Genomic DNA, 111,264 nt, shown 5'->3' on the forward strand with positions numbered 1-111,264 from the left:
GGTGGGCCTGGAGCATCCGGACGACCTGCTGGCCGACCTCGAGCAGGCGATCTCAGCCTGATCCCGTCTCGTCCAGGCGCTCGTCGCCGGCGGGCTCCACCAGCGACGCATCCTCGTTGCGCGGGCTGTTCACGCGGCGGCTGACCGGCCACGCGCGCAGTGCCACGGCCGGATCGGCCAGAGAGTCGCCGTCGCCTGCCGGATCCTCGCCCGCGAGCCATGCGGCCGAACGCTCGGCACCGAGCACCAGCGGCATGCGGTCGTGCAGCCGGGCCATGAGGTCGATGGGCGCCGTCGTCAGGATGGTGAAGGTCTCCAGCGGCCCCGCGGCTTCCTCGTCCGCACCGGTCTTCGGTTCCCAGTGCTCCCACAACCCCGCCATGGCGAAGGGTTCACCGGCGGCCGCCGACACGAACCAGGGCGTCTTGCCATCGGGACCGGCACGCCACTCGTAGAAACCGTCGGCGGGCACCAGGCAGCGTCGCCGGCTCCAGGCCGCCCGGAAAGCGGGCTTGCCGGCGGCGGTCTCGGCGCGGGCGTTGATGAGGCGGTTACCGATCTTCGTGTCCCTGGCCCAGAACGGCACCAGGCCCCAGCGCAGCATGGCGACATACCGCGTGCCGTCTTCGCCGGCGCGGATGACGGGCACCTGCTGGGTAGGCGCGATGTTGTAGCGGGGCTCGATCGGCGGCGGATCCTCCACGCCGAACACCGCGGCCATGGCATCGCGGGCGGAATAGAACGCGAAGCGTCCGCACACGGCGCTACTCCCGGATGCCCACGCCCCGGTTCATCAGTACGAGGCTTACAGTGAACAGCAGCACGACGAAGCCGCAGACGATGAGATAGGCGATGCCGATGGGGATGTCCGAGGCGCCGAGCACGCCGTAGCGGAACGCGTTCACCATATACAGGATGGGGTTGGCGAGCGACACTTTCTGCCAGAACTCGGGCAGCAGCGAGATCGAGTAGAACACGCCGCCGAGATAGGTGAGCGGCGTCAGCACGAAGGTGGGGATGATCGAGATGTCGTCGAACTTCTTCGCGAAGACGGCGTTGATGAATCCCGCCAGCGAGAACACCACCGACGTGAGTACCACCATGGAGAAGGTGACGAACGGATGCTGCACCGTCAGCCGCGTGAAGGCCAAAGCGATGATGGAGACCAGTGCCCCCACCATCAGACCGCGCACCACCCCGCCGGCGACGTGGCCGAGGATGATGGTGGCGTTCGACATGGGCGAGACCAGCATCTCCTCGATGTGACGGCCGAACTTGGCGCCGAAGAACGAGGAAACCACGTTGCCGTAGGAGTTGGTGATCACGGACATCATGATCAGCCCCGGCGCGATGTACTGCATGTAGTTGTAGCCGTCCATGGCGCCGATGCGCTTGCCGATCAGCGTGCCGAAAATGATGAAGTACAGTGTCATCGTGATGGCCGGCGGCACGATGGTCTGCACCCAGATGCGGATCACCCGCGTGAACTCCTTGTGCACGATGGTCTGGAGCCCGACCCAGTTGGCACGCACATCCATGCTCAGGCCTCCGCCGCCGCGGCCCGCGCCGCTGCTTTCATCTCGGCGGCAGCACCCTTGTTCTCCACCAGGCCCATGAAGAGCTCCTCCAGGCGGTTGGCCTTGTTGCGCATGCTGAGCACGCGTACGCCCGCGTCCGACAGTGCGGCGAACACCTCGTTCAGGCTCTGGCGCTTCTCGAGCATCACCTCCAGGTCGCCGTCGGGGCGCAGCGTGAGCTCGTACGGCTCGATCCGGGGCGCTGCATCCAGTGGCTCGGCGGGCGTCAACACGAAGACCTCCCGGTTCAGCTTGCGCAGCACGTCGGCCATGCTGGCATCCTCGATGATGCGGCCCTCGTCGATGATGGCGACGTGCCGGCACAGGCTCTCGGCCTCTTCCAGGTAATGGGTGGTGAGGATGATGGTCGTGCCCTCGGCGTTGATCTTCTGCAGGAAGTTCCACATCGAACGCCGGATCTCGATGTCGACGCCGGCGGTGGGCTCGTCGAGGATCAGCAGCTTCGGCTCGTGCACGAGCGCCCGGGCGATCATCAGCCGGCGTTTCATGCCGCCGGAGAGGTTGCGGGCGATGTCGTTGCGCCGGTCCCAGAGCTTCAGCTCGGTGAGGTAGCGCTCGGCGCGCTCGTAGGCAAGCTTGCGTGGCAATCCGTAGTAGCCGCCCTGGTTGACGACCGTATTCAGCACTTTCTCGAACAGGTTCAGGTTGATCTCCTGGGGCACCAGGCCCAGACAGGCCTTTGCCTGTTCCAGCTCGTCGTCGATACTGTGGCCGTAGATACGTACGTCGCCGCTGGTCTTGTTCACCAGCGAGGTGATGATGCCGATGGCCGTCGTCTTGCCGGCGCCGTTCGGCCCGAGGAGCGCATAGAAGTCGCCCTCCTCGACCTCGAAGTTGATGCCCTTCAGCGCCTCCACGCCGTTGGGATAGACCTTCCTGAGGTCCCGGATACTGAGTGCACGCATAACGCGCCATTGTAGAACCTATGAGGGAGCCCCGCATGGACCAGCGCATCGACACGGCCGAATTCCCGGGGGAGGTGCGGGCGCTGGCCCGCGCCGCACCGGAGTTCCGGCCCGTGCTGCGGCGCCACGGCATCCCCGCCTTCTGGCGCCGGCCGGAGGGGATCGAGACGCTGGTGCGCATCATCCTGGAACAGCAGGTGTCGCTGGCCGCGGCGGCGACGCTGTACCGCCGCATCCGCAGCGAACTGGGCGGGATCTCGGCACGGCGGCTGGTGGCGGCGGGACCGGAGCGGCTGCATCGTCTCGGCATGACCCGGCAGAAGGCCCGCTACTGCCACGCGCTGGGCGAGGCGGTGCAGAACCGACGGCTGTCCTTCGCCGCCCTGGCCCGCGCCGGGGACGAAGAGGCGATCGCCAGGCTGACCGCACTGCCCGGCATCGGTCCCTGGACCGCCGGCGCCTACGTCATGGCGGCCATGCGCCGGCGCGACGTCTGGCCGCCCGGCGACCTCGCGCTGGAACGGGCCATCGAACGGCTGCTGCCGGACGCGGACACGGCGGAGCTCGCGGCGAGCGGCGCGCGCTGGCGGCCGCGCCGGGCCGTGGCCGCCCGCCTGCTGTGGCATTACTACCGGGCCGAGCTGGTCTGACCGGGATAGTCGCCGGCCGCCCGCCTCGGCCGGTCAGCCGGAGCGCCGGCGGGATGCCTGCAGACGGGAGGCCGCGGCCCTGAGCGGCGGGGTGGCCGGCAGGCGCTGCTGCAACTGCAGCCCGGCCGCCCGCACGGCGCGGCGTCGCAGCGGCACCAGTTCCGCGCAGCGCAGCAGTTCGGGCCAGAAGCCGGCCACGGCTGCGTGCACCGGCCGCAGCCGGGCTGCCTGGGCATGGGCGATGGCCGCCAGCGCCGGTTCGTCCAGACCGGCGAGCTCGTCGCACCAGGCCGCGTCCACCCCACCGAGCAGGCGCGCCGCGAAGGGTCGCCGCCAGGCGAGCCGCCGCAGCAGCGACAGGCTCATGTAGAGGACCAGCTCCACGCTCGGCGCCGCGCCCCGGAACAGTTCGAAGCTGCCCGGATCCGCTGCGCTGCCGCCAACGTCCACCGCACGGACGCTGCAAAGCAGGAACGGGCTGCTGGCCGCCTCGCCCCGCTGCTCCGGCGTGAGCCGCCGCAGCATCTCCCGGGCCGTTGGCTCCAGGCGCTCCAGCTGCCGCGCCGCATGCCGGTCGTTGCTGCCGAGGAACTCGAGATAGCTGCGGTTGATGGCGGCGAGATGCCGCAGATCGTTGTCTTTCAGTGCCTTGTAAGTCATGTCCCACCCCACTGACTGCCACATCTATGATTTATTGACCATATTGGTCCGTTTTTCTCATTTGTGATCCTAGCGGATAAATGATGTCATATATGTTCGAAAAATTACATAAATGGAGGGCAAATGGATGAAGGCAACCCGGGATCGCTATGAAACCGAGCGGCTGCGCTTCGAGTTGGCGCTGCGCATGATAGGCCACGAGGCCCGCACCCAGACCATCAGTCTGTGCACCGGGCTCTCCCACGACCGGATCCGCAAGATCTACAGCCGCTATTTCTCGGGCGGCCGCGGCGGCGTGCGGCGCCGGCGCGGGAAGTCGCCCCGCCAGACCGTGCCGTTCGTCCGCAACGCCGTCCATCAGCTGGAGGCGACCACGCTCACCTACCTGTTCGTGCAGGGCGGCCTGCTCCAGCTCGCCGGCGACGCGGTCTACGCCCGCTGGCCGCGCCCCGACGTCGAGTACGGCCACCGGGTATGCCGCTCCTACGAGACCTACCAGCTGCTGCATCCGCGTTGCCTGTTCAGTTTCGAATGGGGCTGGAACCTGCTCCAGGCCCTGAGCGGCGACGGCGATCTGGGTCTTACCCGCTGCAACGACTGCGGCCTGGATTATCTCCACGACCGCTACGGCCTGAACTTCCACCAGTGCCCGGCCTGCGAGATCCGCACGGGGCGCAGCCGGCGGCCCGGACACGGCACCTTCGCGCGGGCGTAGTAGAATGCCCGGATGACCATCAAGACAGCCGATCTCTGCGACGAACATGCGGCGCGGGTCCGCATCGCTGACCCGATATTCCGTGCCTACGGCGGCCGCCCCGCCTTCGGTGGCCCGATCACCACCCTGCGCGTCTTCGAAGACAACGTGCTGGTGCGCTCGGCGCTGGAGGGACCCGGCGACGGCCGGGTGCTGGTGGTGGACGGCTCAGCCTCGATGCGTTGCGCACTGCTCGGCGACCAGCTCGCCGCGCTGGCGGCCGACAACGGCTGGGCCGGCGTGGTCGTGAACGGCTGCATCCGGGACTCCGCCGACATCGCCGGCATCGACATTGGCGTGCGCGCGCTCGCGACCATGCCGCTGAAGAGCCGCAAGCTGGGGCGGGGCGAGCGGGACGTGGCCGTGGCCTTCGCCGGTGTGGCGTTCGAGCCCGGTCACCATCTCTACGCCGACGAGGACGGGCTCCTGGTTAGCGCCGACGCCCTCGTCTGAGGGCGGGCCATGGCGGCGATCCTGTCCCACAACACCTTCGCCGGCGCCTATGTCGACCGGGCCGGCGAGCGACGGGTGGACAAGGACTGGCAGCGCGACGCGCTGACCCGGCCGGACACCGTATTCGTGCCGGTGTGGCAGGGCCGCTGCCCCGCGGACGAGGCCGACGGGCGCGCCTGGCTGCTCCGTTACGCGGACCTGCCCTGCCGGCCCCGTCTCGAGGACCTCGTGTTCCTGGGCGTGTTCCGCGATGCGCCGGCGTTCGCGCTGGAAGTGGACGAGCCGGTGCTGCCGACCGCCGGCGGCGTGGAGTACCGGGACCTGCGCACACTCGGCGGCATCCTGCCGCCGGACGAGGCCAGCCTGATGGCCCACGCCCGCGCCATGATCCTCTGGCACCAGGCGCAGCGGCACTGCGGCCACTGCGGGGCGGCCACGGAGCCGGACGCCGGCGGCTACGCCCGAATCTGCACAGGCCCGGAATGCGGCCGGCGTATTTTCCCGCGGGTGGATCCCGCCATCATCGTGCTGGTGGAGGCCGGCGAGCGCTGCCTGCTCGGCCGCCAGCCCACCTGGCCGGAAGGCCGTTACTCGACCATCGCCGGCTTCGTCGAGCCCGGCGAGAGCCTGGAGGAGGCGGTGCGCCGGGAGGTCTTCGAGGAGACCAACGTGCGGCTGGCCGAGGTGCGCTACGAGTCTTCCCAGCCGTGGCCTTTCCCGTCCGCATTGATGCTGGGTTTCCGCGCGGTCGCGGATTCCGGCGATATCGTGCTGAACGACGGCGAGCTCGAGGACGCACGCTGGTTCGCCCGCCACGAGATCCGGGCGGGCTGGCCGAAGCTGCCGCCGCGCCTCTCCATCGCCCGCCGGCTGGTCGACGACTGGCTCGAGGAGGACGGCGGCAGCGACGTCGCCTGACATGTGCCTCATTGTCGCCGCCTGGCGCGTGCACCCGGAGCTGCCGCTGATCCTGGCCGGCAACCGGGACGAGTTCCACGCCCGCCCCGCCGAACCCGCCGACTGGTGGCCGGAGGAACCCGGACTACTGGCCGGCCGCGATCTCGAAGCGGGAGGTACCTGGCTCGGCGTGACCCGCAGCGGGCGTTTCGGCGTGGTCACCAATTACCGCGAAGGCTCCCCGCGGGGCGGCGAGGTCTCCCGCGGCGTGCTGCTCACCGACTGGCTGGCCGGCGACGAGCCGGCCGACCGGTTCGCGTCCCGACTGGAGCGCGAGGAGCAGCGATACGCCGGTTTCAACCTCCTGTTCGGCGATACCACGACCCTGCGCTACCACACCAACCGCGAGGCGGTCAGCCGCGAACTGGAGCCGGGCATCCACGGCGTGAGCAATGCGTTGCTCGACACGCCGTGGCCGAAGCTGGTGGTTACCCGGGACCGCCTGGCCACCCGGCTCGAAGCGGGGCGCAGCGAGCCGGACGACATCCTTGAGATACTGGCCGACACCCGGCCTGCCGGCGAAGACGGCGAAGCGGACCCGGCGCTGGACGCGGCAATGGACCCGGCCGTCCGCCGGGTGCTGTCCGCGCCGTTCATCCTCACGCCGACCTACGGCACCCGCTGCTCCACGGTGCTCCTGTTCCGCGCCGACGGCAGCGCAGAGTTCGTCGAGCGGCGTTTCGACGCCGACGGTGAGGCCGCCGGCGAGACCCGGGTCAGCTTCCGGCTTGCCTGAAGCGCTCCTGCAGCCACGCCGAGATATCGGCGATCTCGGCGGGACAGACGGCGTGCGGCATGTCGTAGGTCTGCCACTCGAGGGGATAGCCGGCGGCAGCGAGGGTCTCGCGGGTCTGCTCGCCGAGGACGACCGGGACCATCGGGTCCTGCCGGCCGTGCGCCATGAACACCGGCAGGTCCCGGTTGGCGGCGCTGCCCTCGCCGGCCAGGGACTCGCCGAGTGGCATCCAGGTGGACAGCGCGATCAGGCCGGCGAGGCGCTCCGGGTAGCGCAGGGCCGTGTGGATGGCGATGGCGCCACCCTGGGAGAAGCCGGCCAGCACAATGCGTGCGGCAGGTATGCCCCGTTCCTTCTCGCGCTCGATCAGTTCCACGGTCGCGGCGGCGCTCTCGCGGATGCCCTCCTCGTCCTGCCGTGCCTGGCGGTCGATGGCGACGATGTCGTACCAGGCCCGCATGCGCATGCCGGCGTTGATGGTCACCGGCCGGATGGGGGCATGGGGGAATACAAAGCGCAGCGGCAGGTCCTCCGGCAACCGCAACTCCGGCACCACCGGCCCGAAGTCGTGGCCGTCGGCGCCCAGCCCGTGCAGCCAGATGACAGCACCTGCCGGCTGGCTGCCGGTCTCCATCTCTACGGTCTCGAGCATGTCTCCTCCCGTCGCGCATGTACCCGGTAGCCCGATATCGCAATGACCGCAACAGCCGCCAATAGCCACGATAACGGAGCGGGCAGGTTAACCGGAAAACGATGCGCCGACAGCCTTGACTCGCTATGCGCATTCAAGTACAAATATGCGCAAATTTATTCAGGCTACCTGTCATGCCCGCCAGCGCCGAACAACAGATCGAGCGTCGCCGCGCCATCGCGACGATACTCCGTGAGCGCCCCGTCGCCACCCAGGGAGACCTGGTGCGCGTGCTGCACGAGCTAGGCTTCGAGGCGACGCAGTCCAGTGTCTCCCGGGACCTGCGCATCCTCGGCGCCGCCAAGGAGGCCGAGGGTTACCGGCTGCGCACGGCCGGTGCCGACGGGGCCGGCTCCGGCGCCCGCGGCGCCGCCTTCGCCGAGGTGGCCGGTTTCGTGCGGGCCGTGAAGCGTGCCGGAGCGAACCTGGTGGTGGTGCAGACCGGCATCGGTGCCGCCCAGCGGGTGGCGGTGGCGCTCGACCGCAGCCGCTGGCCGGAGATCGTCGGCACGCTGTCCGGCGACGACACCATCTTCGTGGCCACACCCGGCGCGGCGGCGAGCGCGCGACTGGAAACCCGACTCAACGACATCTTCGCGGAGCTAACCCCATGAATGCCCAATCCACCTCTTCCGGCCAGGAATCTCCCATCCTGCTCGCCTACTCCGGCGGGCTGGACACCTCCTTCTGCGTGCCCTGGCTGAAGGAGAACTACGGCCGCCCGGTGATCACCGTCACGGTGGATACCGGCGGCATCGACGAGGAGGCGCGGCGGGAACTGGCCGCCCGCTCCGAGGCGCTGGGTGCCGCGGAGCACCTGCTGATCGATGCGCGGCAGTCCTTCTTCGACGAGGTGCTGCGCTGGCTGATCGCCGGCAACGTGCGCCGGGGCGGACTCTATCCGCTGTGCGTCGGCGCAGAGCGGGGCATCCAGGCAGCGCGCATGGCCGCGGCCGCCGCCGAGCACGGCGCAGATACCGTGGCCCACGGCTGCACAGCGGCCGGCAACGACCAGGTGCGCTTCGAGGTGGCGCTGCGCACGCTGAATCCGTCGCTCCAGGTGCTGGCGCCGGTGCGCGACAACAGCTGGGCGCGGCAGGATCAGCTCGCCTACCTGGAGGACCACGGCATGCCCGTGCCGAAGTCCGGTTCGGCCTACTCCATCAACCGCGGCCTCTGGGGCGTGACCATCGGCGGGCGCGAGACTCTCGACTCCCGCGGCTCCATCCCGGAGCAGGCCTGGGTGCTGTCGGCGGGCGCACTGGCGTCGGCCCGCGCGCCGGAGAGCCACCGCATCGGCTTCGATCAGGGCCGCCCCGTCTCCATCGACGGCGAGACGCTGGAACCGGTGGCGCTCATCGAGCAGCTGGAGACTCTGGGCGGCAGCTTCGCTATCGGCCGCGGCATCCACCTGGGCGACACCATCCTCGGCACCAAGGGCCGTGTCGCGTTCGAGGCGCCGGCCGCGGAGATTCTGCTGACCGCCCACCGGGAACTCGAGAAGCTGGTGCTGAGCGGGCCGCAGCAGCGCATCAAGGACACGGTGGCCGCCGCCTACGGCGACTTCGTGCACGAGGGCCGCCAGCTCGATCCGGTGTGCCGGGACATCGAGGCGCTGCTGGCCTCGTCGCAGTCGCGGGTGACCGGCGAGGTGACGGTGCAGCTCAGGCCCGGCAGCGTCTTCGTTGAAGGCGTCGCCTCGCCGTACTCGCTGATGGCCGCCAGCAAGGGCGTCTACGGCGAGGCGGCCGGCGAGTGGACGCCGGCCGACGCGCTCGGCCACGCCCGCATCCTGTCGCTCACCGGCATGCTGCAGACCCGCGCTGCCCGCCAGGCGGAGGACGGATGATGCGCAGCGTCGTCGTCGACAAGATCGCCTCGGTGGCCCAGCACCACGAGCTGGGCCGCGAGCTGCGCCTGTCCGAGGAGATCCCCTGCGAGGAGGGCGTACTCGTCGCCGTGGAGGTGCTGAACAACAAGACCCGCTACAACACCATGGAGCTCACCAGCGGGCGCATGGCCACGGTGAAGCGGGGCGACGTCATCGTGGGCGCGCTCGGCCATCGCAAGGCGCTCCGGGGCTATTCGGGCCACCTGCCGAAGACCCTGGCCGCGGGCGACACCGTGCAGCTCCTGAACATCGGCGGCGTGCTCGGTATCTGCGACTCCGCCAACCCGGACGTCGGTCCCGCGTTCGACTGCCGGGTGCTCGGCACCGTGCTCACGTTCCCCTATCTCGGTGAGCGCATCGGCGTACCCGCCCGGGTGGGCGAGTTCCCGCTGGACTACGAGGCCGGACTCGACGTACGCGGCGTGCCCGTCGTCGCCCTGGCCGGCACCTGCATGGATTCCGGCAAGACGGCAGCGGCCTGCGCCATCGTCAGCCGGCTGCGCCACAACCGCCACCGGGTGGCGGCAGGCAAGGCCACCGGCGTGTCGCTGCGCCGGGACGTGCTGGCCATGGAGGATGCCGGCGCCGAGGACGGCCTGCTGTTCATGGACTTCGGCGTCGTGACCACCAGCGCATCGAACGGGCCCGCGCTCACCCGCTCGCTGCTGAACAAGCTCGCGGAGGAACGGCCGGACGCCATCGTGATGGAACTCGGCGACGGGATTCTCGGGCCCTACGGCGTGTCGGCCATCCTGAACGACCCGGCCCTGAAGGACGCCTTCACGGCCGTGGTGCTCTGTGCCAACGACCCGGTCGCGGCCTGGGGCGGCGTGAAGCTGCTGCGCGAGACCCACGGCATCGAGCCGGTGGTGGTCACGGGCCCGGCCACGGACAACGCGGTGGGCATCGACATGATCGTCCAGGACCTGGGCGTCGAGGCCATCAACGCCCTGACCGACGGCGTGCGCCTCGGCGACCTGGTGGCAGGCCACGTCGGCCTCGGTGGAGAACGCCGGTGAGCGCCCGCGCAGTCACGACGGTCCCGGACGCGACGAAGCCGGACGCGATGATCCCGACGCTGGTACTCGGCGGCACCGGCTACGTGGCGGGCGAGTTCCTGCGCCTGCTCACCGCCCACCCGAACCTGACGCTGGCCGCCGCCGTTTCCGGCAGCCGCGCCGGCGAACCGCTGGCGACCACGTTCCCCCAGCTCGGCCCGGCCTACGGGGATGCCTCGTTCATCGGCCCGGACGACGTGCCGGCGCTGCTGCAGCGGCATGAGGAGCTGGCGGTGTTCTCCGCGGCCCCGCACGGCGCCTCGGCGCCGATGCTGGCGCAACTGCTCGCCGATGCCGGCAGCGCGGGCAGCCGCCTGCACATCGTCGATGCCTCGGCGGATTTCCGGTTCCCCGCCCGCGAGGCCTTCGAGGCGGTCTACGGCCAGGACCACGGCGCACCCGAGCTGTTCGACGCGTTCCGCTGCGCGGTGCCCGAGCATCTGGCCGCGACCGACACCGACCATGCGGCGCATCCCGGCTGCTTCGCCACCTCGGTGCTGCTGGGGGCGGTGCCGCTGCTCGCCGCCGGCCTGATCCACCCGACCGTGTTCGTGGCCGGCATCACCGGCAGTACCGGCTCCGGCCGCAGCCCCACGGCGACCACCCATCATCCGGAACGCCACAGCAACCTGTTCGCCTACAAGCCGCTGGCGCACCGGCACGCGCCGGAGATCGCCGCGCTGTCCGAGGCGGCCAGCGGGGTCGCCGCGAATTTCAGTTTCATCCCCCACTCCGGGCCGTTCGCCCGCGGCATCCACTCCACGCTGCAGGCGCCGCTGGCCGCGGGCGCCGACCGGGACGCACTCGCCGCCGCGCTGACCGATTACTACCGGGACGCGCCCTTCGTGCGCATCGTGGACGGTACGCCCCGGGTGAAGGACGTGGCCGGCAGCAACTACGCCCACATCGGCGTGGCCGCGGACGGCTCTACGGCCGCCGTGTTCGTCGTCATCGACAACCTGCTGAAAGGTGCCGCCGGTGGTGCCATGCAATGGATGAACCGGCTGTGGTCGCTGCCGGAGACCGCGGGTCTCACGCAGCCGGCTCCCGGCTGGATATGAGGGCGCCCATGGGTACGAATACGGATACGAATACGAATACGGATACGAACCCGTGCGCGAACCGCAGCGCGGCAGCCGTCGAGGCCGCCTGTACCCTGCCGGTATACCCCCATCTGCCCATCGAGACGGTCAGCGCCCACGGCGTCTACCTGCGGACCGCGGACGGCCGGGAGATCCTGGACTTCTACGGCGGCCATGCCGTGACCGCACTCGGCTACGACCACCCGGCGCTGATCTCCGCCATCGAGCGGCAGCTGAAGACACTGCTGTTCCAGAGCAATATGTCGCCGCTCGCCGTGCGCGCGCGTGCCGCCGAGAAGCTGACCGCCTTCGCGCCGGATCACCTCACCCGCGCGCTGTTCGTGAACAGCGGCGCCGAGGCCAACGAGAACGCGCTCAGGATCGCCTGTCTCGCCACCGGGCGGCGCAAGGTGGTGGCCGTGGAACACGCCTTCCACGGCCGCAGCACCGCGGCGGCGGCCGTGACCTGGGGCAGCCGCAAGCGCTGGTATGCGTTCCCCAGCCTGCCGTTCGAGGTGGTCTTCGTGCCCCGCGACGACGCCGAGGCGGCGCGCCACGCCGTGGACGACGGCACCGCCGCCGTCATCGTCGAGCCCGTGCAGGGCGTGGCCGGCGCCTTCGACCTGGCGCCGGAGTTCCTGCGGGCGCTGGGCGACGCGGCCAAAGCCCGCGGCGCGGTCTTCATCGCCGACGAGGTGCAATGCGGCACGGGCCGCTCCGGGCTGCCCTTCGCCATCCAGCACGCGGGCGTCGCGGCGGACATCGTCACGGCCGCCAAGTCGCTCGGCGGCGGCTTCCCCTGCGGCGCGCTGCTCACCACCGAGGCGCTGGCGGCGGAGCTGCGTGCCGGCGACCTGGGTACCACCTTCGGCGGCGGGCCGGTCGCCTCAGCCGCCATCGAGGCGGTGGTGGACACCATCACCGGTGAGGGGCTGATGGACAACGTGCGCGACCGCGAGGCGCAGATTCGCTCGACCTGCGTCACGGGGCCGGTGGCGGGCATCCGGGGCAAGGGGCTGCTGCTCGGCCTGCGCTGCAAGGTGCCCGCGGCCCGGGTGCGCGACGCACTGCTCGAGCGTGACATACTCACGGGGACCAGCGGCGATCCCGCCGTGCTGCGTTTGCTGCCGCCCTATGTGATCGACACCGGCCACGTCGAGCGCCTGGCGCAGGCGCTCGCCGACATCCGGCTCTCCCACGAATAACCGACGACTCCGGAACGACAACATGAAGACATTCAACGACCTCGCAGACCTCGAGCGCGAAGAGATCGCCGAGCTGATAACACTGGCCGGACGGCTGGACGAGAGACCCGAACCCCGGGCACTGGAGGGCAAGGTGCTGTCGCTGCTGTTCCTCTCCCCCAGCCTGCGCACGCTGGCCTCCTTCCAGGCCGCCATGGTGCGTCTCGGCGGCGGCTCGTTCGTGATCTCGCCGGACATGTCCATCCACGGCCTGGAAACCCGCCACGGCATCGTAATGGACGGCTCGGCCGCCGAGCACATCAGCGAGGCAGTCCCTGTGATCGCCTCCTACGGGGACGCGATCGGTATCCGCGTTTTCGCGGAGCGGCGCAACCTCGAGGAGGACCTGGCCGAGAAGCAGTACCGGGAACTGCAGGCGCTGATCGACACGCCGCTGATCAACATGGAGTCTGCGGTGAACCACCCCTGCCAGAGCCTCGCCGACTGGAAGACGATGGACGATCTCGCTATCCCCGCCAACGGCGGCAGGTTCGTGCTGTCCTGGGCCTACCATCCGAAGGCGCTGCCGCTGGCGGTGCCCGCGGCCACCGTGCACATGGCGGCTGCGCGGGGCATGGACGTGACTGTGCTGCGGCCGGAAGGCTTCGAACTGCCCGAGCCGATCATGGCGAAGGCGAAGTCCGCGGCCCAGGCGAGCGGCGGCTCCCTGCGCGAGACCGACGACCGCTCCGAGGCCATGGAGGGCGCCCACGTGATCTACGCGAAATCCTGGTCTTCCACCCGCCACTACGGCGACCGCGTGGAAGACGAGAAGCTGCGCCGCGAGCACGTGGACTGGTGCGTGGACGAGCCCTGGTTCGCCAATGCCGCCGATGACTGCCGCTTCATGCACTGCCTGCCGGTGCGCCGTGGCGTCGTGGTGGCCGACCGCATCCTGGACGGCCCCCGCAGCGTGGTGATCCAGGAGGCACGCAACCGCATGCTGGCCCAGATGGCCGTGCTGCACCGGATGCTGGGAGGCGGAGCATGATCGGCAAGCGCGAACGGGCCATCGTCGTCTCGGCACTGAAACACGCAGCGCCGTACATCCGGCTGTTCAAGAAGAAGGTCTTCGTGCTGAAGGCCGGCGGCGACGTCTTCGTCGATCCCGCCTCGACCCGTGCGCTGATGGAGCAGGTGGGCATCCTCTACCAGGTGGGCATCCGGGTGGTGCTCGTCCATGGCGGCGGACCGCAGTCCACCGAGCTCGCGAAGGCCCTCGGCTTCGATCCGAAGTTTGTGGCCGGGCGCCGCGTCACCGATGCCGACTCGCTGAACGTCGCGGCCATGGTGCTGAACGGCCAGATCAACACCCGCATCCTGGCCGCCTGCCGCGACCTGCAGATCCCGGCCGTCGGCATCAGCGGCGTGGACGCAGGGCTCATCCGTGCCCACCGGCGCCCGCCCGTCCAGGAAGGCGAGGAGTCCATCGATTACGGTTTCGTCGGCGACATCGACAGCGTCGACGCAGAGGTGCTCTCCAAGCAGCTCGACAACGGTCTGATGCCGGTGGTGAGCCCGCTGTCCGCCGACGCCGACGGCACGCTGCTGAACATCAACGCAGACACGGTCGCCGCCGCGATCGCTGCGGCGCTGGATGCGGAGAAGCTGATCCTCGCCACCGGCGCCCCCGGCATACTGGCGGATGCGTCCGACCCGGGTTCGCTCATCTCCTACCTGGACCGCAAGGGCCTCGAGAAGCTGCGTGCCGACGGCGCACTGGCCGACGGCATGCTGCCCAAGGCGGCCGCCATCACCCAGGCGCTGGAGCATGGCGTGCAGCGCGTCCACGTGATCTCCCACAAGGTGGAGGACAGCCTGCTGCTGGAGGTCTTCACCAACGAGGGCACCGGCACGCTGGTGGTGAACGACATCGGGGCACTCACGCCGGAGGAACAGCACCCCTCGCATCATGCCGGGGGCGAGGCTTGAGCCGGCTCTGGGACAAAGGCGCGCCGCTCGACGAAAGGGTGCTGCGCTACACCGCCGGCGAAGACCATCGTCTCGACGAGCGGCTGGTCGCCTACGACGTCCGCGCCTCCATCGCCCACGCAGCGATGCTGAACGCCTGCGGGCTGCTCGGCGATGACGACCTCGTTGCCATCCGCGACGGCCTCGACCGTCTGGGCGAGTCCCATGCGGCCGGCGAGTGGCACATCGGACTGGCGGACGAGGACGCCCACACCGCCCTCGAGCGCCGGCTCACCGATGCCATCGGCGAGGCCGGCGGCCGGGTCCATCTGGGCCGCTCACGTAACGACCAGGTGCTGGCGGCGCTGCGGCTGTACCTGAAGGACGCCGCCGCCACGCTGGCGGCCGGCGCCGGGTCGCTGGCCGCGGCGCTCGATCGCCTCGCCGAACGCCAGGGCGAACTCGAGCTGCCCGGCTACACCCACCTGCAGCAGGCCATGCCCAGCTCGGTCGCCCTCTGGGCCGGCGGCTTCGCGGCAGCACTGCGGGACGACGCGGCGGGGCTCCGCGCCGCCGGCCGGCGCATCGACAGGAACCCTCTCGGCAGCGCCGCCGGCTACGGCACGCCCGGCCTGCCGCTGGACCGGCAGATGACGACGGACGCGCTCGGCTTCGCGAATGTGGAAGCGCCGGTGACGGCCGTGCAGCTCTCCCGCGGCAAGGCGGAGAGCGGCCTTCTGTTCGAGATCACGCTCACGCTGCAGGACACGGCGCGGCTCGCCGCCGACCTGCTGCTGTTCTACACCCAGGAATTCTCCTACGTGAGCCTGCCGGAGGCGTTCACGACGGGCTCTTCCATCATGCCGCAGAAGCGCAACCCGGACGTGCTGGAGCTCGCGCGTGCCGCGCCGGCCACCGCCCAGGCCTGCCTGGACGAGTGCCTGATGGTCACGGCCAAGCTCACTTCGGGTTACCATCGCGACCTGCAGCGCCTGAAGCCGCCGCTGTTCCGCGGCATCGATCTCGCCGACGACACCCTGGTGATCATGGCCGCGCTGCTCGACGGCGTGGGCTTCCGGCCGGAGAACGTCCGGCTCGAGCCCGGCGTGCATGCGGCGGGCGAGGCGAACCGGCTGGTCACGGAGGAAGGCATCCCTTTCCGCGAGGCCTACCGGCGCGTCGCCCGCAAACTTTCAGAACACTGAGGACCTTCCGGTCAGTAACTCCGGGCGCGGCCCGGCAAGGGTAGCGACATGATCTGGTTCGGCGGACGCCGTCCTCCGTTGGAGCAAGTACAGAAGCTCCAGAAAGGCACCATCAACGAACACATCGGCGTGCAGGTCTCGGAGATCGGCGACGACTATCTCTGCGGCACCATGCCTGTGGACGAGCGCACCCGCCAGCCATACGGCGTGCTGCACGGCGGCGCCACCGTGGTGCTCGCGGAGACCCTGGGGAGCATCTCGGCCGCCCTCTCCGTGGACCCGGCCCGCTATCGCTGCATGGGCCTGGAGGTGAACGCGAATCACCTGCGCCCCGTGCGCGAGGGCATCGTCACGGGCACCGCCCGCCCGTTCCACCGGGGCCGTACCACCCAGGTCTGGGGCATCGAGGTGACCGACGAGGAGGGCCGGCGCACAGCCGTGTGCCGCATCACCATGGCCGTGCTGGACCTGGAGGCACGGGCGGAGGCCAGAGGATGACGGACACGCGGCTGCGCCGGGCGGGCTGCCTCGCGGTGACCCTGGTCACACTGGCTGCGACAGGCAGCGGCCTCGCGGGTTGCGGGCAGAAGGGTCCCCTGTACCTGCCGGGAGAGAGCCCGCAGCAGGTCGAACCCGGCATCCCCGCGGGCGGGGGCGACCCGGGCGCGCCGGAAGAAGAGCAGGAAGAAGACGCGGCCGCGGAACGATGAGGGCACCAGGATGACGGAACGCGAGAAGCTGGTGCTGGTCGACGGGTCCTCCTATCTCTACCGCGCCTTCCACGCCCTGCCGCCGCTGACCACCGCCGCCGGCGAACCCACCGGTGCGGTGCTGGGCGTGCTGAACATGCTGAACAAGCTGGTGCGCGAGGAAGAGCCCCAGCACATCGCCGTGGTGTTCGACGCGCCGGGCAAGACCTTCCGCGACGAGATGTTCGAGGAGTACAAGGCCAACCGCCCGCCCATGCCCGACGAGCTCCGCTCCCAGGTGCTGCCACTGCTGGAGGCCGTGGAAGCCATGGGCCTGCCGCTGCTGCGCGTCGACGGCGTGGAGGCCGACGACGTCATCGGCACGCTCTCCCGGCGGGCGCTCGACCGCGGCATGGAGGTGCTGATCTCCACCGGCGACAAGGACATGGCCCAGCTCGTCAGCGAGGGCATCGGGCTGGTGAACACCATGAGCGACACCCGGCTGGACCGGGACGGAGTCAAGGAGAAATACGACGTCTGGCCCGAGCAGATCGTCGACTGGATCGCGCTGGTGGGAGATACCTCGGACAACATCCCGGGCGTGCCCCGGGTGGGCGCCAAGACGGCCGCGAAGTGGCTGAACCAGTACGGAGGCGTCGACGAGATCATCGCCGACGCGGACAACATCAAGGGCAAGGTGGGCGAGAGCCTGCACGAACACCTGCAGGAACTGGAGCTCTCCCGCCGGCTGGCCACCATCCGCGACGACGTGCAGCTGGACGTCGAGCCCGACGGACTGGCGCCGGGCGAGCCGGACGTGGAGCACCTGCGCGGGCTCTACCAGCGGCTCGAGCTGCGCACGCTGCTGCGCCAGCTGGACGAGGCCTTCGGCGCGCCGGCGCCCGCCGCCGACAAGCCGGGCACCGACTACGAGCTGGTTACCGACGAGGGGGCCCTCGACCGCTGGCTCGAGCGCATCGACGCCGCGGAACTGACGGCACTCGACACCGAGACCGACAGCCTCAATTACATGGCCGCCAGGCTGGTCGGCATCTCGCTCTCCGTCGAGCCCGGCGCGGCCGCCTACATCCCGGTGGGCCACGACTACGCCGGCGCGCCGGACCAGCTGGATCGCGAACGGGTGCTGAAGCGCCTGCGTCCCTGGCTGGAGGACGAGTCGAAGCCCAAGGTGGGCCACCACCTCAAGTACGACGCCCATGTCTTCCGCCGCTACGGTATCCGCCTGGCCGGCATGCGCTACGACTCCATGCTGGAGTCCTACGTGCTGAACAGCACGGCCACCCGCCACGACATGGGCTCCGCCGCCCGTCACTACCTCGGCTTGGAGACCATCCCCTACGAGCAGGTGGCCGGCAAGGGCGCGAAGCAGATCACCTTCGACCAGGTTGCCCTGGAGGAGGCGCTGCCCTACGCGGCCGAGGACGCCGACGTCACCCTGCAGCTGCATCACCGGCTGTGGGGCGAACTGGCAGAGACCGGCCGGCTGCGTGAGGTCTACGAGGGGATCGAGCAGCCGCTGGTACCGGTACTGACCGAGATGGAGGAGACCGGAGTGCTACTCGACTGCGAGCTGCTCAGGACCCAGAGCCGGGAACTCGCGGAGAAGATGCGCGCCGCCGAGGAGAAGGCTCACGAGATCGCCGGCGGCCCGTTCAACCTGGGCTCGCCCAAGCAGCTGCAGGAGATCCTGTTCGAGCGCCAGCAGCTGCCGGTGATCAGGAAGACGCCGAAGGGCCAGCCCTCCACCGCCGAGGACGTACTGCAGGAGCTGGCCGCCGACTACGAGCTGCCGGAGGTGATCCTGGAATACCGGGGCCTGTCGAAACTGAAGAGCACCTACACCGACAAGCTGCCCGAGCTCGTCGGCGAGGACGGGCGCATCCACACCTCCTATCATCAGGCGGTGGCCGCCACCGGCCGGCTGTCCTCCTCCGACCCGAACCTGCAGAATATCCCCATCCGCACGCCGGAGGGCCGGCGCATCCGCCAGGCCTTCGTGGCGCCGGACGGCTACCGCATCCTCGCCGCGGACTACTCCCAGATCGAACTCAGGATCATGGCCCACCTCTCCGGCGACGAGGGTCTGCTCTCGGCCTTCGCCGACGACGAGGACATCCACCGGGCGACGGCGGCCGAGGTCTTCGACACCGCACTCGACGCTGTCACGGGCGAGCAGCGCCGTTCCGCCAAGGCCATCAACTTCGGCCTCATCTACGGCATGTCGGCCTTCGGCCTCGGCCGCCAGCTCGGCATCCCCCGGGCCGATGCCCAGGCCTACGTAGACCGCTACTTCGACCGCTACCCCGGTGTTCGCGCCTACATGGACTCCACCCGGGAACAGGCCCACGAGAAGGGTTACGTGGAGACCGTCATGGGCCGGCGCCTGTACCTGCCGGAGATCAACTCCCGCAACGTGCAGCGCCGCCAGTACGCCGAAAGGAGCGCCATCAACGCACCGATGCAGGGCACTGCCGCCGACATCATCAAGCGCGCCATGATCGACGTACACCGCTGGCTCGCGGAAAAGGCCGTGGACGCCCGCGTCATCATGCAGGTGCACGACGAGCTGGTGCTGGAGGTGGCGGCGGCCGAGGCGCAGACGGTGGCCGCCGGCCTGGTCGAGCGCATGAGCCGGGCGGCGGAACTCGCCGTGCCGCTGAAGGTGGACACCGGCGTCGGCGCCAACTGGGACGAGGCTCACTGACCGGACTCGCCGTCCGGCCGATTCCTGCGTCCGGCCGGGAACTCACCGCGCAGATCCCCGTCAAACGATACCGAGTGGCCCCAATCCACTCACCCGCTGACCTCCCTCGGCGGGACTGCAACACGGTCACCCCAAGCCTGTTGCACATATGGCCCCGGCGCGTATCCCCTGTTTCAGACGCGTCGGGGCTTTTTTTATGGCGCTTCCGTTTGCGCCACTTCCGCCGCCTCCCCGCTGCTCCCCAGCATGACCTCCAGACGCTGGCGCGCCTCCGCCACGCCTTCCCGCTTCAACGCCGAGAAGAGCTGGGCGGTGGCGGCTCCGTCGAGTTCCTTGCATACCTTCGCCAGCTCGGACGCGGCCTGGCCGCGCTTGAGCTTGTCCGCCTTGGTGAGCAGCACGTGCACCGGCACGTCGATCCCCTCGGCGAGATCCAGCATCTGCCAGTCGAAATCGGTCAACCGCCGGCGGATGTCCACGATCAGGAACAGCCCGGTCAGGCTCCGGCGCTCGGCAAAGTACGCACTCATGAGCCCGCGCCAGTGGCGCTGCATGGACGCCGACACCCGGGCGAACCCATAGCCGGGCAGATCTACGAGACGGGCCTCCTCCCAGAGTTCGAAAAAGTTCACGAGCTGGGTGCGTCCGGGGGTCTTGCTGGTGTGCGCGAACTGCCGGCGGTTCACTATGGTGTTGATCGCGCTGGATTTCCCGGCGTTGGAGCGGCCCGCGAAGGCCACCTCGCGGCCGCTGTCCGGCAGGAACTGGGAGGGGTTGTGGGCGCTGGCGAGAAAACGGGCGGCAGGGTATTGCGACATGGGCGTACAGACCCTTCGGCAGGCGCCTTTTCATGTATAATTCGAGGTTTGCGCGAGTCTATCACGCTCCCTGTGCGAGCCGGGCCGGACCGGCCGCCGCCCCAAAGCTGAATTGGAGATCCGGATGCAGCCCGGCGTCCGGCCGAGACCTGATCACTGCAACGGTTTGGAATGGTTGGAACTGAATGATGCCTGAGACTTTTCTGCGGAATTTCCTGCGACCGGCCTGCCTCGCCTCCCTCCTGCTGCTCGGCACCGGCGTTGCCGCCGAGAGCCTGATCGACGGGTCGGCCGAGGCCGGCAAATCCAAGTCCACCACCTGCGCCGCGTGCCACGGAGCCGACGGCGTCAGCGTGAACCCCGAATGGCCCAATCTGGCGGGGCAGAATGCGCGCTACGTGTACGAGCAGCTGATGGCGTACCAGAACGGCGACCGCCAGAACGTGCTCATGTCCAGCCAGGCCATGGGCCTCTCCGACCAGGACATGAAAGACCTGGGTGTCTACTTCGAGGCCCAGGATCTGCCGCCCCGCGCGGTCGCAAATCCGGATCTGGTTGAGATGGGCGAGCGCCTCTACCGGGGTGGTGACCAGCAGGCCGGCATCTCTGCCTGCATCGCCTGCCACGGCCCGCGGGGGCTCGGCAATCCGGCAGCCGCCTATCCGAAACTGCGCGGCCAGCACGCCACCTACACCGCGTCCACGCTCAAGGCCTACCGCTCGGGCGAGCGCAAGTCGAGCATGAACAAGGTCATGAACAACATCGCCGAGCGCCTGAACGACGAGCAGATCGAGGCCCTGGCCTCCTACGTCCAGGGCCTGAAGTAAGGGGCTGAACTCGACCGGCGCGCGCCGGTCGAACAGCGGACAGAGACCAGCAAAGACACGACCATTGCCCACGACCATGGCCAGAGACAGAAGGGACATCATGAAGCCGAGACTCCTCCTACTGCCCCTGACATTCGCCACTCTCGCCCTCGCCGCCTGCGGCCAGGAGAGCGAGGCGCCTGCGCCGGATACGGCGGATACCCGTTCCGCGACGGAAGAAGCGGCTCCCGCCCCGGAGGCGGCCGTGGCCGAATCTGCTGCGCAGGAAGAAGCCCAGCCGGTGCTGGAATCGGCCGGCGAGACAGCCGACGAAGCGCCGGCGGACGACCGCGCGCTGAGACTGGCGGGCAGCGGCGGCAACAAGGAACAGAGCGAGACCCGCTTCACCGAAGGCAGACACTACGCCCGTCTGATGCCCGCCCAGCCGACCGTGACCGGCGGCGACAAGATCGAGGTGGCCGAGGTGTTCTGGTACGGCTGCGCCCATTGCGCCACGTTCGACCCGATCATCGAGGACTGGGCGGACGACATCCCTGCCGACGTGGTCTTCGTGCGCATCCCGGCCGTCTGGAACCGCACGCTGCAGACCCACGCCCGGGCGTTCTACACCGCCGAGGTACTGGCCAGGACAGGCGCGCTGGAGGACCACGAGGGCCTGCACAAGGCATTCTTCACCGAGTATCACGGCAACGGTAACACGCTGGCCTCCGAGGGCCGCCTGAAAGAGTTCTTCGCCCGCTTCGGCGTGGATGAGGAGAGCTTCGACAAGGCCTGGAATTCATTCGAGGTAGACCAGAAGCTGCGTCGCGCCGCCGACCTGAACCGCCGCTACGGCGTCACCGGCGTGCCGGCCATCGTCGTGAACGGCAAATATCGGACAGGCGGCCAGGAAGCCGGCGGCTACGACACGCTGCTGGAGGTCATCGACGAGCTGGTGGCCGCCGAGCGCACCTGATCGACCAATCGCCCGGTCTTTGCGCAGCGTCGTCACGCGACGTCACCAACGGGAATGGCTCGCCGGCCCGGCGCCGGCCCGGCGAGAATGAAGACCGCTGCCGCTCGGGCCGAGTTGCAGCGGTCTTTTCGTTTTGAGAGTGTGCCGGAGCCCGACCGGCATCGAACGGGGCGCCCGACGCCCTCCGAAGGAGAGACTATGGACGCGCTTGCATTCAGCCTGAAGACCGCCGACGGCAAAGAACGGACCATCGAATTCCCCCTGCACCCGGAGACCGGCGACCCGGCGGCGGTCGGCGACATGCTGGAGGCGCTGCTCGAGACACTCAGCGAATACGTGACCGCCGACACGCCGGTGAGCAACGGCGACGTGGTGCAGGCGCTGGCCATGGTCACCTCCATCCGCCTCGGCATGCTGCCAGTGCCGATGGAGAGCGCCCGGGCCCTGTTCGACAGCCTGCTGGAGCAGGCGTCCGCGGCGGAGCAGCAATGGCACGCCGGCGCCGGCGGCCGAGCCTGAGCGCGCCCGGGGACCGCAGCCCGATGCCCGCCGGCCGTACGGCTCGCCGCCCGGCTCCGGCCGCGGTCAGGGGCTCGGCACTGCTTGCCTTCCTCGCCATCCTGATTGCCGCCGCGCTACCCGCGCCAGCGGCCTCGGCCGCGCCGGCCGAGGCCCGCTTCGAGGCCCTGGCCGAGCGTTATCTCGACGAGATGCCGGCGCTCTCGCCGGTCACTGCCACCCGCCTCGGCGATCATCGCTTCGACGGCGAGCTGGACCGCATCACGCCGGAGGCCCGCGCGGCGGAGGCCGTGTTCTATCGCGGCGTGCTGGAGGAACTGGCCGCCATCGACCGAAACGCACTCTCCCGGGCCGCCCGGGTGGATGCCGGCCTGCTGGAGCATGAGGCACGCTATGCGATCTGGCGGCTGGAGCAGCTCCGCGACTGGGCCTGGAACCCCCTCGACTACACCGGGCTCGCGGGCAGCGCGATCTACGCTCTCATGGCGCGCGAGTTCGCGCCGCTCGAGGAGCGTCTGGCGGATGCGACCCGCCGGCTCGAGGCCATGCCCCGGTTCCTGACAGAGGTCCGCGCCACGCTCGAGCCGTCCCGCGTGCCGCCCGTGCACGCCGAGACCGCCGTCGCCCAGAACCGGGGCGTGCTGACGGTCATCGACGCCATGGTGCTGCCAGCCGCCGACGCGCTGGACGCCGATGCGCGGCAGCGGCTCGAGGCGGCGGTGGACGCTGCCCGGGCCGCCATCGGAGAGCACCAGGTCTGGCTCGAGGAGACGCTGCTGCCGGCGGCCGCCGGCGACTTCCGGCTGGGCCGGGAGCTGTTCGAGCGCAAGCTCGCCTTCGCCCTGGATTCGCCCCTCGGCCGCGCCCAGGTCCGTGAACGGGCGGAACGGGAATACCAGCGGGTGCGGGGCGAGATGTACGAGGTGGCGAAGACCGTCTACGCCGAGCACTACCCCTACACCCAGTTCCCCGACACGCCGACGGAGCACTTCAAGCAGGCCGTGATCCGCTCCGCCCTGGAGGTGGCCTACGGCGCTCTGCCGGAACGCGGCGAGATCGTCGAGGTGGTGAAGCGCCAGCTCGCGCAGACCACCACCTTCGTTCGCGAGAAGAACCTCGTGCGGGTGCCCGAGGAGCCCATCGAGATCATCGTCATGCCCGAGTTCCAGCGCGGCGTCGCCGTGGCCTATCTGGATCCGCCCGGCCCCCTCGACAAGGGCCAGAAGACCTTCTATGCCGTGGCGCCCCTGCCGGCGGAGTGGACCGAGGAGCAGGTGGAGTCGTTCCTGCGAGAGTACAACCTGTATTCGCTGCAGGACCTCACCATCCACGAGGCCATGCCCGGGCATTACCTGCAGCTGGCGCACGCCAACGAATACCCCTCCGTGCTGCGCTCCGTGCTGTCATCGGGCCCGTTCATCGAGGGCTGGGCGGTGTATGCCGAGCGGCTGATGATCGAGGAGGGCTACCTCGGCGGCGATCCGCTGATGCGCCTCATCAACCTCAAGTGGTATCTGCGCGCCGTGGTCAATGCCATCCTGGACCAGGCGATCCACGTCGACGGCATGACCCGTGACGAGGCCATGCGGCTGATGGTCGAAGGCGCCTTCCAGGAAGAAAGCGAAGCCGCCGGCAAGTGGACCCGGGCACGGCTCACCTCCGCCCAGCTGTCCACCTATTTCGTCGGCTACCAGGAGCACGCCGACCTGCGCCGGGAGGTGGAGGCGCGCCAGGGCGAGGATTTCAGCCTGCGCCGCTACCACGACAGGCTGCTGTCGTTCGGCTCGCCACCCGGACGCTACGTGCGGGCGCTGATGCTGGATGAGCCGATTCCCGAGCCTGTTGCCGGGCCGCTCACCGGGCCGGGCCCGAAACCGTCGCCCGCCGGCACGCCCTGACCGCCCGGCGCCAGCGCCCGGCCGGATACGTTCACGCGAGCACGAGCAGGAAGAAGGCGGCCAGGCAGAGCGTCTCGGCGAGCACCAGGCCGATGGCCTTGGGGCCCACGGCCGCGAGTTCCTTCAGCGAAGTCTTCATGCCCAGCGCGGCGATGGCGGTGACCAGGCAGCCCCGGGAGAGGCCGATCAGCCAGTCCCGCGCGCCCTCGGGCACCAGCCCGTAGCTGCCGACGACCACCAGCACCACGAACACGATCAGAAACACCGGCAGGGTGGAGCGCAGCGTGCCGCCGGTGCTGCCGGAACGGCGATGGGTCACCGCCAGGATCAGGAACACCACCGGCACCAGCATGGAGACCCGCAGCAGCTTGGTGAAGGTGGCCACGTCGCCCGCCTCCTGGGACACCATGTAGCCCGCGCCCACCACCTGCGCCACGTCGTGGATGGTACCGCCCAGGAAGATGCCGGCGGACGTGTCATCCATGGCGAAGGAGGAGACGATGATCGGATAGACGATCATCGCGATGGTGCTGAGGCCCGTGACGGCGACCACGGTGAAGACCGTGTCCCGCTCCAGCCGGGCATGCTTCGGCAGCACGGCGGAGATCGCGAGCGCGGCCGAAGCCCCGCAGATCGCCGTCGCACCCGCGGTCAGCATGCCGAAGGACCTGGGCATGCGCAGCAGCATTGCCAGCGCCAGCCCGATGCCGATGGTGCCGGCTACGCCGGCGACGACCAGCACCAGCGGCAGCGTGCCCAACGCTGCGATGTCGTCGAAGGTAATGCGCAACCCCAGCAGCGCCACGCCGATCCTGAGCACGCGCTTCGACGAGAACTCGATGCCCGCGGCCGTCCGGGTCCCCGGCTCCGAGAGGAAGTTGAACGCGATCCCGAGCAACAGCGCGAGCAGCATGACCGGCCCGCCGTAGTGCTCGGCGACGAACTGGGCCGCCATGGCGACGGTGACGGCGATGGCCAGCCCCGGCAGGATGCCGAGGGCAGTGTCGACGAATCGCGAGGCGGTGGGATCGGCCGGCATGGTGCCGGGGAGCCTACGGCCAGCCGTCCGCGGAAGCAACCGATTGCGGTCGACCCCCTGTGACGTATTGAGTTTTCGCAATACCCGCCCCCCGCAGAGGGGCATAGAATGAAGTCGGGTGTGAGTACGGGCTGGCGCCGCTGCCGGGACGACGAACGCACCCGGCAGCCTCGACGCCGGCGCGGAAAGCAGAATTGTGAGCAGAACCGGATGGATCCGGAGAGGCAGAGAACCATGGCAACCACGAACACCGACTTTGACAAGGAACTGAACCAGTTGCGTTCGGACATGGCGGACCTGCGCAAGGACATGGCAGCGCTGGTCAAGACCATGAAGGAGGCCGGCGTCAGCGAAGGCCAGCACCTCTACGAAGAGGCGACCGAGCGGGCAAAGCACGCCCGCGACGAGGCCCGCAAGCGGGCCACGGACGCCTACGGCGCCATCGAGAAGGAGGTGGAGGAGCGCCCTTTGACGAGCATCCTCACCGCTTTCGGCACCGGCTTCGTCATGGGGCTGATCCTGGACCGCAGACACTGAGCGGCGCCCTCGTGGAAGGACTCCACAGGCTCGCCGCCCGTATCGCGGAGCGCTTCCGGACCTGGTGGCAGCACCAGGCCGTGGCCGCCGTGCTGCTGGCGGTCTGTGCCGTGATCGCGCTGGCCGCGATCGGCTTCGCCGTCATGTCCGGCTACCTGGCCCTGAGCATCGCCATGCCCGCGTGGGCGGCGGCGCTGGTCACGGCCGGTACCCTGCTGGTGCTGGCGCTGATCGCGGGACTGGTCGCGAACCGCTACGCGCGGCAGCCGCTGCGCCAGCCCCACGGTCCCCAGGCCCGTCAGTCCCGTGACCGACGGCCCGAGACCCCGCCGGTGGAACTGGCGGCCCGCATGGGCCGCAGCCTCGGCGAGAATCTCAACCGCCGCGGCGTGCGCTCCGCCGACGTGGTGATCGCCGCCCTCGTGGCAGGCGTCGCACTGGGCGTCGCACCCGCGCTGCGCGAGCGCTTCGGCAGCACGGACGACGACGAGGAGAGGCAGCCGGAACGGCGGCGGCGCTGACGGCCGGATGACCGGCCGCACGACACAACCCCCGCGGTGGATGACCGTGTTCGGGGCCGTGCTGCTCACGGCCCTGGCGGTGCTGCTCGTGTGGCCGGGCTCACCGGTCTTCCTGGTCGCCTTCTCGGCCCTCCTGGTGGCGCTGCTGCTGGATGGTCTCGCCTACCTGCTGATGCGGCTCGTGCCGGTGCCCGCCACACTCGCACGGCTGATGGTGGTCGCACTGCTGGGGCTCGCCATCCTGGCCTTCTTCCTCCTCGCCGGTCCACGCTTCAGCGAGCAGGCCTCCGAACTCGCCGACCGGCTGCCCGCCGCCATCGATCAGGTTCGCGATGCGGTCTCCCACCCCCCGCTGCAGACGCCGATCGAAAACCTCGATCCCGGCGCGCTCGCGCCCAGCGGCAAAGACATCGTGGCGGGCATCACCGGCGTCTTCTCCACCGTCTTCACCCTGATCGCGAACATCGCCGCCATCCTGGTCATCGGCCTGTACCTGGCCCTGCAGCCCCGCATCTACGTCCGCGGCGTGCTGCATCTCGTGCCGGAGAACAGGCGGGAGCGGGCGCGGGAGATCCTCTTCTCGCTGGGTCATGCCCTGCGCTGGTGGCTGGTGGGGCGGTTCGCCTCGATGGCAGGGGTGGGGCTGCTGACCACGCTGGGGCTGTGGCTCATCGACATGCCGCTGGCGCTGGTGCTCGGCGTCATCGCCGGGCTGTTCTCGTTCGTCCCCTACATCGGGCCGATCACCTCCATCGTTCCCGCGCTCCTGATCGCACTCACCGAGTCCCTGCCCATGGCGCTGTGGGTCACGATGGTCTACGTCGCCGTCCAATTCATCGAGGGCAACTTCCTCACGCCGCTGATCCAGCGGCGCGCCGTCTCGCTGCCACCTGCGGTACTCTTGCCGGCACAGTTCGCGCTGGGGCTGTTCTACGGCCTGTTCGGGGTGCTGCTGGCCACGCCGCTCGCCATCGCGGTGATCGTGCTGGTGCAGATGCTCTGGGTGCAGAGCGTCGTCGGCGAGCCGATCCGGGTGCTCGGCGACCACAGCCCGCCCGCGCGCTGACGACATCGCAGCGAGGAAGACGTTCATGGGGAGACGCACCGGGCTCCGCGCCGCACTCGCGCTCTGGCTGGCGGCGACTGCCGCGCCCGCGGCCCCGGACATGGGCATGGGCATGGGCAACAGCAATGGGGGCCGCATGCCGCCAGTCACCACCTCGGACTGGCAGGAAGCCGTGGTCAGCGTCACCGACCTCGATCGCACCGCCCGCTTCTTCCTGGAGATCGGCGGCTACGAGGTGAAATGGCGCGGGGCCCTCGGCGAGGACGCCGTCGCCGCCTGGGGCCTGCCGAAGTCGGCGGCCGGGGAGGCAATGCTCATCGGCCCGCCCGGCTACGACAGCGGTCTCGTCCGGCTGGTGCGCTTCGATAACGCGGGCCCCGGGGTGCCGATGCGCCCCGGGTCTCGCGCCTGGGACACCGGCTGCTACTTCAGCCTCATGGTCCGCATGAAGGACATGGAGGCCGTCTACGCTGATGCCATCCGCCTCGGCTGGTGGACGGAGACCCCGATCACCTCTCTCGAGTGGGGTACCTCGAAACTGAACGTGGTCATCTACCGGGGTCCGGACGGGATCCAGGTGCAGGGCTACGAGCGCCTGGCGCCGCCGCTGCCCGACGCCATCCCCGACTTCGAGCGGATGACGGGTCCGTTCAACGTGATGCAGATGGTGCGCGACCGGGACACAGCATACCGTTTCTTCACCGAAGTCCTCGGCTTCGCCACCTTCTACAGTGGCCCGCCCTATGTCGCCGAGGAGCCCACCCCGATGCCGCTGGGCATCCCGGTGAACCTGACGACCGAGATCCCGTACCGGGCCGGGATAGTCTTCCCCACGCCGGGCGAATTCGGCCGCATGGAGATGATCGAGATCATGGGGCTGGACGGCCGGGATTACGCCGACCGCTGCCATGCGCCCAACCTCGGCATCCTGGCGGTGCGCTTCCCGGTCGAGGACGTCGAGTCGGCGCTGGCGACCATCGAGGCCCGGGGATGGACGATCGCCGCGCCGATCCGGAAACTAGCACTGGAACCCCGGGGCGCCGTGCGTCTGTTCGACGTGAAGACGCCGGACGGCGCTATCGTCCAGTTCTTCGACAGGGCGCCGGAATAGCGGCCACGGCGCCTCGGCGCGCACACCCGGACAGGAGGAGGGAGACCGGATCATGACCCTGACACGAACCATCATCGCCACGCTGTTTCTGCTGCTGCTCGCCGACGCGGCGCTGGCCCACGAAGCAGAAGGCTTCGCCGGCGGCTTCGTCAGCGGCCTTCTGCATCCGCTGTTCGGCTGGGATCACGTCGTCGCCATGGTCGCCGTCGGCCTGTGGGGCGCGTTTCTGGGCGTGCCGGCCATCTGGCTGCTGCCGGTGGTATTCCCGCTGGTGATGGCCGTCGGCGGCGCGGCGGGCGTGGCGGGCATGCCCTTGCCCGCCGTGGAAGCGGGTATCGCGGCATCGGCCCTCGTGCTGGGCGCCATGGTGGCCCTGGCCGCGCGGCCGCCGCTGTGGGCCGCCGCCGTTATCGTCGGCGTCTTCGCCGTATTCCACGGTCACGCCCACGGCACCGAACTGCCGCACGCGGCCAGCCCGCTGGCCTACAGCGCCGGCTTCGTCATCTCGACCGGCCTGCTGCATCTCTCCGGCATCGCCCTCGGCCTCGCCGCGCGCTGGCGCGCCGGGCGCGTCGCCATCCGGGCCGGTGGCGGAGCAATCGCGCTTGCAGGGGTGGGCTTCCTGACCGGCGTGCTGTGATAGCGAGGGCCACACTCCTCCTCGCAGCGGCCCTGGCCGTCCTGCCGGCCAGGGCCCACGCCCACAGCCCGGTGGAGGGGATGAACGAGTTCTATAACGGGGTGCTGCATCCGCTGCTGGTGCCGGCCCACATACTGCTGATACTCGCCACGGGCCTGTTCCTCGGGCAGCGCGGGCCGCGGGAGAACCGGCTCGCCCTGCCCGCGTTCTTCCTGGCCGCCGCGGCGGGTCTGGCTCTCGCCGGATCCGGCGCGGCTCCGGAGACGGTCCGGGGGTTACTGCTGGCCGGCACGATGGCCATCGGGCTGCTGACGGCTGTCGGCCGCAGGGCGCCGCTACCGCTCTACCCGGCGGCGGGCGCCTTCGCGGGTTTCTTCCTCGGACTCGACTCCGCGCCAGAGGCGCTGGAAGGGCGGGAGCGGATACTGGCGCTGGTCGGCACGGGGGTCGGCCTCAACCTGTGGCTGATCTACGCCTGCGGAGTCGCGGATTTCTTCAGCAAGAAGCCCTGGCAGCGCATCGGGCTGAGGATCCTGGGCTCGTGGGTGGCCGCCAGTTCCATCCTGGTGCTGGCACTGACCGCCTCGTCCCGCTGACCGCACCCCGGCGAGCGGCGTACGAGGCCGCGGTCACCAGGAACGTTCGAAGATCAGGCCGATGATCGGGAACGCCTCCTCTTCCTCAGCCACATTGATGCCCCGCCGCGGATCGAACTCCTGCGAACCGGCACCCGGACCGCCGTAGACGTTGATGACATCCAGGAAGGCAACCAGATCCACCGGGCCGAGCGTGCGGCGGTAATCGATACGGATGTTCAGCGAGTGATAATCATCCAGCCGGAGCGCATTCTGGCGAGTGAGTTCCTTCGAATAGCGGAGCGGTTCGCCCGGCCCGAGGACGTCCGCATGGATGATGAAATCGTCGGTCGGCCGCCCGGTTGCCCATTTCCAGCGTGCACCCACCTTCCAGCGCTCGTTGATCTCCCAGCTGCCGCCGATCGAGAAGAAGTGCTCCCGGTTGAAGTCGGTGTCGTACTCGCCCAGTCCATCGTTGTCGTCGATGCGGGCATTGTTCCAGGCGTAGACCACGTTGCCGAACCAGCCGTCGGCAAAGCGCCGGGAGAGAACCACGTCGAGCCCGAGGTTGGTGCCCTCGCCGTCGTTCGTGACCCGGCCGCTGGCACGGCCTTCCTCGACCACCAGATTGTCGAGCCACTGGTAATAGGGTTCGACGAGCAGCGACCAGTTGCGGCCGAAGTCCTGCTCGAAGCCGATGCTCAGGTGAGTGATGCGCTCGTTCTCGATGTCGAAGTTGTCCGGGCTCGCGGAGCGGACCAGGAACCGGGGCGACTGATAGAACAGGCCGGCAGCGGCCGATAAGCGCAGACCGGACTCGAGCCGCCAGTTCGCTGCAAGACGGGGAGAGACGAGCGACTCGTCGGCGAAGCCGTCGCGGTCATAGCGAAGCCCGGCTCTGAGGTCCCAGCGCCCGAATTCGAAGATCTGCTCGCCGTACGCCGCATAGCTGACCTCCCGCGCTTCGTACACCGCGTTGATGTTCTCCGGCGTCCACGTGATGTACTGCTGGCCCGGCGGACGCGGGTCGGTCGAGCGGTAGACGAAACGGTCCCAGTCCTCGCGGAGGAACGTCGAGTAATCGACGTCGGTCTGCCAGACGCGCAGACCGGCCGAACCCTGACCGAAGCGGTTCTGCGTCACGTAATCGCTGCGCCAGCCCGTCTCCGTCTCTTTCTCCGTGACGGTGACGAGGCGCTCGCGCACCGGGACTGCCCCGGCCGGCGTCCCGTCCGGCACGAGGTCCGGGTAGGCCTCGCCCTCCGACGAGGTCTTGTCGTTCGCCCGGACATACACACGGTTGGTCCATTCGCCGCTCTCCCCGACCAGGCGCCGCCAGGTGAGCCCCGCCAGGTACAGGTCCTGCTCGGCGTCGATCAGGGACACGTCCTCGAAGTCCGGCGATTCGAGCACGTTGTCGATGTCACGCGTGTATTCCTCGGGGGCGTAGATGCCCAGGAACTCGACCGTGTTCCTGCCGTCCAGCTCGGTCACCGTCTTCAGCACCACATCGGTCAGCTCGGGTTGCCCGATGTCTTTCTCGTCGATCGTGTCGAAGACGCGGCCGAAATCGAAGTTCCGCGCCGTCAGGAACAGGGTGGTCTCGTCGTGGACGCCGCTGGGTCCTTCGTAGCCGACTTCGACGCCGGCGATGTCGACCCGCAGGCTCGCGCTGGGCGTCGGCGTGCCCCCGGCCACGTCGAGCATCAGCAGGGAACCGGCGCGTCCGCCGTAGGCGGCGCTCCAACCGCCCGGCGAGAACTCCGCGCCCGTGATGGAGTTGGGAGCGAAGATGGAGAATCGGCCGCCGCCACCGATATCCTCCTCCTCGCCCAGGGTCTGGTCGAAGTGCACCACCCGGTCGAACGGCAGACCGTCGATGAAGATGAGATTGTCCCGCGGTCCGCGGCCACGGACGGAGAAATTCGCGAACTCGCCGGTGGAGACCAGTCCCGGCAGGCCGTCCAGCGCACGCATGACGTCGCTGCCGGCGCCCACGGCGCTGCGCAGCTCCTCACGGTTGAAGTAGGAATTACTGACTGCGCCGTACGGATCGGCGACGCGCGCGCGGGCGCGCACCACGATTTCGTCGATCGCCTCTTCCATGGCGAGCAGCTCGAGGCCGAGCGGCGTCGTCTTGCGGCGGACGATCCGCACGCTGGGTTCGCGGGCGGTCACCAGGTCCGGGCCCTCTGCCGTCACCGCGTAGAGACCCGGCTCGAGCACGTCGAACTCGACGATACCCTCCGCCGTGGTCACGCCCTCGACGGTTCTGCCGTCCCGGTCGGTCGCGGTAACGCGCACGCCGGCGAGCGGCCGTCGGGTCTCGGCGCTGACCGTCTCGATCAGCAGACCGCCCGGCTCTTCCTGGGCTGTGGCCGTGGCCGAGAGGCCGATCAGCAGGGCCGCTGCGAAAACCCGAAAGGTGTTTGTCATTTCCTTGCACTCCATGAGTGGTCGAACGGCTGATATCTCCGAACCGTGAAGTGACTCCCGGTGGACGAAGCCGGCCGCGGCTAACCTGAGTCTGTTCGATGGAAGAGGATGCGCCGATGCAGAGTCCATGGCTCCCCGCGTGGCTTTACCGGCTTCTGCCGATGCTCTATCTGGCCGGCGGCGCGCTGATGTTTCATTGGTTCGGCGACGAGACCATCGGGCGATTCAGCGGCCTCCTGCTGTGTGCAGCCGGCCTTCTGATCTGGGGCCTGAGGCTGTACGCGCGCAGAGCGGCTGCCCGGCGAGATCCCTGAGCGTGTTCCGCGGGCTCCGCGGACGATCAGCCGAACAGCCCATCGACGAACGTAGCCCAGCCGGCGGAGCCGGCGATGACGAGCTTCGCGAACATCGCCGCTGCAAAGAGCGCGACACCGGTGAGACTCGCCCAATGCGGCCGACGTCGCGTGCGGATGTCGTAGACGATCAGCGCTGCCAGCAGCGCCAGTTCGATCACCAGAATCATCGGGACGGGGAGCCCGGCGGTGGCGACCAGACGCGCGACGGCCGGATCCATGATCAGTATCCCCGCAAGCAACATGAAGCGCTTGTGCGCAGCCGGGTTGTGCCGATTGACGAAGGCGAGTGCGAAGGCCGCCGTGAAATTCACGATATCGGTGAACGGGAACATTACCGATGCCGCGGGCGACAGGCCGGCGATGCTCCAGTCCGGGCGGGCGTAGGCGCCGCCGATGACGGCGAATCCGAGCACGACGATGGCCAGCGCGAGGATGAGACTCGCCGCCCCGATGCGCCGGTGCAGCCGCGCGTTGCCGGCGCCGATCAGCCGCGCCTGGGCGATGAACAGCACGAACCAGCCGGCGAATATCGCACCGTGAACGTGCAGCAGCAGCGGGATCGCCGCCGGCCCGCCCGGTCGCGAAAACGCCGGGGGCACGAAGCCGGCGATAACCAGGGCGAGGAGCACGAGACCCATCAGCGGAAAAAAGATCTCGCCGCGTCGGGCGTTCGCGGTCATCACCACATCCCGATCGTCAGCGGCCGGCACATCGCGGACCGGCTTTCCGGCGGAGAGATCACGAGCGAACATAAAAACTATCCTTGACGCCACCGCGGGCCCGGAACGACGGTAGTATAGTCGACTCGATTCCCCGGTTGCCGCGGCAGACGAGTCGTCGCAAACTGGCCGAATGAACACGACTCTCCACCGTACCCGGTTGCCTGCGGGCGACGACGGCCTGATCCGACTCGCACCGCGTGCGCGCCCTCGTCACCGGTGATCGGGCGTGCCCTCTTGTTCGGACTCGCGCTGATGACGTCTGCAGGAACCTCGTCCGACGCCGAAGACGCCGCACCGGCGGGCCGGCTGATTACGGACTTCACCCCTGCCAGCGCCGATCTGGGCTGGTACGTCGTGAACGACAACGTCATGGGCGGGCGCAGCGAGGGCGGGTTCGACCTGCAGCCGGGGGAGCTGCGCTTCGCGGGCCGCACCAATACGAGAGGCGGCGGCTTCAGCTCGATCCGCACCGGGCCGCTGCAGCTCGACCTGTCGCAGTTTGACGCGATCCGCCTGCGCGTACGGGGCGACGGGCGCCGCTACACCTGGCGCCTGAGCACGGATGCCCGTTATTTCGGCCGGCCGGTCGCCTACTGGGCCGACTTCGATACGGTCGCAGGCGCCTGGCACACCGTCGACGTGCCATTCTCGCATTTCGTGCCGAGATTTCGCGGCACCGAGCTGGACGGACCGCCGCTCGACAGCAGCGCCATCACGGGCATGGGCCTGATGATCTACGACAAACGCGACGGCCCGTTCGAGCTGCGCCTGGCGAGCGTCGGTGCCGTAGCCGTCCAGCCTCCATTCTCGCTGGATCAATATCGGTGGCGGAAGCGCGTGCTGGTGGTCAGCGCCCCGCAGCGGGACGACCGGCAGCTGCAAGATCAACTGGACGCGGTCTCGGCAACGCGCGACGCGTTCGAGGATCGCGACATGCTCCTCGTGGTCCTCCTGGACGATGGCGCATCGACGGCGGGCGACCGGATCCTGACAAGTGACCAGGCCGCCGCGGCGCGCGAAGCCCTCGGCATCCGGCCGGAGTCGTTCGCACTCAGGCTGATCGGGAAGGACGGGACGGTCAAACTGTCCAGTGGCGATGTTGCGCCGATGGACGGGATTTATGCCCTCATCGACGGGATGCCGATGAGGCAAAAAGAGATTCAGGACCGCTAGCGCCGATTCGCAGCGAGAAGGGGGCCGGGAAGGGTAGCCGTCCTCCGGGATCAGATCGGCACCGCCAGGGTGCGTCGGTTTGCTGCATTGCACCAACTGCAGGCGGACCCCGTCCCTGCCGGCCCGCCGAATAAGGGATTCGTCGGGTCATATGCCTGGCACGTTTCTTGCTGAACTTGTCCGTTGCCCTGTCCGCGGTAGACGCAGGACGAGAGGGCGTCGCGTCTTCATGCACGACAGATCATGCGCTTGCCGTCCCTGAACCATCTGCGGACCTTTCAGCTGGCAGCCCGCCACCTCAGCTTCAAGAATGCTGCGGAAGAGCTGTTCGTGACGCCCTCGGCCGTCAGCCATCAGGTCCGCGCCCTGGAGGGCCGGCTCGGCGTCACGCTGTTCGACCGCAAGACCCGTTCGCTGGAACTCACGGAAGCCGGGCAGGCCTATTTCTCCATCCTCGACACACTGTTCGCTCGCCTGGAATCGGAGACGGATCAGCTCCGCGACCGCTACGGGCGCGATATCCTGCGGCTCTCGCTGCCGCCGTTCTTCGCCAGCGAGGCACTGCTGCCGGCGATCGCTTCCTACCAGGAACAGCATCCGGACACCGATATCCGCATCGTGACCCAGCCGAGCAGCATGGACGTGCACCCCGCAGAAGCGGACATCTCGATCCTCGTGGGGAATGGCCAGTGGCAGGGTCTGGAGGCACACCGTCTGTTCGCCCATCGCTTCGTCGTGGCGTGTGCACCGTCGCTGCTCGCCGAGACAGGCCTGCGGTCCGCTGATCAGCTCGACGGTCAGACACTGATCGTGCACGAAGGCAGGCGTAACGCCTGGGACCGCTGGAGCGACTCCGTCGGCGTCCCCAGGGTGCGCCCGGGCAAGCTCATCCGCCTCGACTCCATGTCGGCCATCGCCCGCGCCGCCGAGAAGGGACTCGGCATCGCGCTGGTGTCGTGGCCGCTCGGCAAGGCCTGGTTCGAATCGGGCGGCCTGACCCGCGTGTTCGAGCAAGAGTTCGACACCGGCGACAGCTTTTTTCTCGTCCTCAGACCGGAGGAGAGCGCCCGCCAGGAGGTCCAGAACCTCAAGACCTGGCTACTGGACAACTTCTACACGGACGAGTGAGCAGGATTCGTGTGCCGACGAGAATTGCACGTTTGTCGCCGCAGCGTGTGCGCCATAGGCTGAATCGCGTCCCTGGAACAGCCGTCGCAAAGGAGTTGCCCGATGAGTCGTATTTTGCCGAGAGCAATGCTGGTGTTCGCTTTGTCGGTCAGTGGGGCCGGACTGGCGAGCGCCGGTGCAACGGAACGCGACGCGGTCGAGGCCTGTACCGCCAGGCTGATAGAGACCATCGGCGAGCGGCAGGGCGAGCCGCCGGCCTACGAGATAGCCGGCCGTTACGGCACCGAGGAGGACTTCACCAGAAAACTGTTCCAGTCACCGGCAGGGGCCCGGAATTACCGCTATACGCTCGAAGTCACGGGCAAGGCGGGCGGCCCCGTTCTCTGGAAGGGCGTATGCGTGGTCGACACCAGCGCCAGAGTCAGATGGCTGCGGATCACCGAAGCGGCGGCGGACTAGGCCCGATACCCGGCATTGCACCGCGATGATCCATTGCTCAGCAAAAATCCCGGGTCCGGCGTGCTGCGGATTCTCTCCCCCGAAATCCGCAGCCGCCGACCCTGGGTACCTGAGCGTCTCCGCATCGGGCAACCGATCCCTTTATCCCTCGGAACCCCGGTAAAACCCGATCATGGTCTACACCGACGTCTACTTCCTGGGAGCGGCGGGAGCCATGGGAACACTGCTGCTCGCGGCGTCGGTCCTGTGGATTCAGCAGCGGTATCTGCTCAGGCGGGGCAGCCCGCGAGACGGCAGGGCCACCTAGCTTTCGCATCTCCGCTCGGCTCAGGACAGCAAATCCCGTAGCCTGACGCTCTCCGGCGTGCCGCGCGCCGCCGCCATCGCCAGCAGCAGCTCGGCCGTCGCGATCGCATCGGCGAGCGCATCGTGCTGGGAGTAGTGAGGCAGATGGTAGGCGCTGCGCAGCGCGCTCAACTTCAGCGACTGCTGCTCGTCGAGGTGATGGCGGCGGCTGCGCGCCCGGCGCTCCAGGGCGAGGGTGTCCACCAGCGGCACCAGTAGCGGCGCGCCGAAATACCGACGGCACAGCCGGTCGAGCAGGCCCTTGTCGAGGCCGGCGTAGTGCACCACGAGCACACGGCCGCGCAGGACCTCGAGCAGGCGTTCGAGGACATCCGCCACGTTCTCTCCCGCTTCGCACAGCGTGTCCGTAAGACCGTGCACCGTGGCACTCTCGCCCACCTCGCCAGGGGGGCGCACGATGCAGGCCTCCGCCGTACTCATCTCCACCCGTGCTTGCCGGATAAGCACCCAGCCGATACTGAGCATCTCCGCGTTGCGGGCATCGACGCCGGTGGTCTCTATATCCAGGCAGACGAACTCGGTATCGGCGAAGGGCGCCGACGCGGACGGCAACGGCGACGAGAGCAGACGCCCGGGCGCATCCTTTCCCACCCGCCGCCTGGCCAGCCAGCGCCGGAGCTTCAGCGCCGTCTGGCTCATGCCAGGTGGAATCGGTTCAGCAGCGCCGCCTGGCTGGTCCGGATCTGCGAGAAGGCGGCCTTCAGGTTCTGCCGCGCCAGCGGCGAGAGCTCCGACGGAGAAAGGTGGTTGTCCGGCTTCTCGCCCGCGTTCATCTGCCGGCTCTGATGCTCCAGCCGGAGCTTCTCGATGAAATCCAGCGCATCGATGAGGCTCTCGGCGTCAGCGCGGGCGAGTTCGCCCTGCAGCGCCGCGGCACGCAGCCGGTTGCGCGTGCTGACGCGCATCTCGCCGGCGGCGAGGCTGCGGATGCGGGCGGTCTCCACGATGGGGATGATGCCGTGCAGCTTCAGGTTCAGCGTGTTCTTGTGCTCGCCGGATCTCTCCAGCACGAACTGACGGAAGAAACCCAGTGGCGGCTGGAAGTTCATGGCGTTCTTCGCCATCAGCGCAAGGAACAGCTCGTTGTTCTTCGCTGTCTCGCGGATACTCTCCTTGACCTCTTCCACCAGCTCCGCCTCACCGTCCACGGCACGCAGGTCGAAGAAGATGTTCGCATGCATCAGTGCCTTCTCCTCCGGCACCGTGATCCAGCGGGTGAAATGGTCTCTCCAGCCGCTGACGGTGACCCGCCAGCGCGGATTGATGGCCATGACACCGCCGGGGCAATGCACCCAGCCGCAAGCATCGAGCCCGTCGTTGACGATGCGCGCGAGGCGCTCGAAATACACCTCGGCCTCGTCGTCTGCGCCGTCCTCCAGCACCAGTGCGTTGTCCTGGTCACTCACGGCGGACTGCTCGTGGCGCGCCTGTGAACCCAGCGCGATCCAGGCGTAGCGGCAGGGCGGCGGGCCGAGCTCGTCCCGCGCGATGCGGATCAGCTGGCGGGTGACGCTGTCGGTGATGGCCGTGATGAACTTGCCCAGTTGCTCCGCGGCGATATCCGCTTCGATCTGCCCGGCGATAAGGCCGGGCAGCCGGGAACACGCCTCGACCAGACCGTCCACCGAGTGCTGTCTGCCGATGTCGCTCACGAGATAGAGCGGGTGCTCGGTCTCGAGACGCATGAAGTCGCTGCGGGCGACCATGCCCAGCAGCTCGCCGTCGTCGGTGATGGGCAGGTGGTGGATGACGTTCTGCATCATCACCAGCGCCGCCTCGTAGGCATGGGACTCGGCGTCCAGTGAGATCGGGTCCGGGGTCATGATCTCGGCCACCGCGTGGTCCGTCGGGAAATCACCGGCGACCACACGGCTGCGGAAATCCCGATCGGTAACGATGCCCGTCATGCGGCCGCTCTCGGTGATCAGCATGGCGGAGACCCGCTCGGCCACCATCTTCCGTGCCGTCTCGCGGATGGTGGCGGAGGCCTCGATGGTGACCGGGCCACGACTGACCATCTCGCGCACGCTGCCGGCTGCACCGCCCCGGATCTCGCCGGTTACCGGGCGCATGGTGAGCCGGTCGGAGAGTGCACGGATGAACCAGGTGTCGAAGCGCCGGTTATCGCGGCGCAGCGCCTCGAACGCCTCGCCCTTCAGGTGATAGATCAGCGTGTCTTCCAGCGCCACCGAGTGGTTGCGGGTGGGCGCGTTGTTCATGAGCGAGGGGAAACCGAAGCACTCGCCCTCGGCCAGGCGGGTGACCAGGTCGCCGTTGCCATCGGTGAGTTCCACGGCGCCGCTGCGCACGATGTTCAGGTGGGTGTTGGTGACACCGATCGACAGGATGTCCTGCCCTCGGCGGTAGTAGGCGACGGACACCGCACGGGCCGCCCGGTGCAGTCCGGTCTCGTCGAGATGGTCGAAGCCGGGCAATCGACCCAGGAAGGCTTCGATCTCCGGGATCTCGTTCATGGAGCGATTGTTACACGCCTGACCAGGGAAGAAAGAGGGCCGGCGACATCACGGGGATGTCGCCGGCCACGGGGAGAGGCGTCTTGTCGTCTCAGAACCCGTATTTCGTGGAGAACAGGAACCGTGTGAGGTCCCCGTCGAGGCCGGACTCGATCTCGCGCTCCGCGTACATGATCTCGCCACCGATCACGAGCTTGGGCAACGGCTCGTACAGCAGGTTGGCGTGGATACTGTAGACGTCCTTGGTCACGCCGGTGCCGGTGAGCGTCGTGTCGTTGTCGATGGACAGGTACGACAGCGTGAAGCTCGAGCGCCATTTCGGCTGCCAGAAGTGGCGGAACGCCACGAAGCCGCCGAACTGGTCGATGGCCTCCAGGTTGCCGTCGGCATCCAGCACGGCGTCGTTGGCCGTGTTCAGGCCGAGATAGCGGCCCGTGCCGCTGCCGTAGGTCGCCATCCAGCGGATGTCGTCGCGGCCGAACTGGTGCTTGCCCGACAGCGACAGGCCGTAGGCGGTCTCCGTATCGCTCTGCCCGCCGATGTCGTAATCGAGCCGACGAACGAGAGCGGCCGCCTTCAGGAAGCCGTTATCGAGTTCGTGGGTGTAGCGGCCCACGATATCCGGGACAGCGCCATCGTCGGTCAGGATGCGGGCGCCGCCGCCGAACGGCGTGATCGTGGTCTCCGGATTCTCGACCGCGAACTCCCAGGCACCGTTCGTGTAGCGGATCATATCCTGCCGCTGGAACACGGTGCCTTCCGACGGGCCGATGAAGTCCAGCTGGTCCGGCAGCACGCTGACGTCATGGAAGGTCGACCAGGTCTGCCCGATCGTCCAGTTGTTGTACCTCACGAAGGCGTGGCGCAGCCGCGGATTGTAGGAATTGCTGACCCGCTCGTCGCCGCCCGGACTCAGGAAGAAATCCATCTCGATGAAGGCAGAGACCTTGTCGCCGCCGGCCGTCTCGTGGTCGGCGCGGAAGTTGATGCGGGATTCACGTGCCTGGAAATCGGCGTCATAGCCCTCGCCGTCGCCGCCCACCGGGATGGTGGCGGGGATGTAGAACTGGGTGCCGGCGCTGCCCGGCGCGAGGTCTCCCGCCCCGTAGTCGCTGAACATGGCATCGGCCTTGACGTAGCCGCCGAAGGAATAATTCGTCTTGGCCGGCTGCTCCGTCGCAGGCTCCCTCTCGGAGAGCGACGTCGGCCCTTCCTCGGCTTGCTTCACACCGACGAGCTGGCGAACGATGGCCTCCAGCTCCGCCACCCGCGCCTCCAGGCGCTCGATCTTGTCTTCATCGGAGCCCTGCGCGAGAGCGGCGGGCCCGCCAGCGACGAGAACGATCACCGCAGCAAGTGCCGCGGTCGTCAGTCGATTGCTTGGTCTGGTCATTGTTACGGTCCCCCTGACTACTTGTCCTCAAGCGGTTCGATGGTCGCCGATCGGATCGGAAATAGCCATCAGCAAAAACGCGGATACGTCGGTTTCCGGTCCGGTTCTAGACCAATGTCTAATGCTGCTGCCTCCCCGGAACCGCAGAATAGGCTCGGGCGCGGTGTCACCGGGCACCGCCGGCGCAAGAGCGAGCGGAGGCTGGCAATGAACGAGACCCATCCGGTCAACCGGTACTATCGGGAGCACGGTTACGTCGACGAGGAGAAGTACCGGGAGATGTACCGTCGCTCCGTCGAGGACAACGAGGGCTTCTGGGGCGAGCAGGCCGCCATCGTGGACTGGACGAAGCCGTTCACGAAGGTGAAAGACGTCTCTTATGCCGCCGACGACCTGCACATCCGCTGGTACGAGGATGGCGAGCTGAACGTCTGCTACAACTGCGTCGACCGGCATCTGGACGACAGGGGCGACCAGCCGGCGATCCTGTGGGAAGGCGACGACCCCTCCGTAGACGCCACCATCACCTACCGCCAGCTCCATGAGCGGGTCTGCCGTTTCGCCAATGTCCTGAAGTCCCTGGGCGTCGCCAAGGGCGACCGGGTGACCCTCTACATGCCCATGATCCCGGAGGCGGCCGTGGCCATGCTGGCCTGCGCGCGTATCGGCGCGGTGCACTCGGTGGTATTCGGCGGCTTCTCGCCGGACGCGCTGGCCGGGCGTATCGTCGACTGCGACTCCAACGTGGTGATCACCGCGGACGAGGGCCTGCGCGGCGGGCGCAAGGTGCCGCTGAAGGCCAACGTGGACGCGGCCGCGGCGAAGCCCGGCGTGACCAGGCTGGACAAGGTGCTGGTGGTGCGCAACACCGGCGGCGACGTGGCTTGGACCGAAGGCCGCGACGTCTGGCTGCACGAGGCGGAGAAATCGGTGGACGCGGACTGCCCGCCGGAACCGATGAATGCTGAAGACCCGCTGTTCATCCTGTATACCTCGGGCTCCACCGGCCAACCGAAGGGCGTGCTGCACACCACCGGCGGTTACCTGGTCTATGCCGCCTTCACGTTCAGATACGTCTTCAACTACGAGCCCGGCGACGTCTACTGGTGCACTGCCGACGTGGGCTGGGTGACCGGTCACAGCTACATCGTCTACGGCCCGCTGGCGAATGGTGCCATCACCCTGATGTTCGAGGGCGTGCCGAACTATCCGGATGCGAGCCGTCTCTGGCAGGTCTGCGACAAGCATGAGGTGAACATCGTCTACACGGCACCCACCGCCATCCGCGCGCTGATGCGCGAGGGCGAGGGGCCGGTGAAGAAGACCTCGCGAAAATCCCTGCGGCTGCTCGGCTCGGTGGGTGAACCCATCAACCCGGAGGCCTGGGAGTGGTACTACCACGTGGTGGGCGAGGACCGTTGTCCGATCGTCGATACCTGGTGGCAGACCGAGACCGGCGGCATCCTGATCAGCCCGCTGCCGGGCGCCACGGCACTGAAGCCCGGCTCGGCCACGCAGCCTTTGTTCGGCATCCGGCCGGCGCTGGTCGACGGCGAGGGCGAGGCGCTGGAGGGAGCGACGGAGGGCAATCTCGTGATCCTCGACAGCTGGCCGGGCCAGATGCGCACGGTCTACGGGGACCACCAGCGCTTCATCGATACGTATTTCTCGACCTTCCCCGGCCGCTACTTCACCGGCGATGGTGCGAGGCGTGACGAGGACGGCTACTATTGGATCACCGGGCGGGTGGACGACGTGCTGAACGTATCCGGCCACCGCATGGGAACGGCCGAGATCGAGAGCGCGCTGGTAGCGCACTCGGCAGTGGCGGAAGCGGCGGTGGTCGGCTATCCCCATGACATCAAGGGTCAGGGCATCTATGCCTACGTGACCCTGATGGAGGGGATCGAACCCACCGATGAGTTGCTGGCCGACCTGCGCAAGTGGGTACGCACGGAGATCGGGCCAATCGCGACGCCGGACCTGTTGCAGTGGGCACCGGGCCTGCCGAAGACACGCTCGGGTAAGATCATGCGGCGGATACTGCGCAAGGTGGCGGAGAACGACTACGGCAGCCTGGGTGATACGTCGACGCTGGCCGACCCGGCCGTCGTCGATGACCTGATAGCCAACCGCAGAAACCGTTAGGCAATTAATGGGGGAAGCCGCCGGACCCGGAAATGTCAGCGCCCAGCGACAGCACTTTCATCATCGCCGACGACCATCCGCTGTTCCGGGAGGCGATGATCCAGGCCGTGCGCAACTGCGTGCAGGGCGCGTGTGTCGTCGAGGCGGAGAGCCTCGAGACCCTGCAGCAGGCCGTGGAGGCCAGCCCGGAGGCGGATCTTCTGCTGCTGGACCTGAACATGCCCGGCGTGAAGGGATTCTCGGCGCTGGCCTGGATCCGAAGTGCGTTCGCGACGCTGCCCACCGTCATCGTCTCCGCGAGCGACGAGCCGGCGATCATCCGGCGCGCTATCAGTCACGGCGCCAGCGGCTTCATCCCCAAGTCCTCATCCATCGCACGCATCGAATCGGCCATTACGGCAGTGCTCGAGGGCGAGGTCTGGCTACCCGACGGGGTCGACCTGAATGGCGAGCAGCTCGGTGGCGAGGAGGCTGACATCGCGGCTGCGCTGGCCGCGCTGACCCCGCATCAGTTCCGCGTGCTGCTCATGCTTGCCGAGGGTCTCATGAACAAACAGATCGCCTACGAACTGGGCGTCTCCGAGGCCACCATCAAGGCGCACGTGACGGCCATTCTGCGCAAGCTCAGAGTGAGCAACCGCACCCGGGCGGTGCTGGCGATGCAGAAACTCACCATCGACGACCAGTCTTTGTAGCCTGACGGCTCTCCTACGTTCTGCCGATGATGCGGGTTACCAGGGCGCGCAGGGCGGCCGGCTTCACCGGCTTGTGGAGCAGCGCGTGGCCGGCTTCCCGTACCGCGTCGGCGACTTCCTGACTGTAGTCGGCGGTGAGGACCACTGCGGGTACCGGGCTGGCCGTCATGGCGCGCACCGCCTCGATGACCTCCAGGCCGGTCACGCCGTGGTTCAGGTGATAGTCCACCAGCAGGACGGACGGCCGTTCGCCGGTTTCCTCCTGCAGGGCGGCGATGCGCCGACTTGCCCCGTCCAGGTCCGCCGCCGGCAGGGGCCGCGCGCCCCAGCGGGCAAGGAGGCCCTGCATGCCATCCAGGATGTCCGGCTCGTTGTCGATGCAGAGGACGTGATGCCCGTCCATGGAAGAGAGCGGGCGGGGCTCGGCCGTGGAGGGGGCCGGGCGCCGGCCCGGCTCGGCCCGGGGCACGACGATCTCGAAGCAGCTGCCCCGGCCGAGTTCGGAGCGCATGTTCAGCGGATGCTCCAGCACGCGGGCGATGCGCTGGACGATGGCGAGGCCGAGCCCCAGCCCGCGCTTCGAACCCTCGTCGCTGCCGGCGAGGCGGCGGAACTCCTCGAATACCGCCTCCCGGTTTTCCGCCGCGATACCCACACCGGTATCGCAGACCTGGATGGCGACGGTATCGTCCCGGCGGCGGCAGCCCACCAGCACCCCGCCGCTGCGCGTGTAACGCCGGGCGTTACTGATGAAGTTCTGCAGAATCCGGCGCAGCAATGCCGGATCCGTGTGCACCCAGAGCCGGGTCGGCACGAAGCGCAGGGCGAGTTCCCGCTCGGCGAAGGCCTCGCCGAACTGCGCCTCCAGCGTGGCGAACAGCTCGGCCGCGGGGAAACTCTCCCTTTTCGGCCGTGGCGCGCGGGTATCCAGCCGGGCGATATCGAGCAGGGCGCTCAGCAGATCCTCCACCGCGATCAGCCCACTCTCCACACGGGACACCAGGCGGCGCTGCTCCTCGCTCATGCCGGCGCTCTTCTCCTCCAGCAGAGCGGTGAAGAGCTTCGCCGCATTCAGCGGCTGCAGCAGGTCGTGAGCGGCGGCGGCCAGAAAGCGGGTCTTCGACACGTTGGCGGCCTCCGCCTGGGCTTTCGCCTCGGCCAGCGCGCTCATCGCCCGTTCCAGCTCGGCGGTACGGTCGGCCACCCGCTGCTCCAGCATCGTCTTGGCCTCCTCCAGCCCGAGTTCGGCGCGGCGGCGCTCGGTGATATCCTGGAATACGGCGTAGACGCCCATGATGGCGCCGTCCCCGTCGATGTCCGGGATGTAGGTCCCCAGCATGTAGCGGGACTCGCCGTCGGCACCGGTCATCTCCAGCTCGAACGCCTGTCGTTCGCCGCCGTACGCGGCCTCGAGCCACTGCGAGCGGGCCATGAGCTGGCGTTCGTCCAGCACGGCGCTGAGCGGCGCGCCGATGATCTCTTCCCGACTCATGCCCGCATAGGCCAGATACGCCTTGTTGGCGAATCGATAGCGTCGATCCGCGTCCACGTAGGCGATCAGCGCCGGCGCGTTGTCCGTATAGGTACGCACCTGCCGCTCGCTCGTGCGCAGTGCGCGCTCCGTCTGCTTGAACTCGGTGATATCGCTGTAGGTGGTCACGTAACCACCGTCAGGCATGGGCTCGCCGCGAATCTCGATGACCCGGCCGTCCGAGAACTCGCTCTCGTAGCGAAAGGGCGAGCCGGCCCGCAGCAGGCGCGCCCGCTCGGCCACGCGGGTCTCCACGTCCGTGCGCCCGTAGCGACCCCGGGCCCCGTTGTAGCGCACGAGGTCGGTCACGGGCTTGCCCACGCTCAGCAGTCCGGGCGGGTAGCCCATGATCTCTTCATAGCGGGAGTTCCAGCCGATGAGTCGCTGGGAGGCGTCCACCACGGTAACGCCCTGGCTGAGATTCTCGAGTGTGGCCTCCAGCAGTTGGCGGTTGAAGCGGATGGCCTGGGACGTTTCGTCCAGCAGCAGCAGGACGTCGCCGATCTCCATGCCGGTCTTGCGCAGCGCCGTGGTCATCACGATGCGCGCCGAAGCCGAACCGATGGTGCCCGCCACCAACCGCTCGGTGAACTGAAGCACGCCGCGGTCGGCGGTCGCCGACGGCGCGAGCTCCCGCCCGCGGCCGCGGGCGAAGTCCTCGAAGGCGCCGCGGGCGTTCTCCTCGCCGACGAAACGGCCGGCCAGCGCCCGCAGGTCCGACACCACGATCTCGCCCTCGCCGAAAGGGGTCGCGTGAGCCCGCCCTTCCCGGCCTGCATCCGTGAATGCCCGGGCCTGGATGCGCTCCACCACCGATTGCCGGGACGCCAGCGAGACCAGCAGGAAGACGCCGAGGTTGGCGCCGAGCGACCAGAACACCCCGTGGGTGAGCGGATCCACGCCGAGGTCGAATAGCAGCGCCTCGGGCCGTGCCCAGCCGAGGCCGAACGGGCCCTTGGCCACCAGTTCGCTGCCGAGCGTGCCCGCGCGGGCAACGGAAGGGAGCATCAGCGTGTAGATCCACAGCGCGAAACCGGCCGCCAGCCCCGCCATCGCACCCGAGCGGGTGGCGCGGGGCCAGTACATGCCCAGCAGGATCGGTGGTGCGAACTGCGCAGCGGCGGCGAAGGAGAGCAGGCCGATGGATGCAAGCTCCGTGGTCTGGTCCATGACCCGGTAGTAGCCATAGGCGATCAGCGCGATGGCCACGATGGCGATGCGCCGCACGTGCAGGAGCAGCCGCGGGTAGGTGCGGATCTCACCGCCGCCGAGCGCGTTGGCGCGCAGCAGGAGCGGCATCACGATCTCGTTGCTCACCATGGTGGACAGCGTGACGCTGGCGACGATAACCATGCCGGTGGCCGCGGAGAAGCCCCCGAGGAAGGCGAGCGCGGTCAGCCAGTCCTGCCCGCCCTGCATCGGCAAGGCGAGCACGTAGGTATCGCCGGCGAACAGCCCCGGCGGCAGGAAGCGCAGGCCCGCCAGCGTGATGGGCACAACGAACAGACAGAAGACGGCGAGATAGAGGGGGAACATCCACCGGGCCGAGCGGTTGTCCGCGCCCTCGTGGGCCTCCACCACGGCCACATGGAACTGGCGGGGCAGGCAGAAGATGGCGGCGCTCGCCAGCAGCGTCTGCGTGACGAACTCCTGCGGCAGACCTCCGGCGGAGAAAGGGCTGGGCACCTGTGCCGCGCCGCCTGCGCCCGCCATCGGCGCCAGCATCGGCGTACCGTCACCGCCCAGCAGCCACAGCGCGAACAGCCCCACGGCCACGAAGGCCGTTAGCTTCACCAGCGACTCAAAGGCGATGGCGAGGATCATGCCGTGGTGGTGCTCCGTGGCGTCCACCCGGCGGGTACCGAAAAGGATAGCGAACAGGGCCAGCGCGCCGGCCACCACCAGTGCCGTGTCCAGCGCGGGCGCGGCATTGGTGTAGTCGCTGATGGTGTCGAAGCCTCCGACCACCGCCTTGAACTGCAGCGCGATGTAGGGGACGGAGCCGACGATGGCGATCACGGTCACCAGCACGGCGAGGCTCCTCGCCTTGCCGTAGCGGGCCGCGATGAAGTCGGCGATGGAGGTCAGGTTCTGGCGCTTGCTGATGGCGATGATGCGCCGGATGACACCCCAGCCGAACAGGAACACGAGCGCGGGGCCGAGATAGATGGGCAGAAAGCTCCAGCCCTGCTGGGAGGCGCTGCCGACTGCCCCGTAGAAGGTCCACGACGTGCAATACACAGCCAGCGAGAGGCTGTATACCAGCGGCCCCGTCCAGGGCCCGTAGCGACGCACGTCCACCCGGTCGCCCCAGGACGCGATGCCGAACAGCAGCGCCACGTAGGCCACCGACAGCGCAACGAGCAACCACCAGCTGATCAAATGCCCATTCCCCCCGACTGCCGCGACCGTCGGGGCCGCCGCGAGAGCCGAGTCTAATACTAACGTCTTATCCCCGCGAACAGCGGCCTTTGCTAAGTTCGGTGCTCGGCAGGAACAGGCGGCAACACGCCACAGGGGGATATATGTCTGACCGCAAGGAATACTGGCGGCGGAATCTGCGGCTCGTCGCAGTCTGCATGGTGATCTGGTTCATCGTCTCCTATTTGTTCGGAATCATCCTCGTGGAGCCCCTGAACAACATCCGGATCGGCGGTTACAAGCTCGGCTTCTGGTTCGCCCAGCAGGGCTCCATCTACACGTTCGTGGTGCTGATCTTCTTTTACGCCAGGCGCATGAACAAGCTGGACCGCGAGTTCAGTGTGCAGGAAGAGGAATAGGAGCCGGCCATGACACTGCAGACAATGACCTATCTCATCGTCGGCGCCACCTTCGCGCTGTACATCGGCATCGCCGTCTGGGCGCGGGCCGGTACCACCAAGGATTTCTACGTCGCCGGCGGCGGCGTGCACCCGATCTCCAACGGCATGGCAACGGCCGCCGACTGGATGTCGGCCGCTTCGTTCATCTCCATGGCCGGGCTGATCGCCTTCATGGGCTACGGTGGCTCCGTCTTCCTGATGGGCTGGACCGGCGGTTACGTGCTGCTGGCCATGCTGCTCGCGCCATACCTGCGCAAGTTCGGCAAATTCACGGTGCCGGAGTTCATCGGTGACCGCTACTACTCGCGCACGGCGCGCATCGTGGCGGTGATCTGTCTCATCGTCGCCTCCATCACCTACGTGATCGGGCAGATGAAAGGCATCGGCGTCGCTTTCTCGCGCTTCCTCGAGGTGGACTACGACCTGGGGCTGTCCATCGGCATGGGCATCGTGTTCATCTACGCCGTCATGGGCGGCATGAAGGGTATTACCTATACCCAGATAGCCCAGTACTGCGTGCTGATCCTCGCCTACACCATCCCGGCGATCTTCATCTCGCTGAACCTGACCGGCAACCCCATCCCGCAGCTGGGCCTCGGCTCGACCATGGCTGGCTCAGAGACGTTCCTGCTGGACAAGCTCGATCGCATGGTCACCGACCTCGGTTTCGACCAGTACACGACCAATGCGAGGATCAGCCTGCTGAACATGTTCATGTACACCATGTCGCTCATGATCGGCACGGCCGGGCTGCCTCACGTGATCATCCGGTTCTTCACGGTACCGAAGGTGAAGGACGCCCGCTCCTCCGCCGGCTGGGCGCTGGTGTTCATCGCCATCCTCTACACCACGGCCCCCGCCGTGGCCGCGATGGCGCGCCTGAATCTGATGGAGACGATGGAACCGGCCGAAGGTCAGTACCTGGTCTACGACGAGCGTCCAAGGTGGTTCGAGAAGTGGGAGGCCACCGGCCTGCTCGACGTGACGGACAAGAACGACGACGGTCGCATCCGCTACTCGGCTGATCCCGAGCTGAACGAACTCACCAAAGTGGACAACGACATCATGGTGCTGGCCAACCCGGAGATCGCCAAATTGCCGAACTGGGTCATCGCCCTGGTCGCGGCAGGCGGCCTGGCGGCGGCGTTGTCCACGGCTGCGGGACTGTTGCTGGCCATATCCTCGGCCATATCCCACGATCTGTTGAAGGGCGTGTTCATGCCACAGATAACCGAGCGGCAGGAACTGATGGCGAGTCGAATAGCCATGGCCGGCGCAATCGTGCTAGCAGGTTATCTCGGCTTCAATCCACCCGACTTCGCTGCGGGAACCGTGGCGCTGGCTTTCGGACTCGCGGCCTCCTCGATCTTCCCGGTGCTGATGATGGGTATCTTCAGCCAGCGGATGAACAAGGAGGGCGCCATCGCCGGCATGATCAGCGGTCTCGGCGTCACGCTGCTCTACGTGTTCCAGCACAAGGGCATCATGTTCATCCCGGGCACCGAGTACCTCGGCGGCATGTCGGAGAACTGGTTCTTCGGTATCGAGCCGAACGCCTTCGGCGCCGTCGGGGCCATCGTCAACTTTGCCGTCGCATTCGCGGTATCGCGGGTCACGACCGCGCCGCCAGAGCACATCCAGCACCTGGTGGAGGAGATCCGGGTGCCCGTCGGAGCAGGGACGGCAACCGGGCACTGAGGTACGGGTGTCCGTACGGGAAGGGGCTCCGCTCGGAGCCCCTTTTCTTTTATGCTGTCCCAGACCGCGGGACGCATCGGAGCAAGGGGAATCATGTTGAAGAACTGGCACGTCGTGGCCGCGATGCTGGTGGCGCCGATACTTGCCATCCTCGCATGGTTCGCGGTGGACTGGTTCGTGGCCGAGCGTCCCCACGCAGCCCGTCCGGGACAGGACTATCCGTTGCTCGCCAAGCCGAATTGCCGGTGGCCGAGTGGTACCTGCGACCTGGAGAACGAGTCCTTCCGCCTGACGTTGACACCGATGTCGCTCGATGCCGCGGCACTGCGGCTGCGCATCGAATCACGCTTCCCCCTCAGCGGAGCCACCGTGGGACTCGCGCCGGCGGCCGGCACCGCTTCAGAGCCCGTGGCGTTCTCCCCCGCGGACGAACAAGCCACGGTCTGGTCGGGCACGCTGCCGGCGCCCCGGGGTGAAGGCGCCACGCTGCAGGTCGTGGTGAACGCCGACGGCAGCCGTTATTTCGCCGAGGTCCCGGTCGTGTTCCTGACCAGCGAATAGGAATCCCCGCCACCGCGCAGACCCGCCGTCCAGCCCACAACCCGCCCGTCAGAAGGTAGGATAGGCTCCCTCCGCCGTTCGTCGGCATGGATTCCGTTCTCGCAAAGGGGAGCACCTGGATGAGTCAACCCGAACCCGCCGCCGGCACGCCCGGCAAGACCTTCTTCGGCCATCCCGCCGGCCTCGGCACCCTGTTCTTCACCGAGTTGTGGGAGCGCTTCAGCTACTACGGCATGCGCGCGCTGCTGGTGCTGTTCATGGTCGCGAGCATCGCCGAGGGCGGGCTGGGTTTCGACGACGCCACGGCCACCGCCATCTACGGCCTGTATACGGCCGGCGTGTATCTCGCGGCGCTGCCCGGCGGCTGGCTCGCCGACCGGGTGTTCGGCCAGCAGGATTCCATCTGGTACGGCGGCATCATCATCGCGGCGGGGCACATCGTGCTCTCGCTGCCCGGCTTCGGGCTGGTGGGCGAGGCCTACGGCTTCTTCTTCGGCCTGATCCTGATCGTGGTCGGCACCGGGCTCCTGAAACCCAACATCTCCAGCTGTGTCGGCGAACTCTATCCGGAGGGCGGCGCCCGCCGGGACGCCGGCTACGTGCTCTATTACATGGGCATCAATCTGGGCGCCTTCCTCGGCCCGCTCATCTGCGGCTTCCTGCGCGTGAACATGGGCTGGCACTGGGGCTTCGCCGCCGCGGCGGTCGGTATGATCGTGGGTCTGGTGGTCTACCGGGCCACCCAGAAACACCTCGGCGACTTCGGCCGGCAGCCATTCCCGACTCCGCCCGGCGACGAGCGCAAGGTGCGCAACCTGAAGCTGGCCATCTACGTGGCGACGGCAGGGCTGTTCCTGCTCGCGGTCCTGGGCCTGGAAGGCCTGATCGCCTTCGACGCGGTCGGCCTCGCCGCGACCACGGTCTACGTGATCGTGGCCGTGGCGGTACTGTTCTTCGGCCGCGTGCTGTTGGACCCCAAGCTCACTCGGCTGGAGCGCAACCGCACCATCGTGCTGGTGGCTCTGTTCATCGGCGCCGCGCTGTTCTGGTCCGGCTTCGAGCAGGCGGGCTCCTCGCTGAACCTGTTCGCCGAGCGCTACACCGCGCGGGAGATGCTCGGGCTCGTGATCCCGCCGGAGGTGTTCCAGTCGCTGAACCCGCTCTACATCCTCATCCTGGCGCCGTTCTTCTCCGCGCTCTGGATCAACCTGGGCCGGCGCAACCTGGATCCTTCCATCCCGCTGAAGTTCGCGCTGGGCTTCCTGCAGCTCGGCATCGGTTTCGGCTTCATGTGGTTCGCCGCCTCGCTGATCCAGGACGGCGGCAAGGTGCTGCCCGTGTGGCTGCTGATGACCTATCTCTTCCATACCACCGGCGAGCTGTGCCTGAGCCCCATCGGGCTGTCGGCCACCTCCAAGCTCGCGCCGCGCAGCTACTACAGCCAGATGATGGGCATGTGGTTCTTCGGCGCCGCCCTCGGCAACCTGCTGGCCGGCCTGCTCGCCGGCGAGTTCCGGGGCGACAACGTGGCCGAGTTTCCGGAGCGCTACCGCCAGATCGTGATCTTCTGCACGATCGTCTTCCTCGGCTTCCTGATCGCCACGCCGTGGCTGAAGAAGATCGCCGCCCTCGACCAGGTGGAAGACGAAGACGCCCGCTACACCCGGGAGGACGAGCCCGGCGCCTTCGACGCCGACGTGCCCACCCACACCGACGACCGTCCCCGCTGAAGGAGGCCTCATGCTCCGCCGTCTGACACTATCGTTCGCCCTCGTACTGCTCGCCGCCGGCTGCAGCGGCCCGGCCACGGAGGAGGACAGCGCCCCGGCGTCTGCGGCCGCGGCCCCGGAGGAGACCGCCGCGCCGGCGGCAGAAGCCGGCGCCGGGACGCCGGCCGAGCGGCTGGACCGCCTGTTCGCCAAGCACTGGGACGCCTGGCTGGAGCTCAACCCGGTGCAGGCGACCTTCCTCGGCGATCACCGCTGGGACGACCGCTGGCCGGTCAGCATCTCGCCGGCCCATATCCGGGCGGAGCGGGAACTGCTCGAGCGCAGCCTGGCGGCCGCCGAGGCCATCCCGGCGGATGCACTCGATGCCGACCGGCAGCTGAGCCGGGAGCTGTTCCTCTACGAGCTTCGCGACGAGCTGGCCGGCTACGCCTTCCCCCGCGAACTGACGCCGGTCAACCAGTTCTACAACCCGGCCAACCGCCTGGCGATGCTCGGCTCCGGCAAGGGGCCGCAGCCGTTCGAGACGGCCGCCGACTACGAGGAATTCCTGGGCCGCATCGACGACTTCGGCGACTGGGTGGACCAGGCCATCGTCAACATGCGCAAGGGCATGGACGCCGGCATCGTGCAGCCGGCCATCCTGATGGAGCGCACACTGCCCCAGCTCGGGGCCCACATGGTCGACGAGCCTGCGGAGAGCCTGTTCTACGGCCCCGTGGCCGAGTTTCCGGACACGGTGGCGGAGGAGGAACGGGACCGGCTGCGCGAGGCCTACGCCACCGCGATCACGGAGCGGCTCGTACCCGCCTACGCACGCCTGCACACCTTCATCCGCAACGAGTACCTGCCGGCCGCGCGGGAATCCGCGGGGCTGGGCGCTCTGCCCGGCGGCGAGGACTGGTATGCCTGGCTGGTGCGCCACCACACCACCACGGACCTGACGCCGAACGAGATCCACCGGATCGGGCTGGACGAGGTGGAGCGCATCCACGGCGAGATGAGGGCCATCCAGGAAGAGGTGGGCTTCGAGGGGGACCTGCAGGATTTCTTCGAGCATCTGAACACGGACCCCCGTTTCTACTTCGAGTCCCGGGAGGAGATGGTGGCTGCCTACGAGGCGCTGCGCGACAAAGCCGACGCGGCGGCGCCGCGGCTGTTCAGCCGCATCCCCGAGGCGGACTACGAGATCCGGCCCGTGGAGCGCTACCGGGAGCAGTCAGCGGCCAAAGGCTCCTACCAGCGGCCGTCCGCGGACGGCAGCCGCCCGGGCATCTTCTACCTCAATACCTGGCGGCCCGAGGCACGGCCCCGCTGGGCCGCCGAGTCACTGTTCCTGCACGAGGCAGTGCCGGGACATCACTTCCAGCGCTCCTCCAACCTGGAGCTGGAGGACGTGCCGGACTTCCGCCGCCACGGCGGCGTGACGGCCTTCGCCGAGGGCTGGGGTCTGTACGCGGAGTCTGCGCCGGTGGGCAAGGCGATGGGCTTCTTTGAGGACCCCTACCAGCGCTTCGGCCAGCTGAACGCGGAGCTGTGGCGGGCCATCCGCCTGGTGGTGGACACCGGCCTGCATGCCAAGGGGTGGAGCCGGGAAGATGTGCTGGACTACATGTACGCCAACTCGGCGGTGCTGGAGACCCGGGCGGTGTCGGAGGCCGAGCGCTTCATGGCCATCCCCGGCCAGGCGCTGGCCTACAAGATCGGCCAGCTGAAGATCCTGGAGCTGCGACGGCGCGCGGAAACCGCGCTCGGCGAGGACTTCGACATCCGCGCCTTCCACGCCAAGGTGCTGGAAGAAGGCGACCTGCCGCTGGACATCCTCGAGGCCCGCATCGACGCCTGGCTGGCGGAGGAGACGGCGACCTGATGCCGAGCCGCCGGCAGTTCCTCGTCCGGGCGGGCGGCGCACTCCTCGCCGCCGCATGGCCCCTGGCGGGCAGTGCCGGCGGCCGCAGCGTCATAGTGCTGGGCGCCGGCCTCGCGGGCCTGCATGCCGCGCGGCTGCTGGAGCAGCGCGGTTGCACGGTGACCGTGCTGGAGGCGCGGGACCGGGTCGGCGGCCGAATTCGCACGCTGGACGAGCTGCCCGGCGCGCCCGAGGCCGGCGCCAACATCTTCGGCCCGAACTACGGCCGGGCGATCGGAGCCGCCCGGGCGCTCGGGGTGCCGCTGACCGCCTCGCCCCGCGACGTGGAGACCGGCCTCATCCTGGACGGCCGTATCGTCGACCGCGCGAACTGGCCGGACTCGCCGCTGAATACCCTGCCGCCGCCGCTGCGTGAGGTCACGCCGGACCGGCTCGCCGGCGCCCTGCTGCGCGGCAATCCGCTGCAGACCTCCACCCACTGGCGCACGCCGGCGGCGCAGCAGTGGGACGTATCCGCGGCGGCGTTCTTCCGCGAACGCGGGCTCGACGACACGGCCCTGGCCTGGATCGAGGCCAACAACAGCTACGGCAACCGGCTGGAGGACACCTCCCTGCTCGCCCTGTACCGGGTGGGCGAGAGCATCGGCCGGGCCATTACCATGGCGCGGGGCGCCGGCCTGCCGTCGCTGCACGTGGCGGCCGGCAACCTGCGGCTGCCGGAGGCGATGGCGGACTCCCTGTCGGCGCCGGTGCGGCTCGGCGAGCGGGCGCTCGCGGTCCGGCAGAGCGCGGCCGAGGTGGTCGTGGAATGCGAGAGCGGCGCGACGTACCGGGGAGACGCGCTGATCTGCGCCCTGCCCGCCACCGCCGTGCGCCGGCTCCGGTTCGAGCCCGCGCTGCCACAGGCCGCGGGCGACGCGTTTCGGCAGGTGCACTACCACAAGATCACCCAGGCCCATCTGCTGGCCGCCGGGCCGTTCTGGGAGGAAGCCGGCGCGCCCCCCAGCTGGTGGACGGACGGCCCCCTGGGCCGGGTCTTCGCCTGGCCCGCGCCGAACGAGGCGGGCGGCCACAACCTCACGGTCTGGATCAACGGCGACGACTGCGACCGCTACGCAGGCATGGACGAGGAACAAGCGGGCGCGGCGATCCTCGCGGAGTGCGAGCGACTGATCCCCGGCGCCCGCGGCGCGGTGTCGGTGGGCCGGGTGGTGCGCTGGGCGGAGGAGCCGTTCAGCGAGGGCGCCTGGGCGATCTGGCGGCCGGGCGAGATCACGGCGGGGATGCCAATGCGACTCGCCGAAACGCACGGCCGGGTGTCTTTCGCCGGCGAACACACGGCCGTGTCCTACTCGGGCATCGAGGGCGCGATGGAATCCGCCGATCGCGCCGTGCTCGAGACACTGAGGCGACTGGCATGAAGAATCCTCCCGCTGTCCATCGATCGCGCCAGTGGCTGTTCCGCCTGCCCGCAGCCGTGCTCGGCCTGGCGGCCTGCGCCCTGCTGGCAGCGTGCGGCGAACGCGCGCCGGTGGCGGCCGACGGCGATACGGCAGATTCGCCCACGCCGGACGCGACCCCGGCAGCGCTGACCGGCGCGGACCTCTGGCTGGCCTGCCAGGGCTGTCACAGCATCGATGCCGGCGCGCCCCAGCGGGTGGGACCGAACCTGCACGGCATCGTCGGGCGGCCGGCGGCGAGCCGGCCGGGCTACACGTATTCGGAAGCGTTGTCCGGTTCCGGCATCACCTGGAGCCCGGGGCTGCTGCGCGGCTACATCATGAACCCGGAATCCATGGTGCCGGGCACGTGGATGGCGTACCGGGACGTCATGACGCCGGCGGAGCTGGACCGCCTGGTGGACTACGTCGTGGAACGCGCCGCCGGCGCGGAGGATGGAGAGGGCCGCGACGATTAGCGGCTGTCGCTGGCTCCCGCACCTGCCGGAGCGCCAGCCTCTTCCCCGGGGGCGGCGGCCGAGAAGCGGATATCGGCATACCACGCGGTCATCGAGCCGCCGGCATCGTCGGCGTCGGTCATGATGGCGATGCCGTCCAGGGTGTCGATCTCCTCGCCGAAGGCCTCGCGCCAGTCGGCGCGTACGTCGCGCACGTGGCCGACCCACTCACCGGCCTGCGCCTTGCCCGCGTTCACGGCCAGCATCTGCACGTTGTCGCCCGCATAGGCATTCGGCCAGCGCGACCCCAGAGGCTGCGCGCTGGACCAGACGTAGTTCAGCGCGCGGGTACGCCAGAACGCGAGCCCGCCGCGGCGCACCACGTAGATGCGGGCCGGGTAGTCGTCGCCGGTCTTGGCCGTCTCGTCGATGCTCTCGCCGTAGGTGCCCTGCACCCGCCAGCGCCAGCGGAGATAGGGCGTCGCGTCGAGGTCGATTTCCGTGCGCCGATACAGCGCGCTGGCCGTGCCTTCGGCCTCGGCCCGCACCGCCGCCTCCCCGTCCGTCGACACCACCCGGTAGTCCGTGTTGCCGACGAAGCTGCGCTCCTCCCAGCCGTCGAGGCCGCGACCGAAGTCACCCAGCACGTTCTGCTGGGCGGCAACGGCCGCGCAGGCGGCCAGCGTCAGGACCAGGACCGCGGCGCGTGCCTGCCGCGGCGTCGATTGCGCGGGGCGTGCCGGCACCCGTCAGGCGGCGCGCTCGCCGACGCCGGTGTGCTCGGCCGCGTAATCGGCCAGCACCCTCGCGACGCAGGCCGTGATCCGCTTGCCGGTGGCAATGTGCAGGAACTCGTTCGGTCCGTGAGCGTTGGACTGGGGGCCGAGCACACCGGACACCAGGAACTGGGTCTCGGGGTATTTCTCGCCCAGCATGTTCATGAACGGGATGGACCCGCCCTCCCCCCGGTAACAGACGGGCCGGCCGAAGAACGCCTCGGAGGCGGCTTCCAGGCTGCGCGCGAGCCAGGGCGCCGGCACCGGTGCGGCCCAGCCGCTGCCGGGCCCCTCGATGTCGAAGACCACTCCGGCGCCGTAGGGCGGATCGGCCTCCAGGATCTCCTTCAGCCGCCGGGCAGCCGCCGGCGCATCGACCGTGGGCGGCAGGCGCAGCGACAGCTTCAGCGTGGTGTGGGTGCGCAGCACGTTGCCCGCGCTGGCGGCCTCGGGCAGGCCGTCCGCTCCCACCACCGACAGCGCCGGACGCCAGGTATTGTTCAGCACCAGTTCGGCGACGTCGTCGGTGCTCGGACCCGTGCCTTCCGCATAGGGAAAGTCCCGCCAGACCTCGTCGCCGAGCACCTCGGCGGCGCGGCCCACCTGCTCCAGGCGCTCGCCTTCGGGCTCCGCCAGGAACTCGGTCACGTTGATCTCGCCGGTCCGGGCGTCCTCGATGCGGCCGAGCAGTGCGCGGGCGATGCGGAAGCTGGACGGCACGATGCCGCTGGCCGTGCCCGAATGCACGCCCTCCGTGAGCACGTCCACCCTGAGGTCGCCCACCACGACGCCACGCAGCGAGGTTGTGACCCAGAGCTGGTCGTAGTTGCCGGCGCCCGAGTCCAGACACACGATCAGGCCCGGCGTGCCGATCCGCTCGCTCAGGTGATCCAGGTAAGCGGGCAGGTCCGGGCTGCCGCTTTCCTCCGAGCCCTCGATGAGCACGATGCAGCGGGGATGCGGGATACTCTGCTTCTGCAGCGCCTCGATGGCGGCCAGCGAGCCGTAGGCCGCGTAGCCGTCGTCGGCGCCACCACGCCCGTAGAGCCTGCCGTCCTCGATCACCGGCTTCCAGGGTCCGAGATCGTCGCGCCAGCCGGTGAACGGCGGCTGCTTGTCCATGTGCCCGTACAAGAGCACCGTCTCATCCGTGGCGCCCGGGATCTCCATGTAGAGCAGCGGCGTCTTGCCTTCCAGCCGCACGATCTCCCAGGTCATCCCTTCGATGTCCCTCGCCGCACACCACTCGGCGATGTGATCCATGGCCCGGTCGATGTGACCGTTCGCCTGCCAGTCCGGGTCGAACAGGGGCGAGAGGGCGGGAATGGTGATGTAGTCCTCCAGCGACGGGACGATCTCCGTGTCCCAGACGCCGTCGACGAATTGCATTGTTCTCGCGGTGTCCATGATCGTCTGCCCAACCGGTCTGTTGCTGCGATGTTCGGATCGGCAGAATATCATGCGGCACGGTACACCGCGGTTGGGAGAGGCCATGCGCCGCCTGCTGAAATTCCTGCACACGATGAGCACCATCGGCATCACCGGCGGCCTGGCCGCCTACATGCTCGTGCTCGCGACCGCGCCGCCGGTCGAGTCGCTGGAGGCCTATGCGGCGATGCGCGAGAGCCTTGCCATGCTCTCCAAGTGGCTGATCATGCCCTCCATGCTGATCGTCGTCCTGAGCGGGCTGCTCGCCATCGCCGCCCACTACCCGTTCGCCGAGGCACCCTGGGTGTGGGCGAAGGCACTCGCCGGCATCCTCGTGTTCGAATCCACGCTGATGGCCATCGACGGCCCGGCCCAGCGGGCGGCGGAACTGAGCGAGAAGGCATTGGGCGGCGAGATCGCCCCCGCCGAACTCGCCGGCCTCGTCAGTGACGAGTGGGGCGCCTGGTGGATACTGCTCGCGCTGTTCACGGCCAATGTGATCCTCGCCATCTGGCGGCCGCGGTTCGGGCTGAAGGGCAAGTAGGCCGGAGGCTCGGGATGGAACGGGAACGCTGGCTCAGGATCAAGGAGATCTGCCGTAACGCGCTCGATCGCCCCGAACCCGAGCGCGCAGACTTCGTGCACGAGGCCTGCGCCGGCGACGAGGCCCTGGCCGCGGAGATACTGGCCCTGCTGGAGAACGCCGGCGGCGCGACGGAGGCGCTCGGCGGCATCGTGGGCGACATGGCGGGCGACGTCGCCGGCACCGCATCGCCGGGCTGGTGGAGCGGCTCCGCCGCCGGCGAGCGCATCGGACCCTACCGCCTGCTCGACGTCATCGGCGAAGGCGGGATGGGCCAGGTCTATCTCGCCGAGCGCGCCGACGACGAGTTCGAACAGCGCGTCGCCATCAAGATGGCCAACTGGCTGCGCGCCAGCCCGCAGGTGATCGAACGCTTCCGCGTGGAGCGGCAGATTCTGGCCAACCTCGAGCACCCGAACATCGCCCGCCTGCTGGACGGCGGGCGCACCGAGGCCGGCGTACCGTACATCGTCATGGAGTACGTGGACGGCGTCTCCATCGTCGACTACGCGGCCACGCGTTCGCTCGACCGGCGCCTCGACCTCTTCCTCGCCATCTGCGACGCGGTGCAGTACGCCCACCGCAAACTCGTGGTCCATCGGGACATCAAGCCTTCGAACATCCTGGTGGGCGGGGACGGTGTGCCGAAGCTGCTCGACTTCGGCATCGCCAAACTGCTGGATCCCGACGACACCGAGCCGCTGACCCGGGCCGAGGCCCGCGTCATGACGCCGGAGTATGCGAGCCCCGAGCAGCTGAGCGGCCAGCCGGTCACGACCGCCACCGACGTCTACGGCCTGGGCATGATCCTGTATCGTCTCATGGCCGATGCGCTGCCGTTCGATCTCGCCTCCCGCACCTCTCCCGAGATCCGCGACATCGTCTGCCACACGGAACCGGTCCTGCCGAGCCGGGCGGCGGCGGCGGCAGGCAAGCCGGAGCGCGCCAGCCGCCTCAGGGGCGACCTGGACAACGTGATAATGATGGCGCTGCGCAAGGACCCGCAGCGCCGTTACGCCACGGTGAAGGAGCTCGCGGACGACATCCGTAACTACCGGGCCGATCAGCCGGTACGCGCGCGGGGCGACGGCCGGGCCTACCGCACGGGGAAATTCCTGCGCCGCCACCGCGCGGCCGCGGCGGCGGTAGTCGTCGTCGGCGGCGCCATCGCCGCGCAGACCGTGTTCTACACCCAACGGCTCGCCGAGGAGCGGGATACCGCGGTGCGCGAGCGGCAGGTGGCCGAGAACACCACCGAGTTCCTGGTGGACCTGTTCGAGGTATCGGACCCGGCCGCCGCCCGGGGAGAGACGGTCACGGCGCGGGAGATCCTGGACCGTGGCGCCGTGCGCATCCGCGAGGAGCTCACGGACGGGGACGACGTGCGCGCACGCATGCTGCAGACCATGGGCCGCGTCTACGAGCGCCTGGGGCTGTACGACGACGCCAGGGAACTCATGGAGGAGGCCGTACTGCTGAACCGCGAGCTGTTGGAGCCGCAGGACCGCCGCTTCATCGATTCCCTCAACGAGCTCTCCTGGCTGCACTACCGGCGCGAGGACTGGTCCGCCGCGCAGCAGCTCGCCGAGGAGGCGCTCGCACTGCAGCGCTCGGCCAGCGGCAGCGATACCCCGGAGATGGCACGCTCCCTGAACCTGCTCGGCACGATCACGTACTACCTGGACGACTACGAGGGCTCCATCGGCTACTACCGGCGCGCTCAGACCGTACTGGATGCCCCGAAGTGGCGCGACAGCGACCTGCGCGGCACGACGCTCAATCACCTGGGCATCGTCTACTCCACCCTCTCCCGCTTCGGCGAGGCCGAGGCCGTGTATCGGGAATCCCTGGAAATACGCCGCCGCGTGCTCGGTGAGGACCACCCGGACACGGCCACCGCCTACGTCAACCTGGGCGCGCTCTATGCCAACATGAACCGCTACGACGACGCCCTGGAATACGCCAACCGCGGTCTGGAGATCGACCGCAGGACCAAGGGCGACGACCACGTGGACGTGGCCTTCGACCTCAACCTGCTCGGCAGCATCGAGGTCCAGCGAGGCAATCTCGACCGCGCTCTCGACCATGGGCTGGAGGCGGCGGCCATCTGGCGTGCGGCGGCCGGGCCCACGCACTCCCGCTACGCCCGCGCGCTGGACCAGCTCGCCGACGTCTATCGGCGGCTCGGTCGCCTCGACGAGGCGGAGGAGAGCGGGCAGCAGGCGCTGGCAATATTCCGGGACGAGTACGGCGCGGATCACACGCTGACCTCGAATGCCCACTACACCCTGGGCCTGATCTACACGGACGGGGGCGACCCGAACGCGGCACGCGTGCAGCTGCAGCGTGCCTTCGACATCCGGGTGCAGGCCTTCGGCGAGTCGCATCGGGAAGTCTGGAACGCGATGCACCGGCTGGCGAAGCTGGACCTGGACGCCGGCGATGCGGCCGCCGCGTTCGCCCGGGCCGAACAGGCCATCGCCCTGATCGAGGACGCGGGGCTCACCGAGCTGGATATCTACGAGTGGCTGGGCGGGCTGCGCGAGGCGAGCCTCGCCGGACTGTGAGGCGGCACTCTGACGCTCGCCCGACAATCCTCCGTCAGTCAGGCCCGGCTGGCGGCTCCACGACCCACTCCGGGTCCTCGAATTCGCCGACCACGCGGATGTCCACATGTTCGGCCTCCGCTGCGATGATCGCCTGCACCCGCTCGTTCGGCGTGGACTCCATCGCGTCCCGCGCCTCCTTGGACTCCCAGCTGGCGATGGCGAGGAGCACGTGCGGGTCGTCGATGCTGCGGTGCAGGCGCGTACCGCGAGCGCCGGTCGCCCGCTGGATGATGCGGCTGGCGCGTACCCAGGCGTCGGCGTACTGCTCGGCCGTGTAATGGGGCTTTATGTGGACCTCGAAGACGAAGATCATGGGGGGGGGTGCTCCGGCTGGCTGCATGCCGTCACCGTAGCGCGCGCGTCCCCGCACGCCAACGGACCGGCGCTGCGGCAGTGGCGATTGCCATTGCCATCGCCGCCACACCGACCCGTTCAGTCACTCAGGAGTCCGTGCCCGCGAACAGCTTCCACAGGGTCGCCTGATCCGGGAAGCCCGTGGGCTCGTAGCCGATGCTCGCCTGGTAGGACTGCACGGCCTCCAGGGTCGCGGCGTCGTAGTTGCCGGATGCCTTCCCGTCGTAGTGCCCCTCCTCGCCCAGACGCGCCTGCATGCGTGCGACCGTCTCCCGGTACAGTCGGGTCGCCTTCCCGTCCACGCGCACGTTCAGGATCGGCGAGGCCTCGCGCAGACGCTGCTCGCGCAGCTGCTCCGCGATGGAACTCACCACGGTGAACAGACGGTGTTCCGGGTTGTCCTCGCAGTGCCCCTCGATGACCCTGACCAACAGCTCCGTGGACTGGAACGTGGTGATGTCGTACGTGGACTCGGAGAGCTGGTTGTAGGCCGTGATGTAGCCGTCGATCCAGCCGCCCATCATCACGTAGGCGTCCGAGGCGGCTCCTTTCTCGGCCAGGAAGCTTGCGCAGTCGACGACACCGGCACCGCGCACGGCGTGCCTTGCCTCGCCGTCGCCGGCAAAGGCCGGGCCGGCGGCGAGGAGCCCCAGCGACAGATACAGAATCGCGAGTTTCATGCCAGTGCTCCTTCGTTTGCAGTAAATGGCGCCGGCTCTGCTGCAGGCCGCCGGCGATTGGCGGCGACGGCCAGCAGTAACAGGCCCAGCAGCAGCAGGCCGAGAGAGCCGGGCTCGGAGACGGCCGTTGCCTCACCGACGTTCACGAGGAACGAGGAAGCCTGGTACTCACTGAAACCGCCCAGGCCGAAATCGAGATCGAACAGCGACAGGCGGCCGATATCGAACTCCTCCACCAGCGAGCCGAGGCCCCAGGAACGGTTGAACGTGTAGTCGCCGAGGATGCCCAGGTCCTTGCCGATGGAGATGCCGAAGGTCAGGAGGTCGATCTCGAGCAGCCCGTTGATGTCCAGCAGCAACTCGTTCAGGAAGCCGGCGACGTTGCGCTGGCCTTCGTAGCCGAGGTAGAAGGTGGGCGTCACCAGCGTCTCGCCGAGTGCGAACATGAAGTCCGGCAAGGCGTTCCATTCGAGCCCGCCGACGAAGTCGACCATCTGTCCCAGGTAGTCCACCGGCCGCGAGAAGGCGAGATCCACCATCAGCGTGGGCGTCAGCGTGAACTCCTGGCGCAGGTCCAGCGCGGGGCCGAAATCCACGTCGACGAAGTCCCAGCTGGCGGAGCCGAAGCCCAGGTCCAGAGACCCGCCGTACAGGTTCTGGGTGGCGCCCTGGGTGGCGACGAGGGAGACCAGGTTGTCGAAGTCGAGCGTCAGGTTGATGAGATCGTTTTGGCCGCTGGCGAACAGGCTCGTGCCGTCGGTGCCGTCGTAGTTTGCGTTCGGCTGGGGCAGGAACAGATCCACCTCGGCGAGTCCGCCGGCCAGCGGGATATCCTCGGCCGGCAGTCCGGTCGGGAGCGAGACGCCGCCCGCGCCGAGCACCGCCTCCAGCAGGGGATCGCCGCCGAACCACTCGATACCGCCCTCGCCGTCCTCGTTGAACGAGACGATGGGCAGGTCGGGGTTCACGTTCATGCTGGCATTGATGGGGACGCAGCCGCCGATGCAGGCCTCGCCGTCGATGCCGGCATAGATGTCGAAGACGAGGCCCGAGGTGAGCACGAGGGTCGGGAACTGACTGGTGAGGTCGTCGCCGGTGAGGTCGGCGGTCGGGTTCAGGTTCACCAGCCCGCCATTCGCGCCGGCCTCGATCGCATCCGGGATGGTCGCTGTCACGTTGTCGAAGCCCACGGCCGTGTCGACGGAGCCGCTGTCGATGGTGACGCCGAACTCGAAGCCGACCCTGCCGTCCGTCGCCAGGGTGACCTCGGCGCCGACGGGGACGGCGGATACGGGGTTGGCGACTCTCCGGGCCGGTGCTTCGCCGAGTTCCGGCAGCAGGCCATCGCCGTTGATGCAGGCACTGCGCGAGAATCCCAATCCAGTGCAACCGGCCAGCGCTATCGACCAGGTCGTGTAGAGCGGATTGGTGATGGTCCCGCCAGTGCCGGGGAAGTTGTTGATACTGCCGAACGAAGTGCTCTCGTCCCATTCCAGGCCGAAGAAATACTCCTCGTCCAGCTGGAACGCCTCGCCCGGGCCCCACATGCTCTGGTCTTGGCTCTCGAAGCCGAGTGACCCCGGGTCGTAGATGGCGGGGTCCGCCGCGGCCGTCGTGGCCAGCGCGCAGGCCGCGAGGCAGGCGGCCATCCGGCTTATTGTTGTTTTCATCGCTACGCTCTCCCTACCGTTGACGGTCGGCGGCGTCTTCCGCGCCGCCGGGTCGGGGCGTCAGATCGCCCCTTATCCTGTAAAGCAGGAAACGGAGGGAAAAACGATCACGAAGGGTCGGCGGGACCTCGGGGCGCGCCGCCGGAGGCCTGCTCTCCGTCCAGCGCGGCCAGTACGTCCACCCGTGCGGCGAACGCCTGCCGCCACGCCTCGAAGATCCCGCGCCGCGCCGGAGCGGTCTCCTCGCGCAGGGCTTGCGCTTCCGCAGTCCGGCCGGCACGGGCCAGCGCCTCTGCGAGGGCGAGCCTCAGCTCCAGGATGCCGAGGTGGTCATCGTCGAGCTGCCGGCGCTCGAGCTCCAGGGCACGCTCCAGCAGGGTGACGGCGGCGGGGGCATCCCCGGCGGCGAGTTCGGTCCTGCCGAGCCAGCCGAGGGCCTCGGCAACGTAAGGATGCTCGGGGCGGTCCAGCGCGGTCTTCCCGTCGACGACCGATTGCAGGAGCTCGCGAGCGTCGGCGTAGTCCCCGGCGGCGAATGCCGCCCGTGCCACCGCGGTGCGCGAACGCCAGGTGCTCGGATGCTTCTCGCCCAGCGCGGCGATGCGGATCGCGAGGGCGCGTTCCATCAGCGCCCGCCCCTCGGCTAGGCGGCCGCGCTTCAGTGCCACGTTACCGCTGGCGATGAGTGTGGGCGCGAGATCCGGATTGTCGGGCTCGATAGCGGCTTCATAGATGGCCGTGGCCCGCTCGAGGATGGCGCCGGCGAGATCCAGCTCGCCCATCTCCTCCAGCAGGAACGCGTAACCGGTCAGGGAGAAGGCGAGTTCCGGGTGATCCGCGCCGACCGCCTCCACCTGAAGCAGAATCTGCCGCTCGAAGGTCTCGCGGGCGGCGACGAACTCACCGAGCTGGTTGCGGGTGGTCGCCAGCGAGTAGAGTGTCAGCGGCAGGACAGCGTCCGCCCGGCCGACGCTCCGGATGCGCCGCTCGATGGACTCCTCGTAGGTCTCCACCGCCTTCCGGTAGTCGCCCATCTCGTAGAAGACGAGACCGGTATTATGCAGAGTGCTCGAGATGGCGGCATCGTTCGGTGCAGGCTGCGCCTTCTGGAGGCGCAGGATCTCGCGATAGAACCCGGCCGCCTGCTGCAGCTCGCCGCGCTGCCAGTGGCACAGTGCGAGCGAGTTGATGCCCGGCGCGAGTGAAGCGTCGTCGGCATCCAGCAGCGCGTGGCGTATGTCGTAGGAGCGCTGCGCCCAGCGACACATGGTCTCGTTGTCGCCCTCCGCATTCGCCACGGCCGAGAGCATGCTCGCGACCTGCGCCACGGGCATCGAGACGCTGCCCTGTTCGCGCTCCCGTATCGCGAGGGAGCGCTCCAGAGACGCCCGGGCGCCCTCGTAGTTGCCGGTAATACGCAGGATCTTGCCCTGGACGTACAGCGCCATCGCCACGTCGGGGTGGTCGGCCGGCAGCCCCGCTCCCAACTGCGCCAGCGCATCGTCGATCAGCGTACCGGCCTCCTCCATGCGACCGATCGACGAGTAGACGTCGGCGATGGTCGTGAGGAGCCGCCCCTGCACGCGGGGAGCGAGTTCGGCATCGTCGCGGATGCGCTCGGCGCCCCGCCGAACTATGTGGTCGAGAGTGACCGTGCCGTCCTGCCCGCGGTAAGGGTTGCGGGCATCGAGCAGGGAGACCAGGAAATCAGCGGTCTGCTGGGCTGTCGTCCGTTCCGCGGCGAGCTGCGCCGTGTAGAAGGTCGTGAGCCCCACCACCGCAGCGAGCAGCACGGCGGCGATGCCTGCCGGCAGCCGGTGGCGACGCAGGAACTTGCCGGTCACATAACCGAAACTGTCGGGACGCGCCTGTACGGGCTGGTTTTCCAGGTAGCGCCGCAGATCGTCGGCGAACGCGGACACGGATTCGTAGCGGCGCTCCGGCTCCTTGCGCAGCGCCTTCAGCAGGATGACGTCGAGGTCGCCCTTCAGCGCACGACGCTGCCGCTCCACCCAGCGCTCGCTGCGGCCCCCTGTCTGCACCTCGACTTCGGGGGGCCGGTCGGAGGTCACGGCCGCACTGGGCCGCTCCGCGGGCGTGTACAGGATGGCGCGGGCAACATCGGCGGGCCGCTCCGACGTCTCGGTGTACGGCATCCTCCCGGTCAGCAGCCGATAGGCGAGCAGTCCGAGGCCGTAGACGTCCGCGGCGGTGGTGATCGGCTGGCCCGCGATCTGCTCCGGGCTGGCGTACAGCGGCGTCATGATGCGCTGGTCGGCACGGGTCAGATCATTGCCGGCGGCGTCCTCGTCCAGCAGTTTCGCGATGCCGAAGTCGACGAGCTTCGGCACGCCCTGCCGGTCGATGAGGATGTTGCTCGGCTTGATGTCGCGGTGGATCACGAGCTTGCGGTGGGCGTACTGCACTGCGTCGCAGACCTTCATCAGCAGACGCAGTATCGCCTCGTTGCTCAACGCGTTATCGCGGCAGTAGTGCTCTATGCTGACACCGTCCACGTACTCCATGGCGATGTAGGGCACGCCGTCGTCCAGCATGCCGCCGTCGATCAGCCGCGCGATGTTGGGGTGTTCCAGCGAGGCGAGGATGCGGCGCTCCTCGACGAATCGGGCAGTCGCCGCCAGATCGAGGCGGTGGGGAGGCAGGAGCTTTATCGCCGCCGTCTGCTCGAAGTCGGCGTCGACCCGGTGCGCCAGGTAGACCGAGCCCATGCCGCCGTCGGCGATCTTGCGGCGGATGCGCCATGTCCCGACCCGGCGTCCGTCCATCGCGGCGGCAAGATCGGGCTCCAGCGAACCGGCCACCTCGCGGATGGCGCTGCCGATGTCCTCTGTCTGCTCCCCGTCGAAGGCCAGCAGCTGCGCGACTTCCTCGTACAGCGCCGTGTCGCCCTTGCAGGCCTCGCGCAGCCAGGCGTCGCGCTCCGACTCGTCGCGCTCGAGAGCGGACTCGAGCAAGGTATTGATTCGCTGCCAGCGTTCCTGGTCGTCGGTCATGCGGGGCCCCCGCGTCAGGATCCTGCCCCTTATAGCAGCTTCGGGACCGGGAAACGGTCACGCCTGCGTGGCCGGCGGGCCGGATGGTCCGGCCGGCGTTATCATCTCAGGCTAACGACCCGCCCGTGGAGTTCGCGCACTCGGTCGCCATTCGCCTGCAGTACAGGGGTCTGGCGGCGCAGCCAGAGGGCCCGCTCGTCCATGATGGAGGCCATGGTCTGCCAGCACATCATCGGATTGATGTCCCAGTCCCAGAGTATCTCTTCGAAGCGCTCGTCGGTGTCCCGGATGCCTCTGCGCGTCCGGCTCGCTTGCAGGTCTTCCGGGAGATGACTCTGCACGATCACGTCGGCTGGCCCGGGCATTTCCACGGAAAGAGGCCGGTCCGACCCCGCCTCGTACCGGGCCAGGCTGTCACGCAGGTCGCGTAACCAGGCGAGGCGGCCCTCCAGCGTCGCGATGGTCTGATCGACACCCCGCTGGGGCATGCGCCAGACTCGCAATGCGCGCGAGTAGATCTGCAGCAGATCGGCGTAATGGCACTCGTCGAATATCTCGATGATCGCCTCCTGTCCCTCAGGCGTCATCAGCGTCCGCATCGGCGCGGCCTTCCGCGCCGGACCTGAATCGGCCGAGTCGATTCCCCCGGATATCGAAGACCTCGATGCCCGGAAAACGCCGCAGCACACGGGCGAGCCAGCCCACGGGCACGTGGCTCACGCTTCGCTCCGCCGGTATCACCAGCAGAGCCAGCCCGTTCCAGCGCCGGATCAGGTGGGGGTCGCTCGAGAAACTGCGGTTGCTGCGGCTCGTGGCCTAGTTCTACCGCGTACGGCCGCGCGTGGCGACGGAGCAACCTCTGGAAATGCTGTGGAAATCGTGGGGGTTCGCGCGGACTGTGCATCGAACCCGTTTCCGGGTCACTGGTCCCGGACAAAGTGTTAACCCTGTGTCCGGAATAAGGTGTAAACCATGTGACCGGAATAAACCCGGGAAGAATTGGCGCGCCCGGCAGGATTCGAACCTGCGACCTCTGCCTTCGGAGGGCAGCGCTCTATCCAGCTGAGCTACGGGCGCCTTGGGAAAGGTGGCGTATTCTACCGGCTATGCCGGGCCGTCTGCCACCTGATTGGCGGATTCCGCGCTCGGTTTCCGATCTACCTGATTGGAGGGCACTTGGCCGGGGGGGCGTAGGCTGGGGGAGCAGACCGGCATGCAGGACGACGACAGGTTCAAGACGGGCGGCGCAATCCGCGATCTGGAGGCGCTGGCGGCCGGCAGCGAAGACGACCCGCTGGTCGGCAGCACGATCGCGCAGTACCGCTTGCTCTCGTTGATCGCCGCCGGGGGTATGGGCCGGGTCTACCGGGCCGTGCGGACCGACGGCAGTTTCGAGCGCGAGGTCGCGGTGAAGGTCGTGCCGTCCGGCCTTGGCGGCGAATATGCCCGGCGTTTCGAACTGGAGCGCCGTATCCTCGCCAGTCTCGCCCATCCGAATATCGCGCAGCTTTTCGATGCCGGGGTGTCGGAGTCCGGCAACCTCTACATCATCATGGAGCTGGTCGAAGGCGAACCGATCGACCGCTACGTCCGCGACGCCGGCCTGGATACGCGCGGCAAAGCGCGGCTGATGCTCGGTCTCGCGCAGGTGCTCAACTTCGCTCACGGAAAGCTGGTGGTGCATCGGGACCTCAAGCCCTCGAACGTGCTCGTCGGCGGCGGCGGAAGCCTCAAGCTGCTGGACTTCGGCATCGCGAAGATCCTCGAGTCCCCGGACGACATGACCGCAACGCATCGCCCGATGACGCCGCGCTACGCCAGTCCCGAGCAGCTCCTGAACGAGCCGGTGTCGGTCGCCAGCGATATCTACCAGTTCGGGCTGCTGTTCCTCGACCTGTTCGACCGGCGGCCGGGGCTCGAGGAAGAAACGCCGGCCTCGGCCACGGCCCGGGCTATACGCAAAGCCCCGATCACGGCCGAGTCGCGGCTACTCACCCGGCTGCCGTCCGAGATTGCTGCGATCATCAACAAGTGTCTGCGCGCGGAGCCCGGCGAGCGCTACAGTTCCGCTGCGGAGCTGGCGCGCGATCTGGGCAGCTATCTCGGTGGCTATCCTGTCGCCGCGCGTGATCCCGGACCGCTGCAACGCGGTGCCAAGTTCCTGCGCCGCAACTGGCTGCCCACCGCCATCACAGCTCTGTTCTCTGCCATCACGATTGCCTCGACGGCGTGGTACATCCAGGCGATCGAGCATGAACGGGCAGCGGCCATTCAGGCCAATGAGCGAGCACAGCAGGAGGCCGCCACGGCGGAGGGCATCTCGGATTTCCTGCTGCGGATGATATCCGGCTCGAATGCGCTGCTCTCCCCGGGCGAGCCGCGGACGGTGCCCGAGGCGGTCGTGCGCGGCGCGGAGTTGCTCGGGACCGAGCTCGCGGATCAGCCGTCGGTGCGCGTACGCCTGGTCAACGCGCTCGCCGGTGCGCTGAACAGCATGAACCAATGGGCGGACAGTCGCGAGCTGCTGGAAGCCGCACTGCCCGAGCTGATCGACCACCCCGATGTCGATTTCAGACAGCGCGGCTCGCTGCGCAGCAACCTGGCCTACGCGACCTATCGGCTGTCGGACTTCGATGGGGCCCGTGAACAGTATCGCGGCATCATCGACATCTACGAGCAGGCCGGCAAGACAGACGATCTGGTGTACGCGAATGCATGGCGGCGGCTCGGCCTGCTGGAAAGGCGCGCCGCAAACTTCGATGTTGCGGCGGAGCATATGGCCCGCGCCGAGGCTGCGTATCGCGCCGGGAATGCCGCAGCCGACGTGATGGGCGGATTCACGGGCGACTACGGGCTCGTCCTGAGCCACATCGACAAGGAGGCGGCGATCGACAAGTACCGGGAATCGATCCGCCTCCTGCGCCAGGTCCAGGGGGACGATTGCACACGCTGCGCCATCACCCTCTTCAACATGGCCTGGGCGCTGCGGGAACAGGAGAAGCTCGAGGAAGCCCTGGCAACCATCGACGAGGCGGACCGGCTCTTCCGGCAGAGTCTGGGCGAGGATTACGGCACGCGGCGAGGCAGCTTCCTCTTCGAGAAGGCGGCGATCGTCAACGAACTGGGGCGCTACGAGGAAGCCGATCGCCTGCATCGCCAGGCGACTGACATCTACCGCCAGGAAGTGGGAGAAGGCCATTCCCTCTATGCTCTCTCCCTCTACGGACATGCACAGACCCACCGCGACCACGGGCGCTGCGACCTCGCCCTGCCGCTGCTTCGCGAGGCCCGTGAAATCCACGTCGAGCTGTTCGGGGAGGCGGGCGAATGGGTGAGGAAGGACGACGCGCGAATCGTCCAGTGTGAACAGCAACTACGGGACTGAGACAGACGGTCGTCGGGGTGTTCCGGGCGCTGCCAAATCGCAGGTATCGCCGGTATAATGGACGGCTGTTGACATCCCGGCCCGGCGCCCGGCGCCGGCGGCCAATTCGCCCGTCTGCAACAACCGGAGTGATCTCTTGAGCACGCACGACCGTCGCTTCTTCGACATTTTCATGCTGATCCTCGGCATCCTGATCGCCGTGGCGGTAGGTATCTATCTGCTGGCGGAGTCCATCACGGACCGCACGCCCGGTGCCGAGTCGGAGGCAGTGTTCCAGGCCGAGGTGAAGCAGCGCATCGCGCCCATCGGCGAGGTGGTGATGCCGGGCGAGGAAGCCGCCGCGCGCGCGGCGGCGGCGACGGTGCCGACACCGACACCGGTGGCGGCAACCCTGTCGGGACCTCAGGTGTACAACCAGGCCTGCATCGCCTGCCACGGCGCGGGCGTGGCAGGCGCACCAGTGGTCGGCGATGCCTCCGCCTGGCAGGCACGCATCGCAAAGGGCATGGAGACGCTCTACGACCATTCCATCAACGGCTTCCAGGGCGAGGCCGGCTACATGCCGCCCAAGGGCGGCCGCGCCGATCTCTCGGACGAAGAGGTGATCGCCGCGGTCGACTACATGGTGGAAGAGAGCCGCTAGGTCCCGGGCTGCCGGGTCCGCATCCCCGCGGCACCCGTAATCGTATTTCTGAAACTCACCGCCTCGGCGAGGTGAGCGGCGTCGATCGGCTCGCTGCCGGAGACGTCTGCGATGCTGCGGGCCACCCGGATGACCCGATGGCAGGCCCGCATCGACAGCGCCATGCGCTCGGCGGCTGTCGCCAGCAGCCGGCGGCAGGCATCGTCCAGCGGCGCATGGGCCGCGAGTTCGCGGCCGCCCAGCGCCGCATTCAGCTTCCCGGCCCGCTCGATCTGGCGCCGGCGCGCAGCGGCGACCCGCGCGGCCGCCGCCGCCGTGGGCTCACCGGAAGACTGGCCCGATCGCAGCACCTCCGGCGGCAGCCGCGTGACTTCCACGCCGATGTCGATGCGGTCCAGGAATGGCCCGGAGATGCGGCTGCGGTACATCGCGATCTGGCCGGGGGTGCAGCGGCACTCGTGGCGGGGATCGCCCCGGTAGCCGCAGGGACAGGGGTTCATCGCAGCGACGAGCTGGAAGCGCGCGGGGAAATCGGTCTGGCGCCGGGCACGGGATATGGTGATGTGGCCCCGCTCGATTGGCTCGCGCAGCACTTCCAGCACAGGACGCTGAAACTCCGGCAGCTCGTCCAGGAACAGGACCCCGTTGTGGGCCCGTGAGATCTCGCCCGGCATCGGCGTGCTGCCGCCGCCCACCAGCGCAGGTGCCGAGGCGGTATGGTGCGGCGCCCGATAAGGCCGCCGGCCCCAGCGCTCGCCGTCGAAGGACCGGCCCGCGACGGAGTCGACGGCCGCGGTCTCCAGGGCTTCCGCCTCGGTCAGCGGCGGCAGCAGGCCGGGCAGCCGGGAGGCCAGCATGCTCTTGCCGGTGCCCGGCGGGCCAACCAGCAGCAGGTGATGGCCGCCGGCCGCGGCCACCTCCAACGCACGACGGGCCCGGGACTGGCCGATCACGTCCACGAGGTCCTCGCAGGCGTTGTCCGCCAGCGGCGGCAGGCCCGTCTCCAGTGCCGGCAGCCGCGCCTTGCCGCGCAGGTGGGCGACCACTTCCGTAAGGCTCGAGGCGGCGAACACGGTAGCCCCGCGGATCAGCGCCGCCTCCCGGGCAACGGCCGCGGGTACCACCAGCGCCCTGCCGGCAGCCGCGGCGCGGACCGCGGCAGGCAATACCCCCGGCACCGCCCGCAGCTCGCCGTTGAGGCCGAGTTCGCCGTAGAACTCGCAGTTCCCGAGCGCCGGGGCCGGTACGTGCCTGCGGGCGGCGAGAATGCCCAGCGCGATCGGCAGGTCGAAGCGGCCGCCCGACTTGGGCAGGTCCGCCGGGGCGAGATTGACGGTGATGCGGCTCTGGGGGAACTCGAAGTCGCTCTCCAGGATGGCACCCCTGACCCGGTCGCGAGCTTCGCGTACGGCGACCTCGGCGAGGCCGACGATGGAAAAACGGGGCAGGCCGCCGGACAGGTGCACCTCCACGGTGACCGGGGGCGCCTCGAGGCCGTTCTGGCCCCGGCTATGGAGCGTGGCGATTCCCATCCGCCCTCCCTGGCAGACGTCCCTGACAGATTCAACGTCGGGTGCCGGGCACGCCGGCGCCGTATCAGTCCTGGTCGGTGTTGCTCTCGCCGCTGCCGCCTTCGGCCTCCAGCTCGGCGACCCGCTTCTGGAGCTCCTCCAGCAGCGAGCGGCTGCGGGCCAGAACCGCGGCCTGGACCTCGAACTCCTCCCGGGTCACCAGATCCATGCGGGCGAGCGCGGTGCGGAGCATCGCCCGGAAGTTCTCCTCCAGGTCGCCCTGCACGGAGCGCAGGCCCTGGGGCACGGCCGCCGCGAGCCGGCTGGCGAGGCTGTCGATCGTCTCTCTTTCCATGGGCCCTTGTTTAACGCAGCCGGCAGCGAAACGCCAGGCCGGAATCGGCTCCGCCAGCCCGGAAACGGGTGCCGGAGCATGTCCATGATGATGCAAAGCAGCAAATCGTTTGCACCACAACGGGGCGAGCAACTCAGCGCGAAACGCGTAACTGATTGATTCAACGGTGTATTACCGATTGGCACGGAATCTGCTTTAACCAGCCCGCAATGGCACCGGCCCGGTCGGCTGCCGGGCATACAACTACTACAAGACATCAAGCAGAGGACACTCATGAAACTAATCAGCAAGACGGCAATGATGGCCGCCGGCCTTCTCGCGAGCGGTGCGGCGATGGCTGACTTCTCCGCCAACGTGGGCTGGATGAGCGAATACCACTTCCGGGGCATCTTCCAGAAGAACTCGTCCGCCTATGCCGGTCTCGACTTCGAGCAGAACGGCTTCTACGTCGGCACGTGGGCAGCCGACGTGGACAATGGCCCCGGCGCCGATGGTCTCGAGGTCGACGGCTACTTCGGTTATGGCGGCGAGATCGAGGGCTTCACGTACGGCATCGGCTTCACCGGCTACTACTACACCGGCGACTTCGACGACACCTACCAGGAGATCAACCTGAGCGGCGGCTACGAATGGCTGAGCGTTGCCGTGGCACTGGGTGAGTACGAGAACTTCGACGGTCCGACCCAGGACTACACGTTCTACTCCATCACCGGCGAGTACGAGGGTTTCTACGCGACCTACGGCGGCTTCAGCCAGGACTTCGACGGCAGCTACCTGGAGCTCGGCTACGGCTGGGATTTCTCGGGCGTCGACCTCGGGGTGATGCTGATCCTGGCGGATGACGACCTGACGGGCCGGACGGAGACCGACGAGTCGATCGTATTCACCATCGGCAAGGGCTTCGATCTCGACTGAACGCCTCGGGGGCGGCGGCAGCGGCTGCCGCCCCCGGGACAGCCAACCAGAACAGGGGTACACGCAATGAAGCTGATCACAGCGATCATCAAGCCCTTCAAACTCGATGACGTCCGCCAGGCGGTGGCCGACATCGGCATACAGGGCATCACAGTAACGGAAGTGAAGGGCTTCGGCCGTCAGCGCGGCCACACCGAGCTCTACCGCGGCGCCGAGTACGTCGTGGACTTCCTGCCGAAGGCGAAGATCGAACTCGCGGTGGACGACGACATCGCCGAGCAGGTGATCGAGGCGATCACCAACACGGCCCGCACCGGCAAGATCGGCGACGGCAAGATCTTCGTCACCACCCTCGAACAGGCGATACGCATCCGCACCGGAGAGACCGGCGCGGAGGCCGTCTGACCGTATAACGATAAAGGGAGGCTCCCCCAGTGGAAGAACTCACACAGTTAAGCGGGCAGGTGACCGAACTCGCCTATGCCCTGGATACTTTCTACTTCCTGGTGATGGGCGCGCTGGTCATGTGGATGGCCGCCGGCTTCACCATGCTCGAATCGGGTCTCGTCCGTGCCAAGAACACGGCAGAGATCCTGACCAAGAACGTCGGTCTGTATTCGATCGCCTGCATCATGTACATGGTGGTCGGCTACAACATCATGTACCCCGGCGACGCGGTATCCAGCTGGTTCCCGGGGATTTCTTTCTTCCTCGGTGCCGACAACACCGCGGAAGACGTGATCGCCAGCGGCGGAGACATCTACTACTCCGGTCTGTCCGACTTCTTCTTCCAGGTCGTGTTCGTGGCCACCGCCATGTCCATCGTCTCCGGCGCGGTCGCCGAGCGCATGAAGCTCTGGTCGTTCTTCGCCTTCGCGGTGGTGCTGACGGGTTTCATCTATCCCCTCCAGGGCTACTGGAAGTGGGGCGGCGGCTTTCTGGATCAGGCCAACTTCCAGGACTTCGCGGGCTCCGGCGTGGTGCACATGACCGGTGCCGCCGCGGCGCTGGCCGGCGTCATCCTGCTCGGCGCGCGCAAGGGCAAATACGGGCCGAAGGGCGAGATCAACGCCATCCCGGGCTGTAATCTGCCGCTGGCCACCCTGGGCACGCTGATCCTGTGGCTCGGCTGGTTCGGGTTCAACGGTGGATCCGAACTGATGGTCTCCAACGTCGGCGAAGCCAACGCAGTCTCCATGATCTTCGTGAACACGAACATGGCCGCCGCGGGTGGCCTGGTAGGCGCGCTGATCCTGTCGCGGCTCTGGTTCGGCAAGGCGGACCTGACCATGGCGCTGAACGGCGCCCTGGCCGGGCTCGTGGCCATCACGGCCGAGCCGCTGACGCCAACGCCGGGCGTGGCCACCATCATCGGTCTCGTCGGTGGTCTGCTGGTCGTGGGTTCCATCGTGTTCCTCGACAAGCTGCGCATCGACGACCCGGTCGGCGCGATCTCCGTGCACGGCGTGGTCGGCATGTGGGGTCTGCTGGCAGTGCCGCTGACCAACGACGGCGCCACGTTCGGCGCCCAGTTGCTCGGCCTGGTGACCATTCTGGCCTGGGTATTCATCGCGAGCTTCATCGTCTGGTTCATCCTGAAGGTCACCATCGGCATCCGGGTGAGCGACGAGCAGGAGTACGAGGGCGTGGATCTCAGCGAATGCGGCCTCGAGGCGTACCCGGAGTTCGTCAAGGGAGGCGGCGAATAGGACAAACACCACAATAATCACTAAGGGTATCCGCCGGCGTCATCCGGTCCCCCTCCCGGTGCCGGCGGATACCCACCTTCCAGGACTGTTCCGAACAGTCACGGTTACGGGCCCCGTCAGGGGCCCTTTTTTTGTGTCTGCGCCGCTTTGCCGGGGGGCAGTCGCCGACCGGACGTGCCAGAGTGTGAACATAATCCGCGGCCGTCCCGCACGCCGGAATGGGAGTTGGTTCACTTAATGCGAGCGGCCCCGATGCTAGACTTCTGTCATCGCTGGCTGAAACCCCTCCAAAGACCAATCTGGGAAAGACGAATCTGGGACATGAATGGACTGATCCGGACAGGGCTGATCGTTCTCGGCGCCACTCTCTTCGTGGCAGCGCCGGTAGTCGCCGACGTCTACATGTGGCGCGACGCCGACGGTACCGTGCACTACGGCGACAAGCCGGGCAGCGAGGATGCGAAGAAGCTCGACATCGAGACCCGGCAGACGGACCGGGCCACGGTCGCCAGGCGCTACGAGCAGCGGCAGACGACCCGCACCGAGTCCAACGCGGCCATGGCGGAGCGCCGCGCCGAGGCGGGGCAGCAGGCCGCGGATGCTGCGGCAGAGCGCGAACAGAAGGCCGCGCGCTGCGAAGAGGCGCGGGAGCGGCTGCGCAGCTACGTCAATTCCCGTCGGCTGTACCGGCTGGACGACGACGGCGAACGCCAGTACCTGGACGACGCCGAGATCGACGAAGCCCGCGCCAAGGCCGAGGAAGCGGTCAACGAGCACTGCAACTGAGGCCCCCGCCGGCCCGGTGACGCTGGGGTAGAATCCCTGCGCAGGGACGAGCGGAGTTCACTGTGGCGGCATTGGGCGAGGAGACCAGCGACGGGCAGTCCTACCTGCCCGACTTCTGCTCGGCCCGGGCGGTGCTCGTCGTGGTGCTCATCGCCGAGATGGTGGCGCTCGTCCTCACGCTGGCGGGTACCTCCGAGGGTGACTCGTTCCTGCTCGGCCTCTCCACGAACTCGCTGTTCGTCCTCTGGATAGCGCTCACCAGTGCGGCAGTCCTGTGCCGGGCCCGCCGCTGGCTGGCCGGCATCAACGTCGTCACCGCACTCAGCCTCTGCTTCGTGCTGCTGCAACTCGTGACCCTGCTGATCTCCGAATGCGCCTGGTGGCTCGACCGCGTATACGCCAGCGCATTCCTGCAAACCGAGACCCATGGCTGGTTCCTGCTGCGCAACCTCGGCATCAGCGGCCTGGTCTCCGCGGTGGCATTGCGATATTTCTACGTGGCCGGCGAATGGCGGCGCAACGTTGAGCTGGAGGCGCGGGCCAGAATCCGCGCACTGCAGGCCCGCATCCGACCCCATTTCCTGTTCAACAGCATGAACACCATCGCGGCGCTGATCGGCAGCAATCCCGGCCGGGCCGAAGAGGCGGTGGAGGACCTCTCCGACCTCTTCCGCGCCACCCTCGCCGAAGCACAGAGCATGATCCCGCTGAAGCAGGAGCTCGAGGTGGCGCGCATCTACCAGCGCATGGAGCAGCTGCGCCTGGGCGAGCGCCTGGCGGTGAACTGGGACGTCGCCGAACTGCCGATGCGCGCCCGCATCCCGGGACTGATGGTGCAACCGCTGCTCGAGAACGCCATCTATCACGGCATCGAGCCGCTGCCCGAGGGCGGCGCGGTCTCGATCAGGGGCCGCAGGGACGACGGCGACGTGGTGCTCACCATCTCGAATCCGCGCGCGCCGGGCGCCACGCGCCGGGAGGGTAACCGGCTGGCGCTCGACAACATCCGCCAGCGCCTCGAGCTCGCCTTCGGCCGCCGCGCCGGCGTGGACGTGGACGAGAGCGAGGAGCGCTACAGCGTGACACTGCGCTTCCCCGCCGAGGAGCCGGAGGCGTGAGGATACTGATCGTCGACGACGAGCGGCCGGCCCGCGAGCGGCTCGCCGACCAGCTCGCCGGGCTGGAGCGGTGCGAGATCGCCGGCGAGGCGGCCGGCGGCCGGGAGGCGCTCGAACTCTGCGAGCGGCTGCGACCGGACGCGGTGCTGCTGGACATCCGCATGCCGGGCATGGACGGCATCGAGACCGCGCGGCACATGGCGCAGCTGCCCGATCCGCCGGCGGTGATCTTCACCACGGCCTATGACGAGTACGCCATCGAGGCATTCGAGGCGGAGGCGGTCGGCTATCTGCTGAAACCCATCCGTCGCAGCAAGCTGGAGCAGGCTCTGGGGCGCGCGGCCCGACTCAGCGGCGGCCAGCTCTCCGGCATCGCCGACACGGGCGAACGGCGCCGCCACCTGTGCGCCCGGGTGCGCGACGAGCTGCGCCTGATCCCGGTCGCCGACATCTACTACTTTCAGGCGGACCAGAAGTACGTGCGCGCCTGCCACCGCCGGGGCGAGGACCTGATCGACGAGTCGCTGAAGTCGCTGGAGGAGGAGTTCGCGCCGGATTTCTGCCGCATCCACCGCAATTCCCTGGTCGCGCTGGAGCACCTCGAGGCGCTGGATAAGGATGCCGACGGCAAACCGGTGGTACGCTTCCGCCGCACCGGACATACGCTGCCCGTCAGCAGGCGCCATGTCGGGGAGATCCGCCAACGACTCAAGGGAGGCATTCAATGAGGGTGAGAATCGCGACGAGGGAGAGTGAACTGGCACTCTGGCAGGCCCGCCACGTGGCGGAGCGCCTGGACGCGCTGCCCGAGGTCGAAGCGGTCGAGCTCGTCCCGATGACGACCAAGGGCGATCGCATCCTCGACCGCACCCTCAGCAAGATCGGCGGCAAGGGCCTGTTCATCAAGGAACTGGAGGTGGCGATGGAGGCGGGTGACGCCGACATCGCCGTGCATTCCATGAAGGACGTGCCCGGCGAGATGCCGTCCGGCTTCGCCCTGCCGGCGGTGCTCGAGCGCGAGGATCCGCGGGACGCCATGGTGGGCAGCACGCTGGACGCCCTGCCGACCGGTGCCGTCGTCGGCACCTCCAGCCTGCGGCGCCAGTCCCAGGTACTGGTGCGCCGGCCCGACGTGACCGTGAGGCCGCTTCGCGGCAACGTACAGACCCGCCTCGGCAAGCTGGACGCGGGCGACTACGACGCCATCATGCTCGCCGCCGCGGGGCTGAAACGGCTGGGGCTCGACGAGCGCATCGCCGAATGCGTCGATCCGCAGATCATACTGCCGGCCAACGGCCAGGGCATCGTCGGCATCGAATGCCACGAGGACAGGGCCGATCTGATCGAGGTACTGCGCAAGCTCGAGCACGCCGAGGCGCGGCTGGTCGTCGCCGCAGAGCGCCGGGTGGGCGTCGCCCTCGGCGCGGACTGCCATTCGCCGATCGCGGTCTACGCGACCACGGCCGGCGAGCGCATCACGATCCTCGCCCGGGTGATCGCCACCGACGGCTCGCGGATGCTGGAGGACAGTATCGAAGGCGCCGCCGCGGACGGCGAGTCCCTGGGCGCCACGCTGGCGGACCGGCTGCTCTCGGCCGGCGCCGGCGAGATCCTCGCCGCCGCGGAATCCGCGACGGCATGACCCGGCCCTCGCTGGCCGGCGCCGGTGTCCTCGTCACCCGGGCCCGGGATCAGGCGGGCCCGCTCGTCGCGGCCGTCGAGGAGGCGGGCGGCGTGGCCTGGCTGCTGCCTGCGCTCGAGATCGTTCCCTTGGAACGGCCGGAGGCCGGCGGCGAGACGCCCGACCTGGCCGTCTTCGTCAGCCCCAACGCGGTGCGCTACGGCGCCCGGTTCCTGTCGCTGGCCGGCTGCCGTTACGCCGCCATCGGTCCCGCCACCGCCGAGGCGATGAGCCGGGCCGGCCGGCCGCCGGACCTGACGCCCGCGGGCGGCTACGACAGCGAGAGCCTGCTGGCCGCTGGCGAACTCGCAGACATGGGCGGCCGGCGCGTGCTCATCGTACGCGGCCGCGGCGGGCGCGAGCTGCTCGCCGATACCCTGCGCGAGCGCGGCGCCACGGTCGACTACGCCGAGGTCTATGAACGCCGGCTGCCACAGGCGGGGGCCGGCGAGATCGAGACGGTCATCGCCGCCTGGCGCGAGGGTCGGCTCCGCTACGTGACCTGCCTCAGCGTGGCCACGCTGCATAACCTCGCGGAACTGCTGGGGGAAAAAGGCGCGGCGGTGCTGCGGGGCGCCACACTGGTGAGCGCCAGCGATCGTGTGTTACAACTCGCCGTACGCGAAGACATCGCTGTGGACACCCTGCTTGCGCAAGGCCCGGAGCCGTCCGACCTCGTCCGGGCGATGGTCTTTCCCGACGGGGATACGGGACAGAGCAGATCATGACTGAGCAAGAAAAGCCCGGGTCGAAGACCGCAGCGGACGACGACGCCCAGGCCGGCGCCGGCCAGCCGGAAGACCGCGAGGGGCGCGAGCCGGTAGACGAGAGCGAGGCCGCCGCCCGCACGCGGGAGTCGCCGGTGCCCGCAGACGACACCGCGGAGACCGCGACGGCCGCTCCCAAAGCCGCCTTCGAACAGGAATCCGGCGAATCCCCCGCAGCACAACCGGCCGACGATGCCGGGGGCACGGCCGCGCCCGTACCCGGCGGCGGCGGGAACGACGGCAGCGGGGGCGGCGGCAGGACCGTCGCGCTGGTCGCTGCGCTGGCACTCGTCCTCGCTCTCGCCGCTGCCGGCTTCAGCGGTTACGGCTGGTGGCTGGAGCGCAGCGCCGGCGCGGACACGGCCGACCTGGAAGCCGCGGTGGACACGCTGGAGACGCGGGCGGCGGAGAACGCGGACACCGTGGCGGAACTGCGCGGCCGACTGTCCTCACTGCAGCAATCGGTGCAGCAGGCGCAGCAATCTGCTCGCCAGGCTGCCGATGCGGACGAGTTCGCGCGGCTGCGGCGGGAGTTCCGGGAGAGCCGTGACATCGTCGAGTCCCTGCCGGGCCGCATGGAGAACCTCGAAGAGTCCATGGCCAATCTCCAGGGCGTATCGGCCGGCGCCCGTGACGCCTGGCTCGTGGCCGAGGCCGAGTACTACATGCAGCTCGCGAACGCCCAGGCGCAGCTGGCCGGTAACGCGGAGCTGGCGGCGTTCGCGCTCGAACTGGCCGACCGCCGCATCCGTGAGCTGGGCGACCCCGTCTACACGCCGGTCCGTCGCGAACTCGCCGACGAGATCACCGCGCTGCGGGCCGTGGAGGACGTCGACATCGAAGGGGTTACGCTGACGCTGGCGAGCCTGGCCGACGTCATCCAGTCGCTGCCGCTGGACGAGGAGGTGACGCCGGAGGATCGGCCGCGGCCGGAGATAGGCGAGGAGCTGAGCGGATTCAGCCGCGCCTGGACGGCGGTGAAGAACGCCCTCTCGGACATGGTCAGCGTGCGCCGCACCAACGAACAGCTGGAGCCGCTGCTGTCGCCGGAGGCACAGTATTTTCTGCGCACCAACATCGCGCTGCAGCTGCAGACGGCGCGCCTCGCGCTGTTGCAGGGCGAAGGCGCCATATTCCGCCAGAGCCTCGAGGACGCCCGCAGCTGGCTGGAGCGCTATTTCGACAGGGAGGCCAAGGCGGTGAGCGGCGCCGTCGAGACCATCGCCGAACTCGCCGACAGCCCGGTCGCTGCGGAGCTGCCCGACATCTCGGCCTCGCTGCGGCTGTTCCGCCAGCGCCAGGCCCTGGCCCAGGGAGATGGCCGGGGAGCCGACGAGGGAGCCGAATGAAGTTCGGAGCCTGGGTTGTCGCCACGCTGATCCTGGGCGCCCTGGGCGCACACCTCCTGTTCGCCGACCCGGGCTATGTGGTCATCAACATCCGCGGCTGGCTGATCGAGATGTCGGTGCCCATCCTGCTGGCACTGATCCTCTCCACCATGTTCGCTCTCTGGCTCGCCTGGGAGCTCCTCAAGGCGCCGAAGAAACTGGGCGAGAAGGCCGGGGAGTTCCGTGCCCGGCGCGCCGGCCACCAGTTCACGAAAGGCCTGATCCAGGTGGCCGAGGGCAATTTCTCCAAGGGCGAGAAGCTGCTGACCCGACGCGTGGACCGGTCCGACGCCCCGCTGCTGAACTATCTGGCCGCGGCACGGGCTGCCCAGCTCCAGGGCGACGGCGAGCGCCGGGACAAGTGGCTGCGGCTCGCCTACGAGGAGACCCCGGATGCCGCGAACGCCGTACTCCTGACCCAGGCCGAGCTGCAGCTCGCCGCCGAGGAATACGAGCAGGCGCTGGCGACGCTGCGGCGGTTGCAGGAGAACGCGCCTGACCACTCCCAGGCCCTGTTCCTGCTCGGCCGGCTCTATCGCGAGCTCGAAGACTGGGATCAGCTCGCCGAGCTGCTGCCGAAGCTCAGAAAGCAGGGGCGCATCCCGGCCGGGACGCTGCAGGAATGGACCCGGGAGGTGCACCGGCGCAAGCTCGAGCAGGTGGGGGAAGATCCGACCCGCGTAACGGCGGTGTGGAAGCAGATACCGAGGTCGCGGCGCGACGACGACGTGCTGATCGCCGCCTACGTCGACGCGCTGGCCCGTGCGGGGGGCGAAGAGGTGGCCGAGGCCGAACTGCGACGGCGGCTGCGCGCCCGCTGGTCACCGGGTCTGGCCCGCCTGTACGGCAAACTGGAAACGGCAGACACCGGACGCCAGCTCCGTCACGCCGAGAACTGGCTGAAGCAGCACGGCGAGGACGCTGCCCTGCTGCTGACCGCCGGCCGGCTGTGCATGCGCCAGGAACTCTGGGGCAAGGCCAGGAGTTATCTCGAGACAGCGCTCGCCATCGGGCCCACGCCCGAGACCTACGAACTCTACGGCCGCCTGCTCACCCGCCTGGGTGAAGGCGAGGCCGCCGCCGACGCCTACCGCTCCGGCCTGAACATGGTCGCCACCTCGGACCGGCTCGCGCTGCCGCACCTGGGGGAAGCCGGCGACGAGCACCGCTGAGCCGCCCCTGAGTCGGGACAAGCGAATAATGACCGCTACACTGACGCTGATCGCGGGCGCCGGTTACACCGGCCGGCGGGTCGCCCGTCGTCTGGCGGCACAGGGCGCCGTTGTGCACTGCCTGACCGGCTCCGCTGCATCCGCGGCAGCGCTCTCCGAGGCCGGCATTGCCGCCACGGCGGTCGACCTCGACCAGACCGGCGCACTGCCCCGGCTGCCGCACGGTCCGCTGCGCGTCCTCTATCTCGTCCCGCCCGCCGAGGCAGAGGGCGGGGGTGATGACGATCCGCGCCTCTCGCGCTTCCTCTCGGCGCTGCCACGCCAGCCGCAGCGCTTCGTGCTGGCCAGCACCAGCGGTGTCTACGGCGACTGCGGTGGCGAACTCGTGGACGAAGAGCGCCCGCCGGCACCTTCCACCGAGCGCGCCCTGCGCCGGGTGGCCGCGGAGACGGCGCTCAGGCACTGGGCGGACGAGCAGGGGGTGAGCTGGGCAGTCCTGCGCATCGCCGGCATCTACGGACCCGGCCGGCTGCCGCTGGAGGCGATCCGTTCGGGTCAGCCCGTGATCCGGGAGGAAGACGCGTCGCCGGGCAACCGCATCCACGTGGAAGACCTGACGCGCGTGTGCATCGCCGCGCTGGCCCCGTCCGCGCCCGGCGGCATCTACAACGTGGCGGACGGCAGCGGCGAGAGTTCCGGAGCGTTCTTCCGGCGGGTGGCGGAGGCCGCCGGCCTGCCGGCGCCGCCCGCGATCAGCCGCGAGGAAGCACGGCGGCAGATGTCACCGATGCGCTACAGCTTTCTCGCCGAATCGCGCCGCCTGGACACGCGGCGGCTGCGCGAGGCGCTGGGCGTGGAACTCGCCTACGACGACCCGGCAGCGGGCATCCGGGCCAGCCTGGAGGAGTCCGGAGCGCTGCCAGACGGCTGACGCCGGAGCACCGGTTCAGTCGCTGGCTGTCAGGGCCGGCTGCGGCGCGAGTTCAGCCACTCCATCAGCGGTTCCCACTGGTCCCACTCCGGCCAGGCCAGGTATTCGGGCAGCTCCGCGACGCCGAGCCCCCGGGTGTAGGCGCGGATGTAGTTCTGGGCCTCCCGGAACCAGGCCACGTAGGGTACTTTCAGGCTCTCCAGGTATTCGTCCAGATCACCGGCGATCAGGGTGTTCTCGCGCACCCGGTTGGCGACGACGCCGATGCGCGCCTGCTTGCGCTCCACCTTGCCGACGGCCAGGAGCTCGTCGATGAAACGGTTCGCCGCCTGCATATCGACCGTGGACGGCAGCACGGGCACGATGATGGTCTCGGCGTGATTGATGAGCGAAGTGAGTTCCGGTCCGTGGGAACGGGCGGGTGCGTCCATCACCAGCACGTCGGCGCTGCGGGGCAGGTGCTTCAGCCCCTCCTCGAAGGCGGCGAGGCCCACGATCTCCGGATAGCCCTCCGGCCGGCGCTCGAGCCAGTCCAGGCTGGAGCGCTGCGGGTCGTAGTCCGCGAGCGCGACGCTCTTGCCCTCGTTGGCATAGTAGGCGGCGAGATTGGTGGCGAGTGTACTTTTGCCGCAACCGCCTTTCGGGTTGAGCACGATGATGTGACGCATGATGTCTCCCTGCGCTTCGTGTTGGTTTTGTGCAGTTTATGTAAAGTATCGCCGCGCCGCTAGAAAGTCCACGGGACAGCGGCGCCATCTGCCCGTCGATTTGACCTACAGTACGCCCATGCAGCTGCCCTTCGTAAAAATGCACGGTCTCGGCAACGACTTCATGGTGGTGCGCGACCAGCCCGATGCTGCGCTGCCAGACGCCGCCGCCATCCGCCGCCTGGCCCATCGCCGGGAGGGCGTGGGCTTCGACCAGCTGCTCTGGATACAAGCGCCGCGCAGTGCCGGCACCGACGCCTGGTACCGGATATTCAACGCCGACGGCGGCGAGGTGGAGCAGTGCGGCAACGGACTGCGCTGCATCGCCCGCCTGCTCGGCGAGGCGCCGGGCGCACCGTCGGTGCTCAGCCTGGAGTGCCGCGCCGGGGTCTCCGAGGCACGGATCGCCGGACCCGGCGTCACCGCCGTATCCATGGGCGAGCCCCGGTTCGCGCCGGCGGATATCCCGATGGAGACAACGACAGCAAAAACGATGACGGAGGCAGCGGATGCCGGCACCTACCGCCTGGAGGCCGGCGGCCGTACCGTGGAGGTCGCAGCGCTGTCCATGGGCAATCCCCACTGCGTGCTGTTCGTCGACGACGTCGAAGGCGCACCGGTCGCGGAACTCGGGCCCGCGCTGGAGCATCACCCCGCCTTCCCCGAGCGTTGCAACGTGGGCTTCCTGGAACCCCGCGGGCGCGACCATGCCCGGCTCAGGGTGTGGGAGCGCGGGGTCGGCGAGACCCTGGCCTGCGGCAGCGGCGCCTGCGCTGCGATGGTGGCCGGGAGACGCCGCGGCCTGTTCGGCGACGAGGTGAGCCTCGGCCTGCCCGGCGGCGATCTCGTGGTAAGCTGGCGCGGCCCCGGTGAGGCCGTCTGGCTGACCGGCCCGGCCCAGTACTCCTTTGAGGGAACCGTCGCCCTATGAGCACACAGCACAAACGAGAGCCCGTGGTGGACAGTGCCAGCGAGGAGGCCGTGGAGGACTATCTCCTGCACCATCCCGAGTTCTTCGAGAACCATCCCCGCCTGCTCGACACGCTGCGCCTGCCCCATGCTGCAGGCGGCGGCGCCGTCTCGCTGGTGGAACGCCAGGTGGCGACGCTCCGGCAGAAGAACCTCAAGCTCGAGCGCAAGCTGCGGGAGCTCCTGCAGGTGGCGCGCGCCAACGACCGACTGGCGGCCCGCATCCACACACTGGCGCTGGCTCTCATGGCGGCGGACAGCCGGGAGGAGACCCTGGCCTGCATCGCGCGTGAACTGCGCACGGGCTTCGGGGCCGACCACGCCGTGATGGTGCTGTTTGGCGACGCGGCGGACTACGCCGGGGTCGGCGAACGGCGTTTCCTGCACGTCATCGGCCGGGACGACCCGCGGCTCGGCCCCTTCGAGACCTTCCTGTCGGCCGCCCGTGCCCGCTGTGGCCGGGTGCGCGACAGCCAGCGTGAATTCCTGTTCGGCGCCTCCGCCGACGAGGTGGGCAGCATGGCGCTGCTGCCCCTCGGCGAGGGGGCCGCGCTCGGCTTCATCGGCATCGGCAGCGTCGATGCCGATCATTTCCACCCGGCCATGAGCATCGACTTCCTCACCCGCATCGGCGAGCTCGTGGCCGCGGCCGTGAGGCGTTACTGACCGGTCGGCCCCTTGTCGCCGGAAGAACGCCAGCGCACCGACGCCTTCCTCGAGCACCTCGCCTTCGAGAAGCGCTGCTCCGCGCATACGGTAGCCAACTACCGTCGGGACCTGGCGGCCCTGGTCGACTATTGCGAGCGCGCCGGCCACGACGGCTGGCGCGACCTCACGACCCACGATATCCGGGCGTTCGCCGCCGCCTGCCACCGTCGCGGACTCTCGCCCCGCTCCATCCAGCGGCGGCTGTCCGCCGTGCGCAGCTTCTTCCGCTACCTGATCCGGGAGAAGGTGCTGAAGCGCAACCCGGCCGCCGACGTCAGCGCGCCCAAGGCGGGCAAGCGCCTGCCGGGCACGCTGGATGCCGACCAGATGGCGCGGCTGCTGGAGTTCCCCGGCGACGACCCGCTCACCGTGCGGGACCGGGCCATGCTCGAGCTCCTGTATTCGTCGGGGCTGCGGCTGGCGGAACTCGTGGCCCTGGACCTGCATGACGTGGACCCGTCGGATGCCACGGTCACGGTGACCGGCAAGGGCGCCAAGACCCGTATCGTGCCGGTGGGCCGCCGCGCGCTCGAGGCGCTCGCGGAATGGCAGCGGACCCGGGTGCGGATGGCCGGCCACGAGGAGCGCGCGCTGTTCGTCAGCCGCCGCGGCACGAGGCTCGCACCCCGCTCCGTGCAGGAACGCATCGTCCACTGGGCGAAGCGCCAGGGCATGGACCGGAGCGTCTATCCCCACCTGTTCCGCCATTCGTTCGCCTCTCATCTGCTGGAGTCGAGCGGCGACCTGCGCGCGGTGCAGGAACTGCTGGGCCACGCGGACGTGTCCACGACGCAGATCTATACCCACCTTGATTTCCAGCACCTGGCCCAGATATACGACCGGACCCATCCCAGGGCGCGCAACAAAAGCAAATAGCCGGCGTCCGCAACAGCGAAGGCAGATCCATGGAGCAGTACAGAGGCACAACCATCGTCTCGGTGAGACGCGGTGGCCGCGTGGCCATCGGCGGCGACGGCCAGGTGAGCATGGGCGACACCGTCATGAAGGGTAACGCCCGCAAGGTGCGCGCCCTCGCCGACGGCAGCGTGATCGCCGGCTTCGCGGGCGGCACGGCGGACGCCTTCACCCTGTTCGAGTATTTCGAGCGCAAGCTGCAGCAATACGGCAACCTGACCCGGGCCGCCATCGAGCTGGCCAAGGACTGGCGCACCGACCGGATGCTGCGCCGGCTGGAAGCGCTGCTGTGCGTAGCCGATCGGGAAACCTCGCTGATCATTTCGGGCAACGGCGATGTGATCGAACCCGAGTTCGACCTGATGGCGATCGGCTCCGGCGGGCCCTACGCCCAGTCGGCCGCCCGCGCGCTGCTGGAGAACACGGACCTGGGCGCCCGGGAGATCGTGCAGAAATCGCTCGAGATCGCCGGCGACGTCTGCGTCTACACCAACCGTTTCATCACCATCGAGGAACTTCCCGGCGATACGGAAGCCGGGACCGAATGACATGTCTATGACCCCCAGGGAGATCGTCCAGGAGCTGGACAAGCACATCGTCGGCCAGGACAACGCCAAGCGGGCCGTGGCCATCGCACTCAGGAACCGCTGGCGGCGGGTACAGGTGGCCGAGCCGCTCAGGAGCGAGATCACGCCGAAGAATATCCTCATGATCGGCGCCACCGGCGTCGGCAAGACCGAGATCGCCCGCCGCCTGGCGCGCCTCGCCCGCGCGCCGTTCATCAAAGTGGAGGCCACCAAGTTCACGGAGGTGGGCTACGTGGGCCGGGAAGTGGACTCCATCGTGCGCGATCTCATGGACGTCTCCATCAAGATGACGCGGGAGGCCGAGATGGCCAAGGTGCGCCACCGGGCCGAGGACGCCGCCGAGGAGCGCGTGCTCGACGCCCTGCTGCCGCCGGCCCGCCGCGGCGTGGGGTTCGCCGCCGAGGAGCAGCCGCCGCAGGAATCCAGCGAGACCCGGCAGAAATTCCGCAAGAAACTGCGCGAGGGCGACCTGGACGAGCGCGAGATCGAGGTGGAGACCCAGGCCATGCCGGCGGGCGTCGAGATCATGGCGCCGCCGGGTATGGAGGAGATGACCAGCCAGCTGCAGAGCATGTTCCAGAATCTGGGCCAGGGCCGGCGCACGACCCGCAAGCTGAAGGTCCGCGAGGCGCTGAAGATCCTCACCGAGGAGGAGGCGGCGCGGCTGCTGGACGACGAGGAGGTGAAGGCCCGGGCGCTCGAGGCCGTGGAGCAGCACGGCATCGTCTTTATCGACGAGCTGGACAAGGTGGCCAAGCGCTCCGAGAGCATGGGCGCGGACGTGTCCCGGGAAGGCGTGCAGCGCGACCTGCTGCCGCTGGTGGAGGGCTGCACGGTCAACACCAAATACGGCATGGTGCGCACCGATCACATCCTGTTCATCGCCTCCGGCGCCTTCCACGTCGCGAAACCCTCCGACCTGATCCCCGAACTGCAGGGCCGCTTCCCCATTCGGGTGGAACTCGACTCCCTGAAGGCGCCCGACTTCGTGCGCATACTCACCGAGCCGGACGCCTCGCTCACCCGCCAGTACCGCGCGCTGCTCGACACCGAGGGTGTGGAACTGGAGTTCACCGACGACGGTGTGGAGCGCATCGCCGACGTGGCCTTCCGCGTCAACGAGAACACGGAGAACATCGGCGCGCGCCGGCTGCACACGGTGATGGAGCGGCTGCTCGAGGTCATCTCCTACGAGGCGGCGGACAGGAGCGGCCACACGCTCTCGGTCACGGCAGAGTACGTGGACGAGCATCTCGGCGAACTGGTCCAGGACGAGGACCTCAGTCGCTACATTCTCTGAGAGGTCAGCCCCATGGAAGACGCACCCACCGAGCTACGTCTGCGCCGGCAATCCCGACTGCTGACGGTCAGCTTCGCCGACGGCGCGAGTTTCGACCTGCCGTTCGAGTACCTGCGCGTGTACTCGCCGTCGGCGGAGGTGCGCGGCCACGGCCCGGGCCAGGAAACGTTGCAGACGGGCAAGGAGAACGTTCAGGTCACCACCGTTGAGCCCGTCGGCCACTACGCAGTTCGACTCGTCTTCGACGACGGTCACGATACCGGCCTGTACCGCTGGGGTTACCTGCGGGAACTGGGCGAGAAACGGGACGAACGCTGGCAGGACTACCTCGACCGGCTCAAGGCCGCGGGGTATGCTCGCAATCCCGCTGAGTGACCGTCCGACCCCGCCATGAGCAAAGAGAAGACCAGCGACAGCGAGACCCATTTCGGCTACCGCCGGGTGGCGTCCGATCAGAAGGCCGACCTCGTCCGCGGCGTCTTCGATTCCGTGGCCGAACGCTACGACCTCATGAACGACCTCATGTCCGGCGGCATCCATCGGCTGTGGAAGCGGCGGACCGTGAGCGAGGCCGCCGCCCGTCCCGGCCAGCGCGCCCTGGACCTGGCCGGCGGCACCGGCGATCTGGCGATGAGCTTCGCCCGGCAGGTGGGAGAGACGGGCCACGTGGTGCTGGCGGACATCAATGCGGCGATGCTGCGCCAGGGACGCCGGCGCATGCTCGACGCCGGCATCATCGGCAACGTGAGCATGGCCCAGGTGGACGCGGAGAACCTGCCGTTTGCCGACGCCAGCTTCGACCTGGTCACCATCGCCTTCGGGCTGCGCAACGTCACCCACAAGGAGGCGGCGCTGGCCTCCATGTACCGCGTGCTCAAGCCCGGCGGCAAGATGCTGATCCTGGAGTTCTCCCGCCCCGCCGAGGCCCTGCAGCCGCTCTACGACCTGTACTCCTTCCGTGTGCTGCCGCTGCTCGGCCGCATGGTGGCGGGCGACGCGGACAGCTACCAGTACCTGGCGGAGTCCATCCGCATGCATCCCGACCAGGACACGCTGCTCGGCATGATGGGCGACGCCGGCTTCGAGCGCTGCCGCTACGTCAATCTCACCGGGGGCGTCGCCGCCCTGCACATCGGTTACCACCTCTGAGGCCCATACTCCGTGGATCCCCTGGAAACCCTGTTCCGGCCGGCGCTCACTCTGGTGAACGCCCAGATCGCGCAGAGCACGCCGGCACGGGACCTGTGCGACGAACTCGACGGCCGCGTCATTGCGGTACGGGTCCGGGATTCGTTCCTGTCTCTCTATGTCCGGGTCACCGCCGCCGGGCTGGAGCTGCACACCGACTACGTGGATGACCCGGACACGGTGATCACCGGCTCGCTGCTGGCTCTGCCCCGGCTGCTCACCGGCGGCGCGGCCGAGGCGATCCGCAGCGGCAGCATCGAGATCGACGGCGACACCGAGACGGCGACCCGCTTCCGCGAGTTGCTGCGCTTCGCGCAGCCGGATGTGGAGGAACGGCTCTCGGGCGTGCTCGGCGACGCCGGCGCGCGCCAGGCCGGTGAGCTGGTGCGCAGCATCGGGCTGTGGGGACGGCAGGTGGCCGACACCCTGACCCGCAACGTCTCGGAGTACGTGACCGAGGAGCGGGGCGACCTGCCCTCCCGGGGCGAGGTCGAGGCCTTCTACGCCGAGGTGGACCGGTTGCGCGACGACGTGGCACGGCTCGAGGCACGCAGCCGGGCGCTTTCCGCAGACAATCGCTCATGATGCGCCCGCGTCTGCTGCTCCGCCTCATCGCCATCCAGCGGGTGCTGGTGCGCTACGGCCTGGACGAGCTGATCGTCGCCACCCATCTGCTGCGTCCCATGCGTTTCGTGTTCCGGCTGCTGCCGGGCCGGGCGGTCGTGGACGAGCCCCTGGGCGTGCGCATCCGCCTGGCGCTGCAGGAGCTGGGCCCCATCTTCGTGAAGTTCGGACAGGCCATCTCCACCCGGCGGGACCTGCTGCCAGTTGAGGTGGCCGACGAACTGGCCAAGCTGCAGGACCAGGTGCCCCCCTTCTCCTCCGAGCTCGCGCTGGAGATTGTCGAGAAGGCCTATGGCAAGCCCGTCACGGAGGTCTTCGGCAGCTTCGAGGAACAGGCGCTCGCGGCCGCCTCCATCGCCCAGGTGCACGCCGCCACGCTGAAGGACGGCACCGAAGTGGTGGTGAAGATGCTGCGCCCGGACATGCGCGAGGTGATCGAGCGCGACCTGGAGGTGATGTACTTCATGGCCGGGCTCGCACACCGCTACTGGCGGGAGGCGCGGCGCCTGCGCCCGGTGGAGGTGGTGCGCGAATACGAGAAGACCATCATCGACGAGCTGGACCTCATGCGCGAGGCCGCGAACGCGGCCCAGCTGAAGCGCAACTTCGCCGGCTCGGATCTGCTGCACGTACCGGAGTTCTACTTCGACTACTGCCACGTCAACGTCATCGTGATGGAGCGCATCTACGGCATCCCCATCAGCAACATGCGGGCGCTAAAGGAAGCCGGGGCGGACATCAAGCGGCTCGCCGAGAAGGGCGTGGAGATCTTCTTCACCCAGGTGTTCCGGCACAACTTCTTCCACGCGGACATGCACCCGGGCAACATCTTCATCCAGGTGCACGACCCGAAAGACCCGAAGTACGCCGCCGTCGACTTCGGCATCGTGGGCACCCTGAACCCGGTGGACCAGCGCTACCTCGCCGAGAACTTCCTTGCCTTCTTCGAGCAGGATTATCACAAGGTGGCGAGGCTGCACATCGACTCGGGCTGGGTGCCGCCGGACACCCGCGTGGACGAACTGGAGTCGGCGGTGCGCACCGTGTGCGAGCCGATCTTCAGCAAGCCGCTGGACGAGATCTCCTTCGCTCAGGTGCTCATGCGGCTGTTCGAGACGGCGCGCCGCTTCGACATGCAGGTGCAGCCGCAGCTGATCCTGCTGCAGAAGACGCTGCTGAACATCGAGGGGCTGGGGCGCGAGCTCTACCCGCAGCTCGACCTGTGGGAGACCGCCTATCCGATCATGCGCCAGTGGATGACCGACCGGCTGGGCGGCCGTGCGATGCTGGACGACATACGCGACCACCTGCCGGAGCTGCGCGAGACGCTGCGTGAGCTGCCCCACTGGCTCAGGACCATCGCCGAGCAGTCGGCCTCCGGCGACCTGCGGGTGCGCTTCGACGCGCCGGAACTGCGCGAGCTACGTGATTCGATGGCGCGCCAGCAACGACAGCGCTTCGCGCTCGCCGTGGCCGCGGCCGCATTCATCGGCGGCATCGTGCTGCTGACGACGGGGCAGCCAGCCTGGCTCGGCTGGGGCGCCTTCGGCGCGGCGGCGCTGGCCGGCCTGGCCGGGCGGCCCGGCGCGGGCTAGGGCGCGGGCCAGGACGCTTCCGCCGCGAGCGGGCTCAGTACGCGCTGGCGGCGCGGGCCTCGTAGTCCTCGAGGCGGGAGCGCGCCACGGCCGCGTCCCGATGCAGCGCCGCGATCTCGGACTCCAGCTCGCCCTCGCGCCGGGATATCTCCTTGGTCTCCATCAGCAGGCGCACCCGTTCCTCGGCCGTGGCCTCGCCGGCGATCAGGCGGGCCGAGTTCGCCGCCATGTCGGCCCGGACCCTCTCCAGCTCGTTCGCCCGGGCATCGATGCGGTTCTCGATCCGGGATACCTCCGAGCGCAGCTCATAGAGTTCGCGTCCCTCGACGTAGCCGGCCATGAAGTCGGGCTCGAGATCGGCCGGGCAGGCCCCGCCGTAACCGCCGCCGGAGGCACCCACCCGGTAGCCGACGCCGGGCCGGCAGTATTCGACCAGGCCCGCCTGCCGGCCGCGTTCGTAGTCGTGGAAGTCCGGTGTGATGCCGGCGCTGGCGCAGGCCTTGCGGTGACGGCCGATGGTGTCGGCCGAGGCACCCCGGGCACCGTCCTCGTAGCCGATGGCCTCCCAGTCGGCGATGAGGCACTCCTCGGCGCTCATGCTCGCGCAGCCGGCGAGCGCCAGAGCGGCCGCCGCCGTGATCAGCCGTTTCAGTCCCATGATGCGTCCCTTCCCCGGTGGCAGGAAGGGTGACCGTACCGCCGCGGGCGGGGCCGGCGCCCGGACCCGGTTCACAGAACGGGGTGGCCGCCGAAGTCACTGTTTTACATAAGATTCAGGGCTCGGTCGTGTCCCGATCCTGGGGCCGGCCGCAGTTCCAGCAGACGGCGAACTGGTGCTCGTTCTCCTCGCCGCAGCGCCGGCAGCGCCAGGCAGGCCCGTCGTCCGCCTCGGCCCGGCGGGCCTCGCGGATGATCTCATCGGCTCGTGCGGCCTCGAAGTCGTTGCGCACCCAGAGTTCCGGCCAGATCTCGGCATAGGGGATCTCGCCCATGATCGAGCCCATGTTCTCGTTCTTCAGGAAGCAGTCGATGCCCTCGCCCTCGAGGAGGTTTCGGTAATGGGCGACGGTCACCAGGGATTCGGCCGCGAAGACCTTTTTCACCGGCTCACCCGGGACCGGCCCTCAGCGACTCCAGGAATGCCGCCGGGTCGTCACCCTGCTCCAGCACCTCGACCAGCGCGGACCCGACGATGACGCCGTCGGCATGCCGGCCGACCTCGGCCACCTGTTCAGCGGTGCGGATGCCGAAACCTGCGCAAACCGGCAGCTCGGCGGCGTCACGCACCCGGTCCAGGTAGGCGCTGGTGTCCGCCGGCAGGGCAGCACCGCCGCCGGTGATGCCGCGCATGGTCACGGCGTAGACGAAGCCCCGGCTCGCGTCGCACAGGCGGGCCAGCCTGGCCTCCGGCGTCGCCGGTGTGACCAGCTGTACGAGGGCGAGACCCGCCTCCTCCAGCGGTGCCCCGAATTCCCGGCTCTCCTCCCAGGGCAGGTCCGGCACGATGAAGCCGGCCACGCCGGCTTCCAGCGACCGGCTCGCGACCCGCCCGTAGCCGTAGGCGAGCAGCGGATTCAGGTAGGACATGAGGATGACCGGTGCTTCGATGCGGTCCCGGGCCTCCTCCAGGCGGTCGAAGATCCAGGTGAGGCTGACGCCCTGCTCCAGCGCGCTGCGGCTGGAGCGCTGGATGGTCATCCCGTCGGCCATCGGGTCGGAGAAGGGCACACCCACCTCCACGACGTCGCCAACGGCGGCGATCGTGGCGAGATCATCCGCGAAACGGTCGGCTTTGGGGTAGCCCGCGGTCAGGAACGGCACCAGGCCGACGCGCCCCGCCGCCTTCGCCTCGCGGAGCGCCCGGGTGATGGTCTCATGCGGCTGCATCGCGGCTTCCTCCGATCGGATACTGGGTGAGCGTGGGCATGTCCTTGTCTCCGCGGCCCGAATTGCCGATCAGGATGCGGGCGCCGGGGTGGCTTGCCGCCCACTTGCGGGCGGCTGCGAAGGCATGGGCGGTCTCGAGTGCCGTGAGGATGCCCTCGGCGGCACAGAGTTCGGCCAGTGCGTCCAGTGCCTCGTCGTCGCTGGCGTTCTCGTACTCCACTCGGCCGATGGCCTGCAGGAAGGCGTGCTCCGGCCCCACGCCGGAGTAGTCGAGGCCCGCCGACACCGAGTGGGTCTCCTGCACCTGGCCGTTCTCGTCCTGCAGGATCATCGTGTAGCAGCCCTGCAGCACGCCCGGCCGGCCGGTGGACAGCGTGGCCGAGTTCTCGCCCAGTCCGGTGCCCTTGCCACCGGCCTCGACGCCAATCAGCCGCACGTCCTCGTCGCCGATGAAGGGGTGGAACAGGCCGATGGCGTTGGAGCCGCCGCCGACGCAGGCGAAGACCGCGTCGGGGAGCCCGCCGACCTCGATCATCTGCCGCCGCGCCTCCTGGCCGATGACCGCCTGCAGCTCGCGGACCAGGTAGGGGTAGGGATGCGGGCCCACCGCGGAGCCGAGCAGGTAGTAGATGCCCTCCGGGTCCGACACCCAGTGCCTGAGCGCCTCGTCGATGGCGGCGCGCAGCGTCTGGTCGCCGCTCTCCACCGGGCAGACCTCGGCGCCGAGCCGGCGCATGCGATCCACGTTGGGAGCCTGGCGCACGATGTCCACGGCGCCCATGTAGACGCGGCAGGGCAGCCCCACCCGGGCGCAGGCCGCGGCGGAGGCCACGCCGTGCTGCCCGGCGCCGGTCTCGGCGATCACCCGTTTGGCGCCGAGGCGTTTCGCCAGCAGCGCCTGGCCGATGGCGTTGTTGATCTTGTGCGCGCCCGTGTGCGCCAGGTCTTCGCGCTTCAGCCAGACCTCCGCACCCCAGGCCTCGCCAAGCCGGCGCGCGCCGGTCAGCGCCGTCGGCCGTCCCACCCACTCCCGGAGTTCCCGGCCGTAGTCGGCCTGAAAGTCCTCCCGGGGCAGAATCTCGCGGACGCCCTGCTCCAGTCGCTCCAGCGCCGGGACCAGGGTCTCCGGCACGTAGCGACCGCCAAATGGCCCGAAACGGCCGCGATCGTCGGGTAACTCCCTGCTGAGGAGCTTCTGCAGCAGGCCCGGTGCCTCGCTCGCTGCGATCAATTCGTTGATGGCTTCACTCATGTGGCCTCACTCATCCTGTGTTCTCGATCTCGACTCCGTTGCCCGCCGGTCCCATCGGCGGACCCGTTCCACGAAGGCGGCGATCCGGGCCGGGTCCTTGTAGCCCGGCGCCCGCTCCACGCCGCTGGAAACGTCCACGCCCCAGGGTGCGACGGCGGCCAGCGCCTCCTCCACGTTGTCCGGCGACAGGCCGCCGGCCAGCACCAGCTCGGCCCGCGGCGCGAGTGCCGCGGCCGCCGACCAGTCGGCCCGCTGCCCGGTGCCGCTGCGCGCTCCCTCGAAGAGAAAACGTGCGGGTATCTCCGTCGAACGCGACGTCAAACCTGCGTTATCGTCTCTGTAAACCGGTAGCCGGGCGCAAGCGTCGGGCAGCTCCAGCGTCGCGAAGTCCGCCGCATCCGTCTGCAGCCAGTCGGGGGCGAACCCGTCCCGCACCGCGGCCCACTCGTCGGGGCCGGGATGCCGCATCACGGCGACCCGAACCACCCGCCGGTCCAGCCCCTCGCACAGCCGCCGGGCTTCGCCCGGCAACACGCGGCGCGGCGATTCGGCGAACACGAAGCCCACCGCGTCGGCGCCTGCCTCGGCAGCTGCCTGCACAGCCTCGCGGCTGCTCAGTCCGCAGATCTTGACCCAGGTGCTCACGCGCTCTCGCTTATTCCTGCAATGCTCATTCGCCCAGCGCCGCGCGTCCGGCGTCGCGCATGGTGCGCACCAGCTGCCCGGGCCTGCGGTCCTGCATGAGCGCGGTGCCGACCAGCGCGAGGCGATAGCCGGCCGTGGCCAGCCGCACCGCATCGGCCGGCACCTGCAAACCACTCTCGGCCACCGCCGGCGCCGCGTGGGGCAGCAGGGGTGCCAGCGCCTCCAGCCGGCTGTCGTCCACCTCCAGGGTGCGCAGGTCACGACTGTTGACCCCGATGAGCAGGCGCCCGTCGTTGCCGCGCTCGTGGAAGCGAGGCTCGTCGAGCAGCCTGCGGCAGCGCTCCAGCTCGCCGGCATCGAAGCACTCCAGCAGCACAAAAAGCTGCAAATCCTCCGCGAGGTCGAGCATGTCGGCGAGGACTTCGTCGTCGAGCAGCGCGGCGATCAGCAGCACGCCACCCGCACCGGCCGCCCGCGCCTCCAGCAACTGGTAGGCATCCACCAGGAAATCCTTGCACATGGCCGGGATGCTCCGCGGCGCCAGGGCCGCCGCCACACGCGCGAGGTGCTCGAGGTCGCCGCCGAAGCGGGACGGTTCGGTCAGCACGGACACCGCTGCGGCGCCGCCCTCGGCATAGATCTCCGCGCGGGCGGCGTCGTCGTGGACGGCGCCGCCCGGGTCCACGCCCAGCGCGCCGTCCCGGGGCGAGCGATGTTTGATCTCGGCGATGATGTCGAAACGGTCGAGCGCCAGACCCGGGGGTGATTCACCGTCGGCGATGCGCTGGCGCAGTTCATCGGCGGGGTGCTCCCGCCGCGCCGCTTCGCAGCGCAGGCGGCTCGCCGCCGCCATCTCGCGCAGGAAATCGGCCATGGCTCAGCCCCCGAAGCCCTGCAGGCCGTCCAGTACCCGCGCCGCGCGGCCTTCGTCCAGGGCCGCGGCGGCGATGGCCACGCCCTCCCCGGGGCCGGCGGCCTCGCCCGTTACCTCCAGCACCAGCGAGGCGCCGAGCAGCAGCGCGTCCCGGTGGGGGCCGCGGTCCTCGCCGGAGAACACGTCGCGGATGGCGGCAGCATTCACCACGGCATCGCCTCCGGCCAGGTCTTCGGGGCTACAGCGTGCGAGGCCGTAGTCCTCGGGCCGCCGACGGGTCTCCGTAATGCGGCCGGGGCTGACGTCCAGCAGCAGGAACTCGCCGCAGGGGGTGGCTTCGTCCCAGCCCGGCTCGCCATGCACCACGAAGGCGCGCTCGATCTCCATACCCGCCAGCGTCGCGGCCATGAGCTGCGCCGCCTCCTCGCTGAAGGCGCCGATGAGCTGATAGGGCGGAGACGCCGGATTGGCCAGCGGCCCGAGCAGATTGAACACCGTGCGCACGCCCATGGCGCCGCGGATGGGGGCGATGGCCTTCATGGCCGGATGGTAGTAGGGAGCGAACAGGAAGGTGAAACCGGTCGCCTCCAGGCACTCCACCGCCGCTTTCTCGTCCAGCGGCAACGTGAGGCCGAGGGTTTCCAGGACGTCGGCGCTACCGCAACGCGACGACACCGAGCGATTGCCGTGCTTCACCACCCGGGCGCCGCAGGCGGCCGCGAGCAGGCCGGTGCCGGTGGACAGGTTCAGGCTGCCCGAGCCGTCGCCGCCGGTGCCGACCGTATCCACGGTGGGTGCACCGGGCGGTATGCCCGGGTCCCGGGCCAACTCGCGCATGGCGGCGGCGAATCCCCGGATCTCCTCCGCGGTCTCTCCCTTGGCGCGCAGGCCGGCCAGCAGGGCGCCGGCCAGCGCCTGGGGATACGCGTCCTCCGCCAGAGAATGCATCAGCCCGTGGGCCTCCTGCTCCGAGAGGTGCTCGCCTTCGAGCAGGCGGTCCAGCAATCGGCTGCCCTTGCTCAATGCTCCGCTCCCGGCTGCTGTTCGATGAAATTGCGCATCAGGTCGTCGCCCTCCGGTGTCAGCACGCTCTCGGGATGGAACTGTACGCCCTCCAGCGGCAGCTCCCGGTGGCGCACGCCCATGATCTCGTCCTGCTCGGTGCGGGCCGTTACGAGCAGCGCGTCGGGAACGGTGTCCGCCTCGGCGCACAGGGAATGATAGCGGCCGGCCTCGAAAGGCTGCGGGAGGCCGCGGTAGACACCCAGGCCGTCGTGGCTGACCGCCGAAGTCTTGCCGTGCATCAGACGGCCTGCGCGAACGATGCGGCCGCCGAAATGCTGCACCAGGCACTGATGACCGAGACACACGCCGAGCACGGGCACCCGGCGCTCGAAGGCGGCGATCATGGCCAGCGAGACACCCGCATCCTCCGGCCGGCCCGGCCCCGGCGAGATCACCAGGTGAGTCGGCTCGAGCGCCAGCCCCTCCTCCACGGTGATGCAGTCGTTGCGATAGACGTGCACGTCGGCGCCCAGCGCCGCGAAGGCCTGCACCAGGTTGTAGGTGAAGGAGTCGTAGTTGTCGATGAGCAGGATGCTCGCCACGGCCTGCCCGTCACTGCCGTCAGCTATGCCCTTGACCAGCATGACTAGAGCCCCTCCTTCGCCATATCCAGTGCCCGGCGGAGTATGGCGCTCTTCGCCATCACCTCGTCGTACTCCCGCGCCGGCACGCTGTCGGCCACCAGGCCCGCGCCCGCCTGGAAGCGGTACTCACCGTCGCGGAACACCATCGTGCGGATCGTGATGGCCTGGTCCATGTCGCCACCATGGCCGAAATAGCCGACCGTGCCCGCGTACAGGCCGCGGCCCACCGGCTCCATGGCGTCGATGATCTCCATGGCGCGGACCTTCGGCGCGCCCACCAGCGTGCCCGCCGGGAAGGCGGCGGCGAACAGGTCGAACGCATCGCGGCCCTCCGCCAGCGTCCCCTGCACGCCGCTGACGATGTGCATGACGTGACTGTAGCGCTCGATGGAGAGGTAGGGGTCCACGTGTACGCTGCCGGCCTCAGCCACGCGACCGAGATCGTTGCGGGCAAGATCCACCAGCATCACGTGTTCGGCGATCTCCTTGGGGTCGGCCAGCAGTCGCTGCTCGTTGGCCCGGTCCTCTGCCGTCGTCGCCCCGCGCGGCAGGGTACCCGCGATGGGTCTGAGGGAAGCCTGTCGGCCGTTCAGCCGCACCAGCGCCTCCGGCGACGAGCCCACCACCTGCAGGTCGCCGAGGTCCACGAAGAACAGATAGGGCGAGGGGTTCAGCAGCCGCAGCGCGCGGTAGGCCTCGAAGGGCGAGACCGTGGTGGCACCGGAGAAACACACCGACAGTACGATCTGGTAGATGTCGCCCGCGGCAATGTGCTCCTTGGCCTGCTCCACCGCCGCCATGTAGTCTTCCGGCGAGACGCTGGCGGTGGCATCGTCCACCACGCGGCCGCCGGATCCGGCACCGCCGGCGTCCCGCACGACCCTGCGACCCTCACCCTCCTCACCCTGGGGCACGGCACCGCGCAGCCGACCGATCACCTCCGCGCGCAGGGCCCGCCGCTCGGACTCGGAACCGGCGTGCAGCAGGGCGGCACGCCGGGTGAGATGGTCGAAGACCAGCAGCGACTCCGGCGCCACATAGGCGGCCAGCGGCATGCCCTCCTGGGCCGGCGGGCCGTCCGGAAGGCGTTCGAACCAACGCACCAGGTCGTAGCCGGAGACGCCGACCAGCCCGCCCGTGAACGGCAGTTCTTCGGCCTCCGGCGCGAGCCGGGGCACGCCGGCCAGTGCCTGGCGCAGGCTGTCCAGCAGTTCGTCCCGACCCCGGGGCAGCGGACGCGACTCGCCGTCCACCCGGAAACCGTCGGCATCCAGCCGCACCTCGCGGCCCGGCCCGAAACCGAGGAAGGAATAGCGCGCCAGGCGCTCTCCTCCCTCGACGCTCTCGAGCAGGAAACGCGGGCCGAGATCCGCCAGCTTCAGCCAGGCCGATACCGGCGTGTCCAGGTCGGCGGTTATGTCGAACGGGCCCTGCATGTCTGTCCCGGTCTCCCTTGGTGAGTCTCGCGTCAAAAAAAAACCCATCCCCACGGTGCTGCGGAGATGGGTTTTCGGTTGTCCTGTCTGGTGAACGCTAGCCGGCTACCCTCTCCCGGAGAGGCCGCCACCACCGGATGCTGATTGCGTTCGGAGCGTTCATGACCGTCGGGAGTATCCACGGCCCCCGGCGGAGGGTCAAGCGCCACGGGTTCCACACGGGCCTCACAGGCCGTACAGCAGCGGCAGCACCAGCGAGAAGCCGAGCCACATGATCAGCGTCAGCGGTATGCCCATCCGCAGGAAATCCGAGAATTTGTAGCCGCCGGCGCTCAGGATCAGCAGATTGGTCTGGTAGCCGATCGGCGTGGCATAGCTCATGTTGGCGCCGAACAGCACCGCGAGCACGAACGGCAGCGGATCCGCGTTCAGCTGCTGGGCGATGCTGATGGCGATGGGCGTGCCGATCACCGCCGCGGCATTGTTGCTGACCACGTTGGTCAGCACCGTCATGATCAGCATGAACGCGCTCAGGATGATCGGTATCGGCAGGGCGTCGGTGATGTCCACGAACTCGTGGGCGAGGTAATAGGCCATGCCGGTCTGCATCAGCGCGCCGCCGAGACCGAGGCTCGCGACAATGATCAGGATGACCGGGCGGCTCAGCGCATCGCTCACGTCGCGCCAGGTGAGGCAGTTCGCCACCAGCATCAGGCCGACGCCCGCCAGCGCGCTCACCGAGATCGGCAGCAGCCCGAATGCGGCCGTCAACACCACGAAAGCCATGATGGCCAGCGCCCGTTTGGCCCGATGCGTGTGTGGCAGCGAGGTCGTACCGTCCAGCACGAGCATGCTGCCGCTCGCCTTCAGCGTCTCGATCGCCGTGCGCGAGCCCTGTACCAGCAGTACGTCACCGGCGCGCAGACGCACCGAGCCGATGTCCGAGGTCAGCCGCGAGGCCGGCATGCGCGCCCGGTGCAGCGCCAGCGGCAGCAGGCCGCTGGACTGGGCGAAACGGGAGTCGGCCAGCGTGCGATGATGCAGGGGCGAGCCGCGGGTAACCACCACCTCAGCCAGCTGTTGCCCCTTCGAGTCCTCTCCGGTCTGCTCCTTGCCGCCCATCCCGTGCAGGGTGGCGCCCAGCTCCCGTTCGTACTCCTTCAGGTTGTCCGGCGTATCCTTCACGAACAACCGGTCGCCCGGCTGCAGCTTTACCGAGGGCAGCTTGGCGACGAACAGGGACTCGCTGCGCCGGATGCGGTCGACCCGCATGCGCCCGCCGGTGCGCGCCAGCACCTCCGACAGGGTCTTGCCGGCGGCGAAGCTGCCCTCGTCCACGTGCAGCTGGGCGCTGAAGACCCGCGGCGAGGTGTCCTCCAGGGGCGGCACGCGCTCCGGCACAAGCCGCGGACCCACGAGCCAGAGGAACAGGATGCCGACGGCGCCGACAATCGCCACCGGCAGCGCGAAGTCGAACATGTCCAGGCGTGCCTGGCCCAGATCGGCCGCGATACCGACCACGAGCAGGTTGGTCGAGGTGCCGATGGTCGTGGCCATGCCGCCGAGGATGGTGGCGAAGCCCATCGGCATCAGCACCCCGGACACCGGCACCTTCGAGCGCAGCGAGGCCGCCACCAGGATGGGCAGCAGCAGCACGACGATGGGCGTGTTGTTCAGGAAGGCGCTCAGCACCGCCCCGGCCACCAGGGTGAGCAACAGCGCGATCATCGGGCGGGCCGTCCAGGCCGCGGCAATCGCGCTCGCCAGCGGCTGCAGCGCGCCGGTGGTCTCCAGACCCTTGCCGACGATCATGAGAGCACACACCGCCACCAGCGCCTCGTTGCCGAAAGCGCCGAAGAAATCGGCGGGACCGAGCAGCCGCGCGCCGTCGGACGTGTAGGGGAAGATCTGGAACAAGAGTATGAGCACGACGAGGATGCCGAGGCTCGAACTCTCCAGGGGGATGTTGTCGCGCGTGAAGAGGATCAGCGCGATCACGGTCAGCACGAGGACCGCTATGCCGTGGGCATCGGGCGTGAGTGTTTCCAAACCGTCCTCGCAACGTCAACCAGCAACGCGGCCACCCCGCCGGGGGATCGCCGAGTATACGGGAGCACCCCGGCGGCCGGACCGGGAGTTTCTCACATCAGCGATGCCGGCAGGGCCACCCCGGGCGGCCGCTGATGCGCCGCAGCATTCCCGCGCCGGCCGGATTTGGGCCGCGATCGGGTTTCTGCTATGGTCCCCGCGAGCCCGCCGCGGCGCACCACCGCTGCCCGGCCTTCGCCTGGCCACCCTTGTGGCCGCCCCTTCAGGAGTCCGCCCATGAGCTTCAAGCAGCTGCTGGAAATCTGGCAGAAGACGCCCCGTGTCACCCGGACCGAGAAGGAGTACGCGGTCCGCCTGCCGCTGGAGGATGCGGCCCGGCTGCACGCGCTGGAGGAGCTGTTCGGCGGCCCCGAGCTGGAGCAGATCATCACCGACCTGCTGGGCAGCGCTCTCGACGAACTGGAAGCGGCGATGCCTTATGAGCCCGGCGAGCGGGTCATCCGCGAGGACGAGCAGGGCGACCCCATCTACGAGGACGCCGGCCTGACGCCGCGCTTCATCGAACTGGCCCGCAAGCACCTGCGCGTCCTGGAGAGCGCCGGCAGCGACTGAGCCGTCCGGCTCCCCGCACCCATGTCCCGCAGCACCGACGACGGCTGGGGCGCTCCGGGCGTCGGCGTATTCCGCTACAGCCGCCGGGCGATCGAACTTGTCTGGAGCACCTCCCGGCCGCTGACCCTCTGGCTGGGGCTGGCCACCGTGGCGGCGGGCCTGCTGCCGGCGGCGGTGGCCTGGGTGGGCCAGCAGATCGTGGACTCCGTGGTGGCCGCGATGCAGTCCGGCGGCGGCTACCGGGAGGCGCTCACCTGGGTGGCGGTGGAAGGCGGGCTGCTGGTGCTCACCGCCGCCAGCCAGCGCTCCATCTCGCTCTGCCAGTCCCTGCTGCGCGCCCGGCTGGCCCAGCGTGTGAACACCATGATCCTGGAGAAGGCACTGACGCTGTCGCTGGATCAGTTCGAGGACGCGGAGTTCTACGACAAGCTGACCCGAGCCCGGCGCGAGGCCTCCAGCCGGCCGCTGAGCCTCGTGAACCGCACGTTCTCGCTGGCCCAGAACGGCATCTCCCTGGTCAGCTACGCCGTGCTGCTGTTCCAGTTCTCGCCCTGGGCTGTCCTCCTCCTGGTGCTGGCCGGACTGCCGGCCTTCGCCGCCGAGACCAAGTTCTCCGGCGACGCGTTCCGCCTGTTCCGCTGGCGCTCGCCGGAGTCGCGCATGCAGATGTACCTGGAGACGGTGCTGGCCCGGGAGGACCACGCCAAGGAGGTGAAGCTGTTCCGCCTGGGCCCGCTGCTGCTCGATCGCTACCGGGACATCTTCCAGCGACTCTACCGTGAGGACCGACGGCTCACCATCCGCCGCGAGACCTGGGGCTTCTTCCTCGGTTTGATCGGCACGGCGGCATTCTACGGCGCCTATGCCTGGATCGCCGTCAGCACGGTGGACGGCAGCATCACGCTGGGGCAGATGACCATGTACCTGCTGCTGTTCAAGCAGGGGCAGAGCGCGGTGGCGGCGAGCCTCACCGCCATGGGCGGCATGTACGAGGACAACCTGTATCTCTCCAACCTGTACGAGTACCTGGAGCAGCCGGGCACCGTCGCCGGCGGCGACCGCACGGCCGGGGAAAGACCCGGCGACGGCATCCGCTTCGAGAGAGTGGGCTTCACCTACCCCGGCAACGAGACCGCTGCGCTCGAGCACATCGACCTGCACATCGCCCCCGGGCAGAGCCTCGCTTTGGTTGGCGAGAACGGGGCCGGCAAGACCACCCTGATCAAGCTCATGACCGGCCTGTACCAGCCCACCGAGGGGCGCATTCTGCTGGACGGCACGCCGCTCGCAGACTGGGACCCGGACGCGCTCAGCCGGCGCTTCGGCGTGATCTTCCAGGACTTCGCCCGCTATCAGTTCACCGTGGGCGAGAACATCGGGGCCGGCGACGTGGACCATTTCGTGGACGAAGGGCGCTGGCGCGAGGCGGCGGGCCTCGGCCTGGCGGACGCCTTCATCGAGCGACTGCCGGCCGGCTATTCGAGCCAGCTGGGCAAGTGGTTCCGTGACGGGCAGGAGCTGTCCACCGGTCAGTGGCAGAAGATCGCACTCGCCCGGGCCTTCATGGACCGGGGTGCCGATATCCTGATCATGGACGAGCCCACCGCCTCCATGGACGCGGCCGCCGAGGCGGCCATGTTCGAGCACTTCCAGGAACTCGCAGCCGGACGCATCACCATACTGATCTCACACCGCTTCTCCACGGTGCGCCGCGCCGACCGCATCCTGGTCATCCAGCACGGCCGCGTCACCGAAGCCGGCAGCCACGAAGAGCTGATGGCGCTGGGCGGGCACTACGCTACACTGTTCTCCCTGCAGGCCGAGGGCTATCTGTGAGCTGCCGCCGGCCGGAGAGAACACCGTTGCACGGAGCCGAACACATGCCGAGGTTTGGGAGAGCACTGCTCGCTGCACTGGCCCTAGCGCTGGTGGCGGGCTGCGGCCAGGAACCCACCGACGCGCCGTCCGAGCCGCCGCTGGGTGCCTGGCGCGCCTGGCTCGAGCTGCCCGGCGGCCGCGCGCCGTTCGGCCTGGAGCTGGGCCGCGACGGCGCCGGCCACCGCGCCACACTGATCAACGGCCAGGAGCGGGTACGTGTACCCGAAGTCGCCGTCGCCGGCAGTCGGATCACCCTGACATTCCCGGCCTACAACAACCGGATCGAGGCGGAGTGGGCGGAGGGCCGGCTGACCGGGACGCTGACGCTGGTGAAACGTTACGGGAAGGAGCAGCGCATCCCCTTCGCCGCCGTTCCCGGCACGGCCGCGCCGAGCCAGCCTCACGCCACGGCGGAAGTGGACGTCTCCGGGCGCTGGGAGGTGAGCTTCACGGAACCGGACGGCAACCAGCATCCGGCCGTGGGCGAGTTCGCCCAGCGCGGCAACCGGTTGTTCGGCACCTTCCTCACCGAGACCGGCGACTACCGCTACCTGGAAGGCACGGTGCGCGGGCGCGAGGTGACGCTGTCCAAGTTCGACGGTGCCCACGCGTTCCTGTTCAAGGCGGTGGAAGAAGACGGCCGGCTCACTGGCCGCTTCTGGTCCGGCACCGAGTGGCAGGAGACCTGGTCGGCCGTACGCAACCCGCGCGCCACGCTGGCAGACGCCCGGCGGCTCACCTTCCTGAAGCCCGGCTACGAGCGCTTCACCTTCACCTTCCCCGATACGCGCGGCGAGCCCGTCTCGCTGGACGACGAACGCTTCCGCGGCAAGGTGGTGGTGGTGACGCTGGCCGGCAGCTGGTGCCCGAACTGCCACGACGAGGCCGCGTTCATGGCGCCGCTGTACCAGCGGCTGCGCGGCCAGGGCCTGGAGGTGATCGCACTCATGTACGAACACCTGGAGGACTTCGATGCAGCCGCCGCCCAGGTGGAGAAGTTCCGGCAGAAGTTCGGCATCGAGTACACCACACTGATTGCGGGCATCTCGGACAAGACGGAAGCGGGGAAGACCCTGCCGGCGCTGAATCACGTGCTCGCTTTCCCCACCACCATCTTCATCGGCCGGGGCGGGCGCGTGCGCCAGATCCATACCGGATTCCAGGGTCCGGGCACGGGCGAGCACTACGAGCAGCTGACCCGGGAGATGACCACCTTCATCGAGGACCTGCTGGCCGAGCCCGCGCCGGCAGCCGAGGACGCAGCCTGAGGAGGGCCACATGCCATCGTTCGACGTCGTCTCCGAAGTGGACATGCACGAGGTTACCAACGCGGTGGACCAGGCCAACCGGGAGGTCGCCAACCGCTTCGACTTCAAGGGCACCGGCGCGAGGTTCGAGCAGGAGGATTCGGCGATCCGCCTGCGCGCGCAGGTGGAGTTCCAGCTGCAGCAGATGATGGACATCCTGCACCAGAAGCTCGCCAAGCGGGGCATCGACGTCGCCTGCCTGGAGGCGGGCGACGTCGAGGAGAGCGGCAGCGAGGCGCGCCAGACCGTGACGCTGCGCCAGGGCATCGACTCGGCGCTGGCGAAGAAGATCGTCAGGCTCGTCAAGGATTCGAAGATGAAGGTGCAGGCATCCATCCAGGGGGACAAGGTCCGCATCAATGGCAAGAAGAGGGACGACCTGCAGGCGGCGATCGCGCTGCTGAAGGACGCCGACATCGACCTGCCGCTCCAGTACGAGAACTTCCGCGACTGACCCGCCCGTGAGCGAGCCAGCCGACAGCGGCAACGGGGGGCTGCGCCGCAGCGAGATCGTCTTCGCGCGCAAGGACCGGGCGCTGCGCGACGACGTGCGCACACTCGGCCGGCTGATCGGCGAGCTGTTGCGCGAGCAGGGCGGCGAGTCCCTGTACGAACTCGTGGAGAGCGCCCGGCGCATCTCCATTCGCCGCCGGGAGGGCGACCGGGAGGCGGCGGCCGAGCTCACCGACCTGGTGCAGGCCCTGCCGCCGGACACCGCGCGCGACGTGATCCGCGCCTTCTCCACCTACTTCGAACTGGTGAACACGGCGGAGAAGGTGCATCGCATCCGGCGGCGCCGGGACTATCTGCGGGACGAGGACACCTTCCAGCCCGGCGGCCTGGAGTACGCTCTGCGCGACCTGCACGAGGCCGGCGTCAGCAACGCGGACCTCGACACGCTGCTGCATCGCCTCCGCATCCAGCCGGTGTTCACGGCCCACCCCACCGAGCCTACGCGCCGTACCATCCTGCGCAAGGAGCAGAATATCGTCCGCCATCTGGTGGACATGCTGAACCCCACGCTGACGCCCCAGGAGGAGCGCACCGCGCTCGCCTCGATCCGCGCCGAGGTCACCACCATCTGGCAGACCGAGGAACACCCCTCCGAAAGCATGACCGTCGCCGACGAGCTCGAGCACGTGCTGTTCTTCCTCACCGACGTGCTCTATCGGGTGCTGCCGCCGTTCTACGAGAGCCTCGAAGACGCCGTCGGCGCCGTCTACGGCCAGGAGACTCTCGACAATATCGAGATACCGGACATCATCTCCTTCGCCTCCTGGGTCGGCGGCGACATGGACGGCAATCCCAACGTGGGCGCGAAGACCATCCGCGAGACGCTGACCCGGCAGCGATCCCTGATCCTGGACCTCTATTATCGGGAGTGCGGACGGTTGTCCGGCAAACTCAGTCAGACGATGTCCCGCGTGGGCGTGGCGCCCGCCATTCTGGAGCGCATCGAGGTCTACCGGGGCCACTTCCCCCACGCCTGGCATGCGGTGCCCGCGCGCCACCGGGAGATGCCCTACCGGGTGTACCTCCGCCTCGTGCAGGAGCGCCTGCAGTCCACTTACGACGACGGCGCCTTCCCGTACGAATCGGCTCAGGAATTCGAGGCGGACATCCGCCTCATCGCGACCAGCCTGCGGGGGAACCATGGCCGCCATGCCGGGCTGTTCGCGGTGCGCCGGCTATTGAGGCGCATCCGCACCTTCGGTTTCCACCTCCTCACCCTGGACGTGCGCCAGGACGCACTGGTGCACCGCGAGGTGGTGGGCCGCTGTCTGGACATCGAGGACTGGCTGGAGTGGACTCCGGAGGCGCGGGCGGAGCGGATCCGCGAAGCACTGCAGGACCGCGAGCTGCCCAGGGCCGACAGCACCGACACCCGCATCCGCAAGACCCTGGCCGTGTTCCAGGCCATCTCCTTCTGCCGGCGCAAGTACGGCAAACGGGCCATCGGGCCGTTCATCGTCAGCATGACGCAGGGCGCCGACGACGTGTTGTCCGTGCTGCTGCTGGGCCGCTGGGGCGACCTGGCGTCGAAGGGCGGTAAGGTGCCGCTGGACGTCGCGCCCCTGTTCGAGACCGTCGACGATCTCAGGAACGGCACCCGCATCATGCAGGAACTGCTGGCCGACCCGGTCTACCGCAAGCACCTCGCCCACCGCGGCGACGAGCAGATGATCATGGTGGGCTATTCCGACAGCAACAAGGACTCGGGGCTGGCCTCGGCGCGCTGGGCGCTGTACGAGGCCCAGGCGGACCTCGTGCGCGAACTCGACAGCGAGGACCTCGACATCACGCTCTTCCACGGCCGCGGCGGCACCACCAGCCGCGGCGGCGGCAAGACCCACGCCGCCGTACTGGGCGCGCCGGCGGACACCATCCGCGGGCGCCTGCGTGTCACCGAACAGGGCGAGATCATCAACGAGAAATACGGCCTGCGCGGCATCGCGCTGCGCACGCTGGAGCAGCTGATGGCGTCGGTATCCATCGCCACCGCCAACCCGGAGCGCACCACGCCGGAACCGGACGAGTGGCGGCAGATGATGGACACCGTCGCCGGCGAGAGCCGCAAGGTCTACCGGGGGCTGGTCTACGAACGGCCGGGCTTCTTCGACTACTTCCGCTGTGCCACCCCCATCGACGTCATCGAGCGCATGCGCATCGGCTCGCGGCCCTCGTCACGGCGCAAGCAGCGGGGCATCCAGGACCTGCGGGCCATCCCCTGGGTATTCGCCTGGACCCAGAGCCGGCACATCCTGCCGGGCTGGTTCGGCTTCGGCAGCGGACTGCGTGCAGCCATCGAGATCCACGGCGAAGAGGCCTTCAACGCGATGACCCGGGAGTGGTTCTATCTGCAGTCGCTGCTCTCCGACGTGGAGATGGTGCTGGCGAAATCCGACATGACCATCGCCTCGCGCTACTCGGAGCTGGCCGGCACCCTGCACGGGAAGTTCTTCCCCGTGATCCGCGAAGAATTCGAACTGACCCGGGACATGGTGCTGAAACTCACCGGCAACGCGAACCTGCTGGAGAAGGACAAGACGATGCAGCGGGCCATCATGCTGCGCAATCCCTACGTGGACCCCATGAGCCTGCTGCAGGTGGATCTGCTGGCCCGCTGGCGCGCGAAGGAGCGCGACGACGACGAACTGTTCGCGGCGCTGCTGGCCAGCGTGAACGGCATCGCGCAGGGACTGCAGAACACCGGCTGATCCCGTGTAGGAGGGCCTTCAGGCCCGATCCCGCTCTGCCAGACCCCGTTCTATTGTGGCCGTGGCGCCGTGAAGGAACTGCCAGTCTGCGGCGCCTGCTGACTCGTGCCATTCCTCTCGGCTACGGGCCCTTCAGCGGGTGGATAAGGGTCGTGGGGTCGTCCGGACCGACTGGAGCGAATAGACAATGGTGGGAGCGGCTTCAGCCGCGACTCATCGGGCCTGAAGGCCCTCCTACACGTCGTTGTAGGTGACGAATTCTTCCAGCGCCTTGCGGCGGATGTCCGGCACTCTGGCGTCCTTGCCGGGATAGCCCGTCACCAGCAGCAGGAACGGCCGCTCGCTCTTCGGACGCTCCAGGATCTCGTTCAGGAAGCCCATCGGGCTGGGCGTGTGGGTGAGGGTGGCCAGGCCGGCGTGGTGCAGCGCCGTGATCAGCATGCCGGTGGCGAGACCCACGGACTCCTGAGGGTAGTAGTGCTTTGCCCGGGTGCCGTCCTCGAGACGGCCGTATTTCTGCAGGAATACGGCGATCAGGTACGGCGCCTTCTCGAGGAAGGGCTTCTCCGCATCCGTGCCCAGCGGCGCCAGTGCCTGCAGCCATTCGTCCGGCGCGCGGCGCTGGTAGAACTCCCGCTCTTCAGCCTCCGCAGCCTCGCGGATGCGGCGCTTGGTCTGCGGACCGCTGACCACGACGAAGTGCCATGGCTGACGGTTGGCACCGCTGGGGGCGGTGCCCGCGGCACGCAGGCAGTCGTCGATGATCTGCCGCGGCACGGGCCGGGACGAGAAATCGCGCACGCTGCGTCGGCGCTCGAGTTCCTCGTGGAAGCGCCGCGCCCGGTCGCGCATGTCGGCGACCGGGAACTCCCGGTAGGCGGGCAGCGGGATGAATCGGGCATCGGCCATCGCTCTCTCCTCGCGCCGCTCGCGGCGGCCGTCAGGGCCCGGACCCGCCGGGCAGTGGGATCATGTCGCACTCCGGATCCGGCTCGCCGTGCTCGTTCTCGGACACCGCCCAGGCACGCACGGAGATGCCGGCCTCGTGGACGGTCTCCGGATCGCCACTAACCAGCGGATGCCACCAGGCGAGGCCGCGGCCCTCGCTGATGCGGCGATAGGCACAGGACCGGGGCAGCCGGGCCATCTCGTCCAGCGAATCCGGGCTCATCACGAGACAGTCGGGCACCCGCGCGGAACGATTCGCGTAGTCCGAGCAGCGGCAGCTGCCGAGCTCCAGTAACCGGCAGGCCACCCGGGTGTAGCCCACTTCGCCGGTGTCGATGTCCTCCAGCTTGTGCAGGCAGCAGCGGGCGCAGCCGTCGCACAGCGACTCCCACTGCTCGCGGGTCATCGCCGCCAGCGGCGTGGTCTCCCAGAACGGTTTCACGCCGGCGTCCTCCCCGGTCCACCGCGAGCTGCCGCTACCGATGTCAGTGCTCCGTCCAATTGCCCGCCCCGCCGGCTCCGCCTGTCACTGGCCTCGCATCGGGCCACGGTTGCTAAACTAATCGTTTTCGCCCGGCCATCACAATGAGCAATAGCCCCAAAGCCGACGCCGTATTCCTCGACCTGGACACTATGGGTGCCGGCGACCTGGACCTCGCCCCGCTGGCTGACGCCGTCGGCGGCAGCCTGGAGGTGCACGGTGCCACCGAGCCCGAAGAGGTCGCCCGCCGTATTGCAGACGCCAGACTGGTCTTCCTGAACAAGGTGAAGCTGGGCCGTGCGGAGATCGAGGGCGCGAGCCGCCTGGGCTTCGTGGGACTCACGGCCACGGGCGTCGACAACATCGACCTCGAGGCGGCCGGGGAGCAGGGTGTCGCCGTGGCGAACATCCGCGACTACTGCACGCAGTCCGTGGTGCAGCACGTCACGGGCGTCATGCTCTCGCTCACCCACCGGCTCGCCGAGTACACGGCGCTGGTCGCCGCCGGCGACTGGGAGCAGGCCGGCAACTTCTGTCTGCTCGACTATTCCATCCGGGAACTGGCCGGCAGACGCCTCGGCATCGTCGGCTACGGCGCGCTCGGCCGCGGCGTCGGCCGCATGGGCGAAGCGCTGGGGATGGAGGTGCTGATCAGCGAACGCCCGGGCGCGGACTCCCTGCGGCCGGGCCGCCGGCCGTTCGAGGAGGTACTCACCGAGTCGGATGTGCTCAGCCTGCACTGCCCACTGACGGAGGACAACCGGGGGATGATCGGCGCCGGTGAACTGGGCCGCATGAAGCCGGATTCGGTACTCATCAACACGGCCCGCGGCGCGCTGGTGGACAGCGCCGCTCTGGCCGCGGCACTCAGCGACGGTCGCATCGCGGGCGCCGGCATCGACGTGCTGCCCCAGGAGCCGCCGGTGGACGGCGACCCGCTGCTCGACTACCGGGGCGATAACCTGATCCTCACCCCCCACACCGCCTGGGCGGCCCGGGAGTCCCGGCAGCGCGCCATCGAGGAACTCGCCGCCAACGCCCGCGCCTGGCTCGCCGGCGAGCCTCGCAACCGGGTGAACTGAATGTCGCGAGGCACCGCGCTGATCTGGTTTCGTCGGGACCTGAGGCTCTCGGACAACCCGGCGCTGCGCCGGGCCGTGGACGAGAGCGACACCATCGTCCCCGTCTTCATCCATGACGACGAAGAGGGCGAGTGGGCGCACGGCAGCGCCTCGCGCTGGTGGCTGCATCACAGCCTGGCCGCACTGGACGAGGCGCTGCGGCAGAAGGGCAGCCGGCTGGTGATCCGCCGCGGCGATCCGCTGGCCGTGCTGCGCGAGCTGGCCGGCGACACCGGGGCGGATGCCGTGCACTGGAACCGTCTGTATGACCCCCACCTCGTGCAGCGGGACACCCGTGTGAAGGAGGGGCTGGCCGAGTCCGGTATCCGCGGCCGCAGCGAGAAAGCAGCGCTGTTGCTGGAACCCTGGGAGATCGCCACGGGCAGCGGCGACCCCTACCGGGTGTTCACGCCCTTCTGGCGGCGGGCGAAGCAGGAGCTGCCGCCGCCGGAAACGCATGAAGCGCCGCATACCGCGCGGCCACCGGATACCTGGCCTGCGTCGCTGGATCTCGGCGAACTGGGTTATCTGCCGCGAATCGACTGGGCCGGAGGCTTCCGGGAGCAGTGGACGCCGGGCGAGGCCGGCGCCCGACAGCGGCTGGAGACCTTCGCCGACGGTGCACTGCGCGACTACGACGAGACCCGGGACATCCCGGCCGTGGACGG

108 protein-coding genes and 1 tRNA gene (2 of these 109 running past the window's edge) are annotated in these 111,264 nt (G+C 68.8%); 72 read left to right on the forward strand and 37 right to left on the reverse strand.

Annotated elements, in window-relative coordinates; translation table 11 throughout:
• Positions 1-61, forward strand: partial view of a trans-sulfuration enzyme family protein gene (locus tag ACJMKX_RS10595; protein ID WP_405224730.1) — the final stretch only. Its footprint begins 1,112 nt before the window's first position; only the last 61 of its 1,173 coding nucleotides appear in the window; its start codon lies beyond the left edge, outside the window; the stop codon is at positions 59-61.
• Here the strand turns inward: ACJMKX_RS10595 and ACJMKX_RS10600 are convergent.
• From ACJMKX_RS10600 to ACJMKX_RS10610, 3 genes are read right to left on the reverse strand one after another with little or no spacing between them, the layout of a single operon-like run.
• On the reverse strand, positions 53-760 hold the full coding sequence (locus ACJMKX_RS10600; RefSeq protein ID WP_405224733.1) for an SOS response-associated peptidase: 708 nt from the start codon (positions 758-760) through the stop codon (positions 53-55). The two genes, ACJMKX_RS10595 and ACJMKX_RS10600, sit on opposite strands and share 9 nt — an antisense overlap.
• Positions 761-764: 4 nt before the next feature.
• Positions 765-1,538, reverse strand: a complete 774-nt coding sequence (locus ACJMKX_RS10605; protein ID WP_405224736.1) for an ABC transporter permease — start codon at positions 1,536-1,538, stop codon at positions 765-767.
• Positions 1,539-1,540: 2 nt separating this feature from the next.
• On the reverse strand, positions 1,541-2,503 hold the full coding sequence (locus ACJMKX_RS10610; RefSeq protein ID WP_405224739.1) for an ABC transporter ATP-binding protein: 963 nt from the start codon (positions 2,501-2,503) through the stop codon (positions 1,541-1,543).
• 35 nt (positions 2,504-2,538) lie between these two features.
• On the opposite strand from ACJMKX_RS10610, the gene ACJMKX_RS10615 reads away from it, so the two are divergent.
• Positions 2,539-3,153: a DNA-3-methyladenine glycosylase family protein gene (locus ACJMKX_RS10615; protein WP_405224742.1), complete on the forward strand. Its 615-nt coding sequence runs from the start codon at positions 2,539-2,541 to the stop codon at positions 3,151-3,153.
• A gap of 33 nt (positions 3,154-3,186) precedes the next feature.
• On the opposite strand, the gene ACJMKX_RS10620 is transcribed toward ACJMKX_RS10615, so the two are convergent.
• A complete protein-coding gene (locus ACJMKX_RS10620) occupies positions 3,187-3,813 on the reverse strand; it encodes a hypothetical protein (RefSeq protein WP_405224745.1) in 627 nt (208 codons plus the stop codon).
• 127 nt (positions 3,814-3,940) lie between these two features.
• Between ACJMKX_RS10620 and ACJMKX_RS10625 the strand changes: the two genes are divergently transcribed.
• The 4 genes from ACJMKX_RS10625 to ACJMKX_RS10640 are packed head-to-tail and all read left to right on the forward strand — an operon-like array spanning position 3,941 to position 6,713.
• Entirely contained in the window at positions 3,941-4,528 is a 588-nt protein-coding gene (locus ACJMKX_RS10625) for a hypothetical protein (RefSeq protein WP_405224748.1), read from the forward strand.
• A 12-nt stretch (positions 4,529-4,540) separates the two neighbouring features.
• Positions 4,541-5,020, forward strand: coding sequence for a ribonuclease E activity regulator RraA (rraA, locus tag ACJMKX_RS10630; protein ID WP_405224751.1), 480 nt, complete (start codon positions 4,541-4,543; stop codon positions 5,018-5,020).
• A 9-nt stretch (positions 5,021-5,029) separates the two neighbouring features.
• Complete coding sequence (gene nudC / locus ACJMKX_RS10635; protein ID WP_405224753.1) at positions 5,030-5,938, forward strand: NAD(+) diphosphatase; 909 nt, start codon at positions 5,030-5,032, stop codon at positions 5,936-5,938.
• A gap of 1 nt (position 5,939) precedes the next feature.
• Positions 5,940-6,713, forward strand: a complete 774-nt coding sequence (locus tag ACJMKX_RS10640) for an NRDE family protein (protein WP_405224755.1) — start codon at positions 5,940-5,942, stop codon at positions 6,711-6,713.
• Here the strand turns inward: ACJMKX_RS10640 and ACJMKX_RS10645 are convergent.
• Positions 6,694-7,365: an alpha/beta hydrolase gene (locus tag ACJMKX_RS10645; protein WP_405224758.1), complete on the reverse strand. Its 672-nt coding sequence runs from the start codon at positions 7,363-7,365 to the stop codon at positions 6,694-6,696. The two genes, ACJMKX_RS10640 and ACJMKX_RS10645, sit on opposite strands and share 20 nt — an antisense overlap.
• Before the next feature lie 173 nt (positions 7,366-7,538).
• Between ACJMKX_RS10645 and ACJMKX_RS10650 the strand changes: the two genes are divergently transcribed.
• Genes ACJMKX_RS10650 through polA form a run of 11 tightly spaced genes read left to right on the forward strand, consistent with a single transcriptional unit; the run spans position 7,539 to position 19,209 of the window.
• The gene (locus ACJMKX_RS10650) at positions 7,539-8,018 is read left to right on the forward strand and encodes an arginine repressor (RefSeq protein WP_405224761.1); all 480 of its coding nucleotides are present in this window, start codon (positions 7,539-7,541) and stop codon (positions 8,016-8,018) included.
• Positions 8,015-9,253 carry an argininosuccinate synthase gene (argG, locus tag ACJMKX_RS10655; protein ID WP_405224763.1) on the forward strand — a complete coding sequence of 413 codons (1,239 nt, stop codon included), beginning with the start codon at positions 8,015-8,017 and terminating at the stop codon, positions 9,251-9,253. The genes ACJMKX_RS10650 and argG overlap by 4 nt, the downstream gene beginning before the upstream one ends.
• Positions 9,250-10,314, forward strand: coding sequence for a hypothetical protein (locus ACJMKX_RS10660; protein ID WP_405224765.1), 1,065 nt, complete (start codon positions 9,250-9,252; stop codon positions 10,312-10,314). The genes argG and ACJMKX_RS10660 overlap by 4 nt, the downstream gene beginning before the upstream one ends.
• Positions 10,311-11,414, forward strand: a complete 1,104-nt coding sequence (argC, locus tag ACJMKX_RS10665; protein WP_405224768.1) for an N-acetyl-gamma-glutamyl-phosphate reductase — start codon at positions 10,311-10,313, stop codon at positions 11,412-11,414. Before ACJMKX_RS10660 ends, argC begins: the two co-directional genes overlap by 4 nt.
• Positions 11,415-11,422: 8 nt before the next feature.
• Positions 11,423-12,640 (forward strand): aspartate aminotransferase family protein, encoded by a 1,218-nt coding sequence (locus tag ACJMKX_RS10670; RefSeq protein WP_405224771.1) that lies wholly within the window; start codon positions 11,423-11,425, stop codon positions 12,638-12,640.
• A gap of 22 nt (positions 12,641-12,662) precedes the next feature.
• Positions 12,663-13,670, forward strand: coding sequence for an N-acetylornithine carbamoyltransferase (locus tag ACJMKX_RS10675; RefSeq protein ID WP_405224774.1), 1,008 nt, complete (start codon positions 12,663-12,665; stop codon positions 13,668-13,670).
• Positions 13,667-14,611 carry an acetylglutamate kinase gene (gene argB / locus ACJMKX_RS10680; RefSeq protein ID WP_405224777.1) on the forward strand — a complete coding sequence of 315 codons (945 nt, stop codon included), beginning with the start codon at positions 13,667-13,669 and terminating at the stop codon, positions 14,609-14,611. Before ACJMKX_RS10675 ends, argB begins: the two co-directional genes overlap by 4 nt.
• Positions 14,608-15,795: an argininosuccinate lyase gene (gene argH / locus ACJMKX_RS10685; protein WP_405224780.1), complete on the forward strand. Its 1,188-nt coding sequence runs from the start codon at positions 14,608-14,610 to the stop codon at positions 15,793-15,795. The genes argB and argH overlap by 4 nt, the downstream gene beginning before the upstream one ends.
• 48 nt (positions 15,796-15,843) lie before the next feature.
• The gene (locus ACJMKX_RS10690) at positions 15,844-16,293 is read left to right on the forward strand and encodes a hotdog fold thioesterase (RefSeq protein ID WP_405224783.1); all 450 of its coding nucleotides are present in this window, start codon (positions 15,844-15,846) and stop codon (positions 16,291-16,293) included.
• Entirely contained in the window at positions 16,290-16,505 is a 216-nt protein-coding gene (lptM, locus tag ACJMKX_RS10695) for an LPS translocon maturation chaperone LptM (protein WP_405224786.1), read from the forward strand. Before ACJMKX_RS10690 ends, lptM begins: the two co-directional genes overlap by 4 nt.
• 10 nt (positions 16,506-16,515) lie before the next feature.
• Positions 16,516-19,209, forward strand: coding sequence for a DNA polymerase I (gene polA / locus ACJMKX_RS10700; RefSeq protein ID WP_405224788.1), 2,694 nt, complete (start codon positions 16,516-16,518; stop codon positions 19,207-19,209).
• A 194-nt stretch (positions 19,210-19,403) separates the two neighbouring features.
• On the opposite strand, the gene yihA is transcribed toward polA, so the two are convergent.
• Positions 19,404-20,027 carry a ribosome biogenesis GTP-binding protein YihA/YsxC gene (yihA, locus tag ACJMKX_RS10705; protein ID WP_405224791.1) on the reverse strand — a complete coding sequence of 208 codons (624 nt, stop codon included), beginning with the start codon at positions 20,025-20,027 and terminating at the stop codon, positions 19,404-19,406.
• A gap of 185 nt (positions 20,028-20,212) precedes the next feature.
• Here yihA and ACJMKX_RS10710 point away from each other — a divergent pair, with 185 nt between their 5' ends.
• The 4 genes from ACJMKX_RS10710 to ACJMKX_RS10725 all read left to right on the forward strand — a co-directional run bounded on the left by ACJMKX_RS10710 (position 20,213) and on the right by ACJMKX_RS10725 (position 24,226).
• Positions 20,213-20,854, forward strand: coding sequence for a c-type cytochrome (locus tag ACJMKX_RS10710; RefSeq protein ID WP_405224794.1), 642 nt, complete (start codon positions 20,213-20,215; stop codon positions 20,852-20,854).
• A 100-nt stretch (positions 20,855-20,954) separates the two neighbouring features.
• Positions 20,955-21,809: a thiol:disulfide interchange protein DsbA/DsbL gene (locus ACJMKX_RS10715; RefSeq protein ID WP_405224796.1), complete on the forward strand. Its 855-nt coding sequence runs from the start codon at positions 20,955-20,957 to the stop codon at positions 21,807-21,809.
• Positions 21,810-22,007: 198 nt separating this feature from the next.
• Positions 22,008-22,328 (forward strand): hypothetical protein, encoded by a 321-nt coding sequence (locus tag ACJMKX_RS10720; RefSeq protein WP_405224803.1) that lies wholly within the window; start codon positions 22,008-22,010, stop codon positions 22,326-22,328.
• The gene (locus ACJMKX_RS10725; protein WP_405224806.1) at positions 22,298-24,226 is read left to right on the forward strand and encodes a DUF885 domain-containing protein; all 1,929 of its coding nucleotides are present in this window, start codon (positions 22,298-22,300) and stop codon (positions 24,224-24,226) included. Before ACJMKX_RS10720 ends, ACJMKX_RS10725 begins: the two co-directional genes overlap by 31 nt.
• Positions 24,227-24,257: 31 nt before the next feature.
• Here the strand turns inward: ACJMKX_RS10725 and ACJMKX_RS10730 are convergent, their stop codons facing one another.
• Entirely contained in the window at positions 24,258-25,265 is a 1,008-nt protein-coding gene (locus tag ACJMKX_RS10730) for a YeiH family protein (protein ID WP_405224809.1), read from the reverse strand.
• A gap of 234 nt (positions 25,266-25,499) precedes the next feature.
• Between ACJMKX_RS10730 and ACJMKX_RS10735 the strand changes: the two genes are divergently transcribed.
• Genes ACJMKX_RS10735 through ACJMKX_RS10760 form a run of 6 tightly spaced genes read left to right on the forward strand, consistent with a single transcriptional unit; the run spans position 25,500 to position 29,736 of the window.
• Positions 25,500-25,802, forward strand: coding sequence for a DUF883 family protein (locus ACJMKX_RS10735; protein WP_405224812.1), 303 nt, complete (start codon positions 25,500-25,502; stop codon positions 25,800-25,802).
• Between the two features lie 11 nt (positions 25,803-25,813).
• The gene (locus ACJMKX_RS10740; protein ID WP_405224815.1) at positions 25,814-26,323 is read left to right on the forward strand and encodes a phage holin family protein; all 510 of its coding nucleotides are present in this window, start codon (positions 25,814-25,816) and stop codon (positions 26,321-26,323) included.
• A 7-nt stretch (positions 26,324-26,330) separates the two neighbouring features.
• A complete protein-coding gene (locus tag ACJMKX_RS10745; RefSeq protein ID WP_405224818.1) occupies positions 26,331-27,389 on the forward strand; it encodes an AI-2E family transporter in 1,059 nt (352 codons plus the stop codon).
• A 25-nt stretch (positions 27,390-27,414) separates the two neighbouring features.
• A complete protein-coding gene (locus ACJMKX_RS10750; protein ID WP_405224821.1) occupies positions 27,415-28,500 on the forward strand; it encodes a VOC family protein in 1,086 nt (361 codons plus the stop codon).
• A gap of 52 nt (positions 28,501-28,552) precedes the next feature.
• Positions 28,553-29,140 (forward strand): HupE/UreJ family protein, encoded by a 588-nt coding sequence (locus ACJMKX_RS10755; RefSeq protein ID WP_405224823.1) that lies wholly within the window; start codon positions 28,553-28,555, stop codon positions 29,138-29,140.
• Positions 29,137-29,736 carry a HupE/UreJ family protein gene (locus ACJMKX_RS10760; protein ID WP_405224826.1) on the forward strand — a complete coding sequence of 200 codons (600 nt, stop codon included), beginning with the start codon at positions 29,137-29,139 and terminating at the stop codon, positions 29,734-29,736. The genes ACJMKX_RS10755 and ACJMKX_RS10760 overlap by 4 nt, the downstream gene beginning before the upstream one ends.
• 33 nt (positions 29,737-29,769) lie before the next feature.
• Here ACJMKX_RS10760 and ACJMKX_RS10765 read toward each other — a convergent pair whose 3' ends face one another.
• On the reverse strand, positions 29,770-32,151 hold the full coding sequence (locus ACJMKX_RS10765; protein ID WP_405224829.1) for a TonB-dependent receptor: 2,382 nt from the start codon (positions 32,149-32,151) through the stop codon (positions 29,770-29,772).
• A 98-nt stretch (positions 32,152-32,249) separates the two neighbouring features.
• Between ACJMKX_RS10765 and ACJMKX_RS10770 the strand changes: the two genes are divergently transcribed.
• Complete coding sequence (locus tag ACJMKX_RS10770; protein WP_405224832.1) at positions 32,250-32,465, forward strand: hypothetical protein; 216 nt, start codon at positions 32,250-32,252, stop codon at positions 32,463-32,465.
• Positions 32,466-32,491: 26 nt separating this feature from the next.
• Here ACJMKX_RS10770 and ACJMKX_RS10775 read toward each other — a convergent pair whose 3' ends face one another.
• Positions 32,492-33,187, reverse strand: coding sequence for a hypothetical protein (locus ACJMKX_RS10775; protein ID WP_405224835.1), 696 nt, complete (start codon positions 33,185-33,187; stop codon positions 32,492-32,494).
• Between the two features lie 276 nt (positions 33,188-33,463).
• Here ACJMKX_RS10775 and ACJMKX_RS10780 point away from each other — a divergent pair, with 276 nt between their 5' ends.
• From ACJMKX_RS10780 to ACJMKX_RS10795, 4 genes are all read left to right on the forward strand, one after another.
• Positions 33,464-34,402 carry a CIA30 family protein gene (locus ACJMKX_RS10780; protein ID WP_405224838.1) on the forward strand — a complete coding sequence of 313 codons (939 nt, stop codon included), beginning with the start codon at positions 33,464-33,466 and terminating at the stop codon, positions 34,400-34,402.
• A 243-nt stretch (positions 34,403-34,645) separates the two neighbouring features.
• Positions 34,646-35,530 (forward strand): LysR substrate-binding domain-containing protein, encoded by an 885-nt coding sequence (locus tag ACJMKX_RS10785; protein WP_405224841.1) that lies wholly within the window; start codon positions 34,646-34,648, stop codon positions 35,528-35,530.
• A 102-nt stretch (positions 35,531-35,632) separates the two neighbouring features.
• A complete protein-coding gene (locus ACJMKX_RS10790) occupies positions 35,633-35,989 on the forward strand; it encodes a hypothetical protein (protein ID WP_405224844.1) in 357 nt (118 codons plus the stop codon).
• 172 nt (positions 35,990-36,161) lie between these two features.
• Positions 36,162-36,296, forward strand: coding sequence for a hypothetical protein (locus ACJMKX_RS10795; protein WP_405224847.1), 135 nt, complete (start codon positions 36,162-36,164; stop codon positions 36,294-36,296).
• 20 nt (positions 36,297-36,316) lie between these two features.
• On the opposite strand, the gene ACJMKX_RS10800 is transcribed toward ACJMKX_RS10795, so the two are convergent.
• The 3 genes from ACJMKX_RS10800 to ACJMKX_RS10810 form a co-directional block, all read right to left on the reverse strand.
• Positions 36,317-36,994, reverse strand: a complete 678-nt coding sequence (locus tag ACJMKX_RS10800; protein WP_405224848.1) for an exonuclease domain-containing protein — start codon at positions 36,992-36,994, stop codon at positions 36,317-36,319.
• Entirely contained in the window at positions 36,991-38,829 is a 1,839-nt protein-coding gene (locus ACJMKX_RS10805; protein ID WP_405224851.1) for a putative nucleotidyltransferase substrate binding domain-containing protein, read from the reverse strand. The genes ACJMKX_RS10800 and ACJMKX_RS10805 overlap by 4 nt, the downstream gene beginning before the upstream one ends.
• 91 nt (positions 38,830-38,920) lie before the next feature.
• The gene (locus tag ACJMKX_RS10810; protein WP_405224854.1) at positions 38,921-40,222 is read right to left on the reverse strand and encodes a DcaP family trimeric outer membrane transporter; all 1,302 of its coding nucleotides are present in this window, start codon (positions 40,220-40,222) and stop codon (positions 38,921-38,923) included.
• Between the two features lie 207 nt (positions 40,223-40,429).
• On the opposite strand from ACJMKX_RS10810, the gene acs reads away from it, so the two are divergent.
• Together acs and ACJMKX_RS10820 are read left to right on the forward strand one after the other, a co-directional pair.
• Positions 40,430-42,370: an acetate--CoA ligase gene (gene acs, locus ACJMKX_RS10815; RefSeq protein WP_405224857.1), complete on the forward strand. Its 1,941-nt coding sequence runs from the start codon at positions 40,430-40,432 to the stop codon at positions 42,368-42,370.
• 32 nt (positions 42,371-42,402) lie between these two features.
• A complete protein-coding gene (locus tag ACJMKX_RS10820; RefSeq protein ID WP_405224860.1) occupies positions 42,403-43,065 on the forward strand; it encodes a response regulator transcription factor in 663 nt (220 codons plus the stop codon).
• Between the two features lie 13 nt (positions 43,066-43,078).
• Here the strand turns inward: ACJMKX_RS10820 and ACJMKX_RS10825 are convergent, their stop codons facing one another.
• Positions 43,079-46,978, reverse strand: coding sequence for a NahK/ErcS family hybrid sensor histidine kinase/response regulator (locus ACJMKX_RS10825; RefSeq protein ID WP_405224863.1), 3,900 nt, complete (start codon positions 46,976-46,978; stop codon positions 43,079-43,081).
• Positions 46,979-47,121: 143 nt separating this feature from the next.
• On the opposite strand from ACJMKX_RS10825, the gene ACJMKX_RS10830 reads away from it, so the two are divergent.
• The 7 genes from ACJMKX_RS10830 to ACJMKX_RS10860 all read left to right on the forward strand — a co-directional run bounded on the left by ACJMKX_RS10830 (position 47,122) and on the right by ACJMKX_RS10860 (position 55,192).
• On the forward strand, positions 47,122-47,376 hold the full coding sequence (locus ACJMKX_RS10830; protein WP_405224866.1) for a DUF4212 domain-containing protein: 255 nt from the start codon (positions 47,122-47,124) through the stop codon (positions 47,374-47,376).
• A 9-nt stretch (positions 47,377-47,385) separates the two neighbouring features.
• Positions 47,386-49,116, forward strand: coding sequence for a sodium:solute symporter family protein (locus ACJMKX_RS10835; RefSeq protein ID WP_405224869.1), 1,731 nt, complete (start codon positions 47,386-47,388; stop codon positions 49,114-49,116).
• A 93-nt stretch (positions 49,117-49,209) separates the two neighbouring features.
• The gene (locus tag ACJMKX_RS10840; protein WP_405224872.1) at positions 49,210-49,677 is read left to right on the forward strand and encodes a hypothetical protein; all 468 of its coding nucleotides are present in this window, start codon (positions 49,210-49,212) and stop codon (positions 49,675-49,677) included.
• A 119-nt stretch (positions 49,678-49,796) separates the two neighbouring features.
• Positions 49,797-51,407 (forward strand): peptide MFS transporter, encoded by a 1,611-nt coding sequence (locus ACJMKX_RS10845; RefSeq protein ID WP_405224874.1) that lies wholly within the window; start codon positions 49,797-49,799, stop codon positions 51,405-51,407.
• Positions 51,408-51,417: 10 nt separating this feature from the next.
• Positions 51,418-53,274, forward strand: a complete 1,857-nt coding sequence (locus ACJMKX_RS10850; RefSeq protein WP_405224877.1) for a DUF885 domain-containing protein — start codon at positions 51,418-51,420, stop codon at positions 53,272-53,274.
• Positions 53,274-54,695, forward strand: coding sequence for a flavin monoamine oxidase family protein (locus ACJMKX_RS10855; protein ID WP_405224880.1), 1,422 nt, complete (start codon positions 53,274-53,276; stop codon positions 54,693-54,695). The genes ACJMKX_RS10850 and ACJMKX_RS10855 overlap by 1 nt, the downstream gene beginning before the upstream one ends.
• The gene (locus ACJMKX_RS10860; protein WP_405224883.1) at positions 54,692-55,192 is read left to right on the forward strand and encodes a c-type cytochrome; all 501 of its coding nucleotides are present in this window, start codon (positions 54,692-54,694) and stop codon (positions 55,190-55,192) included. The genes ACJMKX_RS10855 and ACJMKX_RS10860 overlap by 4 nt, the downstream gene beginning before the upstream one ends.
• On the opposite strand, the gene ACJMKX_RS10865 is transcribed toward ACJMKX_RS10860, so the two are convergent.
• Both ACJMKX_RS10865 and ACJMKX_RS10870 read right to left on the reverse strand, forming a co-directional pair.
• Positions 55,189-55,917, reverse strand: coding sequence for a DUF3047 domain-containing protein (locus ACJMKX_RS10865; protein ID WP_405224885.1), 729 nt, complete (start codon positions 55,915-55,917; stop codon positions 55,189-55,191). The two genes, ACJMKX_RS10860 and ACJMKX_RS10865, sit on opposite strands and share 4 nt — an antisense overlap.
• 3 nt (positions 55,918-55,920) lie before the next feature.
• Positions 55,921-57,354, reverse strand: coding sequence for a M20 family metallopeptidase (locus ACJMKX_RS10870; protein ID WP_405224888.1), 1,434 nt, complete (start codon positions 57,352-57,354; stop codon positions 55,921-55,923).
• Positions 57,355-57,406: 52 nt separating this feature from the next.
• Between ACJMKX_RS10870 and ACJMKX_RS10875 the strand changes: the two genes are divergently transcribed.
• Both ACJMKX_RS10875 and ACJMKX_RS10880 read left to right on the forward strand, forming a co-directional pair.
• Positions 57,407-57,919, forward strand: coding sequence for a DUF2269 family protein (locus ACJMKX_RS10875; protein ID WP_405224891.1), 513 nt, complete (start codon positions 57,407-57,409; stop codon positions 57,917-57,919).
• 14 nt (positions 57,920-57,933) lie between these two features.
• Positions 57,934-60,525, forward strand: coding sequence for a tetratricopeptide repeat protein (locus tag ACJMKX_RS10880; RefSeq protein ID WP_405224894.1), 2,592 nt, complete (start codon positions 57,934-57,936; stop codon positions 60,523-60,525).
• Positions 60,526-60,559: 34 nt separating this feature from the next.
• Here the strand turns inward: ACJMKX_RS10880 and ACJMKX_RS10885 are convergent, their stop codons facing one another.
• The 7 genes from ACJMKX_RS10885 to ACJMKX_RS10915 form a co-directional block, all read right to left on the reverse strand.
• A complete protein-coding gene (locus ACJMKX_RS10885) occupies positions 60,560-60,880 on the reverse strand; it encodes an antibiotic biosynthesis monooxygenase family protein (protein WP_405224897.1) in 321 nt (106 codons plus the stop codon).
• A gap of 127 nt (positions 60,881-61,007) precedes the next feature.
• Complete coding sequence (locus ACJMKX_RS10890) at positions 61,008-61,601, reverse strand: peptidoglycan-binding domain-containing protein (protein WP_405224900.1); 594 nt, start codon at positions 61,599-61,601, stop codon at positions 61,008-61,010.
• Positions 61,598-63,271, reverse strand: a complete 1,674-nt coding sequence (locus ACJMKX_RS10895) for a PEP-CTERM sorting domain-containing protein (RefSeq protein WP_405224903.1) — start codon at positions 63,269-63,271, stop codon at positions 61,598-61,600. Before ACJMKX_RS10895 ends, ACJMKX_RS10890 begins: the two co-directional genes overlap by 4 nt.
• A 107-nt stretch (positions 63,272-63,378) precedes the next feature.
• Positions 63,379-66,285 (reverse strand): serine/threonine-protein kinase, encoded by a 2,907-nt coding sequence (locus ACJMKX_RS10900; protein WP_405224906.1) that lies wholly within the window; start codon positions 66,283-66,285, stop codon positions 63,379-63,381.
• 101 nt (positions 66,286-66,386) lie between these two features.
• The gene (locus ACJMKX_RS10905; RefSeq protein ID WP_405224909.1) at positions 66,387-66,872 is read right to left on the reverse strand and encodes a hypothetical protein; all 486 of its coding nucleotides are present in this window, start codon (positions 66,870-66,872) and stop codon (positions 66,387-66,389) included.
• The gene (locus ACJMKX_RS10910) at positions 66,862-67,005 is read right to left on the reverse strand and encodes a hypothetical protein (protein ID WP_405224912.1); all 144 of its coding nucleotides are present in this window, start codon (positions 67,003-67,005) and stop codon (positions 66,862-66,864) included. Before ACJMKX_RS10910 ends, ACJMKX_RS10905 begins: the two co-directional genes overlap by 11 nt.
• Before the next feature lie 280 nt (positions 67,006-67,285).
• Positions 67,286-67,362, reverse strand: a tRNA-Arg gene (locus ACJMKX_RS10915).
• A 136-nt stretch (positions 67,363-67,498) separates the two neighbouring features.
• Here ACJMKX_RS10915 and ACJMKX_RS10920 point away from each other — a divergent pair.
• Positions 67,499-69,670: a serine/threonine-protein kinase gene (locus ACJMKX_RS10920; RefSeq protein ID WP_405224915.1), complete on the forward strand. Its 2,172-nt coding sequence runs from the start codon at positions 67,499-67,501 to the stop codon at positions 69,668-69,670.
• A 136-nt stretch (positions 69,671-69,806) separates the two neighbouring features.
• Positions 69,807-70,313, forward strand: coding sequence for a c-type cytochrome (locus tag ACJMKX_RS10925; RefSeq protein ID WP_405224918.1), 507 nt, complete (start codon positions 69,807-69,809; stop codon positions 70,311-70,313).
• Here ACJMKX_RS10925 and ACJMKX_RS10930 read toward each other — a convergent pair.
• Complete coding sequence (locus ACJMKX_RS10930) at positions 70,310-71,845, reverse strand: YifB family Mg chelatase-like AAA ATPase (RefSeq protein ID WP_405224921.1); 1,536 nt, start codon at positions 71,843-71,845, stop codon at positions 70,310-70,312. The genes ACJMKX_RS10925 and ACJMKX_RS10930 overlap by 4 nt on opposite strands.
• Positions 71,846-71,909: 64 nt before the next feature.
• Complete coding sequence (locus ACJMKX_RS10935) at positions 71,910-72,179, reverse strand: accessory factor UbiK family protein (RefSeq protein WP_405224923.1); 270 nt, start codon at positions 72,177-72,179, stop codon at positions 71,910-71,912.
• A 273-nt stretch (positions 72,180-72,452) separates the two neighbouring features.
• Between ACJMKX_RS10935 and ACJMKX_RS10940 the strand changes: the two genes are divergently transcribed.
• The 11 genes from ACJMKX_RS10940 to ACJMKX_RS10990 all read left to right on the forward strand — a co-directional run bounded on the left by ACJMKX_RS10940 (position 72,453) and on the right by ACJMKX_RS10990 (position 82,646).
• On the forward strand, positions 72,453-73,094 hold the full coding sequence (locus tag ACJMKX_RS10940; RefSeq protein WP_405224926.1) for a TorF family putative porin: 642 nt from the start codon (positions 72,453-72,455) through the stop codon (positions 73,092-73,094).
• Positions 73,095-73,160: 66 nt separating this feature from the next.
• On the forward strand, positions 73,161-73,499 hold the full coding sequence (locus ACJMKX_RS10945) for a P-II family nitrogen regulator (RefSeq protein ID WP_405224929.1): 339 nt from the start codon (positions 73,161-73,163) through the stop codon (positions 73,497-73,499).
• A gap of 29 nt (positions 73,500-73,528) precedes the next feature.
• The gene (locus ACJMKX_RS10950) at positions 73,529-74,803 is read left to right on the forward strand and encodes an ammonium transporter (protein ID WP_405224932.1); all 1,275 of its coding nucleotides are present in this window, start codon (positions 73,529-73,531) and stop codon (positions 74,801-74,803) included.
• Between the two features lie 321 nt (positions 74,804-75,124).
• On the forward strand, positions 75,125-75,589 hold the full coding sequence (locus tag ACJMKX_RS10955) for a DUF4124 domain-containing protein (protein WP_405224935.1): 465 nt from the start codon (positions 75,125-75,127) through the stop codon (positions 75,587-75,589).
• Positions 75,590-75,651: 62 nt separating this feature from the next.
• The gene (locus ACJMKX_RS10960; protein ID WP_405224938.1) at positions 75,652-76,707 is read left to right on the forward strand and encodes a sensor histidine kinase; all 1,056 of its coding nucleotides are present in this window, start codon (positions 75,652-75,654) and stop codon (positions 76,705-76,707) included.
• Positions 76,704-77,435 carry a LytR/AlgR family response regulator transcription factor gene (locus tag ACJMKX_RS10965; RefSeq protein ID WP_405224941.1) on the forward strand — a complete coding sequence of 244 codons (732 nt, stop codon included), beginning with the start codon at positions 76,704-76,706 and terminating at the stop codon, positions 77,433-77,435. Before ACJMKX_RS10960 ends, ACJMKX_RS10965 begins: the two co-directional genes overlap by 4 nt.
• Positions 77,432-78,349: a hydroxymethylbilane synthase gene (gene hemC, locus ACJMKX_RS10970; RefSeq protein ID WP_405224944.1), complete on the forward strand. Its 918-nt coding sequence runs from the start codon at positions 77,432-77,434 to the stop codon at positions 78,347-78,349. The genes ACJMKX_RS10965 and hemC overlap by 4 nt, the downstream gene beginning before the upstream one ends.
• On the forward strand, positions 78,346-79,116 hold the full coding sequence (locus ACJMKX_RS10975) for a uroporphyrinogen-III synthase (protein WP_405224947.1): 771 nt from the start codon (positions 78,346-78,348) through the stop codon (positions 79,114-79,116). Before hemC ends, ACJMKX_RS10975 begins: the two co-directional genes overlap by 4 nt.
• A complete protein-coding gene (locus tag ACJMKX_RS10980) occupies positions 79,113-80,504 on the forward strand; it encodes a uroporphyrinogen-III C-methyltransferase (protein ID WP_405224950.1) in 1,392 nt (463 codons plus the stop codon). Before ACJMKX_RS10975 ends, ACJMKX_RS10980 begins: the two co-directional genes overlap by 4 nt.
• On the forward strand, positions 80,501-81,715 hold the full coding sequence (locus ACJMKX_RS10985; RefSeq protein WP_405224953.1) for a heme biosynthesis HemY N-terminal domain-containing protein: 1,215 nt from the start codon (positions 80,501-80,503) through the stop codon (positions 81,713-81,715). The genes ACJMKX_RS10980 and ACJMKX_RS10985 overlap by 4 nt, the downstream gene beginning before the upstream one ends.
• Positions 81,716-81,743: 28 nt before the next feature.
• Positions 81,744-82,646, forward strand: coding sequence for an SDR family oxidoreductase (locus ACJMKX_RS10990; RefSeq protein WP_405224956.1), 903 nt, complete (start codon positions 81,744-81,746; stop codon positions 82,644-82,646).
• A gap of 29 nt (positions 82,647-82,675) precedes the next feature.
• Here ACJMKX_RS10990 and ACJMKX_RS10995 read toward each other — a convergent pair whose 3' ends face one another.
• Positions 82,676-83,314 carry a nucleotide-binding protein gene (locus ACJMKX_RS10995; protein WP_405224959.1) on the reverse strand — a complete coding sequence of 213 codons (639 nt, stop codon included), beginning with the start codon at positions 83,312-83,314 and terminating at the stop codon, positions 82,676-82,678.
• A 118-nt stretch (positions 83,315-83,432) separates the two neighbouring features.
• Between ACJMKX_RS10995 and dapF the strand changes: the two genes are divergently transcribed.
• From dapF to ubiB, 9 genes are read left to right on the forward strand one after another with little or no spacing between them, the layout of a single operon-like run.
• On the forward strand, positions 83,433-84,284 hold the full coding sequence (gene dapF / locus ACJMKX_RS11000; protein ID WP_405224962.1) for a diaminopimelate epimerase: 852 nt from the start codon (positions 83,433-83,435) through the stop codon (positions 84,282-84,284).
• Positions 84,281-84,988, forward strand: coding sequence for a DUF484 family protein (locus ACJMKX_RS11005; protein ID WP_405224965.1), 708 nt, complete (start codon positions 84,281-84,283; stop codon positions 84,986-84,988). Before dapF ends, ACJMKX_RS11005 begins: the two co-directional genes overlap by 4 nt.
• A 12-nt stretch (positions 84,989-85,000) precedes the next feature.
• A complete protein-coding gene (xerC, locus tag ACJMKX_RS11010; protein WP_405224968.1) occupies positions 85,001-85,906 on the forward strand; it encodes a tyrosine recombinase XerC in 906 nt (301 codons plus the stop codon).
• A 29-nt stretch (positions 85,907-85,935) separates the two neighbouring features.
• On the forward strand, positions 85,936-86,493 hold the full coding sequence (hslV, locus tag ACJMKX_RS11015) for an ATP-dependent protease subunit HslV (protein WP_405224971.1): 558 nt from the start codon (positions 85,936-85,938) through the stop codon (positions 86,491-86,493).
• 1 nt (position 86,494) lies between these two features.
• Positions 86,495-87,832, forward strand: coding sequence for an ATP-dependent protease ATPase subunit HslU (gene hslU, locus ACJMKX_RS11020; protein WP_405224974.1), 1,338 nt, complete (start codon positions 86,495-86,497; stop codon positions 87,830-87,832).
• 12 nt (positions 87,833-87,844) lie between these two features.
• Positions 87,845-88,207, forward strand: a complete 363-nt coding sequence (locus ACJMKX_RS11025; RefSeq protein ID WP_405224977.1) for a gamma-butyrobetaine hydroxylase-like domain-containing protein — start codon at positions 87,845-87,847, stop codon at positions 88,205-88,207.
• Between the two features lie 15 nt (positions 88,208-88,222).
• Positions 88,223-88,981 carry a bifunctional demethylmenaquinone methyltransferase/2-methoxy-6-polyprenyl-1,4-benzoquinol methylase UbiE gene (gene ubiE, locus ACJMKX_RS11030; protein WP_405224979.1) on the forward strand — a complete coding sequence of 253 codons (759 nt, stop codon included), beginning with the start codon at positions 88,223-88,225 and terminating at the stop codon, positions 88,979-88,981.
• Between the two features lie 12 nt (positions 88,982-88,993).
• Positions 88,994-89,605, forward strand: coding sequence for a ubiquinone biosynthesis accessory factor UbiJ (locus ACJMKX_RS11035; RefSeq protein WP_405224981.1), 612 nt, complete (start codon positions 88,994-88,996; stop codon positions 89,603-89,605).
• Positions 89,602-91,239: a ubiquinone biosynthesis regulatory protein kinase UbiB gene (gene ubiB / locus ACJMKX_RS11040; protein WP_405224984.1), complete on the forward strand. Its 1,638-nt coding sequence runs from the start codon at positions 89,602-89,604 to the stop codon at positions 91,237-91,239. Before ACJMKX_RS11035 ends, ubiB begins: the two co-directional genes overlap by 4 nt.
• A 34-nt stretch (positions 91,240-91,273) precedes the next feature.
• On the opposite strand, the gene ACJMKX_RS11045 is transcribed toward ubiB, so the two are convergent.
• The 10 genes from ACJMKX_RS11045 to ACJMKX_RS11090 all read right to left on the reverse strand — a co-directional run bounded on the left by ACJMKX_RS11045 (position 91,274) and on the right by ACJMKX_RS11090 (position 101,031).
• Entirely contained in the window at positions 91,274-91,897 is a 624-nt protein-coding gene (locus tag ACJMKX_RS11045) for a DUF2799 domain-containing protein (RefSeq protein WP_405224987.1), read from the reverse strand.
• Positions 91,898-92,012: 115 nt separating this feature from the next.
• Entirely contained in the window at positions 92,013-92,342 is a 330-nt protein-coding gene (locus ACJMKX_RS11050; RefSeq protein ID WP_405224990.1) for a putative signal transducing protein, read from the reverse strand.
• A gap of 4 nt (positions 92,343-92,346) precedes the next feature.
• Positions 92,347-93,126: a tryptophan synthase subunit alpha gene (trpA, locus tag ACJMKX_RS11055; protein ID WP_405224993.1), complete on the reverse strand. Its 780-nt coding sequence runs from the start codon at positions 93,124-93,126 to the stop codon at positions 92,347-92,349.
• The gene (gene trpB / locus ACJMKX_RS11060; RefSeq protein ID WP_405224996.1) at positions 93,113-94,378 is read right to left on the reverse strand and encodes a tryptophan synthase subunit beta; all 1,266 of its coding nucleotides are present in this window, start codon (positions 94,376-94,378) and stop codon (positions 93,113-93,115) included. Before trpB ends, trpA begins: the two co-directional genes overlap by 14 nt.
• Before the next feature lie 6 nt (positions 94,379-94,384).
• On the reverse strand, positions 94,385-95,023 hold the full coding sequence (locus ACJMKX_RS11065) for a phosphoribosylanthranilate isomerase (RefSeq protein ID WP_405224999.1): 639 nt from the start codon (positions 95,021-95,023) through the stop codon (positions 94,385-94,387).
• Between the two features lie 25 nt (positions 95,024-95,048).
• A complete protein-coding gene (locus tag ACJMKX_RS11070) occupies positions 95,049-95,897 on the reverse strand; it encodes an indole-3-glycerol phosphate synthase TrpC (protein ID WP_405225001.1) in 849 nt (282 codons plus the stop codon).
• Between the two features lie 3 nt (positions 95,898-95,900).
• A complete protein-coding gene (gene trpD, locus ACJMKX_RS11075; RefSeq protein ID WP_405225004.1) occupies positions 95,901-96,920 on the reverse strand; it encodes an anthranilate phosphoribosyltransferase in 1,020 nt (339 codons plus the stop codon).
• Entirely contained in the window at positions 96,917-97,546 is a 630-nt protein-coding gene (locus ACJMKX_RS11080) for an anthranilate synthase component II (protein ID WP_405225007.1), read from the reverse strand. Before ACJMKX_RS11080 ends, trpD begins: the two co-directional genes overlap by 4 nt.
• A gap of 2 nt (positions 97,547-97,548) precedes the next feature.
• Entirely contained in the window at positions 97,549-98,982 is a 1,434-nt protein-coding gene (locus ACJMKX_RS11085) for an anthranilate synthase component I family protein (protein WP_405225010.1), read from the reverse strand.
• Between the two features lie 225 nt (positions 98,983-99,207).
• Complete coding sequence (locus ACJMKX_RS11090) at positions 99,208-101,031, reverse strand: SLC13 family permease (protein ID WP_405225013.1); 1,824 nt, start codon at positions 101,029-101,031, stop codon at positions 99,208-99,210.
• 276 nt (positions 101,032-101,307) lie between these two features.
• Between ACJMKX_RS11090 and ACJMKX_RS11095 the strand changes: the two genes are divergently transcribed.
• The 5 genes from ACJMKX_RS11095 to ppc are packed head-to-tail and all read left to right on the forward strand — an operon-like array spanning position 101,308 to position 108,046.
• Positions 101,308-101,643 (forward strand): type 1 pili tip component, encoded by a 336-nt coding sequence (locus tag ACJMKX_RS11095; RefSeq protein WP_405225016.1) that lies wholly within the window; start codon positions 101,308-101,310, stop codon positions 101,641-101,643.
• Positions 101,644-101,664: 21 nt separating this feature from the next.
• On the forward strand, positions 101,665-103,479 hold the full coding sequence (locus ACJMKX_RS11100; protein WP_405225018.1) for an ABC transporter ATP-binding protein: 1,815 nt from the start codon (positions 101,665-101,667) through the stop codon (positions 103,477-103,479).
• A 44-nt stretch (positions 103,480-103,523) separates the two neighbouring features.
• Positions 103,524-104,789 (forward strand): TlpA disulfide reductase family protein, encoded by a 1,266-nt coding sequence (locus ACJMKX_RS11105; RefSeq protein ID WP_405225021.1) that lies wholly within the window; start codon positions 103,524-103,526, stop codon positions 104,787-104,789.
• Positions 104,790-104,799: 10 nt separating this feature from the next.
• Positions 104,800-105,282 carry a YajQ family cyclic di-GMP-binding protein gene (locus tag ACJMKX_RS11110; RefSeq protein WP_405225024.1) on the forward strand — a complete coding sequence of 161 codons (483 nt, stop codon included), beginning with the start codon at positions 104,800-104,802 and terminating at the stop codon, positions 105,280-105,282.
• Positions 105,283-105,289: 7 nt separating this feature from the next.
• Complete coding sequence (gene ppc, locus ACJMKX_RS11115) at positions 105,290-108,046, forward strand: phosphoenolpyruvate carboxylase (RefSeq protein ID WP_405225027.1); 2,757 nt, start codon at positions 105,290-105,292, stop codon at positions 108,044-108,046.
• Positions 108,047-108,280: 234 nt separating this feature from the next.
• Here ppc and ACJMKX_RS11120 read toward each other — a convergent pair whose 3' ends face one another.
• Positions 108,281-108,955: a nitroreductase family protein gene (locus ACJMKX_RS11120; RefSeq protein WP_405225030.1), complete on the reverse strand. Its 675-nt coding sequence runs from the start codon at positions 108,953-108,955 to the stop codon at positions 108,281-108,283.
• Positions 108,956-108,986: 31 nt separating this feature from the next.
• Complete coding sequence (locus tag ACJMKX_RS11125) at positions 108,987-109,436, reverse strand: YcgN family cysteine cluster protein (RefSeq protein WP_405225032.1); 450 nt, start codon at positions 109,434-109,436, stop codon at positions 108,987-108,989.
• Between the two features lie 143 nt (positions 109,437-109,579).
• On the opposite strand from ACJMKX_RS11125, the gene ACJMKX_RS11130 reads away from it, so the two are divergent.
• Together ACJMKX_RS11130 and ACJMKX_RS11135 are read left to right on the forward strand one after the other, a co-directional pair.
• Positions 109,580-110,557: a D-2-hydroxyacid dehydrogenase gene (locus tag ACJMKX_RS11130; RefSeq protein ID WP_405225035.1), complete on the forward strand. Its 978-nt coding sequence runs from the start codon at positions 109,580-109,582 to the stop codon at positions 110,555-110,557.
• Positions 110,558-111,264: the 5' end (the start) of a cryptochrome/photolyase family protein gene (locus ACJMKX_RS11135; RefSeq protein ID WP_405225038.1), read on the forward strand. Its footprint extends 718 nt past the window's final position; the window shows 707 of its 1,425 coding nt (coding positions 1-707); its start codon is at positions 110,558-110,560; its stop codon lies off the right edge, out of view.

Source organism: Lentisalinibacter sediminis, from assembly GCF_040706615.1.
GTDB classification, from domain to species: domain Bacteria; phylum Pseudomonadota; class Gammaproteobacteria; order Steroidobacterales; family Woeseiaceae; genus Lentisalinibacter; species Lentisalinibacter sediminis.

What these genes read in the sequence shown, in the direction of transcription:
- ubiE (WP_405224979.1), top strand. Translation starts at nt 88,223, where the DNA reads ATGAGCAAAGAGAAGACCAGCGACAGCGAGACCCATTTCGGCTACCGC.
- ACJMKX_RS10775 (WP_405224835.1), bottom strand. Translation starts at nt 33,187, where the DNA reads ATGACCGCGAACGCCCGACGCGGCGAGATCTTTTTTCCGCTGATGGGT.
- ACJMKX_RS10920 (WP_405224915.1), top strand. Translation starts at nt 67,499, where the DNA reads ATGCAGGACGACGACAGGTTCAAGACGGGCGGCGCAATCCGCGATCTG.
- ACJMKX_RS11045 (WP_405224987.1), bottom strand. Translation starts at nt 91,897, where the DNA reads ATGGGACTGAAACGGCTGATCACGGCGGCGGCCGCTCTGGCGCTCGCC.
- nudC (WP_405224753.1), top strand. Translation starts at nt 5,030, where the DNA reads ATGGCGGCGATCCTGTCCCACAACACCTTCGCCGGCGCCTATGTCGAC.
- yihA (WP_405224791.1), bottom strand. Translation starts at nt 20,027, where the DNA reads ATGTCGCAATACCCTGCCGCCCGTTTTCTCGCCAGCGCCCACAACCCC.
- ACJMKX_RS10755 (WP_405224823.1), top strand. Translation starts at nt 28,553, where the DNA reads ATGACCCTGACACGAACCATCATCGCCACGCTGTTTCTGCTGCTGCTC.
- ACJMKX_RS10795 (WP_405224847.1), top strand. Translation starts at nt 36,162, where the DNA reads ATGGTCTACACCGACGTCTACTTCCTGGGAGCGGCGGGAGCCATGGGA.
- ACJMKX_RS10955 (WP_405224935.1), top strand. Translation starts at nt 75,125, where the DNA reads ATGAATGGACTGATCCGGACAGGGCTGATCGTTCTCGGCGCCACTCTC.
- ACJMKX_RS10620 (WP_405224745.1), bottom strand. Translation starts at nt 3,813, where the DNA reads ATGACTTACAAGGCACTGAAAGACAACGATCTGCGGCATCTCGCCGCC.
- ACJMKX_RS10930 (WP_405224921.1), bottom strand. Translation starts at nt 71,845, where the DNA reads ATGGGAATCGCCACGCTCCATAGCCGGGGCCAGAACGGCCTCGAGGCG.
- ACJMKX_RS10610 (WP_405224739.1), bottom strand. Translation starts at nt 2,503, where the DNA reads ATGCGTGCACTCAGTATCCGGGACCTCAGGAAGGTCTATCCCAACGGC.
- argB (WP_405224777.1), top strand. Translation starts at nt 13,667, where the DNA reads ATGATCGGCAAGCGCGAACGGGCCATCGTCGTCTCGGCACTGAAACAC.
- ACJMKX_RS10625 (WP_405224748.1), top strand. Translation starts at nt 3,941, where the DNA reads ATGAAGGCAACCCGGGATCGCTATGAAACCGAGCGGCTGCGCTTCGAG.
- ACJMKX_RS10735 (WP_405224812.1), top strand. Translation starts at nt 25,500, where the DNA reads ATGGCAACCACGAACACCGACTTTGACAAGGAACTGAACCAGTTGCGT.
- ACJMKX_RS11100 (WP_405225018.1), top strand. Translation starts at nt 101,665, where the DNA reads ATGTCCCGCAGCACCGACGACGGCTGGGGCGCTCCGGGCGTCGGCGTA.
- trpB (WP_405224996.1), bottom strand. Translation starts at nt 94,378, where the DNA reads ATGAGTGAAGCCATCAACGAATTGATCGCAGCGAGCGAGGCACCGGGC.
- ACJMKX_RS11120 (WP_405225030.1), bottom strand. Translation starts at nt 108,955, where the DNA reads ATGGCCGATGCCCGATTCATCCCGCTGCCCGCCTACCGGGAGTTCCCG.
- ACJMKX_RS11080 (WP_405225007.1), bottom strand. Translation starts at nt 97,546, where the DNA reads ATGCTGGTCAAGGGCATAGCTGACGGCAGTGACGGGCAGGCCGTGGCG.
- ACJMKX_RS10640 (WP_405224755.1), top strand. Translation starts at nt 5,940, where the DNA reads ATGTGCCTCATTGTCGCCGCCTGGCGCGTGCACCCGGAGCTGCCGCTG.
- ACJMKX_RS10885 (WP_405224897.1), bottom strand. Translation starts at nt 60,880, where the DNA reads ATGATCTTCGTCTTCGAGGTCCACATAAAGCCCCATTACACGGCCGAG.
- ACJMKX_RS10855 (WP_405224880.1), top strand. Translation starts at nt 53,274, where the DNA reads ATGCCGAGCCGCCGGCAGTTCCTCGTCCGGGCGGGCGGCGCACTCCTC.
- ACJMKX_RS10645 (WP_405224758.1), bottom strand. Translation starts at nt 7,365, where the DNA reads ATGCTCGAGACCGTAGAGATGGAGACCGGCAGCCAGCCGGCAGGTGCT.
- ACJMKX_RS10765 (WP_405224829.1), bottom strand. Translation starts at nt 32,151, where the DNA reads ATGACAAACACCTTTCGGGTTTTCGCAGCGGCCCTGCTGATCGGCCTC.
- ACJMKX_RS11130 (WP_405225035.1), top strand. Translation starts at nt 109,580, where the DNA reads ATGAGCAATAGCCCCAAAGCCGACGCCGTATTCCTCGACCTGGACACT.
- ACJMKX_RS10650 (WP_405224761.1), top strand. Translation starts at nt 7,539, where the DNA reads ATGCCCGCCAGCGCCGAACAACAGATCGAGCGTCGCCGCGCCATCGCG.
- ACJMKX_RS10690 (WP_405224783.1), top strand. Translation starts at nt 15,844, where the DNA reads ATGATCTGGTTCGGCGGACGCCGTCCTCCGTTGGAGCAAGTACAGAAG.
- rraA (WP_405224751.1), top strand. Translation starts at nt 4,541, where the DNA reads ATGACCATCAAGACAGCCGATCTCTGCGACGAACATGCGGCGCGGGTC.
- ACJMKX_RS10725 (WP_405224806.1), top strand. Translation starts at nt 22,298, where the DNA reads ATGGCACGCCGGCGCCGGCGGCCGAGCCTGAGCGCGCCCGGGGACCGC.
- ACJMKX_RS10945 (WP_405224929.1), top strand. Translation starts at nt 73,161, where the DNA reads ATGAAGCTGATCACAGCGATCATCAAGCCCTTCAAACTCGATGACGTC.
- ACJMKX_RS10880 (WP_405224894.1), top strand. Translation starts at nt 57,934, where the DNA reads ATGGAACGGGAACGCTGGCTCAGGATCAAGGAGATCTGCCGTAACGCG.
- ACJMKX_RS10720 (WP_405224803.1), top strand. Translation starts at nt 22,008, where the DNA reads ATGGACGCGCTTGCATTCAGCCTGAAGACCGCCGACGGCAAAGAACGG.
- ACJMKX_RS10745 (WP_405224818.1), top strand. Translation starts at nt 26,331, where the DNA reads ATGACCGGCCGCACGACACAACCCCCGCGGTGGATGACCGTGTTCGGG.
- ACJMKX_RS10895 (WP_405224903.1), bottom strand. Translation starts at nt 63,271, where the DNA reads ATGAAAACAACAATAAGCCGGATGGCCGCCTGCCTCGCGGCCTGCGCG.
- ACJMKX_RS10850 (WP_405224877.1), top strand. Translation starts at nt 51,418, where the DNA reads ATGCTCCGCCGTCTGACACTATCGTTCGCCCTCGTACTGCTCGCCGCC.
- ACJMKX_RS10670 (WP_405224771.1), top strand. Translation starts at nt 11,423, where the DNA reads ATGGGTACGAATACGGATACGAATACGAATACGGATACGAACCCGTGC.
- hslV (WP_405224971.1), top strand. Translation starts at nt 85,936, where the DNA reads ATGGAGCAGTACAGAGGCACAACCATCGTCTCGGTGAGACGCGGTGGC.
- polA (WP_405224788.1), top strand. Translation starts at nt 16,516, where the DNA reads ATGACGGAACGCGAGAAGCTGGTGCTGGTCGACGGGTCCTCCTATCTC.
- ACJMKX_RS10840 (WP_405224872.1), top strand. Translation starts at nt 49,210, where the DNA reads ATGTTGAAGAACTGGCACGTCGTGGCCGCGATGCTGGTGGCGCCGATA.
- trpA (WP_405224993.1), bottom strand. Translation starts at nt 93,126, where the DNA reads ATGCAGCCGCATGAGACCATCACCCGGGCGCTCCGCGAGGCGAAGGCG.
- ACJMKX_RS10900 (WP_405224906.1), bottom strand. Translation starts at nt 66,285, where the DNA reads ATGACCGACGACCAGGAACGCTGGCAGCGAATCAATACCTTGCTCGAG.
- ACJMKX_RS10980 (WP_405224950.1), top strand. Translation starts at nt 79,113, where the DNA reads ATGACTGAGCAAGAAAAGCCCGGGTCGAAGACCGCAGCGGACGACGAC.
- lptM (WP_405224786.1), top strand. Translation starts at nt 16,290, where the DNA reads ATGACGGACACGCGGCTGCGCCGGGCGGGCTGCCTCGCGGTGACCCTG.
- ACJMKX_RS10675 (WP_405224774.1), top strand. Translation starts at nt 12,663, where the DNA reads ATGAAGACATTCAACGACCTCGCAGACCTCGAGCGCGAAGAGATCGCC.
- ACJMKX_RS10800 (WP_405224848.1), bottom strand. Translation starts at nt 36,994, where the DNA reads ATGAGCCAGACGGCGCTGAAGCTCCGGCGCTGGCTGGCCAGGCGGCGG.
- ACJMKX_RS11085 (WP_405225010.1), bottom strand. Translation starts at nt 98,982, where the DNA reads ATGCAGGGCCCGTTCGACATAACCGCCGACCTGGACACGCCGGTATCG.
- ACJMKX_RS10790 (WP_405224844.1), top strand. Translation starts at nt 35,633, where the DNA reads ATGAGTCGTATTTTGCCGAGAGCAATGCTGGTGTTCGCTTTGTCGGTC.
- ACJMKX_RS11095 (WP_405225016.1), top strand. Translation starts at nt 101,308, where the DNA reads ATGAGCTTCAAGCAGCTGCTGGAAATCTGGCAGAAGACGCCCCGTGTC.
- acs (WP_405224857.1), top strand. Translation starts at nt 40,430, where the DNA reads ATGAACGAGACCCATCCGGTCAACCGGTACTATCGGGAGCACGGTTAC.
- ACJMKX_RS10730 (WP_405224809.1), bottom strand. Translation starts at nt 25,265, where the DNA reads ATGCCGGCCGATCCCACCGCCTCGCGATTCGTCGACACTGCCCTCGGC.
- ACJMKX_RS10990 (WP_405224956.1), top strand. Translation starts at nt 81,744, where the DNA reads ATGACCGCTACACTGACGCTGATCGCGGGCGCCGGTTACACCGGCCGG.
- ACJMKX_RS10820 (WP_405224860.1), top strand. Translation starts at nt 42,403, where the DNA reads ATGTCAGCGCCCAGCGACAGCACTTTCATCATCGCCGACGACCATCCG.
- ACJMKX_RS10890 (WP_405224900.1), bottom strand. Translation starts at nt 61,601, where the DNA reads ATGAAACTCGCGATTCTGTATCTGTCGCTGGGGCTCCTCGCCGCCGGC.
- ACJMKX_RS10860 (WP_405224883.1), top strand. Translation starts at nt 54,692, where the DNA reads ATGAAGAATCCTCCCGCTGTCCATCGATCGCGCCAGTGGCTGTTCCGC.
- argG (WP_405224763.1), top strand. Translation starts at nt 8,015, where the DNA reads ATGAATGCCCAATCCACCTCTTCCGGCCAGGAATCTCCCATCCTGCTC.
- ACJMKX_RS10785 (WP_405224841.1), top strand. Translation starts at nt 34,646, where the DNA reads ATGCGCTTGCCGTCCCTGAACCATCTGCGGACCTTTCAGCTGGCAGCC.
- ACJMKX_RS10660 (WP_405224765.1), top strand. Translation starts at nt 9,250, where the DNA reads ATGATGCGCAGCGTCGTCGTCGACAAGATCGCCTCGGTGGCCCAGCAC.
- ACJMKX_RS10875 (WP_405224891.1), top strand. Translation starts at nt 57,407, where the DNA reads ATGCGGCACGGTACACCGCGGTTGGGAGAGGCCATGCGCCGCCTGCTG.
- ACJMKX_RS10870 (WP_405224888.1), bottom strand. Translation starts at nt 57,354, where the DNA reads ATGGACACCGCGAGAACAATGCAATTCGTCGACGGCGTCTGGGACACG.
- ACJMKX_RS10935 (WP_405224923.1), bottom strand. Translation starts at nt 72,179, where the DNA reads ATGGAAAGAGAGACGATCGACAGCCTCGCCAGCCGGCTCGCGGCGGCC.
- ACJMKX_RS10770 (WP_405224832.1), top strand. Translation starts at nt 32,250, where the DNA reads ATGGAAGAGGATGCGCCGATGCAGAGTCCATGGCTCCCCGCGTGGCTT.
- ACJMKX_RS10810 (WP_405224854.1), bottom strand. Translation starts at nt 40,222, where the DNA reads ATGACCAGACCAAGCAATCGACTGACGACCGCGGCACTTGCTGCGGTG.
- dapF (WP_405224962.1), top strand. Translation starts at nt 83,433, where the DNA reads ATGCAGCTGCCCTTCGTAAAAATGCACGGTCTCGGCAACGACTTCATG.
- ACJMKX_RS10985 (WP_405224953.1), top strand. Translation starts at nt 80,501, where the DNA reads ATGAAGTTCGGAGCCTGGGTTGTCGCCACGCTGATCCTGGGCGCCCTG.
- ACJMKX_RS10975 (WP_405224947.1), top strand. Translation starts at nt 78,346, where the DNA reads ATGACCCGGCCCTCGCTGGCCGGCGCCGGTGTCCTCGTCACCCGGGCC.
- hslU (WP_405224974.1), top strand. Translation starts at nt 86,495, where the DNA reads ATGTCTATGACCCCCAGGGAGATCGTCCAGGAGCTGGACAAGCACATC.
- ACJMKX_RS11105 (WP_405225021.1), top strand. Translation starts at nt 103,524, where the DNA reads ATGCCGAGGTTTGGGAGAGCACTGCTCGCTGCACTGGCCCTAGCGCTG.
- ACJMKX_RS10940 (WP_405224926.1), top strand. Translation starts at nt 72,453, where the DNA reads ATGAAACTAATCAGCAAGACGGCAATGATGGCCGCCGGCCTTCTCGCG.
- ACJMKX_RS11005 (WP_405224965.1), top strand. Translation starts at nt 84,281, where the DNA reads ATGAGCACACAGCACAAACGAGAGCCCGTGGTGGACAGTGCCAGCGAG.
- ACJMKX_RS10605 (WP_405224736.1), bottom strand. Translation starts at nt 1,538, where the DNA reads ATGGATGTGCGTGCCAACTGGGTCGGGCTCCAGACCATCGTGCACAAG.
- ACJMKX_RS10835 (WP_405224869.1), top strand. Translation starts at nt 47,386, where the DNA reads ATGACACTGCAGACAATGACCTATCTCATCGTCGGCGCCACCTTCGCG.
- ACJMKX_RS10830 (WP_405224866.1), top strand. Translation starts at nt 47,122, where the DNA reads ATGTCTGACCGCAAGGAATACTGGCGGCGGAATCTGCGGCTCGTCGCA.
- ACJMKX_RS10715 (WP_405224796.1), top strand. Translation starts at nt 20,955, where the DNA reads ATGAAGCCGAGACTCCTCCTACTGCCCCTGACATTCGCCACTCTCGCC.
- ACJMKX_RS10805 (WP_405224851.1), bottom strand. Translation starts at nt 38,829, where the DNA reads ATGAACGAGATCCCGGAGATCGAAGCCTTCCTGGGTCGATTGCCCGGC.
- ACJMKX_RS11025 (WP_405224977.1), top strand. Translation starts at nt 87,845, where the DNA reads ATGGAAGACGCACCCACCGAGCTACGTCTGCGCCGGCAATCCCGACTG.
- ACJMKX_RS10710 (WP_405224794.1), top strand. Translation starts at nt 20,213, where the DNA reads ATGATGCCTGAGACTTTTCTGCGGAATTTCCTGCGACCGGCCTGCCTC.
- ubiB (WP_405224984.1), top strand. Translation starts at nt 89,602, where the DNA reads ATGATGCGCCCGCGTCTGCTGCTCCGCCTCATCGCCATCCAGCGGGTG.
- hemC (WP_405224944.1), top strand. Translation starts at nt 77,432, where the DNA reads ATGAGGGTGAGAATCGCGACGAGGGAGAGTGAACTGGCACTCTGGCAG.
- ACJMKX_RS11110 (WP_405225024.1), top strand. Translation starts at nt 104,800, where the DNA reads ATGCCATCGTTCGACGTCGTCTCCGAAGTGGACATGCACGAGGTTACC.
- ACJMKX_RS11070 (WP_405225001.1), bottom strand. Translation starts at nt 95,897, where the DNA reads ATGGCCGATTTCCTGCGCGAGATGGCGGCGGCGAGCCGCCTGCGCTGC.
- ACJMKX_RS10995 (WP_405224959.1), bottom strand. Translation starts at nt 83,314, where the DNA reads ATGCGTCACATCATCGTGCTCAACCCGAAAGGCGGTTGCGGCAAAAGT.
- ACJMKX_RS10905 (WP_405224909.1), bottom strand. Translation starts at nt 66,872, where the DNA reads ATGACGCCTGAGGGACAGGAGGCGATCATCGAGATATTCGACGAGTGC.
- ACJMKX_RS10750 (WP_405224821.1), top strand. Translation starts at nt 27,415, where the DNA reads ATGGGGAGACGCACCGGGCTCCGCGCCGCACTCGCGCTCTGGCTGGCG.
- ACJMKX_RS10615 (WP_405224742.1), top strand. Translation starts at nt 2,539, where the DNA reads ATGGACCAGCGCATCGACACGGCCGAATTCCCGGGGGAGGTGCGGGCG.
- ACJMKX_RS10845 (WP_405224874.1), top strand. Translation starts at nt 49,797, where the DNA reads ATGAGTCAACCCGAACCCGCCGCCGGCACGCCCGGCAAGACCTTCTTC.